Source organism: Nonomuraea pusilla, assembly GCF_900109355.1.
Classification (GTDB): Bacteria; Actinomycetota; Actinomycetes; order Streptosporangiales; family Streptosporangiaceae; genus Nonomuraea; species Nonomuraea pusilla.
In genome coordinates this window covers 1-89,570 of the sequence record NZ_FOBF01000029.1, presented here as the reverse complement: position 1 = coordinate 89,570, position 89,570 = coordinate 1, and the positions used below count along the sequence as shown (strand labels likewise).

79 protein-coding genes and 1 pseudogene are annotated in these 89,570 nt (G+C 73.8%); 41 read left to right on the top strand and 39 right to left on the bottom strand.

From position 1 onward, the window contains the following. A partial coding sequence (locus BMX74_RS39015; RefSeq protein WP_143078921.1) for a serine hydrolase domain-containing protein occupies window positions 1-489 on the bottom strand: 489 nt, incomplete at its 3' end. A 9-nt stretch (window positions 490-498) separates the two neighbouring features. Continuing rightward, the gene (locus BMX74_RS39010) at window positions 499-2,703 is read right to left on the bottom strand and encodes a S9 family peptidase (RefSeq protein WP_091105480.1); all 2,205 of its coding nucleotides are present in this window, start codon (window positions 2,701-2,703) and stop codon (window positions 499-501) included. A gap of 81 nt (window positions 2,704-2,784) precedes the next feature. On the opposite strand from BMX74_RS39010, the gene BMX74_RS39005 reads away from it, so the two are divergent. Together BMX74_RS39005 and BMX74_RS39000 are read left to right on the top strand one after the other, a co-directional pair. Beyond that, window positions 2,785-3,411, top strand: coding sequence for a TetR/AcrR family transcriptional regulator (locus BMX74_RS39005; protein ID WP_176573307.1), 627 nt, complete (start codon window positions 2,785-2,787; stop codon window positions 3,409-3,411). Further along, a complete protein-coding gene (locus tag BMX74_RS39000) occupies window positions 3,408-3,614 on the top strand; it encodes a hypothetical protein (RefSeq protein WP_055502300.1) in 207 nt (68 codons plus the stop codon). The genes BMX74_RS39005 and BMX74_RS39000 overlap by 4 nt, the downstream gene beginning before the upstream one ends. Window positions 3,615-3,649: 35 nt before the next feature. On the opposite strand, the gene BMX74_RS45235 is transcribed toward BMX74_RS39000, so the two are convergent. Further along, complete coding sequence (locus tag BMX74_RS45235; RefSeq protein ID WP_201784485.1) at window positions 3,650-3,832, bottom strand: hypothetical protein; 183 nt, start codon at window positions 3,830-3,832, stop codon at window positions 3,650-3,652. 358 nt (window positions 3,833-4,190) lie between these two features. Between BMX74_RS45235 and BMX74_RS38990 the strand changes: the two genes are divergently transcribed. Both BMX74_RS38990 and BMX74_RS38985 read left to right on the top strand, forming a co-directional pair. Then, window positions 4,191-4,856: a protein-L-isoaspartate(D-aspartate) O-methyltransferase gene (locus BMX74_RS38990; protein ID WP_236714627.1), complete on the top strand. Its 666-nt coding sequence runs from the start codon at window positions 4,191-4,193 to the stop codon at window positions 4,854-4,856. 418 nt (window positions 4,857-5,274) lie between these two features. After that, on the top strand, window positions 5,275-7,035 hold the full coding sequence (locus tag BMX74_RS38985) for an SGNH/GDSL hydrolase family protein (protein WP_091105479.1): 1,761 nt from the start codon (window positions 5,275-5,277) through the stop codon (window positions 7,033-7,035). Window positions 7,036-7,112: 77 nt separating this feature from the next. Here the strand turns inward: BMX74_RS38985 and BMX74_RS38980 are convergent, their stop codons facing one another. The 7 genes from BMX74_RS38980 to BMX74_RS38950 form a co-directional block, all read right to left on the bottom strand. Continuing rightward, window positions 7,113-8,642: an FGGY-family carbohydrate kinase gene (locus BMX74_RS38980; RefSeq protein WP_091105477.1), complete on the bottom strand. Its 1,530-nt coding sequence runs from the start codon at window positions 8,640-8,642 to the stop codon at window positions 7,113-7,115. Then, the gene (locus tag BMX74_RS38975) at window positions 8,639-10,294 is read right to left on the bottom strand and encodes a glycerol-3-phosphate dehydrogenase/oxidase (RefSeq protein WP_091105475.1); all 1,656 of its coding nucleotides are present in this window, start codon (window positions 10,292-10,294) and stop codon (window positions 8,639-8,641) included. Before BMX74_RS38975 ends, BMX74_RS38980 begins: the two co-directional genes overlap by 4 nt. A gap of 64 nt (window positions 10,295-10,358) precedes the next feature. Continuing rightward, the gene (gene lsrF, locus BMX74_RS38970; protein ID WP_055502296.1) at window positions 10,359-11,246 is read right to left on the bottom strand and encodes a 3-hydroxy-5-phosphonooxypentane-2,4-dione thiolase; all 888 of its coding nucleotides are present in this window, start codon (window positions 11,244-11,246) and stop codon (window positions 10,359-10,361) included. Continuing rightward, entirely contained in the window at window positions 11,239-12,255 is a 1,017-nt protein-coding gene (locus BMX74_RS38965; protein ID WP_055502295.1) for an ABC transporter permease, read from the bottom strand. Before BMX74_RS38965 ends, lsrF begins: the two co-directional genes overlap by 8 nt. Then, window positions 12,252-13,238 (bottom strand): ABC transporter permease, encoded by a 987-nt coding sequence (locus tag BMX74_RS38960; protein WP_091105474.1) that lies wholly within the window; start codon window positions 13,236-13,238, stop codon window positions 12,252-12,254. The genes BMX74_RS38965 and BMX74_RS38960 overlap by 4 nt, the downstream gene beginning before the upstream one ends. Continuing rightward, on the bottom strand, window positions 13,231-14,811 hold the full coding sequence (locus BMX74_RS38955) for a sugar ABC transporter ATP-binding protein (protein WP_236714626.1): 1,581 nt from the start codon (window positions 14,809-14,811) through the stop codon (window positions 13,231-13,233). The genes BMX74_RS38960 and BMX74_RS38955 overlap by 8 nt, the downstream gene beginning before the upstream one ends. A gap of 16 nt (window positions 14,812-14,827) precedes the next feature. Further along, window positions 14,828-15,937: an ABC transporter substrate-binding protein gene (locus BMX74_RS38950; protein WP_055502293.1), complete on the bottom strand. Its 1,110-nt coding sequence runs from the start codon at window positions 15,935-15,937 to the stop codon at window positions 14,828-14,830. 287 nt (window positions 15,938-16,224) lie between these two features. Between BMX74_RS38950 and BMX74_RS38945 the strand changes: the two genes are divergently transcribed. Next, on the top strand, window positions 16,225-16,962 hold the full coding sequence (locus BMX74_RS38945; RefSeq protein ID WP_055503898.1) for a GntR family transcriptional regulator: 738 nt from the start codon (window positions 16,225-16,227) through the stop codon (window positions 16,960-16,962). Between the two features lie 21 nt (window positions 16,963-16,983). On the opposite strand, the gene BMX74_RS38940 is transcribed toward BMX74_RS38945, so the two are convergent. After that, complete coding sequence (locus BMX74_RS38940) at window positions 16,984-17,523, bottom strand: dihydrofolate reductase family protein (RefSeq protein ID WP_055502292.1); 540 nt, start codon at window positions 17,521-17,523, stop codon at window positions 16,984-16,986. Window positions 17,524-17,985: 462 nt separating this feature from the next. On the opposite strand from BMX74_RS38940, the pseudogene BMX74_RS38935 reads away from it, so the two are divergent. Then, window positions 17,986-18,159 (top strand): annotated as a pseudogene (locus BMX74_RS38935) (response regulator transcription factor); the annotation flags it as partial. Between the two features lie 3 nt (window positions 18,160-18,162). Here BMX74_RS38935 and BMX74_RS38930 read toward each other — a convergent pair. The 3 genes from BMX74_RS38930 to BMX74_RS38920 form a co-directional block, all read right to left on the bottom strand. Further along, window positions 18,163-18,690 (bottom strand): hypothetical protein, encoded by a 528-nt coding sequence (locus BMX74_RS38930; protein WP_055502289.1) that lies wholly within the window; start codon window positions 18,688-18,690, stop codon window positions 18,163-18,165. After that, window positions 18,687-20,522: a glycoside hydrolase family 15 protein gene (locus BMX74_RS38925; protein ID WP_055503897.1), complete on the bottom strand. Its 1,836-nt coding sequence runs from the start codon at window positions 20,520-20,522 to the stop codon at window positions 18,687-18,689. Before BMX74_RS38925 ends, BMX74_RS38930 begins: the two co-directional genes overlap by 4 nt. A 98-nt stretch (window positions 20,523-20,620) precedes the next feature. After that, the gene (locus tag BMX74_RS38920) at window positions 20,621-21,280 is read right to left on the bottom strand and encodes a TetR/AcrR family transcriptional regulator (protein WP_091105472.1); all 660 of its coding nucleotides are present in this window, start codon (window positions 21,278-21,280) and stop codon (window positions 20,621-20,623) included. A 73-nt stretch (window positions 21,281-21,353) separates the two neighbouring features. Between BMX74_RS38920 and BMX74_RS38915 the strand changes: the two genes are divergently transcribed. Both BMX74_RS38915 and BMX74_RS38910 read left to right on the top strand, forming a co-directional pair. After that, window positions 21,354-22,022: a CatB-related O-acetyltransferase gene (locus BMX74_RS38915; protein WP_055502287.1), complete on the top strand. Its 669-nt coding sequence runs from the start codon at window positions 21,354-21,356 to the stop codon at window positions 22,020-22,022. A gap of 6 nt (window positions 22,023-22,028) precedes the next feature. Then, the gene (locus BMX74_RS38910) at window positions 22,029-23,204 is read left to right on the top strand and encodes a macrolide family glycosyltransferase (RefSeq protein WP_256257544.1); all 1,176 of its coding nucleotides are present in this window, start codon (window positions 22,029-22,031) and stop codon (window positions 23,202-23,204) included. Here BMX74_RS38910 and BMX74_RS38905 read toward each other — a convergent pair. Next, window positions 23,182-23,439: a hypothetical protein gene (locus BMX74_RS38905; protein WP_177227682.1), complete on the bottom strand. Its 258-nt coding sequence runs from the start codon at window positions 23,437-23,439 to the stop codon at window positions 23,182-23,184. The two genes, BMX74_RS38910 and BMX74_RS38905, sit on opposite strands and share 23 nt — an antisense overlap. A gap of 34 nt (window positions 23,440-23,473) precedes the next feature. Between BMX74_RS38905 and BMX74_RS38900 the strand changes: the two genes are divergently transcribed. Beyond that, window positions 23,474-24,892, top strand: coding sequence for a WGR domain-containing protein (locus BMX74_RS38900; protein WP_091105471.1), 1,419 nt, complete (start codon window positions 23,474-23,476; stop codon window positions 24,890-24,892). 32 nt (window positions 24,893-24,924) lie between these two features. Here the strand turns inward: BMX74_RS38900 and BMX74_RS38895 are convergent, their stop codons facing one another. Continuing rightward, a complete protein-coding gene (locus tag BMX74_RS38895) occupies window positions 24,925-25,422 on the bottom strand; it encodes an FBP domain-containing protein (RefSeq protein WP_091105469.1) in 498 nt (165 codons plus the stop codon). 73 nt (window positions 25,423-25,495) lie between these two features. On the opposite strand from BMX74_RS38895, the gene BMX74_RS38890 reads away from it, so the two are divergent. Further along, entirely contained in the window at window positions 25,496-26,065 is a 570-nt protein-coding gene (locus BMX74_RS38890; RefSeq protein ID WP_055502283.1) for a TetR/AcrR family transcriptional regulator, read from the top strand. Between the two features lie 116 nt (window positions 26,066-26,181). Then, window positions 26,182-26,646 (top strand): hypothetical protein, encoded by a 465-nt coding sequence (locus BMX74_RS38885; RefSeq protein WP_082534755.1) that lies wholly within the window; start codon window positions 26,182-26,184, stop codon window positions 26,644-26,646. A 65-nt stretch (window positions 26,647-26,711) separates the two neighbouring features. On the opposite strand, the gene BMX74_RS38880 is transcribed toward BMX74_RS38885, so the two are convergent. Beyond that, complete coding sequence (locus tag BMX74_RS38880) at window positions 26,712-27,497, bottom strand: hypothetical protein (RefSeq protein WP_091105468.1); 786 nt, start codon at window positions 27,495-27,497, stop codon at window positions 26,712-26,714. A 104-nt stretch (window positions 27,498-27,601) separates the two neighbouring features. Here BMX74_RS38880 and BMX74_RS38875 point away from each other — a divergent pair, with 104 nt between their 5' ends. Next, window positions 27,602-30,094 (top strand): BTAD domain-containing putative transcriptional regulator, encoded by a 2,493-nt coding sequence (locus BMX74_RS38875; protein WP_177227681.1) that lies wholly within the window; start codon window positions 27,602-27,604, stop codon window positions 30,092-30,094. Between the two features lie 156 nt (window positions 30,095-30,250). Here the strand turns inward: BMX74_RS38875 and BMX74_RS38870 are convergent, their stop codons facing one another. Next, window positions 30,251-30,712 carry a MarR family winged helix-turn-helix transcriptional regulator gene (locus tag BMX74_RS38870; RefSeq protein WP_091105465.1) on the bottom strand — a complete coding sequence of 154 codons (462 nt, stop codon included), beginning with the start codon at window positions 30,710-30,712 and terminating at the stop codon, window positions 30,251-30,253. A gap of 62 nt (window positions 30,713-30,774) precedes the next feature. Here BMX74_RS38870 and BMX74_RS38865 point away from each other — a divergent pair, with 62 nt between their 5' ends. Next, window positions 30,775-31,893 carry an FAD-dependent oxidoreductase gene (locus BMX74_RS38865; protein WP_091105463.1) on the top strand — a complete coding sequence of 373 codons (1,119 nt, stop codon included), beginning with the start codon at window positions 30,775-30,777 and terminating at the stop codon, window positions 31,891-31,893. Window positions 31,894-32,425: 532 nt separating this feature from the next. On the opposite strand, the gene BMX74_RS38860 is transcribed toward BMX74_RS38865, so the two are convergent. Beyond that, window positions 32,426-32,746 carry a hypothetical protein gene (locus BMX74_RS38860; protein ID WP_055502278.1) on the bottom strand — a complete coding sequence of 107 codons (321 nt, stop codon included), beginning with the start codon at window positions 32,744-32,746 and terminating at the stop codon, window positions 32,426-32,428. 136 nt (window positions 32,747-32,882) lie between these two features. Between BMX74_RS38860 and BMX74_RS38855 the strand changes: the two genes are divergently transcribed. Further along, window positions 32,883-33,827 carry a phosphotransferase gene (locus tag BMX74_RS38855; RefSeq protein ID WP_177227679.1) on the top strand — a complete coding sequence of 315 codons (945 nt, stop codon included), beginning with the start codon at window positions 32,883-32,885 and terminating at the stop codon, window positions 33,825-33,827. A gap of 12 nt (window positions 33,828-33,839) precedes the next feature. On the opposite strand, the gene BMX74_RS38850 is transcribed toward BMX74_RS38855, so the two are convergent. Further along, entirely contained in the window at window positions 33,840-34,508 is a 669-nt protein-coding gene (locus tag BMX74_RS38850) for a TetR/AcrR family transcriptional regulator (protein ID WP_091105460.1), read from the bottom strand. Window positions 34,509-34,586: 78 nt separating this feature from the next. On the opposite strand from BMX74_RS38850, the gene BMX74_RS38845 reads away from it, so the two are divergent. The 3 genes from BMX74_RS38845 to BMX74_RS38835 are packed head-to-tail and all read left to right on the top strand — an operon-like array spanning window position 34,587 to window position 36,497. Continuing rightward, a complete protein-coding gene (locus BMX74_RS38845) occupies window positions 34,587-35,075 on the top strand; it encodes a hypothetical protein (RefSeq protein WP_091105458.1) in 489 nt (162 codons plus the stop codon). Window positions 35,076-35,098: 23 nt separating this feature from the next. Beyond that, on the top strand, window positions 35,099-35,740 hold the full coding sequence (locus BMX74_RS38840; RefSeq protein ID WP_091105456.1) for a hypothetical protein: 642 nt from the start codon (window positions 35,099-35,101) through the stop codon (window positions 35,738-35,740). A 10-nt stretch (window positions 35,741-35,750) separates the two neighbouring features. Beyond that, window positions 35,751-36,497, top strand: a complete 747-nt coding sequence (locus BMX74_RS38835; RefSeq protein WP_091105454.1) for a hypothetical protein — start codon at window positions 35,751-35,753, stop codon at window positions 36,495-36,497. 75 nt (window positions 36,498-36,572) lie between these two features. Here BMX74_RS38835 and BMX74_RS38830 read toward each other — a convergent pair whose 3' ends face one another. After that, window positions 36,573-37,316 carry a helix-turn-helix domain-containing protein gene (locus tag BMX74_RS38830; RefSeq protein WP_055502274.1) on the bottom strand — a complete coding sequence of 248 codons (744 nt, stop codon included), beginning with the start codon at window positions 37,314-37,316 and terminating at the stop codon, window positions 36,573-36,575. A gap of 282 nt (window positions 37,317-37,598) precedes the next feature. On the opposite strand from BMX74_RS38830, the gene BMX74_RS38825 reads away from it, so the two are divergent. From BMX74_RS38825 to BMX74_RS38800, 6 genes are all read left to right on the top strand, one after another. Beyond that, the gene (locus BMX74_RS38825; protein WP_055502273.1) at window positions 37,599-38,426 is read left to right on the top strand and encodes an oxidoreductase; all 828 of its coding nucleotides are present in this window, start codon (window positions 37,599-37,601) and stop codon (window positions 38,424-38,426) included. Window positions 38,427-38,462: 36 nt separating this feature from the next. Next, window positions 38,463-39,356 (top strand): ABC transporter ATP-binding protein, encoded by an 894-nt coding sequence (locus tag BMX74_RS38820; protein WP_055502272.1) that lies wholly within the window; start codon window positions 38,463-38,465, stop codon window positions 39,354-39,356. Then, complete coding sequence (locus BMX74_RS38815; protein ID WP_055502271.1) at window positions 39,353-40,984, top strand: ABC transporter permease; 1,632 nt, start codon at window positions 39,353-39,355, stop codon at window positions 40,982-40,984. The genes BMX74_RS38820 and BMX74_RS38815 overlap by 4 nt, the downstream gene beginning before the upstream one ends. Window positions 40,985-41,160: 176 nt before the next feature. Then, on the top strand, window positions 41,161-42,627 hold the full coding sequence (locus BMX74_RS38810; protein WP_091105453.1) for an MFS transporter: 1,467 nt from the start codon (window positions 41,161-41,163) through the stop codon (window positions 42,625-42,627). A 213-nt stretch (window positions 42,628-42,840) separates the two neighbouring features. Then, entirely contained in the window at window positions 42,841-43,719 is an 879-nt protein-coding gene (locus tag BMX74_RS38805; protein ID WP_055502269.1) for a DMT family transporter, read from the top strand. Beyond that, the gene (locus BMX74_RS38800; protein WP_055502268.1) at window positions 43,716-44,576 is read left to right on the top strand and encodes a DMT family transporter; all 861 of its coding nucleotides are present in this window, start codon (window positions 43,716-43,718) and stop codon (window positions 44,574-44,576) included. Before BMX74_RS38805 ends, BMX74_RS38800 begins: the two co-directional genes overlap by 4 nt. Here the strand turns inward: BMX74_RS38800 and BMX74_RS38795 are convergent. After that, window positions 44,510-46,918: a hypothetical protein gene (locus BMX74_RS38795; protein ID WP_091105451.1), complete on the bottom strand. Its 2,409-nt coding sequence runs from the start codon at window positions 46,916-46,918 to the stop codon at window positions 44,510-44,512. The genes BMX74_RS38800 and BMX74_RS38795 overlap by 67 nt on opposite strands. Window positions 46,919-47,150: 232 nt before the next feature. Next, the gene (locus BMX74_RS38790) at window positions 47,151-47,756 is read right to left on the bottom strand and encodes a DUF4232 domain-containing protein (protein ID WP_091105449.1); all 606 of its coding nucleotides are present in this window, start codon (window positions 47,754-47,756) and stop codon (window positions 47,151-47,153) included. Between the two features lie 223 nt (window positions 47,757-47,979). On the opposite strand from BMX74_RS38790, the gene BMX74_RS38785 reads away from it, so the two are divergent. Together BMX74_RS38785 and BMX74_RS38780 are read left to right on the top strand one after the other, a co-directional pair. Beyond that, window positions 47,980-49,212, top strand: a complete 1,233-nt coding sequence (locus BMX74_RS38785; protein ID WP_091105486.1) for a cation:proton antiporter — start codon at window positions 47,980-47,982, stop codon at window positions 49,210-49,212. After that, entirely contained in the window at window positions 49,209-50,552 is a 1,344-nt protein-coding gene (locus tag BMX74_RS38780; protein ID WP_055502265.1) for a TrkH family potassium uptake protein, read from the top strand. The genes BMX74_RS38785 and BMX74_RS38780 overlap by 4 nt, the downstream gene beginning before the upstream one ends. A gap of 25 nt (window positions 50,553-50,577) precedes the next feature. On the opposite strand, the gene BMX74_RS38775 is transcribed toward BMX74_RS38780, so the two are convergent. Continuing rightward, window positions 50,578-51,243, bottom strand: coding sequence for an AIM24 family protein (locus BMX74_RS38775; protein WP_055502264.1), 666 nt, complete (start codon window positions 51,241-51,243; stop codon window positions 50,578-50,580). 98 nt (window positions 51,244-51,341) lie between these two features. Then, the gene (locus BMX74_RS38770) at window positions 51,342-51,830 is read right to left on the bottom strand and encodes a hypothetical protein (protein WP_256257542.1); all 489 of its coding nucleotides are present in this window, start codon (window positions 51,828-51,830) and stop codon (window positions 51,342-51,344) included. A gap of 177 nt (window positions 51,831-52,007) precedes the next feature. Between BMX74_RS38770 and lanL the strand changes: the two genes are divergently transcribed. From lanL to BMX74_RS38755, 4 genes are all read left to right on the top strand, one after another. Then, window positions 52,008-54,680, top strand: coding sequence for a class IV lanthionine synthetase LanL (lanL, locus tag BMX74_RS38765; RefSeq protein ID WP_091105446.1), 2,673 nt, complete (start codon window positions 52,008-52,010; stop codon window positions 54,678-54,680). A 79-nt stretch (window positions 54,681-54,759) separates the two neighbouring features. Continuing rightward, on the top strand, window positions 54,760-54,870 hold the full coding sequence (locus tag BMX74_RS45230; protein ID WP_201784482.1) for an ALQxL family class IV lanthipeptide: 111 nt from the start codon (window positions 54,760-54,762) through the stop codon (window positions 54,868-54,870). Between the two features lie 81 nt (window positions 54,871-54,951). Further along, on the top strand, window positions 54,952-56,766 hold the full coding sequence (locus BMX74_RS38760; protein ID WP_091105445.1) for an ABC transporter ATP-binding protein: 1,815 nt from the start codon (window positions 54,952-54,954) through the stop codon (window positions 56,764-56,766). Between the two features lie 43 nt (window positions 56,767-56,809). Further along, window positions 56,810-57,556: a hypothetical protein gene (locus BMX74_RS38755; protein ID WP_091105443.1), complete on the top strand. Its 747-nt coding sequence runs from the start codon at window positions 56,810-56,812 to the stop codon at window positions 57,554-57,556. Window positions 57,557-57,614: 58 nt separating this feature from the next. Here BMX74_RS38755 and BMX74_RS38750 read toward each other — a convergent pair whose 3' ends face one another. Continuing rightward, window positions 57,615-61,031, bottom strand: coding sequence for an ATP-binding protein (locus BMX74_RS38750; RefSeq protein WP_091105442.1), 3,417 nt, complete (start codon window positions 61,029-61,031; stop codon window positions 57,615-57,617). Between the two features lie 158 nt (window positions 61,032-61,189). On the opposite strand from BMX74_RS38750, the gene BMX74_RS38745 reads away from it, so the two are divergent. Continuing rightward, window positions 61,190-62,365 (top strand): low temperature requirement protein A, encoded by a 1,176-nt coding sequence (locus tag BMX74_RS38745; RefSeq protein WP_201784481.1) that lies wholly within the window; start codon window positions 61,190-61,192, stop codon window positions 62,363-62,365. Window positions 62,366-62,418: 53 nt separating this feature from the next. On the opposite strand, the gene BMX74_RS38740 is transcribed toward BMX74_RS38745, so the two are convergent. Further along, a complete protein-coding gene (locus BMX74_RS38740; protein ID WP_091105440.1) occupies window positions 62,419-63,264 on the bottom strand; it encodes a M55 family metallopeptidase in 846 nt (281 codons plus the stop codon). Between the two features lie 332 nt (window positions 63,265-63,596). On the opposite strand from BMX74_RS38740, the gene BMX74_RS38735 reads away from it, so the two are divergent. From BMX74_RS38735 to BMX74_RS38725, 3 genes are all read left to right on the top strand, one after another. Further along, window positions 63,597-64,520, top strand: a complete 924-nt coding sequence (locus BMX74_RS38735; RefSeq protein WP_091105438.1) for an aminoglycoside phosphotransferase family protein — start codon at window positions 63,597-63,599, stop codon at window positions 64,518-64,520. Window positions 64,521-64,617: 97 nt separating this feature from the next. Continuing rightward, on the top strand, window positions 64,618-65,166 hold the full coding sequence (locus BMX74_RS38730) for a PadR family transcriptional regulator (RefSeq protein ID WP_063791975.1): 549 nt from the start codon (window positions 64,618-64,620) through the stop codon (window positions 65,164-65,166). Between the two features lie 94 nt (window positions 65,167-65,260). Then, complete coding sequence (locus BMX74_RS38725) at window positions 65,261-66,190, top strand: alpha/beta fold hydrolase (protein WP_091105436.1); 930 nt, start codon at window positions 65,261-65,263, stop codon at window positions 66,188-66,190. Window positions 66,191-66,425: 235 nt separating this feature from the next. Here the strand turns inward: BMX74_RS38725 and BMX74_RS38720 are convergent, their stop codons facing one another. Then, complete coding sequence (locus tag BMX74_RS38720) at window positions 66,426-67,691, bottom strand: GNAT family N-acetyltransferase (RefSeq protein ID WP_091105434.1); 1,266 nt, start codon at window positions 67,689-67,691, stop codon at window positions 66,426-66,428. A gap of 90 nt (window positions 67,692-67,781) precedes the next feature. After that, complete coding sequence (locus BMX74_RS43540) at window positions 67,782-67,979, bottom strand: sigma-70 family RNA polymerase sigma factor family protein (protein ID WP_218154204.1); 198 nt, start codon at window positions 67,977-67,979, stop codon at window positions 67,782-67,784. Between the two features lie 148 nt (window positions 67,980-68,127). Here BMX74_RS43540 and BMX74_RS38710 point away from each other — a divergent pair, with 148 nt between their 5' ends. Further along, window positions 68,128-70,293, top strand: coding sequence for a serine/threonine protein kinase (locus BMX74_RS38710; RefSeq protein ID WP_218154203.1), 2,166 nt, complete (start codon window positions 68,128-68,130; stop codon window positions 70,291-70,293). 480 nt (window positions 70,294-70,773) lie between these two features. Next, window positions 70,774-71,406: a hypothetical protein gene (locus tag BMX74_RS38705; RefSeq protein WP_055502252.1), complete on the top strand. Its 633-nt coding sequence runs from the start codon at window positions 70,774-70,776 to the stop codon at window positions 71,404-71,406. A gap of 210 nt (window positions 71,407-71,616) precedes the next feature. On the opposite strand, the gene BMX74_RS38700 is transcribed toward BMX74_RS38705, so the two are convergent. From BMX74_RS38700 to BMX74_RS38675, 6 genes are all read right to left on the bottom strand, one after another. Then, window positions 71,617-72,792 (bottom strand): hypothetical protein, encoded by a 1,176-nt coding sequence (locus tag BMX74_RS38700; RefSeq protein WP_143078919.1) that lies wholly within the window; start codon window positions 72,790-72,792, stop codon window positions 71,617-71,619. A gap of 172 nt (window positions 72,793-72,964) precedes the next feature. Continuing rightward, window positions 72,965-73,627, bottom strand: coding sequence for an alpha/beta fold hydrolase (locus tag BMX74_RS38695; protein ID WP_091105430.1), 663 nt, complete (start codon window positions 73,625-73,627; stop codon window positions 72,965-72,967). A 47-nt stretch (window positions 73,628-73,674) separates the two neighbouring features. Continuing rightward, a complete protein-coding gene (locus BMX74_RS38690) occupies window positions 73,675-73,953 on the bottom strand; it encodes a hypothetical protein (protein ID WP_091105428.1) in 279 nt (92 codons plus the stop codon). A 132-nt stretch (window positions 73,954-74,085) separates the two neighbouring features. Continuing rightward, entirely contained in the window at window positions 74,086-74,757 is a 672-nt protein-coding gene (locus BMX74_RS38685; protein WP_055502248.1) for a response regulator transcription factor, read from the bottom strand. After that, window positions 74,754-75,881, bottom strand: coding sequence for a sensor histidine kinase (locus tag BMX74_RS38680; RefSeq protein ID WP_091105426.1), 1,128 nt, complete (start codon window positions 75,879-75,881; stop codon window positions 74,754-74,756). Before BMX74_RS38680 ends, BMX74_RS38685 begins: the two co-directional genes overlap by 4 nt. 92 nt (window positions 75,882-75,973) lie before the next feature. After that, on the bottom strand, window positions 75,974-77,131 hold the full coding sequence (locus BMX74_RS38675) for a serine hydrolase domain-containing protein (RefSeq protein ID WP_091105425.1): 1,158 nt from the start codon (window positions 77,129-77,131) through the stop codon (window positions 75,974-75,976). Window positions 77,132-77,385: 254 nt separating this feature from the next. On the opposite strand from BMX74_RS38675, the gene BMX74_RS46420 reads away from it, so the two are divergent. From BMX74_RS46420 to BMX74_RS38660, 3 genes are read left to right on the top strand one after another with little or no spacing between them, the layout of a single operon-like run. Beyond that, window positions 77,386-78,090, top strand: a complete 705-nt coding sequence (locus BMX74_RS46420; protein ID WP_055502245.1) for a TetR/AcrR family transcriptional regulator — start codon at window positions 77,386-77,388, stop codon at window positions 78,088-78,090. Next, on the top strand, window positions 78,083-78,994 hold the full coding sequence (locus BMX74_RS38665) for an ABC transporter ATP-binding protein (RefSeq protein WP_091105423.1): 912 nt from the start codon (window positions 78,083-78,085) through the stop codon (window positions 78,992-78,994). Before BMX74_RS46420 ends, BMX74_RS38665 begins: the two co-directional genes overlap by 8 nt. Beyond that, on the top strand, window positions 78,991-80,589 hold the full coding sequence (locus BMX74_RS38660) for an ABC transporter permease (protein ID WP_091105422.1): 1,599 nt from the start codon (window positions 78,991-78,993) through the stop codon (window positions 80,587-80,589). Before BMX74_RS38665 ends, BMX74_RS38660 begins: the two co-directional genes overlap by 4 nt. A gap of 47 nt (window positions 80,590-80,636) precedes the next feature. On the opposite strand, the gene BMX74_RS38655 is transcribed toward BMX74_RS38660, so the two are convergent. The 3 genes from BMX74_RS38655 to BMX74_RS38645 all read right to left on the bottom strand — a co-directional run bounded on the left by BMX74_RS38655 (window position 80,637) and on the right by BMX74_RS38645 (window position 84,540). After that, window positions 80,637-82,970, bottom strand: coding sequence for an aminotransferase class III-fold pyridoxal phosphate-dependent enzyme (locus tag BMX74_RS38655; protein ID WP_091105420.1), 2,334 nt, complete (start codon window positions 82,968-82,970; stop codon window positions 80,637-80,639). Window positions 82,971-83,032: 62 nt separating this feature from the next. Then, the gene (locus BMX74_RS38650; RefSeq protein WP_091105419.1) at window positions 83,033-83,632 is read right to left on the bottom strand and encodes a dihydrofolate reductase family protein; all 600 of its coding nucleotides are present in this window, start codon (window positions 83,630-83,632) and stop codon (window positions 83,033-83,035) included. Beyond that, the gene (locus BMX74_RS38645; RefSeq protein ID WP_091105482.1) at window positions 83,629-84,540 is read right to left on the bottom strand and encodes a metalloregulator ArsR/SmtB family transcription factor; all 912 of its coding nucleotides are present in this window, start codon (window positions 84,538-84,540) and stop codon (window positions 83,629-83,631) included. The genes BMX74_RS38650 and BMX74_RS38645 overlap by 4 nt, the downstream gene beginning before the upstream one ends. Window positions 84,541-84,638: 98 nt before the next feature. Between BMX74_RS38645 and BMX74_RS38640 the strand changes: the two genes are divergently transcribed. After that, a complete protein-coding gene (locus BMX74_RS38640) occupies window positions 84,639-85,268 on the top strand; it encodes a TetR/AcrR family transcriptional regulator (protein ID WP_177227677.1) in 630 nt (209 codons plus the stop codon). Window positions 85,269-85,434: 166 nt separating this feature from the next. Beyond that, window positions 85,435-86,589 carry a serine hydrolase domain-containing protein gene (locus BMX74_RS38635; RefSeq protein WP_082534750.1) on the top strand — a complete coding sequence of 385 codons (1,155 nt, stop codon included), beginning with the start codon at window positions 85,435-85,437 and terminating at the stop codon, window positions 86,587-86,589. A 5-nt stretch (window positions 86,590-86,594) separates the two neighbouring features. On the opposite strand, the gene sigJ is transcribed toward BMX74_RS38635, so the two are convergent. After that, a complete protein-coding gene (sigJ, locus tag BMX74_RS38630; protein WP_055502238.1) occupies window positions 86,595-87,533 on the bottom strand; it encodes an RNA polymerase sigma factor SigJ in 939 nt (312 codons plus the stop codon). 454 nt (window positions 87,534-87,987) lie between these two features. Between sigJ and BMX74_RS38625 the strand changes: the two genes are divergently transcribed. Beyond that, entirely contained in the window at window positions 87,988-89,337 is a 1,350-nt protein-coding gene (locus BMX74_RS38625; protein ID WP_082534749.1) for an ABC transporter substrate-binding protein, read from the top strand. Window positions 89,338-89,570 lie beyond the last annotated feature (233 nt).

Genomic DNA, 89,570 nt, shown 5'->3' with positions numbered 1-89,570 from the left:
ATCGTCCCAGCACTGTCCGGTGATCCGCTCCACGAGCAGGCCGGAGACGATGGTCGAGGCGTTGGTGTAGCCGAAACCCGCGCCCGGCTGGTGGATGGCCGGGATGTCCCGGATGAGGCGCACGTAGGCGGCCACGCAGTCGTCGCCGCGTCCCGTGTCGGCATAGGGGCCGTTGTCCAGCCCGCTGGTCATCGCCATGAGCTGCCGCGGCGTGATCGCGCCGAAGTGGTGCTCGGGCAGATAGTTGCTGACCGGCGCGTCGATGTCCACCTGACCCGCGTCGGCGAGCTGCATGACCAGGGCGGCCGTGTACACCTTCGTGGTCGAGCCGATCTGGAAGAGCGTGTCGTCCGTCACCGGGATGCCGAGCGCGGCGTTGGCCAGGCCGGTGGAACAGACGCGCACGTCCCCACCGCTGACGACGGCCACCTGGGCGCCGACGACGCCCAGCGACTCGGCGGTCTCCTTGACCATGGTCTCGATGCTCAACGGGCACTCCTAGACGTCGAAGAGTTCTGGGGTGAAGGGGATGGGCGCGAGCCGGAAGCCGGCGGGCGGCTCGACGCGCAGGAGGTGCCGGACCAGGTGGTCCCAGCGGCGGCGGGTGACGTAGTGCTCGTAGCCGACGAAGGCGTGTTCGGCTCCTGGCACGATGAGCAGGTCGAAGTCCTTGTCGGCCGCGATCAGCCGCTCGACCAGCCGCATCGTGAGGTGAGGCGTGACGTTGTCGTCGAGCTCGCCGTGTACGAGCAGGAGGCGGCCCTCCAGCCGGTCGGCCAGCTCGCCGTTGGCCGACCGCGCGTAGAGCTCTGGGTCGAAGGGCCCCTCGTAGCTCTCGCCCCACAGCGCGTGATAGAGCCGTTGGTCGTGATTGCCGCACTCGGCGACGCCGACCTTGTAGACGTCGGGATGCCGCAGCATGGCGCGGACGGTGGCGTAGCCGCCGCCGGAGCGGCCGAAGATCCCGACGCGGTCGAGGTCGAGCCACGGCCTGGTGGCCGCGAGCTGGCGCAGCGCCGCCACGTGGTCGTCGAGGTGACCGGCCGTCTCCAGGGCGCCGTAGGAGGCGTCGTGGAACGCCTTGCTCCTGCCCGGGGTCCCGCGCCCGTCGAGGGCGAGCACGGCGAAGCCGAGCGCGGCGACCGCCTCGGCGTCGTAGCCGTAGAGGCCGGGGTCGAAGCCGGGCCGCACCCGGTTCGTCTGCGGACCGGGATAGGGGTGATCGATCACCGGGTAGGACCCGGCCGGATCGAGGTCGTGCGGGGGGTGGAGCACGCCGTACAGGTCGGTCACCCCGTCGGCTGCCTTGACCCGTACGCGCTCCGGTGGACGCCAGCCCGTGGCGAGCAGCCCGGAGACGTCGGCCCGCTCCAGCTCGACCAGCACGCGGCCGTCCCAGCCGCGCACCGTGATCACGGGCGGGACGTCCACGGCGGAGGCGGAGTCGACGAAGCACGAGCCGTCGTCGGCGACGCTCACGCTGTGGTCGAGGTCGTCGTCGGTGATCCTGGCGAAGCCGGTGCCGTCGAGGCCGACGCGGCAGACCTGGCGGCGGTAGGGGTCATCGGCCACCAGTCCTGAGGCGGTGAAACAGACGCCGGAGGAGTCGGCGTGGAGGATCTCCTGCACGGCCCACTCGCCGCGGGTGAGCTGAACCGTCCGCTCGCCGTACAGGTAGAGGTGCCCCCAGCCGTCGCGCTGGGAGTACCACAGCACGCCCTCGGGGATCACCTTCACGATCGGCCGGTCGGCGAACTGCTGCGTCGCCTCTACTCTCGTCGGGCCGCTCTCCTCCACGAGCGTGCGCGTCTCGCCGGTCTCCGGGTCCAGGACGCACAGGCGCAGTGTGCGCATGTCGCGCGTGTGCTCCAGGTAGTGGACCGCGGAGCCGTCCTCGGCCCACCACACGCGCCTGAGCGTGATGGGCGAGAGGTACGGCACCAGCAGCGGGTCACCCTTGGACGGCACCGCCGTACCCGTCTCGACGTCGAACACCACCAGTTCGGCGCGCGGCACCACCTCGTCGCCCGCCACCGCGTAACGGTAGCTGTGCAGGACGGGCCGCCCGCCGCCCGGCGGCGCGCTCTCCAGCAGGTGCATGAGCTCCACGCCGCGCTGGTCGAGCCGGTGGGCGAGCACCTTGCGCGAGTCGGGCGACCACAGCACCACCGGCGGCGGAGCGCCCATCCCCAGGTTGCGCATGAGCGTGCGCGGGGACGCGGAGTCCGGATTGACGGCGTAGGCCTGGTCCTCGGTGCCGTCGCCGGTGAGCGCGGACTCCTGCCCCGTCTCCAGGTCGCGGAGCCACAGGTCGTGCCCGCGCACGAAGACGGCGCGACGGGCATCGGGCGAGACGGCGTCCGCGGGGCCGGGCGGCTCGGACCTGGTGCAGGCGTAGGTGTCGAGCGAGCAGCGCCACCTGGCCCCGTTCGCGTCGAAGACCACGGCACCGTCATCGAGGGTGATGTGGGCGAACGGCAGCGCGCCGGGGTCGGCTCCGATCGCCGCGGCGAGCCGCGGGTGGTCGAACGCCGGCTCCTTCGTGCCCGTACGGGGGTCCACCAGCAGGAACCGGCCCTCGGACCGGTACCAGAACCTTCCTTCGCGCCAGGCGGGCTTGACCTTGCCTCCCCGCACCAGGCCGGATCTGTGGTGGCCGAGCAGCCGCTCAGCGGTGCGATACCGGTCGATCATGTGCTCCATGCGGCAGAAGCGTACATGTACAGTACGCGATACGATAGGTGTCGATCCACGAAGACGCCGATCGCGATGGGAGACCTCCACATGCCCCGAACCCCGAGAGGGACGCTCAGCCACGAGGCGATCCTGGAGCGCGCTGGGGGGATCATGGACGCGGAAGGGCTCGAAGCCGTCACGGTCCGGCGACTGGCCCAGGAGCTGGGCGTGCGCCCCATGGCCCTCTACACCTACTTCAGGGGCAAGGAGGAGATCCTCTCCGCACTCTATGACCGCCTGCTGGCGAGCCTGGAGCTGCCCGACTCGCCCGACGCGGGGCTCGACGGCGTGCGGCGGGTGATGAGCGGCTACTTCCGGCTGCTGTCCGAACACCCGGCCCTCATGCGGGCCGGCTTCGGCGGCGAGGGCGACCTGCGGGTCAGCGAGGTGATCTACACGCTGCTGCTCAACGCCGGGCTCGACCGCCGGACCGCGGTGGGTGTGGCGGCCAGTCTGGTCAGGTTCACGATGGGGAGCGCGGCCGTCTACCCCGAGCGCAGAAGCTGGGACGACGACGCCGACCACTGGAACAAGGTCCGCGGCTCCCTGCTCGAGCTGCCGGCCGACCGCTACCCGGTCATGCGCTCCTTCGCCACCGACCTGCCCGAGTTCACCCAGCAGGAGGTCTTCGAGTTCGGCGTGGACCTCATCCTCCGCGCGGCCGCTCCAGGGTGACCCGGCCCGGCGCCACCCTGCTCCAGCTCGCCGACGAGCAGGAGCAGGACCTGCTCGTGTCCGACGTCCTTGGCGAGACCCCCAGAATCGAGCTTGCCCCTGACACCGAGATCGACGGCATCGTCGTGGCCTGCACACGGTGCATGCGCCCGTTCGATGACGACGCCGACAACGAGCCGTGCATCGCCGTTCCCATGCCATGACCTGCTGATGGGACGCGCTCCCGCTTGATTCCCGGTCAGGCTGCGGTGAAGGAGATCCACACGTCCGGGGGAACGTTCTCGGGCTTCTCCGTCCACGCGTCACCAGCGATCTCGGTGGCGACGCGCCGCCAGAACGCGACGGCCGCCGTGTTCGAGTCCTGGAAGGCGATCTTCCAGGGGCCGGGGTGCCGGGAGATCACCTCCCGCGCAACTTCCACGCCGATCCCGCCCCGGCGCGTCGCTGTGATAGGTGCCATCTGGGCTGGGCAGGCCGCCTTGGAACTCTGCCATGTCGTGGCGGAACATGAGCCAGAGCCGTTCGACGGTGGGGCGGTCTGCGGCACTCACGGGCCGTACGGTCGCCTGAGAGGTGGTCATGAAGACACCTTCCGGCCGGAAGCAACATCCGGCCGGAAGGGTGAAACCAGCAGAGTCCGATCTAGAGGCGGCTGCGGCACGAGCAGCGCCACCGTCCGCGGCGGCAGGCAGGAGACGACCAGGAGCTCGGCGAAGGGCATACGGGACCGCACGCCGCCCCACCGGCCGAGATGCGGAGAACGGGCCTAGCATGGAGACATGGACGCCGGTCGGCCGAGCCGGGGCATGACGGCGACGGGCTCCCCGCAGACCCTGGCGCGCGACCTCCAGAGGGAGGGCGTCCGCGACGAGCGCCTGCTGGAGGCGGTGCGCACCACGCCGAGAGCCGACTTCGTGCCCGCCCAGGCCGCCCGCCTGGCCTACGACGACGCCCCGCTGCCCATCGGGCACGGCCAGGTGACCACGCAGCCCTCGCTCACGGCCCGCATGATCGAGGGGCTGGGCCTGCGCGGTGGCGAGCGCGTGCTGGAGGTCGGCACCGGGCTCGGCTTCCAGACGGCGCTGCTCGCGCGGCTGGCCGCCCACGTCGTCACCGTCGAGCTGTGGCCCGACTTCTCCGAACGGGCGCGGCGCAGCCTGGCCCTGCACGGCATCGCCAACGTGGAGGCGATCGTCGGCGACGGCGGCTGCGGCGTGCCTGAACGGGGCCCGTACGACGCGGTCCTCGTGTCGGCCGCCTTCCCCGAGGTCCCGGCGCCGCTGGTCGAGCAGCTCAGGGTCGGCGGACGGCTGGTGCAGCCGATCGGCCCCGGCGGGCGGGAGGAGGTCGTGCTGTTCGAGCGGGCGCCTGACGGGCTGGAGCGCCGCGAGGTCCTCACCCCGGCCCGCTTCGTCCGCCTCCACGGCCGGTACGGCTACCCGTGACCTCCGTCCGGGCAGGCCTCGGGCGAAGTCCCGGACGCGGCGCGGGTCAGGAAGGAGCCGCGCCGGCTGGAGGCGTCGTTCCAGGCCAGGATCGGCGCGTACGCCCGCCGCCCCGGCGACTGCACGGCCGTGCGCCGCGCGCACGACAGCCCGATCTCGTGCTGTCGGAGCCGGCGTCTCCAGCGGCGGCCGGCCCGGGCGGGGGCCTGGTCCGTCGTCGCTGCCGGGGGGCGAGGGCGCGGCCGAGCGGGCGGGCGGTCGCGGCGGCCCGGCGTGCCGTCGGCCTGACCCACGGCGTTCATCCATGTCGGAGCTGAGGTGCCGGCCTGTTGCAGGAGGGCCGGCGGCCAGTCGGCGGAGAACGGCCTCCTTCTCCAGCAGGAGGCACGCCAGGTGAGCCTTACTCATAGTTGGCGGCATGACGCGAAAATCCTTACATCGGCCACTGCCCCGCGCGCTCACGGGCGCGGCGCTCACCCTGGCCCTGGTCGCGAGCTCCGGCTTCACCCCCGCGAACGCCGCCCCCATCACCGAGGTCCCGCTGCTCGACGACTACGACGCCGAATCGCTCGCGAACCTCGCCTCGGTATCCGACGGCCTGCAGTACCTGGCTCAGCGATACGCGCCGACCGACACCTGCCCACCTGTCGGCACGGGGCCGGGCGGGCCGCTGTTCTGGGGGGACGACAAGCCCGCCCAGTTCCGCCAGGGCGTCCCGCTGCCGGGGCAGAGGGTCGTGAAGATCGTCATCATGGGCGACTCGTACATGTCAGGAGACGGGGCAGGGGACTACTACAACAAGCGCGGTTTCCTGCCCGAGCCCATGCTCTACGCGGGCCCCAACGGCGCCGTCCCCGCTGAGGGGCACACCATGGCCGACTACGACGAGGACTTCCGTCACCGTTCGGCCAGCGCGGCGGTTCTGCAGGCCATCGACTTGCTGCGCCGCGCCAACCCCGAGGTCTTCTTCGACGTCCGGTTCAACGCCTCCTCCGGCGCCGCCAGCGAGCACTTCTTCGTCGGCCAGGACGACCACGGCCGCGTCAACCCGCCGCAGAACCAGGGACTGGACGACGCCACCAGCCTGGTGATCTCCGGTTTCGGCGGCAACGACGTCGAGTTCGGGCCCATGCTGAAGGCCATGCTCAAAGAGTCGAGCGACGTGAGGGGTCTCGAGGCCACGATCGCCCCGCTGCTGGACACCACCCGCACCTCCGCCCAGGAATGGGCCGACTCGGAACCGCCGCGTCCGCCGTTCGTCCGCCCTCTGACGCAGCCGTCGACCCTGTCGGCGCGGTTGGTGCAGCTCGTTCGGGCGATGAACGTGGCCACCAGCGGCAAGGCCAGGATCATGATGGTCAACTATCCACAGGGCGCCGCGGAGGGTCTCCTACCCCTGGGCTTCATGAACTGGTTGGTGCGCAAGTCCGGTCATGCGGCGGACTGGCCGAAGATCCGCGCCCTGGCGCCTCGGCTGACCGCCTCCATCAAGAAGGCGCAGCAGGTCCTGGCCGACAACGGAATCGCCACCGACATGCTGGACATCGAGAACGCCTTCGCCGGCCACGAGCTGGGGACCAAGGACCCTTACATTCGCAATGTCAATTTCGCCCTCGCCCCGGGAGGGGACGAGTTCAACACGCACCAGCAGACAGGGCATCCCAACAAGGAAGGGCAGAAGGTGCTGGCGGGCCACTACGCCCTGATGATCGCGGGCGAGCTCGGGCTGCGCCTCAAGGCGGCCGACGGAGCGCGTCCCCCGGCCAGAGCCGCGCAGCCGTGCGACGCCAACCACAGCGACCGTCACTACCTGCCCGCCACCGCCACCCAGAGCACCGGATCGACCGGCGGCACCGTCGGCGGGGGAGGAGGCGGTGGCACCAGCACGCCCAACGTGGGCCCGCGCTCGACCATGAGGTTCGTCAACATCGACCCGCCGCCGTTCCACCCGGGGCCCCAGCCCAGCTCACAGCCCCAGCCCACCTCGGGAACGGGGTCGACGGACCAGACACCGCGGTGGAACATCTACCCGGTCAACACCGTCCAGCCGACCAATCCGCCCATCTCCTACGACCTGACCCAGCCGCTGCCCTACCTGTGGCCCGTACCCACCGGCGGAGGAAGCCCGTACCGCCTCGACATCGAGGTGAAGATCAACGCCAGCGAGCTCATGGACTGAGGATCGACGCCGACGTGATCAAGAGCGGCCGGGGCGCGGGCCGTGCGGGGGTTCGCGCGGCCCGCGCGGGGGTCCGGTCAGGCCGGGACGGGGCCGGAGCCGCGGTAGCGCTCCAGCTCCGCCCACGCGGGCGCGACCCCGGCCAGGCAGCGGTCGAACGCCTCCGAGTGCCGCAGGTACTCCTCCCGGTCCGGCCCCGGACGGACGCAGAGGTCGTCCTCGTCGCTCACCGACCACGGCCGCACGTCGTGGCCGAGCGCGGCCGGCAGCAGTGAGGCGACGCCCCGCGCCCCCAGCTCCGTGGTGAGCTGGCGGCGCACCGGGCGGCCCAGCACGTCGGCGAAGATCTGCGCCCAGACCTCCGACCTGGCGCCCCCGCCGGCCAGCCGCCACGGCCGGTCGGCGATGGCCGCGCCGCTCGCCAAGACCCGGTCGAGCTGCACCCGGTGGTACTGGGCGACCCCCTCGATGACGGCCCGGGTGAGGTGGCCGCGCCGGTGCAGGCCGGAGATGCCGAGGAACGTCCCCGACGCGTCGGGGAGCTCGGGCGCGCCGTTCACGAACGGCAGGAACAGCAGCCCGTCCGCGCCGGGGCGCACCGCGGCCGCCTCCTCCAGCAGCTCGGCCGCGAGCACCCCGGGCCGGCCCGGCGGCACCGCCGCGCAGGCCAGCCATTCGAGGTTGGCGGCCGAGGTCGGCGCGACCTCCATGGCCAGCATCGTGCCCGGGTCGGGCATCAGCGCGCTCAGCGTGACCCCGGGCGCGGGGGTGCGGGCGGGCACCACGACGCCGTTGATGGCCCACGTCCCGACGATGATCGTGACGTCGCCGACGTCGCGCCCGCCCGCGCCCAGCGTGGCCGCCACGCAGTCCATGCAGCCCGCGATGACCGGCAGCCCCTCCGGCAGCCCGGTGCGCGCCGCGACCTGCGCGCTCAGCCCGGCGACCACGTCGCCCGACCGCCGCAGCGGGGGGAACCGCTCCAGGTCGGACGCCGGCAGCCCCACGAGCTCCAGCGCGGTCGCGCTGTAGCGCCGGGTGTCGAGCGCCACCATGCCGAAGGCGCTCGCGTCGCTGTGGTCGGCGCTCGCCACCCCGGTCAGCGCCGCGGTGACCCAGTCCTTGCACGAGAGCACCCAGCGGACCGCCCGGTAGGTGTCGGGTTCGGTGTCGTGCAGCCAGCGCAGGAGCACGGCGGGCTGGGCCGCCCACGGGATGGAGCCGGTCTCGGCGGCCAGCCGCGCGGCCTCCCGCGCGGGGATCGCGTCCACGATCCGCTGGGCGCGGCTGTCGGACGACGCGATCGCGGGACCGACGGGCCGCAGCGCCTCGTCGGCCGGGTACAGGCCGTTGCCGTGGGCCGCCACGCCGATGCCGGCCGGGGTGTACCCGTCGGCGGCCAGCTTGCCCGCGAGCTCGCCGAGCAGCGAGACGACGGTGGCGGCCAGCGCCGGCATGTCCACGTCGTGCCGGTGGACGCTCACGCTCGTCCTCGGCGTGCGGGAGTGGACGACGCCGATCTCGCGTCCCTCGGCGTCGAACGCCGCGACCTTCGACGCCGTGAGGCCGACGTCCACGCCGATGTAGCAGGTGCCCGGAGTGGTCACGGGGTCCTCCTGTCGCCGCTGGGGGGTGATGCCGGGGTCGCGAGGGCTCGCGGCCGGTAGCGTCGCAGCTCCGCCTCGTAGGCGGCGAGCTCGTCGCGGGCGCGGGCGTCGTCCCATCCGAGGTGGCGCACCGCCACGCCGGCGCAGGCCTCGGCCGCGGAGAGGCCCATGTCGGCGCCGAGTCCGACCAGCATACGCCGCAGCAGGACGTCCGCCAGGGTGACGGCGCCCTCCTCGCGGACCGCCAGCACCACCTCGGCGGCGAGCGCGCCCGACTCCTCGTCCACGACCTCGGCGAGCGAGGGGTCCTCGGCGGCGAGGTCGAGGACCCTCCGGGCGCGTACGCCGTAGACGTCGAGCAGCCGGCGCGACCGCGCGGGGGTGAGCGGCGACGAGCGGACGAAGTCCCGGGCGAACGCCGGCCAGTCGGCGGTGTCGGCGCCGGGGAAGGCACGGCGCCGGGTGAGGCAGCGCCTGCGCCCCCGCCCGAGGGTCCGCAGCACCTCGTCGGTGACGTCCTCGGCGAGCGCGCGGTGCGTCGTCAGCTTGCCGCCGATGACGGTGATCAGCCCCGGGTGGGCGGGGGCGTGGCTGTGGACGGTGTGCCCGCGGCTGATCTTCGCGTTGTCGGAGACCCCCGCCGTGTACGGCAGGGGCCGGATCCCGGCCACGCTGTACAGCACGTCGTCCGGGGTGAGGCCGGCCGAGGGGAAGATCCGGTTGGTCTCGGCGAGCAGGTAGTCGATCTCGGCATCGCTCGCGACGACCTCGTCGAGGTCGCCCTCGTACGTGAGGTCGGTGCTGCCGAGGACGTACCGGCCCTCCCAGGGGAAGACGAAGATCGGTCGCCGGTCGGCGGCGGCCTCGAAGAAGATGCAGGTCGGGGGCGCGCCGGGGAACGGGTCGACCACGACGTGGCTGCCCTTCGTCCCGCCGTTGAGCCGCCGGCTGGCCACCTGCCCGTCGAGGACGGTGTCGATCCACGGGCCGGCCGCGTTCACGGTGACGGCGGCCCTGATCTCGGCGGCCGCGCCGGACCGGTTGTCCTCGACCCGCATCCCGGCGACGCGGTCGCCGTCGAGCAGCAGCCCGGTGACCGTCGTGTACGTCAGCACGCGGGCGCCGAGCCGCCGGGCGTCGAGGAACAGCTCGACGCACAGCCGCTCCGCCCACGGCACCTGCGCGTCGTGGTACAGGGCGGCGCCCCGCAGCCCCTGGGTGGACAGGCCGGGCCAGCGCCTGGCCACCTCGCGGACGGCGACGCCGCGGCTGCGGCCCTGGCCGCGCCCGGCCGCCATGACGTCGAACGCGGCCAGGCCGAGCCGGATCAGCGCTCCCGGCCTGCTGTCGCCCGCGTAGAAGGGGATGAGCATCGGATAGTGGTGGACGAGGTGCGGCGCGGTGCGGAACAGCAGGTGCCGCTCGCGGATCGACTCGCGCACCAGCCGGAAGTCGTACCGTTCGAGGTACTTCAGGCCGCCGTGGATGAGCCTGCTCGACGTGCTCGACGTGCCCGACCCCAGGTCGGCGCGGTCGGCGACGACGACGCGCAGGCCGCGGGCGGCGGCGTCACGGGCGATGGCGAGCCCGTTGATGCCGGCTCCGATGACGGCGAGGTCGACGTCCTCGGAGCCGGGGGGGTGATGCGACATGGGAGCTCCAGGAGATGGCGGGCCGGGTCCCGGCGGCTCGCGCCGGGACCCGGCCCTTGAGGGGTCAGGACGCCGCGTGGCCGGCCGAGTGCTCCCTGAAGAGCTCGTAGGCCTCCTCGGGCTTGGCTCCGGCGTGCACGACCGCGCGGACGGCGGCGAGCATGGCGGCGGGGTGGTCGCTCTGGAAGATGTTGCGGCCCATGTCGACGCCGGCGGCGCCCTCCTGGATGGAGCGGTAGGCCATCGTCAGGGCGTCCAGCTCGGGCAGCTTCTTGCCGCCCGCCACGATGATCGGCACCGGGCAGCTCGCGGTGACGGTCTCGAAGCCCTCCTCCACGTAGTACGTCTTGACGACGTGCGCCCCCATCTCCGCGCTGATGCGGGTGGCCAGGCGGAAGTACCTGGCGTCGCGCACCATGTCCTTGCCGACCGCGGTGACGCCGAGCACGGCGACGCCGTGGCGCTGCCCGGCGTCCACGAGCCTGGCGAGGTTCGCGACGGAGCGCGACTCGTGCTCGCCGCCGATGAACACCTGGATGGCCAGCGCGGCGGCGTTGAGCCGCACGGCGTCCTCGATGTCCAGGGCGAGGTGCTCGTCCGACAGCTCGCGCAGGATGCTCGGGCCGCCGCTGGCGCGCAGGACGACGCCGGCGCTGCTGTGCGAGGGGATGCTGGTGCGCAGCGCGCCCCGCGTCATCATGATCGCGTCGGCGTCGGGCACGAGCGGGGCGATGTTGACGTCGAGCTGCTCCAGCCCGGCCATGGGCCCGACGAAGTAGCCGTGGTCGAACGCCAGCATGACGGTCCGGCCGGTGTCGGGCCTGAAGATGCGCGACAGGCGGTTCTGCAGGCCCCAGTCCTGGGCCTGGGCGCCCTTGACGTGGAAGGCGTCGGCCACGGGCCGGCCCGGCTGGAAGGTGCGGGCGTCGAGCAGGCCGTCGGTGTCAGCCATCTGTGGTTTCTCCTGGTGTTGTGGTGTCAGCGGCCGCCGGTCGGCGCCGCCGTCTGAGGGAAGGGAGGGAGGTGCCCGGGGTGCGGGCGCCGCCTCCTGCGAGGAAGAGGACGAGGAGCACCAGGCCGCCCTTGAGCAGGTTCTGCGCCGCGGTGCTCCAGCCGACGAGGTTGACCAGGCCGTCGAGCAGGATGAAGAACAGGGCCGCGCCCCACACGCCGGTGGGCACGGCGCGCCCGCCGGAGATGAGCGTCCCGCCGATGACGACGACGGCCACCGAGTCGAGCAGGTAGCGGGTGCCGAGGTCGGCCGTGGGCGCGATGTAGGTGGCCAGCAGGGAGCCGGTGAGCCCGGCCAGCGCGCCGCTCGCCAGGTAGGTCGCGGCGATGACGCGCCGGACGGGGATCCCGGCGCGCTCGGCCGCCCGGCGGTTCTGCCCGACGGCGATGAGGGAGCGTCCGTAGACGGTGCGCCGCAGCACGGCGACGACCGCGGCGGTCACCGCGGCGACGGCGACGGCGAACAGCGGCACCCCGGCGGGCCGCAGGTTGAGCAGCTCCCGCAGCCCCGGGTCGGGCACCGCGGTGAAGCCGCCCGCCAGCGACAGCGTGGCCGACGAGGCGACGAGCCCGGAGGCGAGCGTGGCGATGATCGGCGGGACGGACAGCCCGAGGATCGCGACGGTGCTGACCGCCGCGACGGCGATCCCCGCCGCGACGCCCGCGCCGACGCCGAGGACGACCGAGCCGGTGGACGCGGCCGCCGCCACCGAGACGAACCCGGCCAGCGAGATGACCGACGCCACGGAGACGTCGATGTTGCCGGGACCGGCCGTGATGACGAGCATCTGGCCGAGCCCCACGACGACCAGGTACGGCGCGAGGGACAGCGCGAGGGAGACGGTCTGCCCGCCGCCCTGGCCGGAGATGGCCAGGATGGCCACCCACACCAGCGCCGCGGCGGCGAAACCCCAGATCCAGGGGCGCGTGAGGAGCACTCGGACGTTCATCGCAGCACCTTCCCGACGACGACGCGGCCGGCGAGCACGGCCAGGACGATCACTCCCTGGACGGCCGACTGCAGGGCGGTCGGGACGTCGAGCAGGCTCAGCACGACGCTGACCAGGCCGAGCGTCACGCCGCCGATCGCCACGCCCCAGGGCACCGCGGCGCCGCCCCTGAAGGAGCCGCCGCCGAGGATCACGGCCGCCACCGTCATGAGCGTGTAGCTGGAGGCCGACGACACGTCCCCGCCCCCGGTCTGCGAGGCCAGGACGAGGCCGGACAGCACGCCGAGCGCGCCCGTGGCGGTGTAGGCGACGGCGCGGGCCGCCAGCGGGCTCAGCCCGGCGCGTTGGAGCGCGACCGGGTTGCTGCCCAGCGCGCGCATGCGCACCCCGGCCCCGCTGCGGCAGGCCAGCAGGTACACCAGCGCGGCGACCAGCAGGATCGGCAGCAGCGGCGCGGGGAACCCGGCGGGCTGCCACGCGCCGAACGCCGCCAGCCAGGCGGGGGTGGTGCCTCCCGGCGTCGGCAGGACGGACAGGCCGAGCCCCATCCAGACGAACGACGCGCCCAGCGTGGCGATGAGCGACGGCACCCGCCGCAGGTGGACGAGGACGCCGAGCACCGTGTAGGCGGCGACCAGCCCGAGCAGGATCAGCGCGCCGGTGACGGGCGACGACACCAGGCTGGTCGCGGCGATCACCGTGACCAGGCCGACGAAGGCGCCGATCCCGAGGTCGATGTCGCCGACCGACATCAGGGTCATCTGGGCCTGGGCGGCGATGACGAGGGGCACGGTCGCCGAGAGCACCAGCGACAGGCCGGGCACGGTCAGGACGTCCGGCTGCAGCGACGCGCACACGGCGACCATGACGGCCATGGCGACGGCGCTGACGGCGGCGGGCGCCGCCCTGCGCAGCTCCGCCCTGGTGGGCAGTGCGGTGGGCAGTGCGGGGGAGAGGGCCGGGGCCCGGGTGAGGTCAGCCATGGTTCCGCGCCTCCTGGGGTCGCTCGCGGCCGGGCGCTCCCTGCGCCCGGCCGGCTGCCGTCGGCGGGTCGGGTTCGGCGAAGGAGACGGCGATGATGCGCTCCTCGGAGATCTCGTCGCCGGAGAGCTCGGCGACGACCCGCCCGGCCCGCAGGACGTAGACGCGGTCGCAGTGCGCCATCTCGGCGTTCTCGCTGGAGTACCAGACGACGCTCCTGCCCCGCGCCGCCTCCTCCCGGATCAGCCGGTACAGGCCGGTCTTGGTGTGGACGTCCACGCCGCGGAAGGGGTCGTCGAGCAGGACGAGGTCCGCCGAGGAGGCGAACGCGCGGGCGACGATCACCTTCTGCTGGTTGCCGCCGCTCAGCTCGGTCATCGCCGCGTCGGCGCCGCCGCGGATCGCCAGGCGCTCCACCCAGGAGCGCACGACCTCGCGCTCCTCGGCGGGGCGGCGCAGCCCGCGGCGGGCGATGCCCCGCATGGCGGTGACGACGAGGTTCTCGGCGACGCTCCACAGCGGCAGGACGCCGGAGCGCTGCCGGTCGCCGGGCACGTACGCCCTGGTCGCGCGCACCTTCGCGTCCCGCCGCGCGGGCCGCCACAGGCGTTCGAGCACGTCCTGCTGGCCCTGGCCGGCGAGCCCGGCCAGGCCGACGACCTCGCCCGCGCCGACTCTGACCGAGACGTCGCGCAGCCCTGAGCCGGTGGCGCCGCGCAGCTCGGCCACCACGGGCCGGTCGGCGGGCAGGCCCGCGGACGGGGCGGGCCGGTGCGCGTCGCGCTCGGCCACCTGGGCGCCCATCAGCGTCAGCACGTCGTGCTCGCCCAGCCCGGCCGCAGGACGCTCGGCGATGACCGCGCCGTCCCGCAGCACGGCGACCCGGTCGGCCACCGACAGCACCTCGCCGATGCGGTGCGAGATCAGCAGGACGGCCACGCCGCGCGCGGTGAGGGAGCGGACGTGGTCGTAGAGCGAGCGCGCCGCGTCCGGCCCGAGCGACTCGGTGGGCTCGTCCAGGATCAGCAGGTCGAGCGCGTCGACCAGGCTCGCCCTGGCGATCTCCACCATCTGGCGCCGGGCCAGCGTCAGGTCCTCGACCCGGTCGCGGGGCGACACCCCGTGACCTGGGAACATCTCGTCGAGCCGGCGGCGCGCCGCCGCGCCGGCCGCCCGCCGCCGGCGCAGCCGGGGCAGGCAGTGGCGGGAGGAGAGCCAGATGTTCTCGGCGACGGTGAGGTCGGGGCAGAGCGAGGTCTCCTGGTAGGCCATCCGCACCCCGCGGAACGCCGCCGCGCCGGGCGCCGCGTGCCGCCCGCGGACGGTGACGCGGCCCTCGTCGCAGGACTCCAGCCCGGCGAGGACCCGCATGAGCGTGCTCTTGCCCGCGCCGTTGTGGCCGACGAGGCCGAGCACCTCGCCCGCGCGGACCTCCAGGTCCACGCCGGTGAGTGCCCGGGTGCGCCCGTACGTCTTGGTGACGCCGGAGGCGGTGACGACCGGCGCGCCGTCCGGCCCCCGCCGCCGCGCCTCCCGCGGCGGGATGTTGTCGAGGTGCATGACGAGGTCTCCCACGTGTGTGTCGTCCGCTCTAGCCGGCGGCCGCCGGGATCGGCGGGCGGACCGGCTCGCCGCCCGTCTGCACGGCCTTGACCTGCTGGCGGAACAGCTCGCGCGTCCACGGCCAGGCGGCGTACTCGTCGGGCTTGAGCACCGCCGCCCAGGCGTCGCGGTCCTTCTGCTCGACGAGGACGATCGGGAAGGTCAGGTGCTTGGGGATGTCGCGCTTGTCGAGCAGGTCGAGCGCCTCCCACAGCGCGGCGACCGACTGGCCGGGGTCGGACATGACGGCCACGGAGCCGTTGTCGATCTTGTTGTCCTTCCAGTAGTTCAGCGCGCGGCCGTTGGTCTCGAACGTCACCGCGGGGACGGGCTTGCCCGCCGTGGTGAACGCCTGGGCGACGCCGTGGCCGTCGCCGCAGCCGATGACGCCGTCGATCTTCGCCACGCTGGAGAGCACGCCGAGCACGGCCTTCTGGGCGGTGGCGCCGTCGCACATGCCGGTGACGGTGGCGGCGGTCTTCACGCCGGGGTACTGGGCGAGGATCTTCTTGGTGGTCTCGTACATCTCGGCCTCCGGCTGGGAGCCGACGACGCCGCGGCTGACGACGACCTCGCCCTTGCCGCCGATGCCGTCGAGCAGGGGCTTGGCGGCGTAGGTGGCCCAGTCGGCGAAGCTGTTCTGCAGGACGTGGGCGCAGTCGGCGTCGATCGCGGAGTCGAAGACCACGACGGTGACGCCGGCGGAGCACGCCTGCTGGATGACGGGCTTGAGCGCGGTGGGCGAGGCCGGGTCGATGAGCAGGGCGTCGGGCTTCTGCAGCAGGAGGCTCTTGATCTGCGCGACCTGCTCGGTGGCCGAGTTGTCGCCGGGGGCGTTGACGACCTTGTACTTGCCGATGAGGCCGTCGGACTGGGCCTGCTTGGCGGCCGCCTCGAACTTCGCGATCATCGTCTGGCGCCAGCCGTTGCCGATGAAGCCGTTGCTGAGCGCGATGAACGGCTTGCCGCCGCCGGTCGCGTCCTGAGTGGCGGCGCCGCCGGACGCGCCGGAGCCGCAGCCTGCGGCGAGCACGGTGAGGGCGGTGAGCGACGCCACGGAGGCCGCGCGCCAGGGCCGGGGGGTGGGACGGGTACGCATGGTGTTCTCCAGATTGAGCAGTCCGCCGGAACGGGGGAGCCGGGGCCGCGAACTCTCCTGAGGCGGGTGCGGCGCAGTCATTACAGGCCTGTAGTGACAGGAACGCTAAGTCGGCGTTACCGGCGTGTCAAGAGTCACTTTTTCGTTGACAAACGCCCAGATAATCCACCAAACTCCACGAACGCGCTCGTCAACCTGTTACGACAGGATTGCTACCCTGTCATGACAGGGGCTGCCGCCGTGGCATGCTCTCCTAGACGCTGCCGCCAAGGAGGTTTCCCGTGACCATGACGTATCCGCGCCTCGACCGCGACGGATCCGAACCGCTGTGGATGCAGCTGATGCGGACGTTGCGCGCGCGGATCGAGGGCGGGGAGCCCGGTCCCGACCAGCCGCTGCCGTCGGAGGCCGAGCTCAGCGACCTGTTCGGGGTCTCCCGCACGGTCGTCAGGGAGGCGCTGCGCGAGCTGGTGCAGCAGCGGTTGATCTACAAAGTAAAGGGGCGGGGCGCGTTCGTCTCCCCGCGCAAGACCGAGGTGCGCTTCATCGGCTCCATGACCGGCTCCGCCGACGACCTGCGCGAGTCGGGCCGCCGCGTCACCACCGAGACCGTCAGCCAGACCCTCGGCGAGGCCGGCGAGCGCGAGGCCGCCCTGCTGCGCGTCCCCACGGGGGAGCAGGTCGTCAGGCTGCGCAGGCTCCGGCGGGTCGACGGCCAGCCCTGGCTGCTCGTCGACACCGCCCTGCCCGCGCGCCTCGTGCCCGGCCTGGAGCGTGGCGTGCTGGAGAACCAGTCGCTGTACGACGTCCTGCGCCGCCGCTACGGCATCGAACCCGCCGCCGCCGACCGGTGGATCGAGGCCGTCTTCCCCAGCAGGGAGGACGCGGCGCTGCTGGAGGTCACCGCCTCGACGCCGCTGCTCGGCATCGAGTCGGTCGCCTGGATGCCCGACGGCACGCGGTTCGAGGCGTACTACGCGCTGCACCGCAGCGACCAGACCCGCTTCTACGTCGGCATCCGCTGACCAGGCGCCCCCGCGGCGGGATCAGCCCGCGACGCGGAAGCGCATGCTCGTCGCCCGCGGCGACTCGGTCACCTCGACGCGCTCCAGCCTGACCTCCGCCCCGCCGGGCCGGTCGAACAGCCGGACCCCGCCGCCCAGCATGACCGGCGCGACGAACACCACGACCTCGTCGAGCACGCCCGCCTCCACGCACTGCCGGGCGACGTCGGCGCCGATGATGTTGACGTACCCGCCGCCCGCGGCGGCCTTCGCGGCCGCCAGGCCCTCGGCCAGGTCCCCGACGAACGTCACGCCAGGCACCGGCGTGGCGGGGGCGCGGTGGGTGAGCACGAAGTGCGGCCCGCTCCAGGCGCCCCCGAAGGCGCCCTCCTTGTCCGTGCCCTTGTTCGGGTCGTCGCCGTCGAAGGTGCGGCGGCCGATCAGCAGGGCGCCGATCTCGGCGACGAGCCGGTCCGCGGCCGGGTTCGGGCCCAGATGGGGGATGAGCCAGGACATGTCGCCGCCCGGGCCGGCGATGAAGCCGTCCAGTGACATGGTGGCCGAGTACACGATCTTGCTCATGGCTGCCTCCGGCGGGAGCGTGGTCGTCTCATGGTCAGACGACCTGACGGCCGCGAACTCATCGCCGCCACCACCACGAACCCGCGCGGGGCGCCCCTCACCGCGCGCCCGTCAGGAAGTCCAGCAGGATCTGCCGGCTGGTCTGCGAGGTGAGGCTGCCGTACGCGTCGTCGAAGGCGTGCCCCGCGAACGGCCACCGCGCGGCCCCGGCGCCCCTGCCCCCGGGCGCGGCACCGGCACCGACAGGGCGAGGCCGACGAGGGCGAGCAGCGCCATGTGCGCGGGGAACCGCCCGCCGAGGACGGGCCCGATCACGCCGGCCTTCGGGACGGCGAGGACGTGGGCGCCCAGCATGATCGCCCGCGCACGGCCGCGGTGCTGTTCCTGCTCGCCCTGTGGGTGCGGCTCGCCTCGGCGGCCGCGGCGGCGGGGGTGAGCGCGCTGGTCGCGGCGGCGCTGAAGCTCGCCCCGGGGCTGTCGAACGGGGAGATCGCGGGGGAGCTGGTCGTGGCGGAGGAGACGGTCAAGACTCACGTCGGCCGGATCCTGCGCAAGCTGGGGTTGCGCGACCGCACGCAGGCGGCCGTGTTCGCGTACGAGTCGGGCCTGGTCACGCCGGGAACCGGGCAGCCATGAAATCTACAATGTAAAGGCGTTGGGCCGGTTCGGCGGCGAATCCGCCGATAAGCCGGCGAGGGCGGTGAAGCCTCCGACAATGGCGCCGTAGACGACGTGCGCGAGCAGGCTGACCACGGGCGTGGCCGGTCCGTAGTTGAGCAGGAGGAAGCCGGGCGGTTCGAGCAGCGCCACGCCCGGCGCGCTGGTGAGGGCGGTGCCCATGCGGGGATGCACGAGCGGCAGCAGGATGTTGACCAGCGCCGTCCCGGAGAACAGGCCGTGCACCAGCCCGAACAGCGCTCCGAGCAGCCAGCCGCTGTGGTGGATGACGGCGAACGCGGCGTAGTAGCCGAGGGCGAAGATGAGCCCGGCGACGAAGTGCAGCACGTACCCCAGGGCCTTGGCGCGGGTGCGGTCGGCGGTGAAGGCGGTGCCGAGCAGGAACGGGATGTCCATGCGGGTGAGCTTGAGCTCGTTCGCCGCGCGCAGCACGGTGGTCAGGACGAGCGTGCCGGCGAACCCGCCCGCCAGCGCGCCCCACACGTTCATGCGTGGTCCTTCCCGCGCAGGGCGCAGGCCGCGCTGATCAGGGCCAGGTGGCTCAGCCCCTGCGGCATGTTGCCGAGGAAGGCGTGCGTGGCGGGGTCGATCTCCTCGCTGTAGAGGCCGACGTCGTTGGCCAGGCCGACGAGCTGGTCCATCAGGCCGGCCGCGGTGTCGGCGTGGCCGCAGCGGGCCAGGGACTCGACCAGCCAGAACGAGCAGGCCAGGAACGCCCCCTCGGTCCCTGCGAAGCCGTCGTCCTCGGTGTAGCGGTGGACGAACGGGCCGTGGGCCAGCTCGCGGCGGACGGCCTCGACGGTGCCGCGCAGGCGGGGCTGCTCGGCGCCGGTGTAGCCGTGCAGGAGGCCGAGCAGCAGGCCGGCGTCCAGCCCGGTGCCCTCGGCGGAGCGGACGTAGCTGTGGCGGCGTTCGCTGTAGCAGCGGGTCTCGACGAAGTCGTGGATCGCCCGCAGGTGGGTGCGCCAGGCGGCGGCGTGGCGGCGCGGGATCAGCCCGCGCTCGGCCAGGCGCACGGCGCGGTCCAGGGCGACCCAGCACATCATCTTCGACTGGGTGAAGTGCAGCGGCCGGCTGCGGACCTCCCAGATCCCCGCGTCGGGCAGGCTCCAGGAGCGGCAGACGAAGTCGGCCATGCCGGCCAGCCTGCGGGCGATGTCGGCGTCGAGGCGGCCCGCGGCCGAGGCGTGCAGCCAGGCGGTCTGCAGGAGTTCGCCGTAGGTGTCCAGCTGGAGCTGGTCGGCGGCGGCGTTGCCGGTCCTGACGGGCGCGGATCCGCGGTAGCCCTCAAGGGGGAGGGTCCGTTCGGCGGCGCGGGGCCCGCCGTCCAGCCGGTAGAGCACGCGCAGCCGGGGGTGGGTGAGCTGGGTGGCGTGCATGAGCCACCAGAAGTAGGCGTCCGCCTCCGCCGGGCAGCCGAGCTGCAGGAAGGCGTCGAGGGTGAAGGCCGAGTCGCGGATCCAGGAGAAGCGGTAGTCGAAGTTGCGCGGGCCGCCGAGCGTCTCGGGCAGCGAGGACGTCGCCGCCGCCGCGACCGCTCCGGAGGGGGCGTAGACGAGCAGTTTGAGCGCGAGCGCGCTGCGGGTCACCGCCTCCGCCCAGGGTCCGTGGACGGTGCGGGCGGCCAGCCACTGCCGCCAGGCCGCGCGGGTGTGCTCGAGCCGGGCCTCGCAGTCGGCGCGGGTGGGCAGGACGAGCGGGTCCTGGTGGGCGTAGCACAGGGTGATCAGCGCGCGTGATCCCGCGTGGGCCTCGAAGCGGCCGGTGACGGCCTCGTCGCCGATGCCGGGCGTTCCCGCCTGCCAGGCGCAGACCGCGAGCGCCTCGTCCCCGGAGGTGACGACGGGTGTCCCCGCTCGCCGGCCGAAGCGCGGCTCGCGCAGGCCGTAGCCGAAGCCCGGGGTGACGCTCCAGCGCAGGGGGACGTCGCCGGACAGGCCTTCGACGTGGCGTTGCAGCTCGCGGAGCGGGGTCAGTGCGCGGCCCGGGAGCGACATGGCGTCGGTGACCCTGACGACCCCCTGGCCGGTGGTGAAGGTGGTCTCGAGGACGTTGGTGCCCGGCAGGTAGCGGCGGTCCACGCGGTAGGGGGCCTCGGGCCGCAGGGTGAAGGAGCCGCCGCGCCGGGCGTCGAGGATGGCGGCGAACTGGGTGGGGGAGTCGAGGTCCGGCCAGGCCAGCCAGTCCACTGACCCGTCGCGGGCGATGAGCGCGACGCTGCGGCCGTCGCCGACGGCCGCGTAGTCGCGTAGCGGGGCGTAGCCGTCGATCCGTTCCGGCGGGTCGCCGCCGTGGGCCGGCGGTGCCGGGTACGCGTGCATCACCGCAGGTCACCTCCCGGCGTCTGTTACCCGGAGCGGGCGAGACGATTCCACACCGGCCGGATCGCCTGGCGCCGCCGCGGCCGCCGGACGACCTCTCAGGCCGGGGCGCCGCCGGTCGGCGGGGGCGTGGCGAAGGCGCCGGCGGCGGCGGCGAGCACGGCGGTCCTGGCAGCCCGGTCGGGCAGGCCGGGGTCGGGCGGCGTGCGGAGGAGGATCAGGTGGTGGTAGAGCGGCGCGGTGGCGGCGACGAGCAGCTGCCGGGCGTCGGTGTGCGGCGGGAGTTCGCCGCGCAGGACGGCTCGGCTGACGATGACCTCGCAGCGGGCGTACCGGTCCTCCCAGAGCCGGCGGACGCCGCGGGCGGCCTCCTCGGAGCGGAACGAGGCGGCGACGAGGGCCGCGGCGATCGACGGCTGCGCGGTGAGCGCGGCCTGGTTCTCGTGGTTGAGCGCGGCGAGGTCGCCCTGGAGGGAGCCGGTGTCCTGGGGTTGCCAGTCGTCGTCGCGGGTCGCCTCGAAGAGGTCGGCGAGCAGGCCGCCGACGTCGCGCCAGCGGCGGTAAACGGTCGCGCGGTGCACGCCGGCGCGGGCGGCGACGGCGTCGAGGGTGAGCTCGTCGTAGCCGCGTTCGCCGAGTTCGGCGCGCAGGGCGTCGAGGACCTGGGCGCGGGTGCGGCTGGTGCGGCCTCCCGGCCTGCGCCGGACCGGCGGGGGGACGGCGCTGTTCTCTCCGGTTTGCTCTGTGGGCGGCGTCATGACAGCATCTTAATGTAAAACTTGTCGCGTTAGTGGCTGCCCGGCAGCCGGCCCGTCCCCGGAGGATCGATCCATGAATCCGCGTGTCCCCGCTGATCCGACCGTGCTGCATCCGATGCCGGAGCATCCCCGGGTGGTGCTGCTGCGGCCGTTGGTGACGTCTCCGTTGATCGAGGTCGGGGAGTACTCGTACTACGACGACCCGGACGACCCGACCGCCTTCGAAACGCGTAACGTGCTCTACCACTACGGGCCGGAGAAACTGGTCATCGGCCGGTTCTGTGCGCTGGGCACCGGGGTGCGGTTCATCATGAACGGCGCCAACCACCGCATGGACGGCCCCTCGACCTTCCCCTTCCCCACCATGGGCGGCTCGTGGGCGGAGCACTTCGACCTGCTCACCGGCCTGCCGAACCGCGGTGACACCGTCGTCGGCAACGACGTCTGGTTCGGCCACGGCGTGACGGTGATGCCGGGCGTGCGCATCGGCCACGGGGCGATCGTCGGCTCCGGCGCCGTGGTCACCTCCGACGTGCCCGACTACGGGATCGTCGGCGGCAACCCGGCCCGTCTCATCCGCACCCGCTACAGCGACGAGGACGTCGCGCGGCTGCTGGCGGTGGCCTGGTGGGACTGGCCGGCGGAGCACATCACCGAGCACATCCGGACGATCATGTCGGGCGGCGTCGCCGACCTGGAGGCCGCCGCCCCCGGCCGGGCCGCTCCCGCAGGAAACGAGTGACCCTCCATGTCCCCTCGCCGGGCCCACATCGCGATGGTCGGCATCCCCATCGTCAGCCACGTCCTGCCCAGCCTGGAGGTCATCCGTGAGCTGGTGGCCCGCGGCCACCGGGTGACCTACGCCAACGACCCCGCGGTCGGCGACCTGATCACGGCCACCGGCGCCGAACTGGTCCCCTGCGCCTCCGTGCTGCCGGTCGCCGACGACGACTGGCCCGCCGACCCCGTCGCCGTGATGAACCTCTTCCTCGACGACGCCGTTCAGGCCCTCCCGCGGTTGCGCGCCGCCTACGACCACGACCCCGCCGACCTCTACCTGTACGACATCGGGGCCTACGCCGCGCGCGCCCTCGCCGAGGCACAGGGCCGTCCCGTCCTGCAGCTGTCGCCGACGTTCGTGGCGTGGAAGGGCTACGACGAGGACGTGGCGGCGCACCTGTGGCGGCTGCCGGGCGCCGACGCCCACCGGGCGAGGTTCGCGCGGTGGCTCGGTGAGGCTGGGGCGTCCACCACGGACGTCGACGCCTTCTCCGGCCCGCCGGCCCGGGCGCTGGCCCTGATCCCCAGGGTGATGCAGCCGCACGCCGACCAGGTCGACACCGGCGCCGTCACCTTCGTCGGCCCCTGCTACGGCAGGCCCGGGGAAGGGGACGGCTGGACGCGTCCCGCCGCCGCCGAGAAGGTGCTCCTGATCTCCCTGGGGTCGGCCTTCACGCGCCGCCCGGAGTTCTACCGGCAGTGCCTGGCGGCCTTCGGCGACCTGCCCGGCTGGCACGTCGTACTGCAGATCGGCAGGCACACCGACGTGCGGGAACTGGGCGACATCCCGTCCAACGTCGAGGTGCACCGCTGGGTCCCCCAGCGGGCGATCCTGGAGCAGGCCGACGCCTTCGTCACCCACGCCGGCATGGGGGGCTGCGGCGAAGGGCTGCTGGCCGGCGTCCCGATGATCGCCGTTCCGCAGGCCGCCGAGCAGTTCATGAACGCCGACCGGCTGGTGGAGCTGGGCGTCGCCCGCCGCGTCGACACCGCGGACGCCACGGCCGGGACCCTGCGCGGCGCGCTGCGCGACCTCGTCGCCGACCCCGAGGTCGCCCGCCGCTCGGCGCGGCTCCGAGCCGCGACGCGGGCCGAGGGCGGCACCCCGCGGGCCGCCGACCTCATCGAGCACCTGCTCGGCTGAGCAGCCCGCCGGCGATCAGGAGGGTCCGCGGCGCGAGCCGGTAGCCGAGCCTGACGGCCGGCGCGGAACCGGCGACCACACCGAGGGCGAACGGCAGGAACATGATCCCGGTCAGCGCCGGCCCCGTCCCGAGGACGTGCTGGAGGTAGGGCGACACGAAGGAGAAGGAGGCGGCCATGGCCGCGCCGACCAGCCCGCCGAAGTTGTCGTGGGGGTCCTCTAGCCTGCCGTTCAATTGATCAAGCCGGTCTTATCTAAAGAAGGCGGACATGACCTATCTTGAGCTGTCTGAGGACGGCGGCGGAGCGCACAAGTTCTACGAGGCCGTCGTCTCCGGGACGCGCGTGACCATCACGTACGGGCGCATCGGCGAGACGGGCCAGACGAAGAGCACCGACTTCCCCACCGAGGACAAGGCGCGCGCCGCGGCGGCCAAGAAGGTCAACGAGAAGCTGCGCAAGGGCTACGCCCCCGCCGTGCGGGGTGTGCGCCAGCGCAGGCCGGTCACCCGCAGGACCGTCACGAGCACCCGCTCGACCGCCCTGCAGGCGCCGGTGCTGTGGCGCTTCGACAGCGGCGCCTCCGCGTTCGGCGTCTTCGTGGACGAGGAGCGCTGCTGGGTCGGCAACCAGCGCGGCGACGTGTTCACCCTCGCCCACTCCGGCACCGTCACCGGCCGGTTCCGCCTGCCTGACGGCGTCAAGTGCATCGTGGCCGACGACTTCTGGATCTACGCGGGCTGCGACGACGGCAAGGTGTACGACCTGAGCGGCAAGGTGCCGAGGGCGGCCTACGAGATCGCCGCGGACGTGGACATCTACTGGCTCGACATCCACGACGGCATCCTCGGGGTGTCCGACCGCGCCGGGCGGATCACCACGATCGACTACGAGGACGAGTTCCAGTGGGCGCGTACCGGCCAGGGCGACTACGCCTGGATGGTGCGCTGCGACGAGGACGCCGTCTACCACGGCCACTCGGGCGGCGTGTCCCGCTTCGACGCCTCCGACGGTTCCCCGGTCTGGCACACCTCGGCCGCCGACCAGGTGCTGTTCGGCTGGCAGGAGGACGACGCGGTCTACGCCGCGACCGCGCGGCGCACGGTGCACCGCCTGGCCAAGGCGGACGGCCGGGTGGAGGCGGTGTACCGGTGCGACGCGCCCGTCTACTCCTGCGCGACCTCGCCCGGCGGCGGTTACGTGTTCGCGGGCGACAGCCATTCGTCGGTGTACTGTTTCGCCGCCTCGGGGGAGCGGCTGTGGAAGCTCGGCACCGGCTGCGGGTCGGCGCTGTCGATGCAGTTCCTGGACGACCGCCTCTACATCGTCACCACCGACGGCTCGCTGGCGTGCGTCGACGCGGGGGAGGCGGCGATCGCCGCGGCGTGCCAGGGCAGGGTGCCCGAGGCCGTGGACGTGAAGGCCGCCGCGTCGCTGCCGGTGGTGGAGCCGTCGGTGGTGCTGGAGACGGTCACGGCAGGCGGCGCCGGTGAGGGCGTGGTGGTGGAGTGCGTGCGTGAGGGCGACCGGTTGCGGGTGCGGGTGTCGAGCCCCGGTTACCAGGCGTGGAACGTGCAGTTCCCGAAGGACATCCGCGAGGCCGGGGCCCGCTACCTGGTCGAGGGCTTGCGCCCGGCCGGCCGTGGCGGTTTCTACCGGACGTACGGGGAGATCAGGCGCCTGGTCTAGCCGGGTGGGGGCCTGCCGGTGGGCGTTCCCGGTCAGCCGGTGACCTTGTCGAGGAACGCGCGCAGGTTGGCCTCGATGCGGACGATCTTCTCCTCGGTCGTGAGCGACTCGTCGAGGCCGCCGCCCGCGACCGACTGCTTGGTGCCGCGTACGTACAGGGGGCAGCTGAGGTCGGCGCAGAGGTACTGGCCGACGGTGTTGCCCTGGCGGCCGGGTTCGCCGGTGCGGCGCGCGGTCATGAGGGCGACGCCGCCCCCGGTGCGGGTGGTCAGGCACAGGGAGCACATGCTGCGCGAGGTGAAGCCGCGGGAGGCGCCGGTGGTGACGCGGAGGGCGAGGCCGGTGGGACGGCCGCCGCGTTCGGCGACGAGGTAGGCGCGTTCGGGGGCGCCGGGGTCGCGCCAGCCGAGGAAGTCGAGGTCGGGCCAGGGCAGGTCGGGGAAGTCCTTGGGCAGGCCGAGGCGCTGGGTCTCGCCTTTGGAGCAGTTGACGAAGGAGGTGCGGATGTCGCGTTCGGTGAGAGGTCTCATGAGGGGTGAGGGTAGTTTTCCTAATAGGCTTAGGCAAATGCTTTACTGCCTTAGGTGAAGGAGAGGGTTTCGAGTGAAACGGGCAGGGGTGACCGCGGAGCAGCTCACGCGCGCGGCGGCGGAGCTCGCCGACGAGGTCGGCTTCGAGAACGTGACGCTCGCGACGCTGGCGCGCCGGTTCGGCGTGAAGGAGGCCAGCCTGTACTCGCACGTCAGGAACGCGCGCGACCTGAAGACCCGGGTGGCGCTGCTGGCGCTGGCCGAGCTCGCCGACCTGGTCGCCGACGCGGTGGCCGGGCGGGCGGGCAAGGACGCGCTGGTGGCCCTGGCCGGCGTCTACCGCGACTACGCCCGCGAGCACCCGGGCCGCTACGCCGCGGCCCAGCTCAGGCTCGACCCGGAGACGGCGGCGGCGAGCGCCGGTGCCAGGCACGCCCAGATGACGCGGGCGATCCTGCGCGGCTACGACCTGCAGGAGCCCGACCAGACCCACGCGGTGCGGCTGCTCGGCAGCGTCTTCCACGGGTACGCGACGCTGGAGATGGGGGGAGGCTTCAGCCACAGCGCCCCCGACACCGAGGAGACCTGGTCACGCACCCTCGACGCCCTCGACGCGCTCCTGCGCCACTGGCCCGCCCCCTGACCGGCGCCGCGGCGGGCGGCGAACCCCGGCCGGGTGGCCGCAGCCCGGGGGCGGGCGGCCTGATCGTCAGGCGCGTAGGCTGACCGCGATCACCCGCGACGGTGAAGGAGGCGCCCGTGACCACCGACCCCACGATGGCCCGGATCGGCCAGGGGGTGGAGTTGCATCACCACCAAGGTCAGCGTGAAGCCGCTCGCGACCTGTTCGCGCAGATCTGGGATGACATCGGCGGTGAGCGAGGCGACCCCCTGCACGTCTGCGTCCTCGCCCACTCGATGGCCGACGTGCAGGACGACGTGCACCAGGAGCTGATGTGGGATCTGCGGGCGCTCGCCGCCGCCGATCTCGTCACCGATGAGCGGGTGGCCCAGGCCGGGGTGCCGCTCTCGGTGGCCGGCCTGTACCCGTCGCTGCACCTGAACGTGAGTGAGTGCTATCGCAGGCTGGGCGACCTCGGCCGGGCCCGCGAACACCTCCAGCGGGCGCGGGCCGAGATCGGCGCGCTCGGCGACGACGAGTACGGGCAGCTCATCAGGGGCGGCCTGGAGCGGCTGGCCGAACAGCTGGGTGAGACCACCTGACCGCGTGCCGGCGCATTCTCCCGGCGCGGGCCCCGGGGAACCCGGTCGCCGGCGGGCCCCGTCCGTTACACCTCCGGGCCGGCCTCCCCGGCGGGCCGGAGGGTGGCGAGGGCGTGCTCCCATGCCGTGGTCGTCCAGGAGGTCGACGTGGGGCGCACCGATCCCCACGCGTCGGCGTACGTCTCCATGACGAGCGGCCCGGAGCGGACCACGACGAGCGCCAGCTCCGCCGGCTTCTTCCTCCCCCAGAGGGGCGGCAGGACCGTCTTCACCCCGCTCACCGTGGCGCCGGGGATGTCGGGCAGTTCCGCTGCCGGAATCGGCTTGATCCGAACCGTGATGCGCCTGCCGTCGTAGCTCACGCGCAGCTTCCCGCACGACGCGGGGACGCGTGCCCGGAACACGGAGTCCGGCAGGGACGCGGGAACCGAGATGAGCGACTCGCCCAGGGCGTGCCCCACACCGCTCAGCTCGACCGCCGCCGCGGGACGGCCGCGGAAGCGGTGCGCCGCCTTGCGGTCCCACAGCAGCCCGGTGGTGGCGGAGGTGCGGCAGCGGGGAGGGATCGCGCTGAACGCCCAGCCGCGCATGGCGCTGCGGCGGCCGGTGAACGTCGCCGCCTTGCCGGCGACGACGTGCAGCGTGCGGTAGCCGTCGCGGTGACGTACCAGGGCTGCCTTCAACTGGGCGGCCGTGGGGGCGGACGCGAAGCCGGCCTGGGCGGCCGGGCCGCCGGGGGCGGGGACTGCGGCGCGCGCCGGGACGGTGCTTCCCGCGGCGTGCGCGGGGACGGCGCTTCCCGCGGCGGCGGCGAACGCGGCGAGCACGAGGATGACGGGCTTCTTCTTCATCGGTACCTCCACAACGACGGACCGGATGATCCCGACGTTTCCCGAAAGGCGTTGTGAAGCCGGTATAAGTCGCCGTATAAGTGCTTCGTGGGCAGGGGGAACGGTTGAGGATCAACGTTCTGGGTCCGATCGAGATCCGGCACGACGGCGGCGTCTCCCGTCCCACGGCACCGAAGGTGTGCGCGCTCCTGGCCGCCCTGCTCAGCCGCCGCAACACGCCGGTGCCGGTCGAGCGGCTGGTCGACGCGCTGTGGCCGGCCGCCCCGCCGCGCTCGGCCACCGACAACCTGCGCGTGTACGTCACCCTGCTGCGCCGCATGCTCGGCGACCCCGGCCGGATCGTCCCCCACCACCGCGCGTACGCCCTCCGGGTCGAGGCCGGCGAACTGGACGGCGACGACTTCGACCGGCTGCTCCGGGCCGCACGCGACGAGCACGCCGCCGGACGGCTCCGCCCCGCCGCCGCGACCTACCGGCAGGCGCTGGAACTGTGGCGGGGAGCGGCGTTCGGCGGGAGCGAGCTGGGCGCCGACGGCCGCGACTACGCCGTGCGGCTGGAGGAGGACCGCGGCGCGGCCATCGAGGAACGCGTCGAGGTGGACCTCGCGCTGGGACGGCACCGCGCCGTCGTCGCGGACCTGCGCGGCGTGGTCGCCGCGTACCCGCTGCGGGAACGGCTCCACGGGCAGCTCATGCTGGCCCTGTACCGGTCGGGACGCCAGGGGGAGGCCCTGGAGGCGTACCAGGCGGCGCGGGCGGTCCTGGTGGAGGAGCTGGGCCTCGACCCCGGCCCGGAACTACGGCGGCTGGAGGCCGCCATCCTGCGCGGCGACCCGTCCCTGTCCCCACCCCGAGACACACCGCCACCCCGAGACACACCCCCGCCCCTGCCCCGGAACGCACCGGTGTCCCCGCCCGGAGACGCGCCCCCGGCCGCGGAGCCGTCCTTGCCTCGGGGTGCGCCCCCGCCCTCGCCGCTCTCGTCGCCCGGAGACGCGCCCCCGGCCTCGGAGCCGTCCCTGCCTCGGGATGTGTCCCCGGCCTCGTCGTCGGCCCCGTCCCGAGAGCTGCGCCGCGATGCGTCGCTGGGCCCGTCGGGTGGAGCGGCGGCGCCTTCGCCGCTCCACCTCCGGCCGCGTGAACCGGTCGCCGGTGGTCCGTCGCGCGCCAGGAGCCGGGCCGCCGCCTGGGCGGGCGTCCTGCTCGCCGCGACAGCCCTGCTGGGGGTGCGTGCCTCGGGCGCCGGGCAGGGCCCGCCGGTCCGGGTCGCCGACGCCGGATCCCGCCAGGCCCCGGGCCAGCCGGGCCGGGCGGATCAAGCGGGCCGGGCGGATCAGGCGGACGGGTCAGGCCGGGCGGGTCAGGGGAATCGGGCGGGCGGAGCCGACGGGTCCGGTCAGGCGGATCAGGCAGATCAGGCAGATCACGGTGATCAGGCGGATCGGGCGGGGGTGGTCTCGGGGGCGGTCGGCGACGGCGTCCTGACCGTCGGGACGCTCCTGCCCACCACCGGAAGCCTGTACTTCCTCGGGGCCGCGACCTCGGCGGCCGCCGAGCTCGCCGTCCGTGACGTCAACGCCGCCGGCGGGGTGCTCGGCCGGCCCGTGCGGCTCATCAGGGCCGACTCCGGCGACACCACGCGCGACATCGCCACGGCCGCGGTCAGGAACCTGCTCGCCCAGGACACCGATCTCATCGTCGGCGCGGCCTCCAACACGGTGTCGACGATGGTCATGGACACCGTGTCCGAGGCGGGCAGCGTGATGATCTCCCCGTCCAACACCGCCGCCCAGCTCACCTCGGCGTACGACCGGGGGCTCTACTTCCGCACCGCGCCGTCCGACACCCTCCAGGGGCAGCTCGTCGGACGGCTCATCTCCGAGGACCGCAACCGCACCGTCGCCGTGATCGCCCTGGACGACTCCTACGCCGACACCATCGTCGAACACGCCGAGCGCGCCATGCCGGGCGTGCGGATCGTCCGCACGATCAGGTACGGGGACGGCGAGCGGGAGTTCGGCCGGGTCGCGGCCGACCTGGCCCGCGCCGCGCCCGACGCGGTCCTGCTGGTCGGGTTCGAGGAGACCGTCCACGTCATCCGCGCGCTGCGGAGGCACGGCCTGACCCCCGCGGCGGGGCGGCGCTGGTACCTGGTCGACGCGAACCTCTCCGACTACTCCGAGGACCTGCCGGACGGCGTGATGGCCACCGCCAAGGGCACGCTCGCGGGAGCCCTCCCCACGGACGAGTTCCGCCGCCGCGTCCGCGAGGTGGATCCCGTCGTGGAGGACGTGAGCTACGGCCCCGAGTCGTACGACGCGGTCGTGCTGGGGGCGCTGGCGGCGGAGGCGGCGCGCGGCGACCTCGGCCAGTCGATCGCCGCCCGGCTCGCCGACGTCAGCCGCGGGGGCCGTCGATGCACGACGTACCAGGAGTGCGTGGCCCTGGTGCGTGCCGGAGAGGACATCGACTACGACGGTCTCAGCGGCAGGATCGAGTTCGACAGCAACGGCGACGTGGGGGAGGGCAGCTTCGGCGTGTACGTCTACGACTCCACGAACGACTTCCGGCGCGCCGCCACCCGGGTCGTCCGCTAGGGATGCCGCCGCGCGCCGGTCACGCCCGGCGCGCGCCGGTCCCGCCCGGCGCGCGCCGGTCCCGCCCGGCGCGCGCCGATCACGCCCGCCGCGCGGTGGGACGGTCAGCGGACCGGGACGATCCCGCGGACCGGAACGATCAGTGGGCCGGGACGATCACCGGGCCGGTGCCGGGCCTTCCCGCAGTTCCCTGGCGGCCGAGCGGTAGGCGGTGGCCAGGTGGGCGAACATGTCGAGCAGCAGGGCGGCCTGCTCCGGCCCGTAGCGCGCCGCGAGCACCTCCAGGTGGCGCCTGGTCGACGCGCAGGCGGCATGGTAGTCGTCGAGGCCGCCTTCGACGAGTTCGACGGTGACGGTGCGGCGGTCGCGCCGCCCGCGTACGCGGCGCGCGTAACCCGCCTTCTCCAGCCTGTCGATGAGCCGGGTGGTGGAGGCGGAGGGCAGGCCGAGTTCCTCGGAGATCGCCCCCGCGGACAGCGGCCCGCGCATGTCGAGCAGGACGGCGGCGGCGACGTCGACGGGCTGCAGGCCGAGGTGGTCGGCGACGGCCTCGTTGTGCAGGAGGACCGCGATCAGGAACTCGCGGAACGCTCCCTCGTCCGGATGGTTCTGGGCCACTTCCACAACCTACTCCACCCCGGTATATCTTCGAAGTGAAGATACTTCGAAGTGGAGAAGACATGGAGATTCTCGTCATCGGCTCCGGGGTGGGCGGCCTGGCCGTCGCACGGACGCTCCTGGCCGCCGGCCACCGCGTACGGGTCTTCGAACAGGCCCCGGAGCGGCGCACGGGCGGCAAGGCGCTGCTGGTGTGGAGCAACGGCAACGCCGTGCTGGACGACCTCGGCGTCAGCCTGGACGGCGTCGGCGCGCGCATCGACAGGATCGACGCGATGACCTCCGGCGGCCGGCTGCGCACCGGCATGGACATCGGCCACGCGGCCCGCCGCTTCGGCTTCCCCACCACGGCCGTCCCCCGCCGCCACCTGCTGGAACGCCTGGCCGACGGGCTGCCCGGCGACCTCGTCCAACACGGCATGACCTGCGACGGCTTCACCCAGGACCGCGACCGGGTCACCGTCACCTTCACCGACGGCTCCACCGCCACGGGCGACCTGCTCGTGGGCGCCGACGGCCACCACTCGGCCGTGCGCAGGCGGCTGTGGGGTGAGGGGACCGTCCGGCCGGCGACGTACGGCACCTGGCAGGGGCTGAGCCCGATCGGCATCGAGATCACCGACACCGGCCGCCACCTCATGATCACCGGGCGGGAGGGCGCGTGCGGGCTCATGCCCGCCGGGGACGGGCTGCTGCAGTGGTGGTTCGACGTGCGCTGGTCACCCGCCGACCCGCGGTCCGCCGCGCCGCTGGAGGAACTGCGCCGCCGGTTCGGGCGGTGGGCGTCACCGGTACCCGAGGTGCTGGAGGCCGCCACCGAGGACGACCTCGAGTTCTTCGGCCACCACTGGAACAGGGTCCGCCGGGTGTGGGGGGAGGGCCGGGTCACCCTGGTGGGCGACGCCGCCCACACCATGCCGCCCACGCTCGGGCAGGGCGCCAACCAGACGCTCGAGGACGCCTGGGTGCTCGGGCGCGAGCTGGCCAGGGGCGGCGACCCGGCGGCGCGGCTGCGCGCCTACGAGCAGGCCCGCTACCCGCACATCTCGCTGGTGTCGCGGCTGGCCAGGCGTAACCCCGCCAACTGGCGGATCCCGCCGTTCCTGGGGCGGCTGATCCCGGACACGTCCCAGACCGGCATGCTGGCCCGCTTCAGCAACCGCCTGACCGCGCCCGCCTGACCGGGCCCGCCTGACCGGGCCCGCCTGACCGGGCCCGCCTGACCGGGCCCGCTTGAACGGGCGGCGGCGGAGGAGGTCGGTGTGGGCGGCGGTGCATGATCTTCCTGCCTGCGGGGCAGGTTTCCGGTCAGCGATCTTACCGCATGGCCGTCCGGCGGCCCCGGGTCCGGGGCTGCTCGTGGGGAGGTCTCCCGGGCGCGGGGCGCGCGGGCCTGCGGTAGATGGCGCGGGCGGGCGTCCGGGGTCGGCTGGTACGACCCCGGACGCCCCGCTCAGTACGGCGTCCCGGTGGTCCCGCTCAGTACGGCGTCCCCGGTGGTCCCGCTCAGTACGGCGTCCCGGTGGTCCCGCTCAGTACGGCGTCCCGGAGGTCCCGCTCAGTACGGCGTCCCGGAGGTCTCGCTCAGTACGGCGTCCCGGACGCCCCGCTCAGCAAGGCGTCCCCAAGGTCTCGCTGCGCAGGCCGTCCCCGGGGTCCTGCTCAGCAGGGCTTCCCCTGAGGTCCCGCGGCCCCGGGGTGGGGCCGGGCGGTTCACAGGGGGATGTTGGCGTGCGCGCCCCGGGCGGGCGCGGCCTCCGCGATCGCGCGGGCGAGGGCGCGCCGGGTGTCGGCGGGCTCGACGACCACGTCGACGACGCCCGCCTCCAGCGCCCGTCCGATACCGCCGGCGACCTTCTCGTGCTCGGCCGCGAGCCGCTCCTCCAGGGCCTGCCGCTCGTGCCCGGCCACCGCCGCCGGCTCGCGCCGGGGCCGCGGCGAGCCGGCGTCGAACAGCGCCTCCAGCCGGGCCAGGGGGTCGAGCGGATCGGGGGGAGCGCCGTGACCGGGGGTGCGGCTGCCGGGAACGCTCACGACTGGTGCCTCCTTCTGGCCGGGTTCGGTACGAGTCCACGGTGCGCCGCCGGGGCGGGCGCCGTTCATGCCGGTCGCGTACGAACTTCGGGCGGCCGTCCTTGTCCGGCTCCTGCAACCCCTGTTGACTGTGGCCGTGAGAACCCTGCGGCGGGACTGGAGCGAGCTGCCCGCCGCCGTGCGCGACGAGGTGGGGCGCCGGCTGGGTTCGCCGGTGCGGGACTTCGAGGAGCGCGACGGCGGTTTCTCCTCCGGCGTCCTCGGCGTGGCCACGCCCGCCCGGGGCGAGCAGGTGTTCGTCAAGGCGGTGCCCGGTGCTTCCGCCGACGCCGGCGACTACCGCACCGAGATGGCCGTCGCCGCCGCGCTGCCGCCGGCGGTGCCCGCGCCGCGGCTGCGGTTCGCGTTCGAGCGGGCCGGATGGTTGCTGCTGTGCTTCGACGTGGCCCGGGGCGCGCCGGCGCACGAGCCGTGGCGGCCCGGCGAGCTGGCCGCCGCGCTGCGGGCGCTGGCGGTGTGCGCCGTGGAGCTGACGCCGTCGCCGGTCGGCGGACTGCCGACGGTGGCCGCGCGGCTGGCGGGACGGTGCGAGACGTGGCAGGCGCTGGAGCGTGACGGCGTCCGGGGCGAGGTCACCGTCGAGGGCGTCGGGGCATGGGAGCGCGGTCACCTGGCGCGGCTCGCCGCGGTGGAGGCGACGTGGGGCGAGCTGGTGGCAGGGGAGACGCTGCTCCACTTCGACCTGCGTTTCGACAACGTCGTCATCGGGCCGTCCGGCGCGGCGAGCCTGCTGGACTGGGGGCGTGCCTGTACCGGCCCGGCCTGGGCGGACCTGGTCTGCCTGCTGCTGCTGTCGGACCTGGGCGGTCTCGACCCGGAGGACGTCTTCGCCGGGCACCCGGCCGGCGCCGGCGCCGAGCCGGAGCGGGTGGAGGCGTTCCTCGTCGCGCTGGCCGGCTACTGGACCCGGGCGGCGTCCCTCCCGGGCCCGGCGCACGCCCCGCACCTGCGTGGGCGGCGCGAGCGCTCGCGCCGCGCGACCATCGCCTGGCTGCGCCGCCGGTGGGGGGAGCGCTGGTGACGTCCCGGGCGGTCAGTCCACTTCGGAGGGGACGGGCCGGCCGCCCCGTGGGGGTGGCGGCGGGAGGGTGAGGACGGCGCGGACCGCGGCCTCCAGGCGGGCCCGGGTGTCGGCTCCGATCACGGGCTGGCCGTCCGTGGTCGGCTCGGTCAGGGCCCGGCGGAAGACGGCGGTCGGCAGGTCGACCAGGCACAGTGTCACCACCTCGACGCTCGCCCCGTCGGCCCGGCCCCACAGCGCCCGCGACAGCCGCGTCAGCAGCGCGATCAGCCGCTTGTCCAGGGCGAACATCGCCTCCGCCAGCTCCTGCGGCACCTCGGGGCCGAGCAGCTGGTCGCGGCGCACCGCCACGAGCATGCGGGCCGCGGCGGGGCGGCGGTCGGCGAACACCGCGGGTGTGCTCGCCGCCGCCACCACCGCCTCGACCGCCGCCTCGCGATCGCCCCCTTGCACCGCGTCGGCGAGCTCGACCTGCAGGTCCAGGAAATCTCCCGCCGCCCTCAGCCACAGCCGTCCGAGCAGTACGGGCAGTGACCCGAACGCGTGGTAGATGGCCCCGTTCGACACGCCTGAGGCCGCCGCGAGCGCTCGGACCGTGAACCGTTCGGGACCGCCGTCGGCCACGAGCCGCTCGGCGACGTCGAGGAGTTGGTCGAGATCGTGAACCCGGGGTCGAGGCATGTCACCATAATAACAGAGCGAGCGCTCCGAAACGTTTGTATGTTGGTCAGCATGATCTTCCGAGAGTCAGGAGTCGTGATGCTCCGCAGATCTCTGTCCGTCCTCCTCCCGATGGTCACCGTCCTGGCCCTGCAGGCCGCCGGCTCCGCACCGGCGAGCGCGGCCGCGTACGGCTGCACCGGGTCGCTGGTGAGAAGCTGGCCCCTGCCGCTGAAGGACGAGATCACCAAGAAGACGTACTACGTCAGCGACATCAAGCTCTTCTACGACGCCCGCAGCGGCTGGAACTGCGCCGTCCTCGCCAAGCGTCCCGGCGACCCCAGGTACGGCGAGCGCACCCCGATGTCCATCCGCATGTGGAACGACACGTGGCCGTCGGAGGTCGTCAAGAACAACATCGACGCGGACGACGGGCACTTCAAGTACCACGCGGGGCCGGTGAAGGTCTACGGCAGGAAGCACTGCGTGAGCATCCTCGCCAGACACGGCGACTACCCCGGCCCTGACGGCCCCGGCGGCCCCAAGTACAACGGCAGGCGCCTGGTCGAGGACGTGGCCTGCCGATGATCATACTCGGGCGAAGGAGAGAGGTGCGGGCGCGCGGCCCCCAGCGGCGACGGGTCGCCGGCGTGGTGGCGATGGCTCTCGTGCCGTTGACGGTCGCGGTCGGGGTGGCCTGGGCGGCCGTCACCGACAACATGTTCCCGACCCTGGCGACCAGCGTCACCTGCTGGCTCGAATCGGGGCATCCCCCGTGCCAGACCGACAACCGCGAGGTCTACTTCTACATGGACAGCAGCGGCGAGTACGAGCTGGAATCGGAGGACCGCGCCACCGTCAACGCCGCCATCGACGGGGAGTACCGCCCCACCGACCTGGCCTTCCACTACGACTCGTCGCCGGTGTTCGAGGGGGACGCCGAGACCGACATCATCTACCAGGAGGGCTCGACCGGCCTCTCGGACGGCGCCGCCGGGATGACGTGGTGCAACGCCCTGGGCGGCAAGCCTTACAAGTGCGACCAGCAGTACATCCGCATCCGGGGCAACGGCGACTACACGTACGCGCGGGTGTGCCACGAGACCGGCCACGCGGTGGGCCTGCAGCACGGCAAGTACAGCACCCCCGTGCTCGACAACACCGATGGCCGCCTCGGGTGCCTGGTGACCCCTTCCGACGGCCACCCCCACCTAGGCGCCAACAACCGGGAAAACATCAACGCCACCTACTAGGAGGGACGCCATGAGACGGATCACCCGGGTCGCCGCCGGCCTCGGAACGGCCGCGGCCGTCGCCGTCGCCGGGCTCGCCGCCGACGCCGCCGACGGCCCGCCGCAGCGGGAGAGGGTGGTGGCGCTGGCCCACGGAGACGACCGCCTGCCCAGCACCACGGCCACGGACTGGGTGACGTACGCCGACCACGTGGTCGTCGTCAGCGCCACCTCGGAACAGCCGGTCCCGCCCACGCGGACGGACGTCGAGCGGGGGGAGGGGCTGATGGGGCGCAAGGTCGGCCTGGAGGTCCAGAACGTGCTGTGGTCGCGACCGGACGCGGCCCGGCCCGCGCCGGAGGCGTGGGAGTACAACGCCACGGGATGGACCTTCACCGACGGGAACCTGGACAACCCGACCGTGCTCGCCATGGAGGGCCGGCCCCGCATCGAGCCGGGACACCGGTACATCCTGGCCATCGCCTGGCAAGGGCCCCGGTGCGCCGAGGGCGACGCTCCCGAGCCCGGGAGGTGGATGGGGCTCGGTGAGGGCTCGGAGCTGCCGTTCGACGGCGGTGTGATCGGCCAGGGCGAGCTGCAGGGCGAGGTGCGGACCGTCGCGGAGGCGCGCGCCCTCGCCGCCGACGCCGGTCCGAACGCCGGGCTCAAGGAGGACATGGTGGGCAGGGGCGCGGACGATCTCGCGGCCGCGCTCAAGGCCGCCGCACCGGGGCAGAAGCAGCAGTTCGCCCCGCAGCCGACGGCCGCCTGCGACTGAGCGCCGACGTCCGCCTCCGTTCCCCCGGGGGACGGAGACGTTCGCCTCCGTTCCCCCCGGGGGGACGGCCCCGTTTCAGGCGGGTGGTCCGTCTCCCGGAGGCGGCTCCTGCGCCGGGACGGCGTCCCGGTCGCCGGAGAAGGTCTGCCGGTAGTGTTCGGCCGCCGCCGCCATGTCGGTGTTGAGGAGCTCGAAGAACCGGCTCGCGGTCCGCAGCCGGGCGCCCGCCGGGGTGTGCGGGCCGAGGACGTCGACGCCTGCCCTGACGGTCTCGGCCCACAGCATCATCGACCGCGTGCCCACCAGCCACGCGCGGTACCAGACCTCGTCGTCGATGACGTACCGCTCGCGCCGGTTGTCACGCTCACGCCGGAGGAGTCCGGCCTGTTCCAGGTAGCCGACGCCCTTCGAGATCGACGCGGGGCTGACGTGGAGCCGCTCGGTGAGGTCGGCGACGGTCAGGACGCCCGTGTCGCTGGTGAACAGGCAGGCCAGCACCCTGGCCGCCATCGAGGGTACTCCGCCGAGCCGCTCGGTGAGCAGCTGCTGGAACGCTCGCACCGCCTCGGGGTCGCGCCCGCGGGCGTCCGCCGCCGGCGGGCTCGGCGACGGGGCCGGGCGGCGGCGGGCGCGCCATTCGGTCGCCCGCTGCGCGCGGGCCGCGCGGTAGCCGTGCGGCCCGCCGTTGCGGGCGATCTCGCGGCCGACCGTCGACCGGGGGCGGCCCAGGCGGCGGGCGATCTCCGCGTACGCCAGCCCTTCCCGCAGACCTTCCGCGATCGTGCGGCGGTCCTCGTACGTCAGGTGGCCTCCTGGCATGCGTCCTCCTGGCACGTCTGTCGCGCGGGTGCCCAAGTATGCCCCCGGGACGGACCTCATTGCGACACCTTGCGGAGGATGTTGCATTTGCCGTCACCGTCGTTACGCCAATCACGCGTGCCTGACCTGGGAGGACAGGTTTCGCGCCTTGCTGAAGGCGCGAGGGCGTCCGTAACTTTCCCATGGCGCGAACGATCGCGCGGCGGACCGGAGCGTGCCCGGTCCACCCGGCCTGCGGGCGTGTCGTCCCGCCAAGGCGTCGAACCTCAAGGAGATCCTGACATGGCAGCCAAGGTATGCCTGATCACCGGTGCCTCGTCCGGCATCGGCCACGCCACCGCGCTGGAACTCCTGCGCGCGGGACACGTCGTGTACGGCGCCGCGCGCCGGGTGGGGCGCATGGCCGCGATCGACGAGGCCGGGGGTCGTGCGCTCCCGGTGGACGTGACCGAGGAGGAGCACCTCCAGCGGGCCGTCCGCACGGTCCTGGACGAGCAGGGGCGCATCGACGTGCTGGTGAACAACGCCGGGGCCGTCCTGCACGGCGCGGTGGAGGACACGCCGCTGACGATGGCGCGGGACGAGTTCGAGGTGAACCTGTTCGCGCCGGCCCGGCTGGTCCAGCTGGTCCTGCCGCACATGCGGCGGCAAGAGTCGGGGACGATCGTGAACGTGTCGTCGGTCGGCGGCGAGCTCGCGTTCCCGCTGGGCGCCTGGTACTACGCCTCCAAGCACGCGCTGGAGGCGTTCTCCGACACGCTGCGCATGGAGACCGGGCCGTTCGGCATCGACGTGGTCGTGATCCAGCCGGGCATCATCAGGACCGGTTTCGAGGCCGAGACCCCACGCCAATTGCGGGAAATATCGGGACATGGGGCGTACGGCGTGATGGCGGAAGCCATGGCCCGCGTCGCCGAGGCGCCCGCCGGTCACCAGAGCGACCAGGCCACCGACCCCGCCGTGGTCGCGACCACCATCAGGCAGGCGATCGAGGCGGACCGGCCGCAGACCCGCTACGTCGTCGGCTGGCAGGCAGAAGCCCTCCTGAACCTCCGCAGAACCCTCTCCGACCGTGACTTCGACGCGGCCGTGACGGGCCCGCTCACCTGACGGGCGTCCAGCACCATCCCACGAGTGGAGAACACCATGACAGCTGCCATCGCCGTCACCGGGCTGGTCAAGGCCTACGGGCCGGTCCGCGCCCTCGACGGCCTCGACCTCACCGTGCGAACCGGCGAGGTGCACGGCTTCCTCGGCCCGAACGGCGCGGGCAAGAGCACCGCCATCCGGATCCTGCTGGGCCTGATCCGCGCCACCTCCGGCAGCGCCCGGGTGCTGGGCGGCGACCCCTGGGACGACGCCGTGGCCCTGCACCGCCGGCTGGCGTACGTGCCGGGCGACGTGGAGCTGTGGCCCAACCTGACCGGAGGAGAGGCCATCGACGTCCTCGGCCGCCTGCGCGGCGGCCTCGACGCCAGGCGCAGGAACGAGCTGATCGAACGGTTCGAGCTGGACCCGCGGAAGAAGGCGCGTACCTACTCGAAGGGCAACCGCCAGAAGGTCGCCCTCGTCTCCGCCTTCGCCGCCGACGTGGACCTGCTCATCCTGGACGAGCCCACCACCGGTCTCGACCCGCTGATGGAGGCGGTGTTCCAGCAGGTCGTGGCCGAGGCCAAGGCCGCCGGCCACACCATCCTGCTGTCCAGTCACATCCTCGCCCAGGTCGAGAACCTCGCCGACCGCGTCACCATCATCCGGTCGGGCAGAGCCGTGGAGTCGGGCACCCTGGAGCGGCTGCGGCACCTGACCCGCACCACGATCGTCGCCACCACCGCCGCCCCGGTCACCGGCCTGGACCGGCTGCCCGGCGTGCACGCCCCGGCCGCCGACGGCGAGAACGTGCGGTTCAGCGTGGACAGCGAGCACCTCGACGCCGCCGTCCGCCACCTGGCCGGCTTCGGCGTCCGCTCGCTGGTCAGCCACCCGCCGACGCTGGAGGAGCTCATGCTGCGGCACTACGGCGTCAAGGAGGCGGCGTGACCGCCACCCTCACCTCCGCGCGCGGCCGCGCCGGGTCCAGGACGGCCGGCGGCCACCTCACCGGCGCCTTCGCCCTGGCCCGCCTGGCGCTGCGCCGCGACCGCGTCAAGCTGCCCATCTGGCTGATCGCCATCACCGCGATGATCCCGCGCTTCTACCACGCGGCCGCGACGATCGTGGCGCCGACGCCGGAGAGCAGGGCGGAAGCCGCACAGATGATCAAGGGTTCGTACATGCGGGTGCTCGCCGGGCCCGTCTTCGGCGACGAGCCCGTCACCTCGCAGAGCTACTTCCTGGCCGCCTACTGGGTGGAGTTCCTGCTGGCCGCCGGGCTGATGAACATCCTGCTCGTCACCCGGCACACCCGTGCCGAGGAGCAGACGGGCCACGCGGAGCTCATCCGGGCGGCCGTCGTCGGACGGCACGCCCAGCTCACCGCCGCCCTGATCGTCGCGCTGCTGGCCGATGTCGTGCTCGCCGTCCTCGCCGCCGCAGGGGCGATCGGCGTCGGCTTCCCCGCCGGCGGCGCGCTGCTGTTCGGCGCGTCCCTCGCCGCGGCGGGGCTGGTGTTCGCGGCGGTCACCGCCGTCACCGCGCAGATCACCGAGCAGCCCAGGGCCGCCGCCGGCATGGCGGGCGTGACGCTCTTCGCCGCCTGGGTCGTCCGCGGCGCCGGCGCGCTGCAGGACCAGGAGGGCGGACCGGTCTTCTGGCTGTCGCCCATCGGCTGGTCGCAGCAGACCCGGGTGCTGGCGGGCGACCGCTGGTGGCCGCTCGCGCTGCCGGTGCTGGTCGCCGCGCTCCTGGCCGCGGCCGCCTACGCCGTGGCCGGCCGCAGGGACCTCGGCGCCGCCCTGGTGACACCGCGTCCCGGTCACGCGGAGGCGCCGTCCTGGCTGCGGTCGTCGTTCACGCTCGCCCTGCGGCTCCAGCGGGCCGCGATCGGCTGGTGGGCGGGCGCGTTCCTCGCGGTCGGGATCGTCCTGGGAGGCATGACCGGCGCGATGGCGACCACCGATCTGGCGATCTTCCCCCCGGGGGCGGACCTCGGACGGGCCTGGGTCAGCCTCATGGTGTTCACCGGCTCCCTCTACACCTGCGTCTTCGCCCTGCTGTCGGTCGTCCGGCTGCGGACGGAGGAGCTGCGCGGCCTCGCCGGCGCGGTGCTGGCCGGGCCGACCGGCAGATCGGCCTGGTACGCCTCGTCCCTGCTGGTCTCCGCGCTCGGCGCGGCCCTGCTGCTGGCGGTGTACGGCGCCGGGCTCGGCATCGGCGCCGCCGCCTCGACCGGCGAGCCCGGCCTCGCCGGAGAGGTCGTCCGGGCGAGCCTGCTCCGCCTGCCCGAGGCGCTGGTGCTGCTCGCCGTCGCCGCCGCGCTGCTCGGGCTCGCCCCGCGAGCGCTCGGCCTGGCCTGGGCCGTGTTCCTGTACAGCGCGCTCGTCCAGGTCTTCGGACCCTACTGGGGCGTCCCGGAATGGCTGACCGGCACCTCGGTCCTGTCCTACCTGCCCTGGCACCCTCTCGGCGCGTCCGCCCCGGTGGCCGCCGCCGTGCTGACCGGGCTCGCCGCCCTGCTGGCCGTCCTCGGCCTGTACGGCCTCCGCCGCCGCGACCTCGCCTCCGGATAGAGCGGCCCGGCCCTGGGTAGTGCGCACTGTGGGGGCGACCAGGCCGGACGTGCGGCAGCCTCCCCTCCGTGGGAAGGGGGGCCGACGTGCGGCGACGGTGGACGAGAGGTGGGACGCCCGCCCCGCTCCGGACGGAGCCGGGAGCAGGGGCATGAGCTTCGAGTGGTCCTCGCCCGATGGCCCGACGTGCCGGACGCGATGACCGCGGCCTCGCCGACAGGGCCGCGGACGTGCTGCTGCGCCGCCTGGCGACCGTGGTGGGGGGCCGGGCCCGCGCCCAGGTGATCGTCATTCTCGCCTGCGTGCTCGCCCTCGACTCCGCCGACAAGGGGATGGTGGGAGCGCTCGCTCCGGCGCTCCGGCAGGACCTGGGCATCAACGAGACCGAGGTGGGGGCGCTGGTCGCCGTCTCCTCCGGCGCGGGGGCGCTGGCGGCGCTGCCCGTCGGCCTGCTGACCGACAGGGTGAACCGGGTGCGGCTGCTGCTCGTGAGCATCGCGCTGTGGGCCGCGGCGATGGCGGCAGGCGGCCTGTCGGGGTCGTTCGAGATGCTGCTGTGTTCGAGGGTGGCGCTGGGGGCGGTCAGCGCGACGAGCGGGCCGACCATCTCCTCGCTGGTCGGCGACTACTTCCCGGTCGCCGAGCGCGGCCGGATCTACGGCTTCATCCTGGCCGGTGAGATGGTCGGCGCCGGTTTCGGGCTGATGGTGATCGGGGACCTCGGTTACCTGCTGACGTGGCGTCTGTCGTTCTGCTTCCTCGCCCTGATCGGGCTCGCCCTGTTCTGGACGGTCAAGTGCGGGCTCGCCGAGCCGGCGCGGGGCGGACAGAGCCGCATGGAACCGGAAGGATGGCGGCACCGATCGCGCCGCCGCAAGGGCGCCAGGAGGGACGATCTCGCGCGGGAGGTGGTGAAGCGGCGGGCGATCGCGCCGGACCCGGCGCTGGTCCTGCACCGCGACCCCGCGCGGATGCCCCTGTGGCACGCGGTGGTGTACACGCTGCTGATCCCCACCAACCGGCTGCTGATCGTCGCGTCGGCGCTCGGCTACTTCTTCTTCGCCGGGCTGCGCACGTTCACCGTCGAGTTCGTCAGCGGGCACTACGGCCTGGGCAAGGTGGAGGTGAGCCTGCTGATCCCGATCGTCGGCCTCGGCGCCCTCGCCGGGGTGCTGTGCGGGGGACGCCTGGCCGACCGGCTGATGCGGCGCAGGCGTACGGACGCGCGCGTCGTCGTGCCCGGGTGGGCCTGCGTCGTCGCGGTGGCGGTGTTCCTGCCCGCGATCATCACCACGTCACTCGCGGCGGCGATCCCCCTGTACACGGCCGGGGCGTTCGCGCTGGCGGCGGCCAACCCCCCGCTGGACGCCGCCCGCCTCGACGTGATGCACTTCCGGCTCTGGGGACGCGCGGAGAGCACCCGGACGTTCCTGAGGATGGGCGCGGAGGCGGGCTCGCCCCTCGTGTTCGGGTTCGCCGTGGACATGCTCAGCGACCCCGCGAGCCCGGCGAGCGGCCTGGAATACGCCTTCCTCATCATGCTGGCGCCGTTGGCGGCCAACGGCGTCATCCTGTGGCGGGCGCGGCACACGTACGCGCGGGACGTCGCGACCGCCGCCGCCTCCGAGGAGAGCACCCGTTGAGCCCCGCGAACCCGCGGCCGGCCGGCGCCGGCCCCGTGTGGGGCCGGCCTGCCCGGGTAGCGGCCCGGGAGCAGGGGGGACGTACATGAAGCGGAGCAGATCCCGGGTCGTCGTGGTGACGGGGAGAGCACGGGCCGGACCGGGCGGGCGCCCGGGCGGCCGGCGTGCGCGGCGCCCGGGAGGTGGTGCTCGCGGGCGGGACGTCCACCCGACATGATCCTCACGGTGCTGCTCGGCCTCATGGCGGCGGCCCTCATCGGGGTCGGCTTCATGGCCCAGCAGCACGCCGCGTACACCGAGCCGCTCGGCGAGATCCTCCAGGTCCGTCTCCTGCTGCACCTCATGCACAAGCGCCTGTGGCTGTTCGGCATCGGCACGATGGCGGGCGGGCAGGTGCTCGGCGCGCTCGCGCTGCGGCGGGCCGGCGTGGCCCAGGTCGAGCCGCTGCTGGCGACCAGCCTCATCTTCGCGCTCGCGGTCTCCGCCGTGGTCTACCAGGAGTGGCTCGGCCGCGCGGAGTGGCTGGGGGCGGTGCTGGTCAGCGGCGGGGTGGCGGCCTTCCTCGCGTCCGCGCGGCCGCACGGAGGCAGGGTGCCGCCCCCCATGTCGATGACCTGGATCGCGGTGGTCGCGGTGCTGGCGGTGACGGCCGGGCTGGTCGTGGTCGCGCTCCACACCGGCATCAGGACGCGGGCGATGCTGCTCGCCGCCGCCGCGGGCGTGCTGTACGGGCTCCAGGACGCCCTGACCCGTGGCTCGCTGCTCACGCTCGAGCACGGAGTGCAGGCGCTGGCCGCCAGCTGGCCCCCGTACGCGCTTCCGGTCGTGGCGGTCGTCGGCATCCTGCTGAACCAGAGCGCCTTCGACGCCGCGCCGTTGCGGATCTCGCTGCCCGCCGCCACGGCGGCCGAGCCGATCACCGGCATCGTGCTGGGCGTCGCGATCTTCAGGGAGCATCTGCGGGTCGACGTCCACGCGCTGGCGGGCGCGGTCGGGGGCCTGGTCGCGCTGGTCGCGGGGATCGTCATCCTCGGCCGGTCGCCGTTCCTCGCCAAGAGCGACTCGGGACGGCAGGGCGAGGAGGGCCGGTGACGGCGGTCGTCTGCGCGCTGCTCGCCGCGGTCGCCAACGCGGCGGCGTCCGTCCTGCAGCGGCGGGCGGCCCGCGACGAGCCGCGGCACCCCGTCCTCAGCCCCACCCTCATCGTGGACCTGCTCCGCCGTCCCGTGTGGCTCGCCGGGGTCGGTGCGCTCATCGCCGGGTTCGTCTTCCAGGCGGTGGCCCTGTCCGCCGGGCAGCTCGCCCTGGTGCAGCCCCTCCTCGTCACCGAGCTGCCCTTCACCATGATCCTGGTGTCGCTGGTGTCGCGGAGCGGCCTGGACGCGCGGTCGTGGCTGGCCACCGGCCTGGTGACGGCAGGGCTCGCGACCTTCCTCGCCACGGCCGCGCCGCGCGGGACGGGGGCCGTCGTCGCGCCCGCCGCCCAGCTGCCGGCCGCCGTGGTGACCGTCGCGGTGCTCGCGGCCCTGGTCGCCGCCGCGCGGTTCCTCGCCGCCGCGCCCCGGGCGGCGACGCTCGGGGTCGCCGCCGGCATCGGCTTCGCCTTCACCGCGACCTTCATCAAGCAGACCACCTCGCTGTTCCAGCGGGACGCGCCGGCCCTCGTCACCTCGTGGCAGCCGTACGCGATGGTCGGCGCGGGGCTGTGCAGCTTCGTCCTCCTGCAGCACGCGCTCCACAGCGGGCCCCTCCTCGCCGCCCAGCCGGCGCTGACCGTCAGCGACCCCGTCGCCAGCGTGCTGTACGGCATCACGATCTTCGGAGAGGAGATCAGGACCGGGGGATGGATCGTCCTGGAGACGGCGGGCGTCGTGCTGATCCTCTACGGGAGCACCCTGCTCGCCCAGGGGCTGGCGAGGCGGGAGCCGGACGGCCGGAGAGCGACCTGAACCGGCCGGGCAGGGAGGAGACGCACCAGCCCGGCCCCCGCCCCGCGGACGTCTGCCGGGGCGCCGGCGGGGATCTCGTAGACGGCGCAGTGACCGGACAGGAAGCGGCGGACCGCGTAGCGGCCGAGAGCGGGATCGGCCCTCGTCGCGGACAGGTCGTTGACGAACAGCCACCGCACCCCGTACGCGTCGCGCAGCCGGCCGATCGTCGCGGGGGAGGGCGTCAGGAAGGCGGCGGCGTTGTCCGCCAGCCGCCGCCGGTCCCAGAACGGCACCGTGTCGAGGCCGACGCCCAGCCGCCGCGCCTCCAGGTTGCCCAGGGTGGTGTATCCCCAGCCTTCGACGAGGACGCGGCGCTCGCTGTAGGCCGACAGCCAGAAGGTTCTGCTGCGGCAGGCGGCGGACCGGGGCGTGCACGGGATGTTCGTCGCCACGACGTCGCCGGGACGGGAATGGCCGCGCAGCCACCGGGCGGCGCGTACGGCGCCGTCGGGGATCTGCGCGGAGCCCCGCATCGGCCACATCTCGAACGCCAGCAGGGCCCGCTCGGGCCAGGCGGCGGGCAGCCCGGAGCCGGCCGCGAGGACGAACGCCGCGGGCAGGGTCACGCCGCGGAGCGCCGGGAACCACCGCCCGGCGGCGGCGACGCCGGCCGCGCCCGCCACCAGCACGCAGCCGAGCGCGAGGTAGGAGAGGGCGACGAGGCGGGCCGCCCCGTCCCCGGTCGCCGGCGCGTCCGAGCCGCCCGCCGCCGCGATCACCTGGGTGCTCAGCGCCCCCGCCAGACCCGCCGCGACCAGGACGGCCCGCTGGAGTCGGGGCAGGCGGGCGGGGATCACCGCGGCGACGCCCCACACCGCCGCCAGCGCCAGGCAGGGCCGCGCCGCCTGGACGAAGTAGAACTGCCCCGCCGCCACATGGGACAGCAGCAGCGTCGCGCAGGCCCCCGCCCCGCCGACCCCGAGCAGCAGCCGGCAGGCCGGATCGCTGCGGGGCTCCCTCCTGAGCAGGGCTCCGGCCGCTCCCATCCAGATCAGCGCCCAGGAGGCCGGCAGCGCCGCCGCCATCGCCCACGTCAACCCCGCAGCGTGCGTGCCGGGCCGCAGCCCCGCCTGGTCGATCGCGGCCTGGACCGCGGCGAGGGGTTCGAGCGTCAGCAGGCCCGTCGCCTTGCCGTACAGCACGGCCTGCGCGCCCGCCAGGCAGCCCGCGGTGAGCGCCGCCGCCACCCACGCGGGCCGCCGCGGCTCCGCCCGCACGCGGGGCCGGGGCCCGCGGCGCCACGCCCACGCCGTGCGCCGGGTGACGATGACGACCGCCAGGCCCGCCAGCAGGAGCGGCAGGTACGTCGCCTTCGCCCCCGCCACCGTCACCAGCAGCAGGGCCAGCGCCACCCACGTCCCCGTACGGACCCGCCCCTCGGCGCGCAGGACCTCGGCCAGCAGGAACACCACCAGGGCGAACACCGCCGTGCCGAACGTCTGGGACGGGCTCACCCAGATGGTGCCGTCGAGCACCGCGCCCGAGGGGAGCAGGTGCGCCGTCCAGCCGACCGGGTTGGGCGCCGCCACCAGGCAGGTCACGGCCAGCGCGGCGGGGCCCGTCCACCACCGGCCGGTGAGCTCGCGCGCGGTGAAGGCCAGCAGCACCGCGAACGCGGCCGTCAGCGGGAGCGGCCACAGCCGGTAGAGCAGGGTCTGGAGCTCGATGCCCGTCGCCCAGCCGGTGGCGGCGACGTCGGCGAACGCGAACCAGTGGTAGTCGAGCGGGGCGCCCGCCACGACCGGGCTCCCCGGAGGAACATGGTGCCTGACCTCGCCCGCCACGGCCAGGATGTACGGCATGTCGACGTACGGCGCGGCGTTGCCCGGCCATGCCAGGCCGTGCGCCCGGTAGAACCCGGACGCGCCCCAGACGACGGGCAGCCCGGCGAACGCCGCGACCGTCCACGACCACCGGACGGGCACCCTGGCGCTCGGCGGCCCCGGCCCCCTCCAGCTGCGGCGCAGCCCCGGGACCGCGACGGACGCGGCGATCACGACGGCGGCCCACAGCAGGAACGCCCGCGGCGCTCCCGCCCAGCGCGCCACCAGGTAGGCCAGGGTCTCCACGGCCGAACCCAGCACGACGCCCGCCGCGACGTCCAGCCCGATCGGGCCGGGCCGGCCGCGCAGCATGCGCCACAGCAGCAGGCCGGGGAGCGCGACCGCGGCGGCCAGGTGCAGGCCGAACAGGGCCGACCGGAGCGGCGGCACACCGTACGCGTGCAGGACCGCGACCGCGCCGGCGACCACGACCAGCGCGGGCGCCCACCCCGACCGCAGGACATCTCGCCCGCCCACGCCCCACCGCCTTCCGTCACCGTCCGCGCCAGACACCTTACGCAACGCGACCGTCCGTGGTGGCTCGCCGGCGGGGGTTGAGGGGGCGACGGCGCGGCACGGCCCGAAAGTCGTGATCGCGATGCCGGGAGGATCCCGCGCCGCCCCTTCGCCGGGCATCGCCCGTCGCGCCGGAGCCGGCGTCAGCAGGTCGGCTGCCGCCGGCGTGCGACCCCGGTGAGGCGGCCCCTGCTCACCCGTGGGTTCCGGCGGCCACCGGGGTGACGTCGATGCGCCCGTCGTCGCACGGCGCCGCCGTGAACGGGATCTCCAGGTGGGTGCCCACCTCGTCAGGAGGCAGGATGATCAGCCGGGCGGACTGGGGGCAGCGGGTCTCGTGCCCGGCCGTGACGACGGTCCAGTGCAGGGTGGCGTGCGCCGAGGCTCCCGGCCGCAGGGTGACGCCCTGGGGGTGGGCGCTGCCGTTCCTGCGCGTACGGGTGCGCAGCACGTCGCCCCGGGCGTCGATCATGATCAGGCCGACGTAGCCGTACAGGCGGCAGGAGCGGGAGGAGACGTTGGTGAGCACGAGCGGGGCGTTGCGCTGGCCCGCGCCGGCGTCCAGGGCGCCGACCCGGGCGGACAGGTCGGCGGAGTGGCACCGGCTCGCGGTGGCCCCGGTGACGGCGGCCCCGGAGACGTTCAGGGGCGGCGGCTCGGACGAGGAGCCGGTCGCCGCCACGGAGGAGGCGGCGGTGCCCGCTGGCGTGGACGTGCCGCAGGCGACCGACGCCACCAGCATGCCCGCCGACAGGGCTAGAAGGGACGCGGACCTGCGGATGTGCTCGAATCGCTGCATATCTGGTTAGACGCCGTGCCGGCCGGTTGTGTTGCCGCCCACCGGCGAGTCGCACCCCACCGGCCCGAATCCGGGCCGTGGAATGCTCCCGTGGTCCGGTGATGCTCAGGGATGGGCGAACTGTTAAGGTAGCGCCCGGTGTGCCGGGAAGCCTGGTCGGCGAGATTCACGAAACCCCTGACTGGAGGCCTCCCGCCATGACCCCCTGCTCGCGGTGCCGCTGATGGGCACCACCTTGCTGATCGCGTTCGCGGGCGTGCTCCTGCTGGCCGTGCTGCTGTCGAGCCTGGCCCACCGCACCATCCTGTCCACGGCCGCGCTGTTCCTGGTGGCCGGCTTCCTGCTCGGCGACGGCGTGCTGGGCGTGGTGTCGCTCAAACCCGGCGACGACCTCGTGGCGACGCTCGCGGAGCTGGCGCTGTTCACCGTGCTGTTCACCGACGGCATGCGGGTGGGCTGGGCCGAGCTGCGCGGCGCGTGGCGGCTGCCGGGCCGCGCGCTCGGCTGGGGCCTGCCGCTCACCCTGGTCATCACCGCCGTCGGCGCCCACTACCTGATCGGCCTCGGCTGGATCGAGTCGCTGCTGATCGGCGCGATCCTGGCGCCGACCGACCCGGTGTTCGCCGCCGCGCTCGTCGGCAACGAGAAGGTCCCGCCCCGGCTGCGCCAGCTCCTCAACGTCGAGTCCGGCGTCAACGACGGCCTCGCCCTGCCGTTCGTCATCCTGTTCCTGGCCGTCGCCTCCGGCTCGGCCGACCTGCACCTGGGCGAGCTCGGGCTGGAGCTCGGCCTGGGCGTCCTCATCGGGGTCGCCGTGCCGTGGGCGGCCATCAGGCTGGAGCAGACGCGCTGGTTCTCCGCCTCCACCCCGTACGAGCCGCTCAACGCCCTCGCCATCGGCCTGCTGGTGCTCGCCGTCGGCAAGGCCACGCACGGCAACCTGTTCCTGGCCGCGTTCTCGGCCGGCATCACCGTGGCCACCTTCGGGCAGCGGCAGCGCGAGTCGTTCGAGCACTTCGGCGAGCTCATCGCCGAGGTGTTCAAGCTCGCGGCGCTGCTGGTGTTCGGGGCGCTCATCACCCCGGCGCTGCTGGGCTCGGTCGGCTGGCAGGGCTGGCTGTTCGCGGTGCTCGCGCTCGTGCTGGCCCGCCCGGTCGCGATCTGGATCTCGTTCCTGCGCGCCGGCCTGTCGGTGCGGGAGCAGGCGGCGGTGGCGTGGTTCGGGCCGAAGGGCTTCGCCTCGGTCGTGTACGGGCTGCTGGTGCTCGGCTCCGGCATCGCCGCCGCGCAGCAGGTGTTCCAGCTCGTGGCGGTGACCATCGTGCTGTCGATCCTGCTGCACAGCTCGACCGACATCGTGGTGGCCCGCGGCTTCGACGACGAGCGCGAGGTCCCGGCCTGGTTCCACGCGGCGTGGCGCCGGCGCGACAGGGAAGGCGGAGGGTCGCCGTCATGACCCGCGCCTGGCAGGCCCGCTTCACCCATCCGTCGCAGATGGTGGTGCTCGGCTTCGGCGTGGCCGTCGCCTGCGGCACCGCGCTGCTCGCGCTGCCCGTCGCCACCGCCTCCGGCCACTCGGCGGGCTGGCAGGCCGCGCTGTTCACCGCGACGTCCGCCGTGTGCGTGACGGGCCTCGCGGTCGTGGACACCGCGACGCACTGGTCGGTCTTCGGCCAGGTCGTCATCGCCGGGCTGATCCAGGTCGGCGGCCTCGGGATCATGACGCTCGCGACGCTGTTCACCGTCCTGGTGTCGGGCAGGATCGGGTTACGCGCCAAGATCTTCGCCCAGGCGGAGACCAAGACGTTCAGCCTGGCCGACGTGCGCCGGGTCGTGCGCAAGGTCGTCGTCTTCAGCCTCGCCTGCGAGGCGGCCGCGGCGGCGGTCCTGACCGCCCGCTTCCTCCTGGGCTACGGCGAGCCGCCCGGACGAGCCCTCTATCTGGGCGTCTTCCACGCGATCTCGGCGTTCAACAACGCCGGGTTCGCCCTGTGGCCGGACAACCTCATCCGTTTCGTCACCGACCCGTGGATCTGCGGGACGATCGCGGCGGCCGTGATCGTGGGCGGGCTGGGCTACCCGGTGCTGTTCGAGCTGATCACGCTGCGGCGGCGGCCCGGCCGCTGGTCGATGCTCACCCGCGTCACCGTCGTCGTCACCGTGGCGCTGCTGGTCTGCGGCACGCTGGTGTTCCTGGCCACCGAGTGGCGCAACCCCCGCACGCTCGGCCCGCTGGACGGCCCCGGCAAGCTCCTCGCCGCCTTCTTCACCGCCGTCATGCCGCGTACCGCCGGGTTCAACAGCCTGGACCTCGCGCAGATGCACCCGTCCAGCTGGCTCGCGACCGACGTGCTGATGTTCGTCGGCGGCGGCAGCGCCGGCACGGCGGGCGGCATCAAGGTGACCACGTTCGGCCTGCTGGCCTTCGTCGTCTGGGCGGAGCTGCGGGGCGAGCCGCAGGTGAACGTGGGGAACCGGCGGGTGCCCGAGCACGCCCAGCGCCAGGCCATCTCCCTGACCCTGATCAGCGTGACGCTGATCGCCGCGTCCACCTACGCGCTGCTCGTCCTCACCCCGCACGGCCTGGACGAGGTGCTCTTCGAGGTGGTCTCGGCCTTCGGCACGGTCGGCCTGTCCACCGGCATCACCGCCCAGACCGGCACCGCGGGCCAGCTGCTGCTGGTGCTGCTCATGTTCGTCGGCAGGACGGGGCCGCTCACCCTCGGCTCGGCACTCGCGCTGAAGCAGCGCACCCGCCGGTACGAGCTCCCCGAGGAGCGCGTCATCGTCGGCTGAGGGCCGGGGCGCCCGCCGCCGCGCGTCAGCGGGTCTGCGGCACCGGCGGGCCCTCGCTCGCCTGCACCAGGACGAAGCCCTGGCCCTGGAAGGCGAGCTGCAGAGCCTCGCCGCTGCCCCGGCCGATCAGCGCCCCGGCCTTCATCGTCCGGTTGACGCCCACGTGCAGCCCGGCGCTCCAGCAGACGGCCGACTGCCCGTCGACGTACGTCGGCAGCCGGGAGGTGTCGAGCAGCACCGGCGCGCCGTGCGCCGTCACCGCCACCCAGCCCGTGCCCCTGATCGTCATGTTGAACAGGCCGCCGGCGGCGATGCCCGCGCCCTGGACGCGCTGGATGTCCCAGGTGAGCTGCGCGTCCATGGCGAGCAGGTTGCGGCCGTTGACGGTGAGGGCCTCGTTCTCCAGGTAGAACAGGTGGACGTCGTCGGCGTTGTCGGCCAGGAACAGCATCCCCTGCCCCTTGACCCGCATGAGCGGCGCGCCCTCGCCCGTCACCATCTTCTTCAGCAGCTTGCCGACCCCGCCCGACCCCTCGTAGTCGAAGTCCATCTGGCCCTGGAAGGCCACCATGGAGCCCTGCCGGGCGAGCACGTCGCCCGACACCTGCACGCGGAGCATCTTGGAGTTCTGCAGGGCGAACGTGCCGGGGACCCGCTGGGGGTCGAGGTTTCCCAGAAGTGGGCTGCGCATGAGGTCCTTTCCACGGGCCGGAGTCCTGTCACCAATGGTGACGTATGGGACCCCGGCCCCGGTTCCTTCCCGGCCCCGCCGCTCGGGCCCAAGGTGCGTTAGTTGAAGCAGTCCTGGTCGTTGAGCGCGATGCCGTACTCGGTGACCTTGCCGCGCGTGACGCCGAAGCTGTAGTACGCCTTCTTGTTGCCGGGGACGGTGATCACGTAGTAGCCGTGGAAGTCCTGCTTGATCCGCGGGTAGACGGCCTTCACCCGCTTGAGGGTGGAGCCGATCGTGATGCCCTCGGGGGTCGTCATGCCCTTCGCGGCGAAGATGGCGGCGACGCCCTTCCTCGGGGAGATGTAGACGCCGACCGCGTCCTTGGGGTTGGGGAACTTCTTGAGGTCCCAGCCGGAGCAGCCGCCGTTGCCCGGCATCTTCTTGACGACCTCACCCGTGGCCTGGGCCTGCTTGGCCGTCATGCCGAGCTTCACGGCGCCGTAGCCGTACGGGCCCAGCGCCGGCTTCGTCTGGGCGCCGGCCGCTGTGGCGCCGCAGACCAGCAGCGAGGCGGCGAGGAAGGAGGCGCCGATCATCGTCTTCATCATGTTCTGCTTTGACGGCGGAACCCCGGAAAAGGTTCTGCCCGCTCCGGGCGCGGGTTCAGCCGCCGCAAGGGCGGCCGGGTGAGGTCTCGTAAGACGCCACAAGTGGTTGTTTAGACGGCCCCGCGAGACTCGCCGGTGTCCTGAGGAACCAGCGGCTCACGGGGAGGCACCGGGGTGGCGACGCACGTGGAGGATCCGGACCTGCTCCAGGACATCGTCAGGGCCGAGCTGGCCCGCGCCGGCGCGGACGGCTGGTCGGTCAGGCCCGGCGACTTCTGGTGCGGGGTCACCCCGCACGGCTACCCGATGCCCCGCCAGGGATGGAAGCTGCACGTCTCGGCGACGATGCTGTCGGCTCCCATAGTGCTCTCCCGCGCCTCGCGGGTGCTGGTCGAAGCCGGCTGCGCCTTCAAGTTCCCCGTACGGCTGGGCGAGTACTGGAAGCTCCTGCAGGCGCACTGCGCCCGCGGGCAGGCCGGCAAGTTCGTGACGGTCTACCCGCGTGACGACGCCGAGTCGGTACGGCTCGCCGCGCTGCTCGACGAGGCCACCCGGGGGCTGCCCGGCCCGCTCGTCCTGTCCGACCGCCCGTACCGGCCCGGCGGGATCGTGCACTACCGCTACGGGGCGTTCACCGGGCACCGGGTGCTGGGCAACGACGGGTTCTACGAGGTCCGGCTGCGGGCCCCCGACGGGGAGTTCGTGCTCGACCCGCGCGAGCCGCGCTTCTCCCCGCCGCCGTTCGCGGCCTGCCCGTTCGAGGCCCCGCCCCCCGCGAGGAGAGCCGCCGCGGTGCTGCTGAACGACCGGTTCGTGGTGCGCCGGGCCATCCGGCACTCCAACCGGGGAGGCGTGTACCACGCGGAGGACACCAAGACCGGGCACGAGGTGATCATCAAGGAGGGCCGGCCGCACGCCTGCGCCGACCTGCGCGGCGTGGACGCCGCCGGCCGGGTCGCGGCCGAGCATCTGCGGCTGCGGGAGCTGGCGTCCAGCGGCACCGTGCCCGCCGTCGTGGACTTCTTCGAGCAGGGCGGGCACGTCTTCCTGGCGGAGGAGTACCTGCCGGGCATGACGCTGCAGCGCTGGGTGGACCGGCACACCGGCCCGCTGGGGGAGAGCGGCTTCGGCGTCGCCGCCGAGCCGGCGCTGCGGGTGCTCACCCGCCTGGTCGCCCTGGTACGCGCCGTCCACGGCAGGGGGCTCAGGATCGGCGACGTGTCGCCGAACAACGTGGTCGTGCTGCCCGACGGCGAGCTTCGGCTCATCGATCTGGAGCACGCCGCGGCGCCGGGGGACACCGTGCCGGCCGGCGGCACCGCCGGGTATGTGGCGCCCGAGCTGGCCGGCCAGGCCGGGCGGCTGCGTCCGGCTCCGGACGAGAGCGCCGACCGCTACGCCCTCGGCGCGCTGGCCTTCTTCCTCGCGGTCGGGGCGCATCCCGGGGAGCCGGTCCTCGCCCGGGTCGCGGGGGCCGCGACGGCCAACCCCACCCTCGCCCTGCTGCGCCCCCTCGTCGAGGGGCTGCTCGCGGCGGAACCGGCCCGGCGCTGGTCGCTGGACGCCTGCGAGCGCTTCCTGGCCGGCCTCGCTCCCGGGGCCACCGCCTCCACCGCCTCCACCGCCTCCACGGCCTCTGCGGCCTCTGCGGCCTCTGCGGCCTCGCCCCGGCCGCCCGGCCGGCTCGACCGCATGATCAGCGACGGGATCGCCCACCTGGTCGAGACGATGGACGCGGGCGAGGACAGCCCGTCCCCCTGGAACAACCTGATGGACGACGCCGAGGCCGACCCGTGCGCGGTCAGCGCCGGCGCGGCCGGCGTCCTCGGCGTGCTGACCCGGGCCCTGCCGGCGGCGGACGTCGGCGACGCCGTCGCCGCCCTGACCCGGTGGCTGAGGCGGCGGCTGGAACGCGAGCCCGTCCTGCGGCCCGGCCTGTACTTCGGGCGCTCAGGAACCCTGTGGGCCCTGCACGAGGCGGCCACCGCGCTCGGCGACGGCGCGACGGCCCGCTTCGCCGCCGAGTCGGCGGCGAAGCTGCCGGCGGACACCCCCAGCCCCGACGTGACCCACGGGCTGGCCGGCTGCGGCCTGGCGGTGCTGCACCTCGCCTCGCGCACCGGCGACCCCGCCCTGCGGGAGCACGCCGCCCGCGTGTTCCACACCCTGCACGAGACGCGGTCGTACCTGGACGGTCACCCCCGGTGGGCGACGCCCGAGTCGTACGACTCCGGGCTCGCCGGGGTCGACCACTTCGGGTTCGCCCACGGCATCGCGGGGATCGGCACCGCCCTGCTCCACGCGGGCCTCGCCCTCGACCGGCCCGACTGGACGACCACGGTGGACGAGATCGCGCGCGCCTTCGCCGCGTACGCCGACGTGCAGGGCGACACGGCCTGGTGGCCGACGACACGCGGCGAGCCGGAGACGCTGTGGCCGCGCCGCCCGCACTGGTGCAGCGGTTCCTCCGGCATCGGCACCTTCCTGGTGCGCCACTGGCGGGCGACGGGCGATCCGGTGTCGCTCGACCTGGCCCGCAAGGCGGCGAAGGCCGTGCACCGCACCCGCTGGCAGTCGGGGCAGGCGCACTGCCACGGGCTTCCCGGCGACGGGGAGTTCCTGCTCGACCTCGCCGAGCTGACCGGCGAGGAGCGCTACCGGCGGTGGGCGCTGGACCTGGCCGGCTGCCTGGAGGCCGCGGCGGCCGACCACGGCGGGCGGCTGCTCGTTCCCAGCGGCGACGGCGACGTCCCGCTCACCTACCTGGGAGGAACGGCGGGCGTCCTCGCCTTCCTCCTGCGGCTGCGCGACCGCTCCACCCGGATGTGGCTGCCGGCCGCCCCATGACGCGCCGTTCCCCCAGGGACGGCGGAGTGACGTCCGGGACGCGCAAGGGCGGCCCGGCGACCGAGGAGAGGAGAAGACCATGTCGTTCGACGTCCAGGACCTTCAGGCCCTGCCGGAGACCGAGCCTGCCGCGAGGGAGTCCGTGCGACTGACCAACTGCAGCACGACCAGCCTCTGCACCGACGCCTGAGTCCCACGGCCCCGCCCGCCCCTGGCGGGCGGGGCCCCGCCGTCCCTCCCTCCCGACCTCCGGAAAAGGACAGCTCCCGCCGTGCCCCATGAACCCGGACCCGCCCCGACGGCCGCGCCCGGGACGGCGAACGCTCCGGCGACCTGGCGCAGGGTCGCGCGGCTGTTCCGGCCCCACCGCTGGGCGATCCTGCTCGTCGTCCTGCTCGTCGGCGTCTTCTCCGCGCTGGGCGCCGCGCTCCCGCTGCTGACCCAGGCGGTCTTCGACCGGGCGCTCTTCGGGCCAGGCGGCCCCGACCTGCCGCTGCTCGCCGAGTTCGCCACCCTGGCCGCGCTGGCCGCCGCCGTGATGGGCGCGGCCGATCTCGCGCAGACCTGGCTGGCCGCCAGGACGGCGCAGAGCGTGGTGCACACCCTGCGCGAGGAGATGTTCGGACGTCTCCAGCGCATGCCGCTCGCCTTCTTCGCCAGGACGAAGGGCGGCGAGGTCCAGTCGCGGCTGACGGGCGACACCGCCCAGGTGGAGCGGGCGGTCAGGGACACCTTGCCGGAGGCGCTCGCCGGAGTCCTGGGGTTCGCGACGGCGGGGGCGGCGATGGTCGCGCTCTCCGTTCCGCTCGCCGCCGCCGCGGTGCTGCTCGCGCCCGTCGTCCTCTGGGTGTCCTCCCGGTCGGGACGAGCCCTCGGCAGGCTGTCGGCGGTCAGCCAGGAGTCCAGGGCGCGGCTCTCCTCGATCGCCGCGGAGCGGCTGTCACTGGGCGGCGTCACGCTGGCGAGGGTCCACGGCAGGCAGGACGACGAGCGGGCGGCGTTCGCGGGGGAGAGCCGCGGGCTGGCGCGGCTGCAGGTGCGGGCCGGGCTGACCGCCCAGCTGGTGCTGAGCGTGGCGCACGTCTTCTTCATGGTGACCCCGTACCTGGTGTTCCTGGCGGCGGGCCTGGCCCGTGACGTCAGCGCGGGCACGCTCGTCGCCTTCGTCGCGTTGCAGTCCAGGCTGTACCAGCCGATCGGGCAGATCCTCGGGACCGTCACCGACCTGCGGTCGGTCCAGGGGGCGTTCGAGAGGGTCTTCGGCTACCTCGACCTACCGGCCGAGCCGCACCCGCCGGCGAGCGGCGGACGCGGGCCCGGCGCGCTGGCCGTGCGGCGGGTCACGTTCGGCCATCCGGCGGCGGGCGGGCCAGGACGGATGGCGCTGCGCGACGTCAGCCTCGACGTGCCGGCGGGGTCCGCCGTCCTGGTCGTCGGGCGGAGCGGCTCGGGCAAGACCACCCTCGGTCACCTGCTGGCCGGACTGCACCTGCCCGCCGAAGGGGCGGTCCTCGTCGACGGGAGCGAGGTGCGCGGGCCGCGTCCAGGCCGGGTCTGCGTGGCCCCCCAGGAGCCCTTCCTCTTCCAGGGGTCGGTGGCGGACAACCTCAGGTACGCCGACCCGGACGCCCCCGCGGACGCGCTGGTGCGGGCGTGCGAGATCGCCGGGATCCACGAGCGGATCGCGGCGCTCCCCGACGGCTACGACACGTTCGTGGGGGAGCGCGGGGCGCTGCTGTCAGGCGGCGAGCGGCAGCGCGTCGCGCTGGCCCGCGCCCTCCTCTCGGACGCCCGCGTGCTCGTGCTGGACGAGGCCACCTCCGCGCTCGACCCGCTGACCGAACGCGAGGTCGTGCGGGCGGTGCTGGCCGCGCGCAGGGGCCGGACGACGGTGGTCGTCTCCCACAGGTTCGCCGCGCTCGACTGCTTCGACCTGGTCGTGGCCCTGGACGGCGGGCGGGTGGCGGAGCAGGGCGCTCCCGCGGAGCTGCGCGGCGCGCCGCACGGGCTGTACGCCCGGATGCTGCGCGCGCAGGCCGTCCCCGAATCCCCAGTCGTGGGAAGCGGTCACGACAGGCCCGCGTGAGGGCGGGACGGATTCCCGGCGGCGAGGATCGAGGAGGAACCGGGTGACGGACCCGTGGGCACGGTACGAGGCGGCGCTGGAGCCGGAGCGCCGCCGGGTGAGCGAGGGCGGCGTTCTGGCCCGGTTGCTGCGGCCCGGCTGCGACGACCGGCTGTTCGCCCGGTGGTTCCTGCGTTTCAGCGCCCACGGCGTTCACCTGAGCGGGTACGAGGGATGGTGGCTGCCGGACGAGGGCGCCGGACGCGACCGGTACGGGAGCGGCCCTGACCCGGTGCGGGCGCTGCTGGAGTCGGTCCAGGCCACCGCGGACTGGTGGCGCGGCCGGTACGGCACGCGGCCCGACGTGGCCGCCCTGCTGCGGACGCCCCCGCCGGCCGGGGCCGAGTTCTACGTCAGGCTGTGCGAGAACGTGGCCGGCGGCGAGGCCCCGCTCCGCGCGGCCGCCATCGGCCACGAGACGGCGCGCCTGATGGCGACGGCCGGTCCCGGCCTGCTGGCGGGCTGCCGCCGGGTCTTCGGCGGCGACGCGGGCTGCGCGGCGTTCCTCGCCGCCCAGGTCGCCGAGCACGCCGGCCGGCTGGACGGCTACCGGCGGCGACTGGCGTCCGGCCTGGCCGAGGACCCGGCCTCGCCGGCCGTGGTGGCGGGCACCGGCAAGAGCGCGCTGGCGTCGTTCTCCGTGTTCCTGGCCGAGTGCTGGGACCTCGCCGCGGCCGACCTCGCCGCAGCCGACCTGGACCCGGCGGACCTGGACCCGGCCGACCTGGACGCGGACGGTGGGGAGCGGTGAGCGCGCCCGGCGGGCCGCGGCGGTGAGCCGTGAGCGTCCCCGGCGGGCCCCGCTCGGCTCAGCCTGCCCTGGCGACGGTCACGTCCCAGCGCACGGGCGACAGGTCCAGGCCCGCGGCCGCCATCACACGGTTCCTCCACACGCTCAGCCCGCCCCGGCTCGCGAGCCGCGCGAGCTTCAGCAGATGCCGTACGGCCGCCGCCTGGTCGCCCGCTGCCGAGGCGAGCAGCGCCAGGAACCAGTCCACCGGCCCGAGGAAGGCGACGGCCGCCCCCACCGACATCCGCCCGCTGTAGGGGACGAGGGCGGAGTAGGTCGCCCTGCACGCCTCGACGTCTCCCACCGCCGTCTGCGCCGCCCCCTGCAGGCAGGTCGCCGTGAGCCAGGACCAGTCGAGCGGCGGCGGCAGCCAGCCGCCCGCCGCGGCCTTCCGCGCCTCCTCCCGCCTGTCCTGCCCCGTCCGGGCCAGCACCCGCAGCGCCTGGTCCAGGCAGGGGTGGACGCCGGCGACCGCGTCGAGCAGCCGGCCCGCCTCGGCGATCGTCCCGCGCAGGTAGTGGGTGAGGACACGGCCCAGCGCCACGACGGACCCGGCGTGCCACACACCGAGGCGCCCGGCCTGGCGCTCGGCGTCCGCGTACGCCGCCTCGGCCTCGTCGAAGCGTCCGGCGACGGCGAGCCGGCCCGCCCGCCACACCGCGTGCTGGAAGCGCGGCCACGGCAGCGGCATCCGGTGGAGGATCCTGTCGCACCGGGCCGCCGCCCGGTCCGCTCCCGCCACGTCGAAACGTTCCATCCGGCGGTGGGTGAGCATCATCGCCGCGAGCAGCTCGAACTCGGGCGTCCTGGTCCGCCGCGCGAGCCGTGCGATCTCCTCGGCGACCTCGGCGGAGCCGCTGGTGCGCAGGCAGCTCGGGAGCGACAGATACCGCGCGTTGAGCATCCGCATGAGCAGCTGCGGGTCGTCGAGCCTGCGCGCGGTCTCCACGGCCTCGGCCGAGTGGAGGTCGCAGCGCGGGTCGCCGGTGCCGTCCTGCAGCTCCTGGGCGAGCCCGGCGAGCAGCCGGGCGCGTTCGGGGCCGTCCTGATCGGGCAGCGTCCTGAGCGCGAGCTCGAACCGGTGCACGAGCTGGAGGTCCACGCCCTGGCAGGGGTCGCGCAGGTGCCAGATCGAGGGGGCGTCCAGCGCGGTGAGCGCGCGGGCGACCAGCCGGGGGCCGCCGCCGTCGCCCGCGCGGTCGGCGATCGGGATCGCCTGGGCCCGCGCGTTCCTGGCGCCGATCGCGTCCCCCGCGTCGAGCAGCGCCCTGGCCTGCCGCAGCAGCAGCTCCACGTGGTCGGCGGGGTCTCCGGCGGACGCGCCGTGGGCCTTGACCGCGTGGGACCACCACACGGCGGCCTCCTCGTAGGCGAGGCGGAGGGTCGCCTGCTCGGCCATCGCCCGCGCCCAGTGGACGGCCTCCGCGTACGCGGCGGGGCCGGCCTCGATCGCGTGGCGGGCGATCACGGCGAGCTCCACCCCCGGGCGCGCGGCCAGCGCGTTCATCGCCTCGCGGTGGATGGTCGCCTTCCTCAGCGGGGGGATGTCGCGGATGAGGGTCTCCCTCACCAGGTCGTGGGCGAAGGCCATGCGGTTGGCCGTCGGCACGACGAGCCCCGCCCTGACCGCCTGGTCGAGCAGGTCGTAGACGCCGTCCGTCCCGCGGATGTGGGCGACGACGTCCGGGTCGAAGTCCCTGCCGAGCACCGCGGCGACCTGGAGCACGTCCGTCACCCGGGGGCCGGCCGCCGCCAGCCGTCGCTGGACGAGGCTGGCGACGGCGTCGGGCAGCGCGTCCAGCGGGTGGCCCTGGGCGAGCATCCCGAGCGTCTCCCGGACGAAGAACGGGTTGCCGCCGGTGCGCCGGGTGAGGCGGCGCGCGGCCCGCTCGTCCAGCGGGGAGCCCGTCGCGGCGGCCAGGGCCTGCACCGCGCCCGCGTCGAGGCCGGTGAGCCGGAGGCGGAGCAGGTCGTACCTGGCGAGCCTGCCGAGGGCCGACTCGACGGCGGGCAGGTCCGCGCTGTCGTGGAACGCCACGACCACCGTGAGCGGCACGGGCTCGCGCGCGTCCTTGACGAGCGCCATGACGTCGCCGAGCAGGTCGAGGGTCGCGAGGTCGGCCCACTGCAGGTCGTCGAAGACGATCACCAGGGGCCGGGCGCGGGCCGCGGCGGCGAGCCAGGCGGCGACGGCGTGGCGGCGGTGCGGCCCGGCCCCCATGGCGCGGTGGCGGTGCGGCCCGGCTCCCATGGCGCGGTGGCGGTGCGGCCCGGCTCCCGGGCCCGGCTGCTCCTCCTCGTCGAGCAGGCCGGCGAGCGCCTGCCGGTCCGCGGGCGGATGGAGGCGCGAGAGCGACCGGAGGACCTGGATCCAGGGCCACAGCGGCAGGGTCCCCTCGCTCTCCTGGCAGCCGCCCCACAGCACCAGGCGGCCGAGGTCGTCGCAGCGTTCGCGGAAGGCCTCCAGGAGCCACGTCTTGCCGATGCCGGGCTCGCCGCTCACCGCGACGGTGCTCACGTCGCCGCGGTGCAGCAGGAGCTCCATCTGCGCGAGCTGCGCGTCCCGGCCGAGCCTCGGCCGGGCGGCCCGGACCGCGGACGCGCCCGCCGGAGCGAGCGTGACGGGGTCCGGCGGGAGGGAGAGCGACGGGACCTGCCGCAGGATGTCGTCCTCCAGCGCCTGCAGCGCGGGGCCCGGGTCCAGGCCGAGCTGGCCGGCGATGACGCTCCTGGCCCGCCGCAGCGTGGCGAGCGCGTCGGCCTGGCGGCCGGAACGGTACAGGGCGAGGGCCAGCAGCCACCACAGCCGCTCCCGCAGCGGATGCCTGCTCGTCCGGCACTCCAGATCGTTGATCACCGCCTGCGGCCGGCCGAGGCCCAGCAGCGCTTCCGCCCGCCGCTCGATCGCCACCAGGCGTAGCTCGCGCAGCCGGTTCACCTCGGTGACCGCCCACAGCTCGCCGGAGAACTCGCCGTACGGGGTGCCCCGCCACAGGCCGAGCGCCTCGTCGAGCCGCGGCAGCGCCTGCTCGGCCGGGCGGTGCTCGGCGTCGGCGACGAGCGCGGCGAACCGCAGCGCGTCCACGCGGGAGGCGTCCAGCAGGTAGCCGGGCCGCCGCGCGACGAGCAGCCGGGGCGGCGTGCGCGGAGCCCGCTCCGGCTCGATCGCCCGGCGCAGCTTCGCGACGTAGACGTGGAGCGACGCCAGGGCGGTCGCGGGAGGCGCGCCCCGGTAGAGATCGTCGATCAGCGTGTCCGTGGAGACCACGGCCCCCGCCGCGATCGTGAGGCGGGCCAGGACGGCACGCTGACGTGGACCTCCGAGGCCGACGACGCCCCCGCCGCCGTCACGCACCTCCAAGGGGCCGAGGACGCGGAACTCCATGCCGGGCCGCGGAGGACCGGCGGGTACGGCGGCTGCTTCGAACCCGGCCATGCCGTGCAAGTCTCCTCCCTCGATGAGACCGGACGTGAAGGAAGTTTCCTGCGGACGACTTGGAGATGAATAGGGGACTGGTTGTGAACGGTTGCCGGCCTTCCCCCTCACCGCCGGATCCAGCACCTTCCGCCTTGCGCCACGATGAGGAGTCGTAGGTGAGCGGTGACGGAAGGGACGCGGTGATGACCGGTACGCACGGTGGCCGGATCGAGGTGCCGTTGTGGCGCAGGATGTCCGGGCGCGACCCCGGCGAGCCGCACCGCGTCGCCACCCCCTTGGAGCTCCTGTCCGACCTGTGCTTCGTGATCGCCGTGGCGCAGGCCTCCACCGCCCTCCACCACGCGCTGTCGGAAGGGCACGCGGGCGCGGGTGTGCTCGGCTACGCCATGGTGTTCTTCGCGATCTGGTGGGCGTGGATGAACTTCACCTGGTTCGCCTCCGCGTACGACACCGACGACGTCGCGTACCGGTTGCTGATCCTCGTGCAGATGGCGGGGGTGCTCGTCCTGGCCGCCGGGGTGCCGCGGGCCTTCCAGGAGCGGGACTTCGTGCTCGTCACGATCGGCTACGCGATCATGCGCGTGGCGCTGATCCTGCTGTGGCTGCGCGCCGCCCAGGAGCACCAGGAGGGCCGGCGCAGCGCCCTGCGGTACGCCTTCGGGGTGGCGGTGGTGCAGGCCGGCTGGATCGCCCGGCTGGCGCTGCCCGAGCGGCTGTGGCTGGGGGCGTTCCTCGTGATGGTGCTCGCGGAGCTGGTCGTGCCGGTGTGGGCGGAGCGGTTCTGGTCCACGACCTGGCATCCGCACCACATCGCCGAGCGCTACGGCCTGTTCACCATCATCGTCCTCGGCGAGTCGCTGCTGGCCGCCACCGTCGCCGTCCAGACCGGGCTGGAGCGGCGGATCGAAGCGGCTCCGCTGCTCTCGACGGCCCTCAGCGGCATGGTCATCGTCTTCGCCATGTGGTGGCTCTACTACTCACGGCCCGCCCACCTGCTGCTGACCTCGAACAGGGCCGCCTTCCCCTGGGGCTACGGCCACTACCTGATCTTCTCCTCGGCGGCGGCGATCGGCGCCGGCCTCGCGGTGAACGTCGACGCCCACACGCATGTCGCGCACCTCGGCCCGCTGGGGGCCGGGGCGGCGGTGGCCGTGCCGGTGGCCGCCTTCCTGGCCAGCCTGTGGCTGGTGCACGTCCGTCCGCACCGTCCCGGCCCGCTGCTGAACGCCGCCTACCTCACGGGGGCGGCCGCGGTGCTGCTGACCCCGCTGACCGGCCTGGCCCTGCCGCTGACGGCCGCCGTGATGATCGTGCTCGTCCTGATCTGCTGACCGCCGCCGATCAGGCCTGCGGGCCGGCGCGGTCGAGATCGAGCGGGCAGGTCCTAACGGCGGCCGAACAGCGTCATCCGGCTCGTCATCGCGTCGGCGGCGAGGTGGTAGCAGACCGTGACGCAGCCCAGGACCTCGCGCGGCGTGGTGAAGGTGGCGGCGAGCGTCTTGTCGGCGATCCTGCGCACGCCCGGGATCTGCTCACCCAGTTCGGCGGCCGGGGTGGTGGGCATGTCGATCTCCAGCTCCAGCGCCTCCGGCATCGGCAGCGGGGCCAGGTCGCCGGCCGACCTGACGGTCTCGGCCGCCGCCTCCCTGATCAGCCGCCGGGCCTCGGCGGGGGAGAGGCTGTCGGCGGCGGTGTGACCGTGCGCGACCTTGACGGCGACCGTACGCACCCCGGGGAAGGCCTTCTCCGCCACGCCGCAGATGACGTCGTCGCCGGTGAGCAGCCCCACCGGGACGCCGACCGCCGCCGCCTGCAACGCGTTCACCTCGGCCTCCGACACCGGCCGGCCGTTGAGCCGTACCTCGTAGAAGTGCGACGAGAAGGTGTGCGCGAGCACGCCGGGCGAGCCCGCGGCGGCGTGGTAGCCGAGGAACATCGCCACGTCGTGCTCGGCCGAGACGCCCTCGGCCATGCAGTCCAGCTTCGGCGAACCGAAGATCAGCCGGGCGCGCGGATCGAGCTCGTCGTGCAGCAGGTTGTCCATGGTGCCGTGGCTGTCGTTGATCAGGACGCTGTCGGCCCCGGCGTCGAACGCGCCCTCGATGGCGGCGTTGGCCTCGGCCGTCATCAGGCGCTGCGACCTCGGATACCCGTGACCGCCGCGGACGACCTGGTCCATGGTGGCGATGCCGCCCACGCCCTCCATGTCGATGGAAATGTAGACCCGCACTGACTGCTCCTCTCCTCGGCCGCCCTTAGAGGGTGTCATCCCCGGGGGACGGCGGGCTTTGTCGTGGAGGCCGGAGCTTCAGCCCCGCTTTCGGCCTCCCGCACAGCGACGCCGATCACCAGGGGCCGCCGACGGCCGCGTCAGCGGGCCCGGTCGTCGCGCCACTCCCGATCGAAGTGCCGCTCCAGCTTCTCGGCCGTCTCCGTCCGGCGGGCGTGATCGTGCCGGGGTAGGGTCGGGGCATGCTTTGACGTCTGCCCGGCACCCGGGCGCCTCCTTGGTCTCCTTCGTTCATCGCACCTGACCTTGACTGAACCGAAGGAGATCTCACCATGACCGGCTCGACCGTCATCGACGTCCCGGACGCCTTCGCCGCGTCGTACGGCGCGCAGGGCGCCGAGGCGCGTGCGTGGATCGCCGGGCTGCCCCGGCTGGGCGGCGCGTTCCTGGACCGGTGGGGGCTGCGGCCCGACGGCCCGGCCGCGTACGGCATGGCCTCGCTGGTGCTGCCCGTGCTCCAGCCCGACGGGACCCGCGCGGTCCTCAAGCTCCAGCAACTCCGGGAGGAGACCGCCGGCGTCGCCGCCGGCCTGCGGGCGTGGCAGGGCGACGGCATCGTGCGCCTGCTCCGTCACGACGAGAGCAGCGGCACGCAGGTGCTGGAGCGGCTGGACGCGACCCGGCCCCTGTCCTCGGTGGCCGACGACACGGCCGCCATGCGGGTCCTCGCCGACCTGATGGCGCGGCTGACCTCGGTGCCCGCCCCCGAGGGCCTGCGGCGGCTGTCGGACATCGCCTCCGCCATGCTCGGCCAGGTCGAGCGGGCGGTGCCCGCCCTGCGCGACCCCTCCGAACAGCGGCTCGTACGCACCTGCGCGGCCGCCGTGGCCGAACTGGCCGGCGAAGCCGGCGACCGCCTGCTGCACTGGGATCTCCACCACGACAACGTTCTCGCAGGAGAGCGGGAACCCTGGCTGGCGATCGACCCCGAGCCGCTGGCGGGCGACCCGGGTTTCGAGCTGCTGCCGGCGCTGGACAGCCGGTGGCACGAGGTGCAGGCCGCCGGTGACGTGGCCGCCGTGGTGCTGCGGCGCTTCGACCTGCTGACCGAGGTGCTCGGACTGGACCGCGAGCGGGCGAAGGGCTGGACGCTCGGCCGGGTGCTGCAGAACGCCCTGTGGGACGTCGAGGACGGCAGGCCGGCACTGGAACCCGCCCAGGTCGCCGTCGCCACGACCCTGCTGAGCCGCCGGTGAGAGCCGCACGGCCAGGGACCTGCCACCCTCCACAGTAAAATTTTTTAGTATCATCCTGAACGTTCAATCCGGACGTCAGGCAAGGTGGTGCGCGCCCGTGTCGCTACGGATGGCCCTGTTGACACTCATCGCCGGGCAGCCACGCAGCGGTTACGACATCAACCGGGAGTTCGACGGCGTGCTGATGTTCGTCTGGCACGCCAAGCCCACACAGGTCTATCCCGAGCTCAAGCGGCTGGCCGCCGACGGGCTCATCCGCGAGCAGGACGAGGGGCCGCGTGGCCGCCGCCCTTACGAGATCACCCAGGAGGGCCTGCGGACTCTGCGGGAGTGGCTGACCACCACCTCCGCCGACCACTCGCAGCGCAACGAGACCGTGCTGCGGACGTTCGCGCTCTGGACCGTCGAGCCCGCGGAGGCCCAGGCGTTCCTGCGGGAGGAACTGGAGTACCACCGGGCCCGGCTGCGGGGCCTGCGGGTCCTGCAGAAGGGGCTCGACCTGGACCGGCCCGCCGACCGGGCGGCGCTGCTCGGGCTGGAGGCCGGGGTCCGGCGGCTCGAGGCGGCGGCGTCGTGGGCGGAGTGGGCGCTCGGCGTCGTGGCGACCTGGCCGTCCACCACCGCCCCCGAGCAGGACACGGGCTGATCCCCGCCGCCGACCTCGGGGGCCGTCAGCACCGGCGTCCGTCCTGTCCTCCACCTCTCGCCTTCACCGGCCGCGCACCCCACGGGAGCCACCTATGAGCACCGCCGCGACCTCGGCAGCGCAGACCATCACCCTGGACGACGGCCGCAGGATGGGGTTCGCCGTCTTCGGCGACCCCGCCGGGCGGCCCTGCCTCGTCGTCCACGGCTTCTCCTCCTCCCGCTGGGTGGCGGGATGGGCCTTCTCGGCGGCGCTGCTGCGGCGCCACCGCGTACGGCTGATCGCCGTGGACCGGCCCGGCTACGGCCTGTCCACCGCCCATCCCGCGGGACGGTTCACCGACTGGGCGCACGACGCCTCCGCGCTGGCGGCACGGCTCGGCCTCGACCGCCTCGCCGTCGTCGGCGTCTCGATGGGCGCCGCCTCCGCTCTGGCCCTCGCCGCCGCCCGCCCCGACCTGGTCACCGGTACGACGATCCTGGGCGGCATGCCCCCGGTCAGCCCCGGCGAACGGTGGGCGCCCGACAGCCGGGGCGACGCCCTGTACTGGCGGCTGGCCCGCCACGCCCCGTGGCTGCTGCGCCGGCTGTGCCAGGCCACCGCCGCCACGACCGCCGCCATGACCGGGGGTTCGGCCGGGGACGACCGGGCGGACGCGCTCGTCCGCCGGGTCGAACGGGGGCTGTCCCCGGCCGACGCGCAGGTCTTCCGTGAGCTGCTCGCCGACGCCGCCACCCGGTCGGCCTTCGCGGCGGACGTACGCGAGAGCTGCCGCCAGGGCGGTGCGGCCATGGCGGAGGACCTGCGGCGGCACCTGCGGCCCTGGGGGTTCGAACCCGCCGACGTCGCGGTGCCCGTGCGGCTGTGGCACGGGACGGAGGACCCCAAGGTGCCGGTCGCGCTGGCCCGCGGACTGGCCCGCCGGCTGCCCAGGGTGGACGCACGGTTCGTGCCGGGCGGCCACTTCGCCGCGTTCGCCCGCCAGGACGAGCTCGTCAGCGCGCTCGCCACCGAACCGGCCTGACCCCACCCCGGTCTCCCCAGCGGGTCCGGTCTCCCCACCAGGAGCGGTCTCCCCACCCGCCCGGACCCGGTCTCCCCGCCCGGCCCGTTGCCTGCCGGCCCATGCCGTTCCCGGCGGGCCCCGCCGCCGTTCCCGGCCGGTCCGCGCCGCCGTTCCCGGCCGCCCGTTCCCGCCGGTTCCGGCCTGCGCGGCAGGCGGGCGGGGGCGGGGGCCTCTGCAGGGCAGGGGGGCGTCGTCAGAATTCGTCCAGCGTGAAGGGCAGGTGTTCCGTGCGCAGGGCGGCGTCCAGCGCGCGGGCCGCGCCGGGCCTGTGCTCGGTCGCCAGACCGGCCCGGACGAACCGGGTCAGCCGGGCGTCGCCGAGGTAGCAGGCGGCCAGCTCGCGCACGTCCAGGGTGAGGTCGGCCGGGTCGTCGCTCGCCTCGTACGTCACAGCCGAGTCGGCGCCGACGGTCAGGCGGAAACGACCGGCGTTGCCGCGCAGCACGCCGTCGTGGACCTGGAGCACGAGATCGACCGGCGCCGCCCAGGCGCGGGCCAGCAGGGCCTGGCGCACGTCGGCCAGGCGCAGCCACAGGCAGCCGAAGGTCTGCGTCACCCTGACCTGCCCCGGGTCGGAGGCCATGAGCGGCAGCGGGTCGTCCTCCGGCACCGCCCAGCAGCGTACGCGCGTGGTCAGGTCGATGTCGGCGAGGTAGCGCCACAACGCGGCCGCCGCCCCGGGGCCGTCCGCCTCGAACTCCTGCACCTGCACCAGGCCGGGGCTGCCCGCGTCGTCGTCGCCGGGACGGGTCCGGTACACCGCGTAGCCGGCCGGCGGCTCCTCCGCGTCCACGTCGCCGAGGACCACGACCAGGGGCGGGCCGAGCTCGTCGTCCTCCTCGTCCTGCTCGGGCAGCACCAGGGTGCCCCACCACCACCCGTCCCGGCGGGGGCGCCCGGCGCGCGCCGCGCGGGAGCGCTCGTGGAGCGGCGCGACGACCTCGCGGGCGTCCGGCCCCTCCAGCAGCCGCAGCGGCCGCGGGTCCGCCTCGACGCGCAGGCCGAGCGGACGGTCGGAGTCGATCTCGACCGTCATGCCCGAGGTGGCGAAGGCGAAGCCGAAGCGGCCGTAGATGGCGGCGTCGGCGGCCCACAGCGCGGCGAGCGGACGCCCCTGCCGGGCGCCCGCCCGCCACAGCTCGCCCATGAGCGCGGTCAGCACGCCGCGGCGCCGGTGCGTGGGCAGCACGCACACGAACGTCACACCGGCGCACGGCAGCTCGCCGCCGGGCACCGACAGGCTGAGCGGCAGCGCGGCGAGGAACCCCACCAGGCGGTCGCCGTCGTAGGCGCCGAAACGCTCGCAGCGCAGCAGCAGCTCGCGGTGCCGCTCGCGGATCTCGTCGGCGGGGTGGTCGTGGAAGACGATGGCGGCCAGGCGCAGAGCATCGTCGACGCCGCTCTCGTCCACCGGGCGGAGGGCGAGAGCGGCCCCGGACCGGGCAACCGCTGGAGACATCTGATGATCAGCCTTCACGGCGCGACTCTAGCCAGCCGCTCGCGGGCGCCGCACGCGATTAACACCGCACCTGATTGACACCGCACCTGATTAACGCCGTGCCGCATGCGGACGACGCCGGGTACGTGCCCCGCCGTCGGGGCCGGCGATCTCGGCCACCTCGGCGAAGGAGCAGCGGGAGAGGTCGCGCGGGATGAACGCGACGCGCCCCGCGGGGGTCATCGAGTCGAGCACGACGAGGAAGGCCATGGTGACCGACTCGTCGAGTGTGACCGGTCGGCCGGGCACGGTGTGGGCCGATGGCAAGGTGACTGGTGGCCGAGGAGAAAAGTCAGCATCAGTCCCCTGCTCCAGGCGGTTGTTCCTCCGTACCATGATCCCGAGGTGTCGTTACGGTGGGAGGTCGCTTGTGAGCGCTGGGTTGAACAGTGCCGGCTTGCCCCGGCAGATCGGGCCCTATCGCGTGGTCAAGCGGCTGGGTGCGGGCGGCATGGGCGTCGTGTACGCCGGGGTGGACGAGGCGGGAGTGCGGGCGGCGGTCAAGGTGATCCACCCGGCGCTCGCGGAGGATCAGGAGTTCCAGGCGCGGTTCGCCCGTGAGATCGGCGTGGTGCGGCGGGTGGGAGGGGTGTGCATCGCCAAGGTGCTCGCTGCGGACGCTGGGGGCCCCGCGCCCTGGCTGGCCACGGAGTACGTACCAGGCCCCACTCTGGAGCGCCGGGTGCTGGACGGGGGCCCGCTGTCGGGTGACGAGCTGTACGGGCTGGCGGGCGGCTTGGCCGAGGCGCTCACCGCGATGCACGAGGCGGGAGTGGTCCACCGCGACCTGAAGCCGTCGAACGTGCTCTTGTCGCCGTCGGGACCGCGGGTGGTGGACTTCGGCATCGCCAAGCTGCTGGATCAGACGTCCATCACGAGGACCGGGACGATGACCGGGTCGCCGGGGTGGGTGAGCCCGGAGGAGTACCGCGGCGAGGACGCCGGTCCCGCCGCCGACGTGCACGGTTGGGGCCTGCTGGTGTGCTACGCCGCCACGGGCCGGGCGCCGTTCGGCAGGGCCCGTCCTGAGGTGCTGGCGATGCGGGTCATCGGCGACACGCCCGACACCTCGGCCGTTCCTGCCGGTTTACGTGATGTGGTCGATCGCGCCCTGGCCAAGGAGCCGGAGGCGCGGCCGGGCGCGCATGAACTGCTGGAGGCCGCCGCGGCGCAGTGGTGCGGCGCGAACGACGAGGAGCCGTCGGCCGCCGCGGAGGACGTCACCCGGCTGCTGACCCGGACCTGGCCCACCACGGTCGAGCCCCAGCCAGAGCCCGATTCCATGTGGGTGGACGCCCAAGCCCTCGCATCGGCCTCGCCACGACCGGACCCTTCGGACCAGCCCGCACGACCCGCTCCGGCCCGCTTCTCATCCCCGCCGGCCCCCTCCCCATCCGGGCCGGGCACTGTTCCGACCGGCGCAGCGGCCCGGACCGGCACGCGGTCATCGCCACCGCGGCGGGACTACGGGCCGTTGAAGAGAGCGGCCGGGGTGCTCGTCGTGATCGCGGCCTTCGTCGGCCTGTTCGTCCTGAAGCCGTCGCGCCCGTCACCCGGCGACGTCGCCACCGCCTTCCTCAACCGCATGGCCGGCACGTTCGCGTTGCGTTTCACCGGGAACGGCAACGTCCTGACGGTCACGACGAACGACTTCATGCTGGGGGAGGCGACCGTCGACGGACAACGGGTACGAACGTTGACCGTGCAGGGCGCCCACCAGTCAGAGAGTTTCGTCAGAGCGTCGGACGACTTCTGGTGGGACCACGGCGATTTCTTCCGGCCCAGCGGCGCGGCCTGGGGCAGGTCCCGCGAGCTTTTCGCCACCTACATGGCCGACTTCGCCGACAAGTGGCTCCGTATTTCGCTGGGCAATGAGACTCCCTGGCTTCCCGCACTCTTCAGGAGAGACTCTGTACCGCGACCCGACTTCGCCGCGTTCAACTGGCTGGGGTCCACACTGGAGACCGCCGAGGTGACGATCGAGGGCCGTGAGGCCGTGAAGATAACGTCGGGTTCCTGGCAGCCAGGCACTTACTACGTCAGCAAGGAGGCACCTCACCGGATACTGCGTTTCGACCTGGGCGGCGACGAGTACGACGTCACCGAGTTGACGAAGAGCGCCTCGGCCGACCTCATCGACGATCTCGGCGTCGCGGTGCGGCAATTGCGTGACCAGGCGCGGGAGGCCGACCTCGGGCTTCCATCGCCGGAGTGGGGGCGGTGCGACCAGTCTCGTTGCATGGCCAAAGTGACGTTCAGCCCAGCACACGACCTCATCGGATGGAGCGAGACCGTGGCCGTGACGTACATCCATGAGGCGTTCGACGACGGCAGAAAGCACGGCAGAGTGCTGCGCACGTGCCGCAAGCGTACGTCGAAGGCCGCCCTCGTGAACGGGAGCAGGGTGATCACGTGCACGGCGGACAACGCCTCATGGAGGTCGTGGGCGGCCGGCAGGTGGGGGCGAGGCGGCGCCCAGCCGTCGATGTGGGCGTACCTGGTGCGCCGCCCGTTCAGCGACGCGGAGGTCGCCGTCTTCGCCTCCAAGCTCCAGATCACCTGACCTTCGGGAGGTCGGGAGTGTGAGAACAACGACCCTGTCTCGTCATCGTGGAAGTGATGGGTGATCTCCAGTGCGGCTTCCGCCCTTCTCGGCCCGTGAGCCTGTGAACCCTGACCCGTTGCGTCACCGGGCCTGCCGAATGCCGATCGAACGTGATCAGCGCCATCCGACCGGCAGGAGCGTCCCGCCCGCCAAACCGGTGGTCGTTTCCGGTCGCAGCGCTGACAGTGGCCGGCCACTTCGATGTCGGCACCCTGGCCTCCAGTGCCACCTTCATGGGGTGCCACCGGTGTTCGGCGCCAAGGGCGTGTCCTGTGCGCTGCCGCGACCCTCATCGCCGCTCGCCCCGCCTGGCACCCAGGACCGCCCGCCTCGGACACCCGCGACCGCCAACAGGGCCGGATATACGGTGCGTATGCCGCCATGTCGCATGCTGAGCCGTGAAGCCGATGGGATCGTGAAGGAGGTGCGCCGGGACACATGACTGTCTGGATCACAACCTGGCGAGATCTGCGCGCTCATCACGTGAAGGGGATCGCTGTACAGCTCCTGCTGTGCTTCATGGCAGGAACGGGCATGGCCCTTTACCTCAGGGAACCGGCGTGGAGCGAGTTGCTGCTCGGGCTGGGAATCGCGTCCGGTGGACTTCTGTTGGGTTCCACGATCATCAGCCTTGGGCGCCTGGGTCGATTCTCGCCTGCCATCAAGCTTGCGGCTTACGTGCCATTTCGGTGGCTGATTCTGCAGGGCGCAGGACCGGAGAAGGCTGCATGGATCGGTTTATGGGCTTCTGCCGCCTGGCTGATCCTCTCTCTCGTAATTGCGTTGATCTTACTGTGGCTGTCGGACGATTCGCTGGTCGACGAAAGGGATCTACTGGAGATGCCCCTCATCTCTCGCCCATTCGGTCCGCTGAACCTGGCCGTCGGCTTATCGCGCATCGCCGAGCAAACAGGGTACTGTCTCCTGGCGGCCTGGAGCCCGAAACTGGCACTCGCTCCGTTGATCGTCGCCGGCTTCTCCACGGAGTGGAAGCATCCTGTGGCCAGGCAACTGGTCGAGATGGTGGTTGGCTTCGTGGTATTAGCCGTGGGGATCGGGCTGTTGCTCTAGTCGAACACGACTCCGAGATCCCCTGTGAAGACGGTCAGGGCGGCCAGACGAAGGTGAACGCCTTCACCAGCAAGCTCGCCGCCGAGACGGGGCGATCCACCGGCTGCCGTCGCGCCGCGACGTGAGGGAGAAGCCTCCGCCACGAGGAGACCCGCGGCTGCCCGCCGGCGCCGCCGGGTCCCCGGCACAGGCGGGTGGAGGCCGCGACGTTCACTCACAGCTCCCGTGCTTGACCGGGACGACCTTCTCCGGCGCCGCCTGGTACGGCGGGGCGCCGAGGTAGCCGCCGTACACGACATCTCCGTTCGGGACCAGCCCTGTGTCGCGGACTCGAAGCCCTGCCTCGTCGAATCGGCCGGTCTGCCGGGCTTCCCCGGTCATGATGTCCAGCGCGAAGGTGTCCTCGACGGTCGTGCCGTGCGGCCGCTCGCGGACGACCCGCACGAGCACCTCCCTGGGGCTCAACCAGCCGATCCCCCTGCCGTGGGTGACATCGGCGGGCAGCTTGGGGGTGACCACCGAGACGGTCTTTCCGGTGGCGAGATCCACGGTGACCAGCTTGTCGGGGCTGATGTCGTTGCCGCACGCGGGGATGTTCATCGAGGCAAGGGTGAAAGCCGTACCGTCCTGGGCGATGAACCCGCCCAAGGCGCGCGGGTCGTGCAGCTGCCTGACGGTGATGTGGTGGACGGGGCCGCCCGTGGTCTGGAAACGGACCCCGGCGTCCGTGGCAGTCTCCGTGGTGAGCCGGGAGCCGGTCGCGTCCACGTCGATCACTCCCTCCGGCGCCTCGCGGGTCTCCCCTGTCGCGACCGCGGCGAGCACCTCCACCTCCTCGTCCAAGGGCTGGTTGGAGATCGACAGCCATGCCCCTTCCCCCAGGAAGGCCAGCTTGGTGGTGTGCGCCTTTCGAGCGATGTCCCATGTGAACGCGTACCGCATGGGGGTTGTCGCGCCGGTGGCGAGCTCGCGCACGACCAGCCGCCCGTCGCCGGCCCGGTAGTAGGCGATGCGCAGGCCGTCCGGGCTGATCGCCAGCGGGGCCGTGCCGCCGTCGTTGCCGTCGGTCTCGTAGTCGCCCAGTGCCTCGGGGAGGTACCACTGGCCGCCGTCGCGGGTCAGCAGGCGCCAGTGCCCGCACGCGCCCGCCGGCTCGTCGGTGCCCGCGATGCCGCAGGTATAGGCGTAGGTGGCCGGGCCGACTCCCGAGGACGGGAGCGGGCGCAGGCCTGGTGGAACCTCAGCGACCGCCATGGGCGGCCGGGCGGCGGTGGCTTGGGAGACGCTCACCGGTTTCGCCGGTGGTGCGGCTGGAGCGGTGGAGGAGCAAGCCGCCACCAGCGTCGCCCCGGCGAACAGCAGCACGATTCTCGCCTTTGGAGTCATGCTCTTTTAGAGCATGCAGGGGGGCTGTTAGACGAGCCGCCGTTGTCGCGAACGAATAACGAAGTCATGAATCAGCGCAATTCCTTTCCTGATTCAGGGTCGCGGGTGGCGCATGTGATTAACACCGTGCCGCACGCGGACGACGCCGGGGACCCGCCCCGGCGTCGCAGGCTCATGCGCCCGGGTGGACCCCGACCAGGTACTCGGCCAGTTCTCGTGGTCGCGACAGCATCGCCATGTGGCTGCCGGGCATCTCGTCCGGGACGACGCCGAGCCGTTCGCGTACGTGGCGGCGGACGAAGTCCGGCGTGAAGAACCGGTCGTCGCGGCACAGCAGGTATCTCGTCGGCACGTCCGGCCAGGCGTCCAGCGGCCAGGGCTCGCTCACCGCGCGGTCCATGCTCGTCGCCGCCGCGAGGGCCTGGTCGTGGGCCAGCACCCGGTCGGCGAGGTCGCGCGGGACGTCGTGCAGGAAGAGGTCGTGGACGTCCTCGTACGCCGACGGGGGCCGGCCGCTGCGCGTCCACCAGTCGTCCGGCGCCTCGCCCGGGCTGGGCACCATGGCGGTGACGAGCACGAGCGCGGCGGCCTTGACCCGCGCGCAGACGAGCGGCGCCACGAAACCGCCCCACGAGTGCGCCGCCACCACCAGGTCGTCGCGCTCGCCGACCGCGCGGACGACGGCGTCCGCGTAGTCCCACAGACCGGCCTCCGGGTCGGACGCCGGGAGGTCGACGGCGACCGTGTCGTGGCCGCGGGCTCGCAGTTCGGCTTCGACCAGGTGCCAGTCGAACGCGCTGCCACCGCCGCCGTGAATCAGAACGTAAGTCGTCATGACGGTGTTGACGGTCGGTGGCGGGGAAACTCATCGCGCCCGCGCCTTCACGGCGCCTCCCCGGTGAACTCGGCGGTGACGATGCGGTCCCCGAGGTGCCCGGTCGACGCATCGGTGTCGGCCCCTGCTCGTCCGCGAGACGGCCTCAGCGCGCCGGCCATCAGGGGCTCCAGTCGTATGGTCGCAGGTTCTCGGCCGGCCGGGGCGGGGCGGCGCGACGTCGGTCGGTGGGGCGGGGCGTCTCCGGTCATGATGACGGGCATGTCGAGCTTGCCGGTGGTGTTGGCCGGCATGCCGCGGTCGGACGTGCTGGCGATGACGGTCACGTCCGCCTCCGACTCATGGGCGGCCGTCGAGGGGTTGGCGGTGGGGTTGCCGGGCCCGCTCGCGCCGCCGGGCCCGGCCGCGCTGCCCGGACCGGTCGAGGAGCTCGGCCTGGCGGAGGCGGGTGCGGCGTCTCAGTTGTCGTTCACCGGTGAGCGGGTGGTCAGGGCGGCGTCGTGGGCGATCAGGGCTGCCTGGGTGCGGTTGGCGCAGCCCAGCTTGGTGAGCACCCGGGAGACGTACCCCTTGATGGTCGTCTCCTCCAGGAACAGCCGGGCGCCGATCTCCGCGTTGGACAGGCCGTCCTTAAGCCCGATGAGCACGTCCCGCTCCCTGGCGGTGAGCCCCTGCACGGCGCGGCGGGCCTCGTGGCGGGCCGCCGCGTCCGTGCGGGTGAACTCGGTCAGCAGGCGGCGGGTCACCGACGGCGCGAGCATCGCCCCTCCGCCGGCCGCCACGCGCACGGCGGAGACGATGTCCTCCGGGTCGGCGTCCTTCAGCAGGAAGCCGACGGCGTGCGCTTTCAGCGCCCGGTGCACGTACTCCTCCAGGTCGAAGGTGGTCAGCATGACGACCTTGGGCGGGTGGGGCAGGCGGGCGAGGCGTTCGGCGGCGGCCAGCCCGTCCACCACCGGCATGCGGACGTCGAGGAGCACCACGTCGACCCGGCGCGCCACGGCCTGTTCGACGGCCTCCGCCCCGTCGTACGCCTCGCCGACGACGTCGATGTCGCCGGCCGTGGACAGCAGGGCACGCAGGTGGGCGCAGACCATCCGTTCGTCGTCCACGACGAGGACCCTGATCATGCGGCACCCGCCGGGAGCGGCAGTTCGGCGCCGACCTCGAACCCGCCGGACGGGGTGGGCCCGGCCCGCAGGGCGCCGCCGAGGAGGGTGACGCGTTCGCGCAGCCCGAGCAGGCCGGCGCCGCCGCCGGGCAGCGGTTCGGCGGGCCGGCGTCCGGGCGGGGCGGCGTTGCGCACCCGCAGCACCACCCGCTGCTCGGAGTAGGCGACGTCGACGGTGACGGGGGCGCCGTAGGCGTGTTTGCGGGCGTTCGTCAGGGCCTCCTGCACGATCCGGTACGCGGTGCGGCCGAGCGGGGGCGGCAGGTCCGGTGCCTCCCCGGTGACGCGCAGCTCCACGGGCACGCCGACGGCGCGGCTCTCCCGCACGAGGGTGTCCAGGTCGGGGAGGTCGGGTTGGGGGGTCAGCGGGGCCGCTTCGACGGGGTTGCCCGCGCGGAGCACGCCGACGACGGCGCGCAGCTCGTCCAGGGCCTGCGCCCCGGTCGCGCGGATCTGCTCGGCGACGGCGCGGACCTCCTCGCCGTCGACCTGCCCGGCCAGCATCCGGAGCGAGCCGGCCTGGAGCACCATGAGGCTGACCCGGTGGGTCACTACGTCGTGCATCTCGCGGGCCAGGCGCGCCCGCTCCTCGGTCCTGGCGCGGTCCACCTGTCCGCGCGCCTCGCGTTCCGCGAGGTCCCGCCTGGCGCGTACGTACAGGCCGAGCAGCAGCGGGGCGCAGCCGATGAAGAGGGCCTCGGCCACGAGTTGCGGCGGTGAGGTGGCGGGCCAGCCGTCGGGGCGTCCGGGGCCGGCGGCGACCGCCGTGGCGACCGCCGCGAGCGGCCACACCACGCGCGGGTCGCGCACGTGGACGGCGAGGTTGTACACGGCGAAGGGGAGCGCGAACGGGACGCCGCCGAACAGGCTCGCGGCGATGACCGCGACCGCCAGCGGCACGGGGTGGCGTCGCCGCAGCGCCAGGGCCAGTCCGCACACCGCCTCCAGGGCGACGCGGCCGGGGGAGTTCACCCAACCAGCCATCCCGGGGGAGGTCGCCGCGCCGCCGGCCGCTCCGAGTGTCGCCACCCCGATCGCCAGCAGCGCGTCTCCCCACCACGCCGACACCTTGAGCCCTCGCACGCGGCACACCGTATCCGGACATATCGCGAGATAGCGAGCCGTACTGTGCAAATACCTACCTTCGTTGGTATGTCCCCGGCCGCGGCGCTACCTCAGGAGGTCCCGCACAGCGCCTTGTCCACCAGCTCGCGGGCGGCGGCGAGGCTCTCGTTCCTGGTCATGCCGGTGGCCGACACGACGACCTGGCGGCGGGCGTCGCGGGTGTTGCCCACGTACGTGTTGAAGCCGGGGCTGCTGCCGCCGTGCGCCCAGGTCTTGCCGCCGCAGCTCAACGGCATGACCTCGAGGCCCAGGCCGTAGCCGGCCCCCTGGAGGCCGGTCTCGCGGGAGATGTCGACGGTGCGGGTCATCTCGGCGAGCTGCGCCGGGCGCAGCAGCCTGCCCTGGAGCAGGGCGGCGAAGAACCGCTGGACGTCGCCGGCCGACGAGATCATCTCTCCCGCCGCCCCCGCGACGGACGGGTTGAAGCCGGTGATGTCCACCAGTTCGGCGTCCGGCTCCATGGTCAGCGGCATGTAGCCGTGCGCGTGGCGGCCGGGGATCGCGGGCGACGTCCCCGGCAGGAAGGTGCGGCGCAGCCCGAGCGGGCGCAGGATCCTGCGGGTGATCTCCTCGGCGTACGAGCGGCCGGTGACCTTCTCGATGATCATGCCGGCGAGGAGGTAGTTGGTGTTGGAGTACTGCCATCCCTTGCCGGGGGCGAAGGAGGGAGGGTTGCGCAGGGCGATCCGTACCAGTTCCTCGGCGGTGTAGGTGCGCAGGCGGTTGCGCAGGAACTCCGGCCCGAACAGCGGCACGTCCTTGTCCTGAGAGTAGTCGAACAGGCCGCTGGTGTGGTTGAGGAGCTGCCGGACGGAGACGCCGTCACCGCCGGGCACCAGGCCGGGCAGCCACCGCTCGACCGGGTCCTCCAGCGTGAGCCTGCCCTCGCCCGCGAGCTGCAGCACGACCGTGGCGACGAAGGCCTTGGTCGTGCTGCCCACGCGGAACACCGGGTCGTGCGGGACGGGACGCGTCCCCTTCAGCCGGGCCCTGCCGGCGCGGGCGGTGCGGTGGCCGTTCTCGTCGCGGACGTCCGCGTACGCGCCGACCGCCCCGCGCGCGACGACCTGCTCAACCCGCTGCCGCAGCGGCGCGTCGCCGTCCTTCGCGGGGTTCGCGTGGGCGGGCGAGGTGGCGACGAGGGTGGCGGGCAGGACGAGGGCGCCCAGCAGCGCGGCGCGGACGCGATGGCGGCGGAAGACCGACATGTGCTCTCCAAGGTGGGTGGACGGGGGCGCACGGCTGAGCCGCGTGCCCCGAGGACGTCGCCAGTCTGGTCCGGCGTCGCCCCTGCTCCCCAGCCCGGAAAGCACGGACCCGCGGGCCTACGGAGGTAGGTGTGTGCGCGACGTCCCGAGGTCCGTCCGTCGCGGGGATCGGCGTGCCCTCGCGCTCGACGGCTACACGCGCGTGTAGTAGCCTTCATGGCTGTGAAGCGAACTGTACGAATGAGTAGCAGGCGATGACCACGCACCCACCCGACCCCGAGGACCTGACCGCGCGCGCCCGCATCAGGGACGCCGCGCTGCGGCACTTCGGCGAGCACGGATTCGAACGCGCCACCATCAGGGGGATCGCCGAGACCGCGGGCGTGTCCTCGGGGCTGGTGCGCCACCACTTCGGCTCCAAGCAGGCGCTGCGCGAGGCGTGCGACGCCTACCTGGCCAAGCTGGTCGGCAGGCTCAACGACCAGGCCCGGACCGCCGACCTGGCCGGGGGCGACGTCAACTACGTCGCGCTCGGCCGGGCGGCCCTGGGGGAGCACCAGCAGTACCTGGCGCGGGCGCTGGCCGAGGGCTGGGCCGCGCCCGTCTTCGACGGCATGGTCGCGATGGGCGAGCAGTGGCTCGCCGAGGCCGACCGCGACCGCCCCGACCCCCCGTTCGCCGAGCGCAGGGTGCGGGCCGCCGTGGGCGTCGCGATGGCGCTGGCCGTCCCCATCCTCCACCGGCACCTGTCACGCAACATGGGCGTCGACGTCTTCAGCCCCGAGGGCGACCACCTGCTCGCCACGGCCCTGCTCGACATCTACTCCCACCCGATGCTCAGCCCGGACGCGGCCGCCGCCGCCCGCGACGCCCTCGACCGGCACCGCGGCACCCCGCCCAGGGCCGAGAGCGTGGCCGCGCTGCGCGACGACGACGAGGAGGGGGGCGGCGATGACTGACGCCGTCACGGTGGCGGGGCTCGTCAAGACGTTCGGCTCCACCCGGGCGCTGAACGGCCTCGACCTCGCCGTGCGCACCGGCGAGGTGCACGGCTTCCTCGGCCCGAACGGCGCGGGCAAGAGCACCACGATCCGCGTCCTGCTGGGCCTGGCGCGCGCCGACGCGGGCACCGCCCGGTTGCTCGGCGGCGACCCGTGGGCCGAGGCGGCGACGCTGCACCGCCGCCTGGCCTACGTGCCCGGCGACGTCACGCTGTGGCCGCACCTGACGGGCGGAGAGGTGATCGACCTGCTGGGCGGGCTGCGCGGCGGGCTGGACCGGCGGCGCCGCACGGACCTGCTGGACCGGTTCGACCTCGACCCCCGCAAGAAGTGCCGCGCCTACTCCAAGGGCAACCGGCAGAAGGTCGCCCTGGTCGCGGCGCTGGCCTGCGACGCCGAGCTGCTCATCCTCGACGAGCCGACCTCGGGCCTCGACCCGCTCATGGAGGAGGTCTTCCGCGAGGCGGTGCGGGAGGAGCGGCGCCGCGGCGACCGCACGGTGCTGCTGTCCAGCCACATCCTGTCGGAGGTGGAGGCCCTGTGCGACCGGGTGACCATCATCCGCGACGGGCGCGCCGTCGACAGCGGGACGCTGGCCGAGCTGCGCCATCTGACCCGCACCTCCGTCGAGGCCGAGCTGGCGGGGCCGGCGCCCCGGCTGGCCGGCCTGCCCGGCGTGCACGACGTGCGCTCCGACGGCGACCGGGTCAGCTTCGACGTCGACACCTCCGAGCTGGACGGCGCGCTGCGCCGCCTCACCGAGGTGGGCGTGCGCGGCCTGGCCTGCCGCCCGCCGACGCTGGAGGAGCTGTTCCTGAGGCACTACGACCGTGCCGGCCGGCACGCGGGGGCGGGGCGATGAGCGCGCTCGCCGGCACCGGCCGGCTCACCCGCCTCGCGCTGCGCCGTGAAAGGGCCGTCGCGCCCTGGTGGATCCTGGTGATCGTGACCCTGGCCATGGCGGTGGTCTCGTACATCACCAGGAACATGGGCACCTACGAGCAGAAGGTCTCCTACACCCGCCTCATCGGCAGCGGCGGCTTCCTCCACGCGCTCGGCGGCGGGACCGTCGAACCGCGGCTGGAGGTGCTCGCCACCTGGCGCAGCGGCGGGTTCCTCTACGTCGCCTGCGCGTTCGCGGCCGTCATGTCGGTCGTCCGGCACACCCGCCGGGAGGAGGACGCCGGGCGCGGCGAGCTGATCGGCTCCACGGCGGTGAGCCGCCGCGCTCCGCTGACCGCCGCCGTCCTGGTGGCGTCCGGCGTCAGCCTGGCCGCGGGGCTCGCGACCGCGGCGGCGCTGATCGGGCTCGGGCTGGAACCGGTCGGATCGCTCGCGTACGGCGCGGCCGTCTCCGTGGCGGGCTGGGTGTTCGCCGGTGTCGCGGCCGTCGCCGCGCAGCTCGCCCGCGACGCCGGCGCGGCCACCGCGATCGGCCTGTCCGCGCTCGCCGTCGCCTACGTGACGCGCTACGCCGGCGACGCCACCGGGCAGCACTGGCTGAAGGCCCTGTCGCCGATCGGCTGGAGCCATCTGGTGCGGCCGTACCAGGACGAGCGGTGGTGGATGCTGGGCGTGCCGCTCCTGGCCGGCGGCGCCCTGCTCGCCGTCGCCTACCGGCTGCTCGACCGGCGCGACCTCGGCGGCGGCCTCCTGCCCGAACGTCTGGGGCCGGCGCAGGCCCCGCGGGCGCGCGGCCCCGTCGGCATGGCCTGGCGGCTGCACCGCGGCCTGCTGGCGGCGTGGGCGGCCGGGGTCGCGTTCTTCGCCGCGGCGGCGGCCGGGCTGAGCCCGCTGGCCCGTGACCTGCTCGCGCGGCCGAGCGTCGTGGTCGACAACATCGTCCGCACCCTCGGCATGCCCGCGGGGAAGGCGCTCGCCGCCTACTCCTGGTACATGATCCTCATCCTCGCGTACGCCATCGCCCTCTACCCGGTGCTCATGACGCTGCGGCTGCGCGCGGAGGAGAGGTCGGGCCGCGCGGAGGCGGTGCAGGCCACCCCGCTGAGCCGCCTGCGGTGGGCGGCCGGGCACCTGGTCGTCGCCGGGCTCGGCACGGCGGGGCTGCTGGCCGTGGGCGGGCTCGTGTTCGGCACGCTCTTCGCGCTGCTCGTGGGCGACCTGGCCACCGACGTGCCGCGGTTCGTGGCCGGGGCGCTCAGCGCCGTGCCGGCGGCCTGGTGCGTCGGGGCGCTGTGCGTGCTCGCCTACGGGCTGCTCCCGCGGGCGAGCGCGGCGATCTGCTGGGCCGTGTGGATCCTGACCGCCGCGCTGGGCCAGGTCGTCGCCCCCCTGTACGGGCTGTGGGGCGGCAGCCCGGTGGAGCCGTTCCACTACGTCGGCAACCCCATGACGGCGTCGTCGTCGGGCCCGGCGGCGCAGGCCGCCCTGCTCGGTGTCACGGCGGCGCTGCTGTGCGGCGGCCTGTGGGCCCTGCGCCGCCGCGATCTCGGGTGACGGGCGTCGCGCCGGGACCGCGGGCCAGCGCGTCAGGGTGAGCCGGGTCAGCGCGTCAGGGTGAGCGCGGTTGCGAGCGCCTCGGCCAGGGCCGGGACGTGGGTCTCGTCGAACGCCAGCGGCGGCCGGATCTTCAGGACGTTGCCGTGCCGGCCCGTCGTCCCGACCAGGACGCCGAGGTGGCGCATCCGGTCGCGCACCCGCTTGGCCCTCTCGCCGTCGGGCTCGCGCGTCGCCGGGTCGGTGACGAGCTCCACGCCCCACGCCAGGCCCACGCCCCGCACGTCGCCGGCCCCGGGGTGGTCCGCCGCCACCTCGGCGAGGGCGGACCGCAGCGCCAGGCCCGTCCCGCGCACCCGGTCGAGCACCCGTTCGTCCTCGATGACGTCGAGGACGGCGAGCGCGGCGGCGGCGCTGACCGGGTTGCCGCCGAAGGTGCTGAACAGCGTCGCGCGGCCGACCAGCTCCGCCACGATGTCGCGCCGGGTGATGACGGCGGCCACGGGATGGCCGTTGCCCATCGGCTTGCCGATCGTGACGAAGTCGGGGACCACCCCGAAGCGGTCGAACGACCACAGGGACGCGCCGGTGCGGGCGTACCCCGACTGCACCTCGTCGGCGATCCAGAGCGCGCCCGCCTCGCGGGTCAGGCGGACGAGTTCCCGTACGTAGGCGGGGTCGAGGTCGGCGATGCCGTCGCTGGTGACGATGCCGTCGAGGATCGCGGCGGCGGGCGGCAGACCCCGCTCCCACAGCCGCGCCAGCGCCGCCGCGAACGCCGAGGCGTCGAGATGGCGGCCGCGGTAGGTGTCGGGCGCCTCCCAGGTCTCGACGTGCTCGGGCCGGACGCCGTCGAGCCAGCCCTCCGGGGAGAGCGCGGCCGTGACCTCGGTGATGCCGTGGTAGGCGAACGCGGTGCAGAGCCCGCCCCGCCGGCCGGTGACGGCGGTGGCCATGCGCCAGGCCAGGTCGTTGGCCTCCGAGCCCGAGTTGACCAGCAGCACGGTGTCGAGGCCCGGCGGGCAAGTGGCCGTCAGCCGCTCGGCCAGCTCGATGGCCGCCGGGTGCAGGTACCTGGTGTGGGTGTTGATCTGCCTGCTCTGCCGCGCGATCGCCGCGGTGACGCGCGGGTGCGCGTGCCCGACGCACGGCACGTTGTTGTACGCGTCGAGGTAGGAGCGCCCCGCGACGTCGGTGATCCACACGCCCCTGGCGGTCGCGACCTCCACGGGCTCGTCGTAGAACAGCGGGTCGACGGCCGGGCCGAACGCCGCCGCCCGCCTGGCCGCCAGCGACGGGTCGGGCCCGCGGCGGCCCCGCGCGCCGAGCTGCCGGGCCACCTCGTCCCACCCGGCGGCCTCCATCGTCTCCAGCATGCGCAGGCACGCCGCGTTGTAGCGCTCGGCGAACTCCTGCTCCTCCAGCCCCTGGGCCACGCGCCACGAGCTGATGGCGATCGTCACCGCGCTCCTGGCGGCCCACGCCGGGCCGAGCAGTTCGAGTTCGAGGTCCTCCAGTTCGACGCGGCGCTGGTAGCCGTCGAGCACCAGGCGCGCCAGCCGGAAGAGCTCGGGACCCTCGCGTCCCGTGCCCAGGGAGTCGAGCACCGACGCCAGGTCGGAGACGAGCGCCGTGTGGCTCATGTCGCCGAAGTCGATGACGCCGGTGACGAAGCCGTCCTGGTCGGTGAGGGTGTTGTCGACGCTCAGGTCTGTGTGCGCGACCTGGGCGCGCAGGCGGCCCCAGACCGGCACGACGTCCCGCTCGAACCGGTCGAGCACGCGGGCCACGACGGCGCGGGCACGGGGGTCGCGGATGTCGCCGACCATGGCGCGGGCGGCCGGGGCGTTCTGGACGTCCCACAGCATCGTCCGGTGCGCCGCCGGGTGGCCGAAGCCGCGCAGCGCCTGCGCCAGCCTGGCCGCCGTCTCCCCCCACGCGACCAGGGCGGCGTCCGACAGCTCGGCCGCGGAGATGCGGCTGTTGCCCGGCAGGACGTCGTAGAGCCGCACCCAGTGCGCGACCTCGCCGTCCTTCCACTGCGCGCGCAGCACGCCGGGGTCGTCGCCGGGCCGCGCCGGCCCCGGCGCGCCGGTCGAGGCCTGACGCCACGGCAGCGCGACCCGCAGGCCCGGATCGACCGTGGTGACGTGCAGTGCCGCCGCGGCCTCCATGTCGAGCACGGCGGGGTCCTCGGCCGGGTTCGAGACCTTGAGGACGGCCAGTGGGCCGCCGTCGTCATCGGTCAGCAGGAACGTGCGGTCGCGCTCGCTGCCGAGGTCGCGTGCCGCCCGGGCGCGCACCCCGAACGACGCCTCCGCGACGGCGACGGCGTCCGCGGTGGTCAGGCGCGGCCGGGCGCCCCTCATGACGGCATCCATGCCCCGTCACGATAGCCGGTCGCCCGGTCGCCGGGGAGGGGGCCCGGGGCCGTCTCGCCGGGTCAGCGGGCGCGGTCGTAGACCACGGCGATCTCGCCCAGCGGGCCGGTCTCCTGGTGGGTGAGCGTCCACGTCGTAGCAGGGAGGCCGTCCTCGAACAGCCGCCGCCCGCCGCCGGCGATCTCGGGGATGATCAGGAGGTACAGCCGGTCGAGCAGGTCGGCCGAGAGCAGCGCCTTGATGACGCTCGCGCTGCTGTTGACGAGGATGTCGCCCTCGCCGGTGGCCTTGAGCTCGGCGACGACGTCCGCGGCGGGGGCGTTCACCAGGCGGGTCCGCTCCCACGGCGCTTCGGCCAAGGTGGTCGAGAAGACCACCTTCTCGGCGTCGACCAGCCACTTCGCGTATCCGCGGTCACGCGGGTCGGCGTTCTCGTCCTCGGCGACCGACGGCCAGAACGCGAGGAATCCCTCGGCGTTGATCCGGCCGAGCACCGCCGTCGTGGCGCCCTCCCACATGCGGGTCATGTGGTCGCGGGCGACGTCGGTGGTCACGTACTTGATGAACGTCCCGAAGTCGCCGGGCCCGCCGGCGCCGTGGTAGCGCCCGTCGAGGGTGAGGCTCAGGTTCGCGGTCACCCTGCGGCCGGTCGAGTCGGTCATGTCGTGCTCCTTGCGTCTGTGTCGTGCGTCGGGTCGTGCGTCGGGTCGGTGTCGTGGGTCGGGTCGTGCGTCGGGTCTGTGTCGTGCGGGTCCTCGGCGAGGATCGCCGCGAGCTTGTCGAGGCTCTGGCCGAAGCCGATCTCGATGCCGGCGACGAAGTCGGCGGACTCGACCGTGCTGTCGGTGACCCGGAAGCGGACGTCGAGGTCCGTGCCGGTGCCGTCGCCGGTGGGCCGGAGGGCGAGGTCGAGATGGGAGGTGAAGGCCACGCCGCCGTCGGGAAGCCGGGGGGAGAGCCGGTAGGCGAGGCGCTCACCGGGACGTACGTCGTCGACGACCCCCTCGGCGCGCCCGGCGACCGGGCCGGAGCCGTCGGCGTCCTCGGCGTCGCGGTACTCGTGGACGATCCGCCCGCCCGGCAGCGCCTCGAACACGAGCTCGGAGACGCGCAGGTCGTCGGGCGTCCACCAGCGGGCGAGCAGGGGAGCCTCGGTCAGGTGGCGCCACACCAGCCCGGGACGCGCCGGCAGCGACCGGTGGAACCCGAACGTGCGGCCGTCGGCCCATCCCGGCTCCTTCGCGGCCACCCGCTCCGCCCGCAGGCTGAGCCCGTACCGGTCGAAGGTCTCCAGCGGGCCGCCGGCCCGCTCGGCGGTGTCGGCGAGCCCGTTGAGTGCCGCCGCCAGGTCTCGCAGGGGCGCGGACCTCAGCGCGTAGACCCGGCGCTGGCCGGTGCGCTGGGAGGTGACGACGCCGGCCCGTTCGAGGGTCTGCAGGTGCTTGGTCGTCTGCGGCTGGCGCGCCCCGGCGAGCTGGGCGAGCACGCCGACCGGCCGTGGCCGTTCGGCCAGCAGCCTCACGAGCCGCCATCGGGCCGGATCGGCCAGTGCGGCGAGGAGTGCGTCCATGGCCATGATTATTCACGGCAGAGAATATTCGTGTCAAGGAATACCTCGGAGATCGGCCGATCTTGCTGTTTCTCGTCCTTATGGCCTATATTTCGGCCATGCGGCCGAAAATTGATCCATCTGGACGGAAGAAGTCCAGTTTCATAGAGGAGGCGCGCCGGCGGCAGATCGTGCGGGGCGCGATCACCACCATCGCCGGCGGCGGCCTCGCCCAGGCGTCGCTGGCCCGCATCGCCGACGACGTGGGCATCAGCAAGAGCGTCATCTCCTACCACTTCGCCGGGAAGGACGAGCTGATCGGCGAGGTCATCAACGCCCTGCTGAGGGACTCGAACGTGTTCATCAGGAGCTGGGTGGACCGGGCCGACGGAGCGCGGGACAGGCTGCGCGCCTACGTCGAGGCGAGCTTCGCGTTCATGGCGGAGCACAGGGAGAACTTCGCCGCGATGGTCGACATCTGGGGCAGCTTCGGGACGGTCGAGGCCAAGCGCGCCTTCAACGCCACCGCCTACGACCCGTGCCGCCGCCACCTGGAGGGCATCCTGCGCGCCGGGCAGGAGGAGGGCGTCTTCCGCGACTTCGTCCCGCGCACCCTCGCCACCACCATCCAGGGCGCCATCGACGGCGTCATGCTGCAGTGGGTCTTCGACGAGGACTCCGTCGACCTGCCCGGCTGCGCCGCCGAGCTGGTCACCATGTTCGACCTGGCGACGAGGCGCCTGCCCTGACGTCGCGCGGCCCCGGGCCCCGCCGCGCGAGCGCGCGACGGCGCCCGCGGCCGGCCGCGGTTTCTCGTCATCGCCGTCATCCTCGCCGTGACGCTCCCCGCCCGTGCCGTCACGGCAGGGCGGGGCCGTACGGCGTGCCCCACCAACGACTCACCTGGAGTTGCCGATGCGTCGGTTCAGCAGAGCAGTGCTCGCGGCGGGTGCCGCGCTGTGCGTGGGCCTGGTCCCGGCCGCCCCCGCCGCCGCCAGCGCCACCACCACCGCCTCGCCCGTGAGAGCGCGCGCCACGGGGTTCGCGTGCGTGGCCGCCAAGGCCGCCAAGCCGCCGGTGCCCGGCGTCGTCCTCGACGTCCACGGGCCGGGCGTCGACTTCACCGGCGCGGCCGGGAACTTCCGGGCCGGCGGCAGGAAGCTGCGCCCGACCGATGCCTTCCGCGCCGCCAGCGTCACCAAGACCTTCACGGCCGCCGCCGTGCTCAAGCTCGCCGAGCAGGGCAAGGTCGGCCTGGAGGACAGGATCGGCGAGTACCTCGACCCGGGGCTGGTCAAGCGGCTGAGCGTCATCGGCGGCAGGTCGTACGGCGAGACGATCACCGTGCGGCAGCTTCTCGACCACACCGCCGGCCTGTACGACTACGCCGCCGACGCCGGCTGGATGGCGGCCGTCCAGGCGCGCCCGCACCGGACGTGGACCTCCGGCGAACTGCTCGACTGGGCGCTCACGCACGGCAAGCCGTACTTCAAGCCGGGCGAGGGGTACCACTACTCCGACACCGGCTACGTCCTCGCCGCAAGGATCATCGAGAAGGCGACCGGCCGCCCGCTGCACCAGGCCTACCGGTCGCTGCTCCTCGACCCTCTCAAGCTCCACGACACCTACCTGGAGCGCCGGGGCCACCAGGGAGACGCGCCGCTGTCGCACCCGTACCTCGGCGAGACCGACGCCCGGCACTGGAACCCGACGTTCGACACGCACGGCGGCGGCGGCCTGGTGACGACCGCCGCGGACCTCACCGCCTTCACCAGGGCGCTGTTCGAGGGCAGGGTGTTCGCCAAGGCCGCGACGCTGCGCACGATGCTGACCCCCACCAGGCAGAGCGGCGACGAGGCGTACGGGCTCGGCATCCAGCGGGTCGGCTCGGGCGACGACTCCCTCTGGCTGCACCCCGGCTTCTGGGGAGCGATCATGGCCTACGCCCCCGCCCGCCGGATCTCCGTGGTGGCCACGGTCAACCAGGCCGAGGACGGCGGCGCCCTGCTGACCCTGCTCCAGGACGCCTACAAGCTCGCCGCCGGCGGCTCGGTGCCTGCCTGCGCGTAGCCGCGTCAGCCCGCCGTCCAGGGGCGGAGCTTGTCGGGGTTGCGTACGGCCCAGAGGCGTCTGATCCGGTCGCCCGCCACCTCGAACGCGATCACCACCACGGTCACGCCGTCCTGCTGCGCCACCAGGCCGGGCTGGCCGTTGACGGTGCGCTCCAGGAGGGCGAGGCCGGGCGCCCTGGCGGTGAGGTCGACCAGGTAGCGGGCGATCGGCTCGCCGCCCTCGACCGGGTGGAGCACGGCGCTGACGAGGCCGCCGCCGTCGCCGACGGCGGTGGCGTCGGGCGCGAGCAGGCCGATCAGGGCGGCGATGTCCTTGGCCTCCCACGCCTGCTTGAAGTCCCTGACCAGGCCGGCGTGCCGGGCCGCCGGGGCCGAGGGGGCCTGCCCGGCGCGGACACGGCGGCGGGCCGAGGAGGCGAGCTGGCGGCACGCCCCGGGGGTGCGGCCGACGATCTCGGCCACCTCGGCGAAGGAGTAGCGGAAGACGTCGTGCAGGATGAACGCGACGCGCTCCGCGGGGGTCATCGATTCGAGCACGACGAGGAAGGCCATGTTGACCGACTCGTCGAGCGTGACCCGGTCGGCCGGGTCGGGCGGGGCGCCGCCGCCGGGCGGGCCGCCGGCCCATTCGCCGCGGTCGGGCAGCGGCTCGGGGATCCACTCGCCCACGTAGCTCTCGCGCCGGGCCCGTGCCGAGCCGAGCAGGTCGAGGCAGATGCGGCTGGCGACCGTCGTCAGCCAGCCGCCGGGGGACTCGACGGCGTCCCGCTGCCGGCGCGGCATGGCGTACCAGCGGGTGTACGTCTCCTGGACGACGTCCTCGGCGTCGGCGAGGGAGCCGAGGAGCCGGTAGGCGAGATTGATCAGCTGGCGCCGCTCGCCCATGATCGCGCTCAGGCTCGCGTCGGACGGGCCGTCTCCCGGCTCGGATCGGGTGGTCATGGTGTCGCCGGCTTCCTTCGTCGCGTTCTGCTCTCACCGGTACGACGAAACGACGCCCCGGAATGTCAGGGGACGTCGGTGAGGACGCGGCGGCCCGCGAGAGCGTTTCGGCGGTCGGCTCGGGCGGCGCCACCTCGGTGATCTCCCTGACCGGTCACCGCCGGGCCGGGCCGCCGCGCGTAGCGTACCGCCGCGTGGCGCCCGCCACCTGCGACGCCACCCGCACCGGGGGCTCCCGGTCTTCCTGGGATCTCGGCGACGGCGTTCCGGGACGACACAGAATCCACTTTCGGTCACATCCGAAATCTCGACGATCTATGCCGATGGCCGTTGAGAGGCCACAGGGCTGGGTCCGTAATCGGTCTATGCAGGGTTGTGATCTGTCGGCGTCTAGTATCGGCCCGGACCGTAAGTTAACCTACCTCGCAACGAAGCCCCAAAGAGAGGGTGCGAGATGGCTTCAGCAAAGAGCGCGACGGGGTCAGCCGCCCGTAGGACGCTGGCCGCCGTCGCCGCGGGGGCGCTCGTGGTCGCGATGACCGCGGGATGCGGCGGTGGCGGGGAGACGAGCTCCGGCGGCAAGCAGCTGACGATCTGGAGCTCGTGGCTCAAGGGCCAGCCCGGACAGCGGTTCCTGCAGGGCGTGGCCGACGACTTCCAGGCCAGGACCGGCATCAAGGTCACCATCGAGTGGAAGGGCAACGCGGCGGCCAAGGCGCTGCTGCCCGCACTGAACAGCACCGAGATGCCGACGGACATCATCGAGAGCACCGGCGGAGCGATCACCAACGCGCTCGCCCCGACCGGGGGGCTGCTCGACCTCACCGACGTCTACCAGATGAAGATCCCCGGCACGGACCAGACGGTGCGGCAGGCCGTGGGGGACCAGGCGATGTCGCTGTCCACCCCCGTCGACGGCACCGGCGCCAGGGCCGGGGGCCCGGTGCAGGTCCCGTACTGGGCGTCCTCCTCCAACGTGGTCTTCTACAACGGCAAGCGTTTCCCCGAGCTGGTCTCCGCCCCGCCGCAGGACTGGGACCAGTTCATGACCGTCCTCGACGCGCAGAAGGCCAAGGGACGCAAGCCGCTGGCCCTGGACGGCAGCATCCAGAGCTACAGCGCCCTGTACTACACCAGCTTCCTGTCCTCGATCACGGGCGTCGACGCCCTGGCCAAGGCGAGCCTGGACAAGTCCGGCCGCACCTGGGGCTCCGACCCGGGATACCTGCAGGCCGCCGAGATGGTGGAGAAGCTGGCCAGAGGCGGGTACTTCATCGACGGCTACAGCGCCTCGAAGTTCCCCGCCATGGAGAACAAGTGGGCCAACGACGAGGCCGACTTCAACGTCAACGGCACCTGGCTGCCCGGTGAGGTGGGCAAGGTGGCGGCCGCCGGCTTCGACTTCCGCGCCTTCCCGTTCCCCGCCGTGAAGGGCAAGAAGGCCCCGCCGCTCCCGGTGGCGGTCAACGGCCTGGCCATCCTGAAGAAGGCGAAGAACGCCGACGCGGCCAAGCAGTTCGCCGCGTTCCTGCTCCAGCGCTCCTACCAGGAGCAGGTGAGCACGCAGCTCCAGGACATCCCCGTCATCAAGGGGGTGCCCGCCCCGGGCCCGCTGCAGGCGGTCAAGGACGTCTTCGACCGGGGCGAGATCAACACCTTCCGCTTCCCCACCGGCCTGGCCGACTACCTCACCAAGGTGTTCTACGAGCTCGACGACCAGCTGGTCTTCGGCAAGATCAGCGCCAGGGAGTTCGTCGACAAGATGGTCAGCCAGACCGCGGCGTACTGGCGCTCGAAGAACTGACCGCACCCCCGGTGGCGGGCCGGCCGTCACGGCCGGCCCGGACCCCCTGAAGAAAGGCGTCAGCGTGACCACCATGCCCGCAGTCGCTTCCCCCGTGCCGGAGACCGCCTCCCGCCGCAGCCGGCGCCTGCGCCTGTCGCCGCTGGAGCGGTCACGCCGGCGGCTGTTCGTCCCGTTCGTGTACCCGGCGCTGGTCGTCTACGCCGCCGTCATGGTGGCGCCGACGGTGTTCA

Excerpts from the sequence above, each read along its gene's own strand:
- BMX74_RS38900 (WP_091105471.1), top strand. The coding sequence starts at position 23,474 with ATGACCTATCTTGAGCTGTCTGAGGACGGCGGCGGAGCGCACAAGTTC.
- BMX74_RS38655 (WP_091105420.1), bottom strand. The coding sequence starts at position 82,970 with ATGGATGCCGTCATGAGGGGCGCCCGGCCGCGCCTGACCACCGCGGAC.
- BMX74_RS38650 (WP_091105419.1), bottom strand. The coding sequence starts at position 83,632 with ATGACCGACTCGACCGGCCGCAGGGTGACCGCGAACCTGAGCCTCACC.
- BMX74_RS38880 (WP_091105468.1), bottom strand. The coding sequence starts at position 27,497 with ATGAAGAAGAAGCCCGTCATCCTCGTGCTCGCCGCGTTCGCCGCCGCC.
- BMX74_RS38915 (WP_055502287.1), top strand. The coding sequence starts at position 21,354 with ATGAATCCGCGTGTCCCCGCTGATCCGACCGTGCTGCATCCGATGCCG.
- BMX74_RS38830 (WP_055502274.1), bottom strand. The coding sequence starts at position 37,316 with ATGCCAGGAGGCCACCTGACGTACGAGGACCGCCGCACGATCGCGGAA.
- BMX74_RS38685 (WP_055502248.1), bottom strand. The coding sequence starts at position 74,757 with ATGATCAGGGTCCTCGTCGTGGACGACGAACGGATGGTCTGCGCCCAC.
- BMX74_RS38645 (WP_091105482.1), bottom strand. The coding sequence starts at position 84,540 with ATGGACGCACTCCTCGCCGCACTGGCCGATCCGGCCCGATGGCGGCTC.
- BMX74_RS38780 (WP_055502265.1), top strand. The coding sequence starts at position 49,209 with ATGACCCGCGCCTGGCAGGCCCGCTTCACCCATCCGTCGCAGATGGTG.
- BMX74_RS38965 (WP_055502295.1), bottom strand. The coding sequence starts at position 12,255 with ATGAACGTCCGAGTGCTCCTCACGCGCCCCTGGATCTGGGGTTTCGCC.
- BMX74_RS38735 (WP_091105438.1), top strand. The coding sequence starts at position 63,597 with ATGACCGGCTCGACCGTCATCGACGTCCCGGACGCCTTCGCCGCGTCG.
- BMX74_RS38845 (WP_091105458.1), top strand. The coding sequence starts at position 34,587 with ATGCTCCGCAGATCTCTGTCCGTCCTCCTCCCGATGGTCACCGTCCTG.
- BMX74_RS45230 (WP_201784482.1), top strand. The coding sequence starts at position 54,760 with ATGTCGTTCGACGTCCAGGACCTTCAGGCCCTGCCGGAGACCGAGCCT.
- BMX74_RS38925 (WP_055503897.1), bottom strand. The coding sequence starts at position 20,522 with ATGCACGCGTACCCGGCACCGCCGGCCCACGGCGGCGACCCGCCGGAA.
- BMX74_RS38695 (WP_091105430.1), bottom strand. The coding sequence starts at position 73,627 with ATGACGACTTACGTTCTGATTCACGGCGGCGGTGGCAGCGCGTTCGAC.
- BMX74_RS38850 (WP_091105460.1), bottom strand. The coding sequence starts at position 34,508 with ATGCCTCGACCCCGGGTTCACGATCTCGACCAACTCCTCGACGTCGCC.
- BMX74_RS38990 (WP_236714627.1), top strand. The coding sequence starts at position 4,191 with ATGGACGCCGGTCGGCCGAGCCGGGGCATGACGGCGACGGGCTCCCCG.
- BMX74_RS38775 (WP_055502264.1), bottom strand. The coding sequence starts at position 51,243 with ATGCGCAGCCCACTTCTGGGAAACCTCGACCCCCAGCGGGTCCCCGGC.
- BMX74_RS38945 (WP_055503898.1), top strand. The coding sequence starts at position 16,225 with ATGACGTATCCGCGCCTCGACCGCGACGGATCCGAACCGCTGTGGATG.
- BMX74_RS38705 (WP_055502252.1), top strand. The coding sequence starts at position 70,774 with ATGACTGTCTGGATCACAACCTGGCGAGATCTGCGCGCTCATCACGTG.
- BMX74_RS38985 (WP_091105479.1), top strand. The coding sequence starts at position 5,275 with ATGACGCGAAAATCCTTACATCGGCCACTGCCCCGCGCGCTCACGGGC.
- BMX74_RS38895 (WP_091105469.1), bottom strand. The coding sequence starts at position 25,422 with ATGAGACCTCTCACCGAACGCGACATCCGCACCTCCTTCGTCAACTGC.
- BMX74_RS38865 (WP_091105463.1), top strand. The coding sequence starts at position 30,775 with ATGGAGATTCTCGTCATCGGCTCCGGGGTGGGCGGCCTGGCCGTCGCA.
- BMX74_RS38790 (WP_091105449.1), bottom strand. The coding sequence starts at position 47,756 with ATGCAGCGATTCGAGCACATCCGCAGGTCCGCGTCCCTTCTAGCCCTG.
- BMX74_RS38920 (WP_091105472.1), bottom strand. The coding sequence starts at position 21,280 with ATGACGCCGCCCACAGAGCAAACCGGAGAGAACAGCGCCGTCCCCCCG.
- BMX74_RS38805 (WP_055502269.1), top strand. The coding sequence starts at position 42,841 with ATGATCCTCACGGTGCTGCTCGGCCTCATGGCGGCGGCCCTCATCGGG.
- BMX74_RS38930 (WP_055502289.1), bottom strand. The coding sequence starts at position 18,690 with ATGAACGTGTGGGGCGCGCTGGCGGGCGGGTTCGCCGGCACGCTCGTC.
- BMX74_RS38810 (WP_091105453.1), top strand. The coding sequence starts at position 41,161 with ATGGCCCGACGTGCCGGACGCGATGACCGCGGCCTCGCCGACAGGGCC.
- BMX74_RS38960 (WP_091105474.1), bottom strand. The coding sequence starts at position 13,238 with ATGGCTGACCTCACCCGGGCCCCGGCCCTCTCCCCCGCACTGCCCACC.
- BMX74_RS38835 (WP_091105454.1), top strand. The coding sequence starts at position 35,751 with ATGAGACGGATCACCCGGGTCGCCGCCGGCCTCGGAACGGCCGCGGCC.
- BMX74_RS38770 (WP_256257542.1), bottom strand. The coding sequence starts at position 51,830 with ATGAAGACGATGATCGGCGCCTCCTTCCTCGCCGCCTCGCTGCTGGTC.
- BMX74_RS38975 (WP_091105475.1), bottom strand. The coding sequence starts at position 10,294 with ATGTCGCATCACCCCCCCGGCTCCGAGGACGTCGACCTCGCCGTCATC.
- BMX74_RS38700 (WP_143078919.1), bottom strand. The coding sequence starts at position 72,792 with ATGACTCCAAAGGCGAGAATCGTGCTGCTGTTCGCCGGGGCGACGCTG.
- BMX74_RS38785 (WP_091105486.1), top strand. The coding sequence starts at position 47,980 with ATGGGCACCACCTTGCTGATCGCGTTCGCGGGCGTGCTCCTGCTGGCC.
- BMX74_RS38950 (WP_055502293.1), bottom strand. The coding sequence starts at position 15,937 with ATGCGTACCCGTCCCACCCCCCGGCCCTGGCGCGCGGCCTCCGTGGCG.
- BMX74_RS38825 (WP_055502273.1), top strand. The coding sequence starts at position 37,599 with ATGGCAGCCAAGGTATGCCTGATCACCGGTGCCTCGTCCGGCATCGGC.
- BMX74_RS38725 (WP_091105436.1), top strand. The coding sequence starts at position 65,261 with ATGAGCACCGCCGCGACCTCGGCAGCGCAGACCATCACCCTGGACGAC.
- BMX74_RS38635 (WP_082534750.1), top strand. The coding sequence starts at position 85,435 with ATGCGTCGGTTCAGCAGAGCAGTGCTCGCGGCGGGTGCCGCGCTGTGC.
- BMX74_RS38910 (WP_256257544.1), top strand. The coding sequence starts at position 22,029 with ATGTCCCCTCGCCGGGCCCACATCGCGATGGTCGGCATCCCCATCGTC.
- BMX74_RS38640 (WP_177227677.1), top strand. The coding sequence starts at position 84,639 with ATGCGGCCGAAAATTGATCCATCTGGACGGAAGAAGTCCAGTTTCATA.
- BMX74_RS39010 (WP_091105480.1), bottom strand. The coding sequence starts at position 2,703 with ATGGAGCACATGATCGACCGGTATCGCACCGCTGAGCGGCTGCTCGGC.
- BMX74_RS38625 (WP_082534749.1), top strand. The coding sequence starts at position 87,988 with ATGGCTTCAGCAAAGAGCGCGACGGGGTCAGCCGCCCGTAGGACGCTG.
- BMX74_RS38675 (WP_091105425.1), bottom strand. The coding sequence starts at position 77,131 with ATGTCGGTCTTCCGCCGCCATCGCGTCCGCGCCGCGCTGCTGGGCGCC.
- sigJ (WP_055502238.1), bottom strand. The coding sequence starts at position 87,533 with ATGACCACCCGATCCGAGCCGGGAGACGGCCCGTCCGACGCGAGCCTG.
- BMX74_RS46420 (WP_055502245.1), top strand. The coding sequence starts at position 77,386 with ATGACCACGCACCCACCCGACCCCGAGGACCTGACCGCGCGCGCCCGC.
- BMX74_RS38720 (WP_091105434.1), bottom strand. The coding sequence starts at position 67,691 with ATGTCTCCAGCGGTTGCCCGGTCCGGGGCCGCTCTCGCCCTCCGCCCG.
- BMX74_RS38660 (WP_091105422.1), top strand. The coding sequence starts at position 78,991 with ATGAGCGCGCTCGCCGGCACCGGCCGGCTCACCCGCCTCGCGCTGCGC.
- BMX74_RS38940 (WP_055502292.1), bottom strand. The coding sequence starts at position 17,523 with ATGAGCAAGATCGTGTACTCGGCCACCATGTCACTGGACGGCTTCATC.
- BMX74_RS39005 (WP_176573307.1), top strand. The coding sequence starts at position 2,785 with ATGCCCCGAACCCCGAGAGGGACGCTCAGCCACGAGGCGATCCTGGAG.
- BMX74_RS38750 (WP_091105442.1), bottom strand. The coding sequence starts at position 61,031 with ATGGCCGGGTTCGAAGCAGCCGCCGTACCCGCCGGTCCTCCGCGGCCC.
- BMX74_RS38820 (WP_055502272.1), top strand. The coding sequence starts at position 38,463 with ATGACAGCTGCCATCGCCGTCACCGGGCTGGTCAAGGCCTACGGGCCG.
- BMX74_RS38665 (WP_091105423.1), top strand. The coding sequence starts at position 78,083 with ATGACTGACGCCGTCACGGTGGCGGGGCTCGTCAAGACGTTCGGCTCC.
- lsrF (WP_055502296.1), bottom strand. The coding sequence starts at position 11,246 with ATGGCTGACACCGACGGCCTGCTCGACGCCCGCACCTTCCAGCCGGGC.